Annotated in this window: 106 protein-coding genes, 2 tRNA genes and 1 riboswitch (2 of these 109 only partly in view); of the genes, 50 read left to right on the plus strand and 58 right to left on the minus strand. The window is 44.2% G+C overall.

Going from position 1 to position 115343, the window contains the following annotated elements; all coding sequences use genetic code 11:
* From ACWPOD_RS09475 to ACWPOD_RS09485, 3 genes are all read left to right on the plus strand, one after another.
* A protein-coding gene (locus tag ACWPOD_RS09475) for an LTA synthase family protein (protein ID WP_456231824.1) crosses the window boundary here: on the plus strand, nt 1-943 show its 3' portion. The gene continues 1007 nt to the left of window position 1, outside the view; only the last 943 of its 1950 coding nucleotides appear in the window; its start codon lies off the left edge, out of view; the stop codon is at nt 941-943.
* Nucleotides 944-1084: 141 nt separating this feature from the next.
* Nucleotides 1085-1450 carry a VOC family protein gene (locus tag ACWPOD_RS09480; protein ID WP_012841881.1) on the plus strand — a complete coding sequence of 122 codons (366 nt, stop codon included), beginning with the start codon at nt 1085-1087 and terminating at the stop codon, nt 1448-1450.
* Nucleotides 1451-1550: 100 nt separating this feature from the next.
* On the plus strand, nt 1551-1934 hold the full coding sequence (locus ACWPOD_RS09485; RefSeq protein WP_005393414.1) for a hypothetical protein: 384 nt from the start codon (nt 1551-1553) through the stop codon (nt 1932-1934).
* Nucleotides 1935-2025: 91 nt separating this feature from the next.
* Here ACWPOD_RS09485 and ACWPOD_RS09490 read toward each other — a convergent pair whose 3' ends face one another.
* Both ACWPOD_RS09490 and ACWPOD_RS09495 read right to left on the minus strand, forming a co-directional pair.
* On the minus strand, nt 2026-2760 hold the full coding sequence (locus ACWPOD_RS09490) for a hypothetical protein (RefSeq protein ID WP_046874891.1): 735 nt from the start codon (nt 2758-2760) through the stop codon (nt 2026-2028).
* Between the two features lie 31 nt (nt 2761-2791).
* Nucleotides 2792-2950: a hypothetical protein gene (locus tag ACWPOD_RS09495; protein WP_005377784.1), complete on the minus strand. Its 159-nt coding sequence runs from the start codon at nt 2948-2950 to the stop codon at nt 2792-2794.
* A 530-nt stretch (nt 2951-3480) separates the two neighbouring features.
* Nucleotides 3481-3580: riboswitch (glycine riboswitch) on the plus strand.
* 122 nt (nt 3581-3702) lie between these two features.
* On the opposite strand from ACWPOD_RS09495, the gene ACWPOD_RS09500 reads away from it, so the two are divergent.
* Complete coding sequence (locus tag ACWPOD_RS09500; RefSeq protein ID WP_047008706.1) at nt 3703-5079, plus strand: alanine/glycine:cation symporter family protein; 1377 nt, start codon at nt 3703-3705, stop codon at nt 5077-5079.
* Nucleotides 5080-5199: 120 nt separating this feature from the next.
* Here the strand turns inward: ACWPOD_RS09500 and ACWPOD_RS09505 are convergent, their stop codons facing one another.
* Both ACWPOD_RS09505 and ACWPOD_RS09510 read right to left on the minus strand, forming a co-directional pair.
* On the minus strand, nt 5200-5766 hold the full coding sequence (locus ACWPOD_RS09505) for a hypothetical protein (protein ID WP_005393418.1): 567 nt from the start codon (nt 5764-5766) through the stop codon (nt 5200-5202).
* Complete coding sequence (locus ACWPOD_RS09510) at nt 5766-6401, minus strand: LysE family translocator (protein ID WP_005393419.1); 636 nt, start codon at nt 6399-6401, stop codon at nt 5766-5768. Before ACWPOD_RS09510 ends, ACWPOD_RS09505 begins: the two co-directional genes overlap by 1 nt.
* Before the next feature lie 223 nt (nt 6402-6624).
* On the opposite strand from ACWPOD_RS09510, the gene ACWPOD_RS09515 reads away from it, so the two are divergent.
* Nucleotides 6625-8097, plus strand: coding sequence for a carboxypeptidase M32 (locus ACWPOD_RS09515; RefSeq protein WP_456231825.1), 1473 nt, complete (start codon nt 6625-6627; stop codon nt 8095-8097).
* A 70-nt stretch (nt 8098-8167) separates the two neighbouring features.
* On the opposite strand, the gene ACWPOD_RS09520 is transcribed toward ACWPOD_RS09515, so the two are convergent.
* Entirely contained in the window at nt 8168-9118 is a 951-nt protein-coding gene (locus tag ACWPOD_RS09520) for an LpxL/LpxP family Kdo(2)-lipid IV(A) lauroyl/palmitoleoyl acyltransferase (protein WP_182036545.1), read from the minus strand.
* Nucleotides 9119-9814: 696 nt separating this feature from the next.
* Here ACWPOD_RS09520 and ACWPOD_RS09525 point away from each other — a divergent pair.
* The gene (locus tag ACWPOD_RS09525) at nt 9815-11242 is read left to right on the plus strand and encodes an APC family permease (RefSeq protein ID WP_456231826.1); all 1428 of its coding nucleotides are present in this window, start codon (nt 9815-9817) and stop codon (nt 11240-11242) included.
* Between the two features lie 74 nt (nt 11243-11316).
* On the opposite strand, the gene ACWPOD_RS09530 is transcribed toward ACWPOD_RS09525, so the two are convergent.
* Nucleotides 11317-11652 carry a DMT family transporter gene (locus ACWPOD_RS09530; protein WP_074191316.1) on the minus strand — a complete coding sequence of 112 codons (336 nt, stop codon included), beginning with the start codon at nt 11650-11652 and terminating at the stop codon, nt 11317-11319.
* Between the two features lie 173 nt (nt 11653-11825).
* Nucleotides 11826-12212, minus strand: a complete 387-nt coding sequence (locus tag ACWPOD_RS09535) for a hypothetical protein (RefSeq protein WP_182018875.1) — start codon at nt 12210-12212, stop codon at nt 11826-11828.
* Nucleotides 12213-12552: 340 nt separating this feature from the next.
* On the opposite strand from ACWPOD_RS09535, the gene metA reads away from it, so the two are divergent.
* The 7 genes from metA (at nt 12553) to ACWPOD_RS09570 (ending at nt 22660) form a co-directional block, all read left to right on the plus strand.
* Nucleotides 12553-13494, plus strand: coding sequence for a homoserine O-acetyltransferase MetA (gene metA, locus ACWPOD_RS09540; RefSeq protein ID WP_006741610.1), 942 nt, complete (start codon nt 12553-12555; stop codon nt 13492-13494).
* Nucleotides 13495-13672: 178 nt separating this feature from the next.
* The gene (pilW, locus tag ACWPOD_RS09545) at nt 13673-14398 is read left to right on the plus strand and encodes a type IV pilus biogenesis/stability protein PilW (protein ID WP_053807335.1); all 726 of its coding nucleotides are present in this window, start codon (nt 13673-13675) and stop codon (nt 14396-14398) included.
* Nucleotides 14399-14667: 269 nt separating this feature from the next.
* Nucleotides 14668-15597, plus strand: coding sequence for a phosphate/phosphite/phosphonate ABC transporter substrate-binding protein (locus tag ACWPOD_RS09550; RefSeq protein ID WP_456231827.1), 930 nt, complete (start codon nt 14668-14670; stop codon nt 15595-15597).
* The gene (locus tag ACWPOD_RS09555) at nt 15597-17756 is read left to right on the plus strand and encodes a GGDEF domain-containing phosphodiesterase (RefSeq protein ID WP_301608055.1); all 2160 of its coding nucleotides are present in this window, start codon (nt 15597-15599) and stop codon (nt 17754-17756) included. The genes ACWPOD_RS09550 and ACWPOD_RS09555 overlap by 1 nt, the downstream gene beginning before the upstream one ends.
* Nucleotides 17757-17913: 157 nt before the next feature.
* Nucleotides 17914-21081: a response regulator gene (locus ACWPOD_RS09560; protein WP_456231828.1), complete on the plus strand. Its 3168-nt coding sequence runs from the start codon at nt 17914-17916 to the stop codon at nt 21079-21081.
* Nucleotides 21082-21090: 9 nt separating this feature from the next.
* Nucleotides 21091-21567: a hypothetical protein gene (locus tag ACWPOD_RS09565; protein WP_005393443.1), complete on the plus strand. Its 477-nt coding sequence runs from the start codon at nt 21091-21093 to the stop codon at nt 21565-21567.
* 1 nt (nt 21568) lies between these two features.
* On the plus strand, nt 21569-22660 hold the full coding sequence (locus ACWPOD_RS09570; RefSeq protein WP_456231829.1) for an outer membrane protein: 1092 nt from the start codon (nt 21569-21571) through the stop codon (nt 22658-22660).
* A gap of 44 nt (nt 22661-22704) precedes the next feature.
* On the opposite strand, the gene ACWPOD_RS09575 is transcribed toward ACWPOD_RS09570, so the two are convergent.
* From ACWPOD_RS09575 to ACWPOD_RS09595, 5 genes are all read right to left on the minus strand, one after another.
* On the minus strand, nt 22705-23319 hold the full coding sequence (locus ACWPOD_RS09575; protein WP_456231830.1) for a sugar O-acetyltransferase: 615 nt from the start codon (nt 23317-23319) through the stop codon (nt 22705-22707).
* A gap of 205 nt (nt 23320-23524) precedes the next feature.
* The gene (locus ACWPOD_RS09580) at nt 23525-23836 is read right to left on the minus strand and encodes a hypothetical protein (protein ID WP_046874879.1); all 312 of its coding nucleotides are present in this window, start codon (nt 23834-23836) and stop codon (nt 23525-23527) included.
* Nucleotides 23837-24044: 208 nt separating this feature from the next.
* The gene (locus tag ACWPOD_RS09585; protein WP_012841889.1) at nt 24045-24479 is read right to left on the minus strand and encodes an Mpo1 family 2-hydroxy fatty acid dioxygenase; all 435 of its coding nucleotides are present in this window, start codon (nt 24477-24479) and stop codon (nt 24045-24047) included.
* A 77-nt stretch (nt 24480-24556) separates the two neighbouring features.
* Nucleotides 24557-24910, minus strand: a complete 354-nt coding sequence (locus ACWPOD_RS09590; RefSeq protein ID WP_005393450.1) for an MmcQ/YjbR family DNA-binding protein — start codon at nt 24908-24910, stop codon at nt 24557-24559.
* A gap of 24 nt (nt 24911-24934) precedes the next feature.
* The gene (locus ACWPOD_RS09595) at nt 24935-25417 is read right to left on the minus strand and encodes a MarR family winged helix-turn-helix transcriptional regulator (RefSeq protein WP_005393451.1); all 483 of its coding nucleotides are present in this window, start codon (nt 25415-25417) and stop codon (nt 24935-24937) included.
* Between the two features lie 110 nt (nt 25418-25527).
* On the opposite strand from ACWPOD_RS09595, the gene ACWPOD_RS09600 reads away from it, so the two are divergent.
* Nucleotides 25528-26415, plus strand: a complete 888-nt coding sequence (locus tag ACWPOD_RS09600) for a DMT family transporter (protein ID WP_258680963.1) — start codon at nt 25528-25530, stop codon at nt 26413-26415.
* Nucleotides 26416-26588: 173 nt separating this feature from the next.
* Here ACWPOD_RS09600 and ACWPOD_RS09605 read toward each other — a convergent pair whose 3' ends face one another.
* Nucleotides 26589-28085 carry an EAL domain-containing protein gene (locus tag ACWPOD_RS09605; protein WP_456231831.1) on the minus strand — a complete coding sequence of 499 codons (1497 nt, stop codon included), beginning with the start codon at nt 28083-28085 and terminating at the stop codon, nt 26589-26591.
* A gap of 388 nt (nt 28086-28473) precedes the next feature.
* Between ACWPOD_RS09605 and ACWPOD_RS09610 the strand changes: the two genes are divergently transcribed.
* Entirely contained in the window at nt 28474-28920 is a 447-nt protein-coding gene (locus tag ACWPOD_RS09610) for a DUF3291 domain-containing protein (protein ID WP_046874876.1), read from the plus strand.
* 223 nt (nt 28921-29143) lie between these two features.
* Nucleotides 29144-29440 (plus strand): YkgJ family cysteine cluster protein, encoded by a 297-nt coding sequence (locus tag ACWPOD_RS09615; RefSeq protein ID WP_074191235.1) that lies wholly within the window; start codon nt 29144-29146, stop codon nt 29438-29440.
* A 138-nt stretch (nt 29441-29578) separates the two neighbouring features.
* Here the strand turns inward: ACWPOD_RS09615 and ACWPOD_RS09620 are convergent.
* From ACWPOD_RS09620 to hppD, 8 genes are all read right to left on the minus strand, one after another.
* Nucleotides 29579-29655: transfer RNA gene (locus tag ACWPOD_RS09620), tRNA-Val, on the minus strand.
* Between the two features lie 32 nt (nt 29656-29687).
* Nucleotides 29688-29764, minus strand: a tRNA-Val gene (locus ACWPOD_RS09625).
* A gap of 179 nt (nt 29765-29943) precedes the next feature.
* Complete coding sequence (locus ACWPOD_RS09630; RefSeq protein WP_005377830.1) at nt 29944-30282, minus strand: hypothetical protein; 339 nt, start codon at nt 30280-30282, stop codon at nt 29944-29946.
* Between the two features lie 120 nt (nt 30283-30402).
* Nucleotides 30403-31062 (minus strand): DUF2726 domain-containing protein, encoded by a 660-nt coding sequence (locus ACWPOD_RS09635; RefSeq protein ID WP_046874874.1) that lies wholly within the window; start codon nt 31060-31062, stop codon nt 30403-30405.
* A gap of 196 nt (nt 31063-31258) precedes the next feature.
* The gene (gene maiA / locus ACWPOD_RS09640) at nt 31259-31927 is read right to left on the minus strand and encodes a maleylacetoacetate isomerase (protein WP_161442322.1); all 669 of its coding nucleotides are present in this window, start codon (nt 31925-31927) and stop codon (nt 31259-31261) included.
* A gap of 21 nt (nt 31928-31948) precedes the next feature.
* Nucleotides 31949-32986 (minus strand): fumarylacetoacetate hydrolase family protein, encoded by a 1038-nt coding sequence (locus ACWPOD_RS09645; RefSeq protein ID WP_456231832.1) that lies wholly within the window; start codon nt 32984-32986, stop codon nt 31949-31951.
* Nucleotides 32987-32995: 9 nt separating this feature from the next.
* Nucleotides 32996-34126, minus strand: coding sequence for a homogentisate 1,2-dioxygenase (locus ACWPOD_RS09650; RefSeq protein WP_005388948.1), 1131 nt, complete (start codon nt 34124-34126; stop codon nt 32996-32998).
* Entirely contained in the window at nt 34119-35192 is a 1074-nt protein-coding gene (hppD, locus tag ACWPOD_RS09655; protein ID WP_005377835.1) for a 4-hydroxyphenylpyruvate dioxygenase, read from the minus strand. The genes ACWPOD_RS09650 and hppD overlap by 8 nt, the downstream gene beginning before the upstream one ends.
* A gap of 539 nt (nt 35193-35731) precedes the next feature.
* Between hppD and ACWPOD_RS09660 the strand changes: the two genes are divergently transcribed.
* The 7 genes from ACWPOD_RS09660 to ACWPOD_RS09690 all read left to right on the plus strand — a co-directional run bounded on the left by ACWPOD_RS09660 (nt 35732) and on the right by ACWPOD_RS09690 (nt 44510).
* Nucleotides 35732-36838, plus strand: a complete 1107-nt coding sequence (locus tag ACWPOD_RS09660; protein ID WP_456231833.1) for a M20/M25/M40 family metallo-hydrolase — start codon at nt 35732-35734, stop codon at nt 36836-36838.
* A gap of 262 nt (nt 36839-37100) precedes the next feature.
* On the plus strand, nt 37101-38711 hold the full coding sequence (locus tag ACWPOD_RS09665) for a peptide ABC transporter substrate-binding protein (protein WP_456231834.1): 1611 nt from the start codon (nt 37101-37103) through the stop codon (nt 38709-38711).
* 144 nt (nt 38712-38855) lie between these two features.
* Entirely contained in the window at nt 38856-39776 is a 921-nt protein-coding gene (gene oppB / locus ACWPOD_RS09670) for an oligopeptide ABC transporter permease OppB (protein ID WP_005377838.1), read from the plus strand.
* Nucleotides 39777-39785: 9 nt separating this feature from the next.
* On the plus strand, nt 39786-40718 hold the full coding sequence (locus ACWPOD_RS09675) for an ABC transporter permease subunit (RefSeq protein WP_074191232.1): 933 nt from the start codon (nt 39786-39788) through the stop codon (nt 40716-40718).
* 10 nt (nt 40719-40728) lie between these two features.
* The gene (locus ACWPOD_RS09680) at nt 40729-41712 is read left to right on the plus strand and encodes an ABC transporter ATP-binding protein (protein WP_395189282.1); all 984 of its coding nucleotides are present in this window, start codon (nt 40729-40731) and stop codon (nt 41710-41712) included.
* A gap of 9 nt (nt 41713-41721) precedes the next feature.
* Nucleotides 41722-42714, plus strand: a complete 993-nt coding sequence (locus tag ACWPOD_RS09685) for an ABC transporter ATP-binding protein (protein ID WP_104974192.1) — start codon at nt 41722-41724, stop codon at nt 42712-42714.
* The gene (locus ACWPOD_RS09690; RefSeq protein WP_456231835.1) at nt 42714-44510 is read left to right on the plus strand and encodes an aminopeptidase P family protein; all 1797 of its coding nucleotides are present in this window, start codon (nt 42714-42716) and stop codon (nt 44508-44510) included. Before ACWPOD_RS09685 ends, ACWPOD_RS09690 begins: the two co-directional genes overlap by 1 nt.
* A 159-nt stretch (nt 44511-44669) precedes the next feature.
* Here the strand turns inward: ACWPOD_RS09690 and ACWPOD_RS09695 are convergent, their stop codons facing one another.
* Together ACWPOD_RS09695 and ACWPOD_RS09700 are read right to left on the minus strand one after the other, a co-directional pair.
* Nucleotides 44670-47114: a collagenase gene (locus tag ACWPOD_RS09695; protein WP_456231836.1), complete on the minus strand. Its 2445-nt coding sequence runs from the start codon at nt 47112-47114 to the stop codon at nt 44670-44672.
* A gap of 350 nt (nt 47115-47464) precedes the next feature.
* A complete protein-coding gene (locus ACWPOD_RS09700; RefSeq protein ID WP_012841894.1) occupies nt 47465-47998 on the minus strand; it encodes a hypothetical protein in 534 nt (177 codons plus the stop codon).
* Between the two features lie 445 nt (nt 47999-48443).
* On the opposite strand from ACWPOD_RS09700, the gene ACWPOD_RS09705 reads away from it, so the two are divergent.
* Nucleotides 48444-48878, plus strand: a complete 435-nt coding sequence (locus ACWPOD_RS09705) for a hypothetical protein (protein WP_150918561.1) — start codon at nt 48444-48446, stop codon at nt 48876-48878.
* A gap of 120 nt (nt 48879-48998) precedes the next feature.
* On the opposite strand, the gene ACWPOD_RS09710 is transcribed toward ACWPOD_RS09705, so the two are convergent.
* From ACWPOD_RS09710 to ACWPOD_RS09740, 7 genes are all read right to left on the minus strand, one after another.
* Nucleotides 48999-49847, minus strand: coding sequence for an ABC transporter permease (locus ACWPOD_RS09710; RefSeq protein ID WP_005393492.1), 849 nt, complete (start codon nt 49845-49847; stop codon nt 48999-49001).
* A gap of 2 nt (nt 49848-49849) precedes the next feature.
* Entirely contained in the window at nt 49850-51130 is a 1281-nt protein-coding gene (locus tag ACWPOD_RS09715; protein ID WP_258460588.1) for an ABC transporter permease, read from the minus strand.
* Nucleotides 51127-52248, minus strand: a complete 1122-nt coding sequence (locus tag ACWPOD_RS09720; RefSeq protein ID WP_456231837.1) for an ABC transporter ATP-binding protein — start codon at nt 52246-52248, stop codon at nt 51127-51129. The genes ACWPOD_RS09715 and ACWPOD_RS09720 overlap by 4 nt, the downstream gene beginning before the upstream one ends.
* 73 nt (nt 52249-52321) lie before the next feature.
* Nucleotides 52322-53236 (minus strand): dihydrodipicolinate synthase family protein, encoded by a 915-nt coding sequence (locus ACWPOD_RS09725; RefSeq protein ID WP_456231838.1) that lies wholly within the window; start codon nt 53234-53236, stop codon nt 52322-52324.
* A 56-nt stretch (nt 53237-53292) separates the two neighbouring features.
* Nucleotides 53293-54267 (minus strand): bifunctional Delta(1)-pyrroline-2-carboxylate/Delta(1)-piperideine-2-carboxylate reductase, encoded by a 975-nt coding sequence (gene lhpI / locus ACWPOD_RS09730; RefSeq protein WP_456231904.1) that lies wholly within the window; start codon nt 54265-54267, stop codon nt 53293-53295.
* An 87-nt stretch (nt 54268-54354) separates the two neighbouring features.
* Entirely contained in the window at nt 54355-55428 is a 1074-nt protein-coding gene (locus ACWPOD_RS09735; protein ID WP_456231839.1) for a polyamine ABC transporter substrate-binding protein, read from the minus strand.
* A 123-nt stretch (nt 55429-55551) separates the two neighbouring features.
* Nucleotides 55552-56808 (minus strand): NAD(P)/FAD-dependent oxidoreductase, encoded by a 1257-nt coding sequence (locus ACWPOD_RS09740; RefSeq protein WP_456231840.1) that lies wholly within the window; start codon nt 56806-56808, stop codon nt 55552-55554.
* A 109-nt stretch (nt 56809-56917) separates the two neighbouring features.
* Between ACWPOD_RS09740 and ACWPOD_RS09745 the strand changes: the two genes are divergently transcribed.
* The 6 genes from ACWPOD_RS09745 (at nt 56918) to ACWPOD_RS09770 (ending at nt 63440) form a co-directional block, all read left to right on the plus strand.
* Entirely contained in the window at nt 56918-57919 is a 1002-nt protein-coding gene (locus ACWPOD_RS09745; RefSeq protein WP_456231841.1) for a 4-hydroxyproline epimerase, read from the plus strand.
* A gap of 21 nt (nt 57920-57940) precedes the next feature.
* Nucleotides 57941-59473, plus strand: coding sequence for an aldehyde dehydrogenase (NADP(+)) (locus ACWPOD_RS09750; protein ID WP_456231842.1), 1533 nt, complete (start codon nt 57941-57943; stop codon nt 59471-59473).
* Nucleotides 59474-59625: 152 nt separating this feature from the next.
* Nucleotides 59626-60300, plus strand: a complete 675-nt coding sequence (locus ACWPOD_RS09755; protein ID WP_085343198.1) for a GntR family transcriptional regulator — start codon at nt 59626-59628, stop codon at nt 60298-60300.
* 30 nt (nt 60301-60330) lie between these two features.
* Nucleotides 60331-61095 carry a transcriptional regulator gene (locus tag ACWPOD_RS09760; protein ID WP_258680938.1) on the plus strand — a complete coding sequence of 255 codons (765 nt, stop codon included), beginning with the start codon at nt 60331-60333 and terminating at the stop codon, nt 61093-61095.
* Nucleotides 61096-61456: 361 nt separating this feature from the next.
* Nucleotides 61457-63049, plus strand: coding sequence for a S41 family peptidase (locus tag ACWPOD_RS09765; protein WP_456231843.1), 1593 nt, complete (start codon nt 61457-61459; stop codon nt 63047-63049).
* A 70-nt stretch (nt 63050-63119) separates the two neighbouring features.
* Entirely contained in the window at nt 63120-63440 is a 321-nt protein-coding gene (locus ACWPOD_RS09770; protein WP_005397755.1) for a hypothetical protein, read from the plus strand.
* A gap of 71 nt (nt 63441-63511) precedes the next feature.
* On the opposite strand, the gene rlmF is transcribed toward ACWPOD_RS09770, so the two are convergent.
* Both rlmF and ACWPOD_RS09780 read right to left on the minus strand, forming a co-directional pair.
* Entirely contained in the window at nt 63512-64639 is a 1128-nt protein-coding gene (rlmF, locus tag ACWPOD_RS09775; protein WP_134646781.1) for a 23S rRNA (adenine(1618)-N(6))-methyltransferase RlmF, read from the minus strand.
* Nucleotides 64626-65141 (minus strand): YgjP-like metallopeptidase domain-containing protein, encoded by a 516-nt coding sequence (locus ACWPOD_RS09780; protein ID WP_104969347.1) that lies wholly within the window; start codon nt 65139-65141, stop codon nt 64626-64628. The genes rlmF and ACWPOD_RS09780 overlap by 14 nt, the downstream gene beginning before the upstream one ends.
* A 138-nt stretch (nt 65142-65279) precedes the next feature.
* On the opposite strand from ACWPOD_RS09780, the gene ACWPOD_RS09785 reads away from it, so the two are divergent.
* A complete protein-coding gene (locus tag ACWPOD_RS09785) occupies nt 65280-65510 on the plus strand; it encodes a glutaredoxin family protein (RefSeq protein ID WP_005377871.1) in 231 nt (76 codons plus the stop codon).
* Between the two features lie 27 nt (nt 65511-65537).
* Here the strand turns inward: ACWPOD_RS09785 and ACWPOD_RS09790 are convergent, their stop codons facing one another.
* Entirely contained in the window at nt 65538-66407 is an 870-nt protein-coding gene (locus tag ACWPOD_RS09790) for a LysR family transcriptional regulator (protein WP_104969346.1), read from the minus strand.
* A 106-nt stretch (nt 66408-66513) separates the two neighbouring features.
* Between ACWPOD_RS09790 and ACWPOD_RS09795 the strand changes: the two genes are divergently transcribed.
* From ACWPOD_RS09795 to ACWPOD_RS09805, 3 genes are all read left to right on the plus strand, one after another.
* On the plus strand, nt 66514-67737 hold the full coding sequence (locus ACWPOD_RS09795) for an MFS transporter (protein ID WP_005377873.1): 1224 nt from the start codon (nt 66514-66516) through the stop codon (nt 67735-67737).
* Between the two features lie 89 nt (nt 67738-67826).
* Nucleotides 67827-68399: a DUF1415 domain-containing protein gene (locus ACWPOD_RS09800; RefSeq protein WP_134646783.1), complete on the plus strand. Its 573-nt coding sequence runs from the start codon at nt 67827-67829 to the stop codon at nt 68397-68399.
* 110 nt (nt 68400-68509) lie between these two features.
* Complete coding sequence (locus ACWPOD_RS09805) at nt 68510-69085, plus strand: nucleoside triphosphate pyrophosphohydrolase family protein (RefSeq protein ID WP_005397767.1); 576 nt, start codon at nt 68510-68512, stop codon at nt 69083-69085.
* A gap of 69 nt (nt 69086-69154) precedes the next feature.
* Here ACWPOD_RS09805 and btuD read toward each other — a convergent pair whose 3' ends face one another.
* From btuD to cobT, 8 genes are all read right to left on the minus strand, one after another.
* Entirely contained in the window at nt 69155-69922 is a 768-nt protein-coding gene (gene btuD / locus ACWPOD_RS09810; RefSeq protein ID WP_456231844.1) for a vitamin B12 ABC transporter ATP-binding protein BtuD, read from the minus strand.
* Complete coding sequence (gene btuC / locus ACWPOD_RS09815) at nt 69909-70904, minus strand: vitamin B12 ABC transporter permease BtuC (protein WP_074191210.1); 996 nt, start codon at nt 70902-70904, stop codon at nt 69909-69911. Before btuC ends, btuD begins: the two co-directional genes overlap by 14 nt.
* Nucleotides 70905-70986: 82 nt before the next feature.
* Nucleotides 70987-72015 (minus strand): succinylglutamate desuccinylase, encoded by a 1029-nt coding sequence (locus ACWPOD_RS09820; RefSeq protein WP_456231845.1) that lies wholly within the window; start codon nt 72013-72015, stop codon nt 70987-70989.
* A 274-nt stretch (nt 72016-72289) separates the two neighbouring features.
* Nucleotides 72290-74086 carry a M3 family oligoendopeptidase gene (locus tag ACWPOD_RS09825; RefSeq protein WP_456231846.1) on the minus strand — a complete coding sequence of 599 codons (1797 nt, stop codon included), beginning with the start codon at nt 74084-74086 and terminating at the stop codon, nt 72290-72292.
* Between the two features lie 128 nt (nt 74087-74214).
* The gene (gene cobC / locus ACWPOD_RS09830) at nt 74215-74829 is read right to left on the minus strand and encodes an alpha-ribazole phosphatase (RefSeq protein WP_456231847.1); all 615 of its coding nucleotides are present in this window, start codon (nt 74827-74829) and stop codon (nt 74215-74217) included.
* 11 nt (nt 74830-74840) lie between these two features.
* Nucleotides 74841-75374 carry a bifunctional adenosylcobinamide kinase/adenosylcobinamide-phosphate guanylyltransferase gene (gene cobU / locus ACWPOD_RS09835; protein WP_047008664.1) on the minus strand — a complete coding sequence of 178 codons (534 nt, stop codon included), beginning with the start codon at nt 75372-75374 and terminating at the stop codon, nt 74841-74843.
* A complete protein-coding gene (locus tag ACWPOD_RS09840) occupies nt 75371-76177 on the minus strand; it encodes an adenosylcobinamide-GDP ribazoletransferase (protein ID WP_456231848.1) in 807 nt (268 codons plus the stop codon). The genes cobU and ACWPOD_RS09840 overlap by 4 nt, the downstream gene beginning before the upstream one ends.
* A complete protein-coding gene (gene cobT, locus ACWPOD_RS09845; RefSeq protein WP_456231849.1) occupies nt 76177-77220 on the minus strand; it encodes a nicotinate-nucleotide--dimethylbenzimidazole phosphoribosyltransferase in 1044 nt (347 codons plus the stop codon). The genes ACWPOD_RS09840 and cobT overlap by 1 nt, the downstream gene beginning before the upstream one ends.
* 247 nt (nt 77221-77467) lie before the next feature.
* On the opposite strand from cobT, the gene ACWPOD_RS09850 reads away from it, so the two are divergent.
* From ACWPOD_RS09850 to purT, 7 genes are all read left to right on the plus strand, one after another.
* A complete protein-coding gene (locus ACWPOD_RS09850) occupies nt 77468-78157 on the plus strand; it encodes an NAD(P)H-binding protein (protein WP_005397784.1) in 690 nt (229 codons plus the stop codon).
* 200 nt (nt 78158-78357) lie between these two features.
* A complete protein-coding gene (locus tag ACWPOD_RS09855) occupies nt 78358-79731 on the plus strand; it encodes an L-cystine transporter (protein ID WP_301581457.1) in 1374 nt (457 codons plus the stop codon).
* Between the two features lie 156 nt (nt 79732-79887).
* Nucleotides 79888-81309, plus strand: coding sequence for an exodeoxyribonuclease I (gene sbcB / locus ACWPOD_RS09860; protein ID WP_158173823.1), 1422 nt, complete (start codon nt 79888-79890; stop codon nt 81307-81309).
* A gap of 55 nt (nt 81310-81364) precedes the next feature.
* Entirely contained in the window at nt 81365-81739 is a 375-nt protein-coding gene (locus ACWPOD_RS09865; RefSeq protein ID WP_456231850.1) for a CidA/LrgA family protein, read from the plus strand.
* Nucleotide 81740: 1 nt separating this feature from the next.
* On the plus strand, nt 81741-82418 hold the full coding sequence (locus tag ACWPOD_RS09870; protein WP_005377888.1) for an LrgB family protein: 678 nt from the start codon (nt 81741-81743) through the stop codon (nt 82416-82418).
* Between the two features lie 443 nt (nt 82419-82861).
* Nucleotides 82862-83749 carry a cytidine deaminase gene (gene cdd, locus ACWPOD_RS09875; protein ID WP_005397788.1) on the plus strand — a complete coding sequence of 296 codons (888 nt, stop codon included), beginning with the start codon at nt 82862-82864 and terminating at the stop codon, nt 83747-83749.
* A gap of 145 nt (nt 83750-83894) precedes the next feature.
* On the plus strand, nt 83895-85070 hold the full coding sequence (purT, locus tag ACWPOD_RS09880; protein WP_006741653.1) for a formate-dependent phosphoribosylglycinamide formyltransferase: 1176 nt from the start codon (nt 83895-83897) through the stop codon (nt 85068-85070).
* A 73-nt stretch (nt 85071-85143) separates the two neighbouring features.
* Here purT and ACWPOD_RS09885 read toward each other — a convergent pair whose 3' ends face one another.
* The gene (locus ACWPOD_RS09885) at nt 85144-85794 is read right to left on the minus strand and encodes a thiopurine S-methyltransferase (protein ID WP_046874957.1); all 651 of its coding nucleotides are present in this window, start codon (nt 85792-85794) and stop codon (nt 85144-85146) included.
* 316 nt (nt 85795-86110) lie between these two features.
* Between ACWPOD_RS09885 and ACWPOD_RS09890 the strand changes: the two genes are divergently transcribed.
* On the plus strand, nt 86111-86890 hold the full coding sequence (locus ACWPOD_RS09890; RefSeq protein WP_006741655.1) for a RelA/SpoT domain-containing protein: 780 nt from the start codon (nt 86111-86113) through the stop codon (nt 86888-86890).
* A 123-nt stretch (nt 86891-87013) separates the two neighbouring features.
* On the opposite strand, the gene ihfA is transcribed toward ACWPOD_RS09890, so the two are convergent.
* Nucleotides 87014-87310: an integration host factor subunit alpha gene (gene ihfA, locus ACWPOD_RS09895; RefSeq protein ID WP_005377899.1), complete on the minus strand. Its 297-nt coding sequence runs from the start codon at nt 87308-87310 to the stop codon at nt 87014-87016.
* A 533-nt stretch (nt 87311-87843) separates the two neighbouring features.
* On the opposite strand from ihfA, the gene ACWPOD_RS09900 reads away from it, so the two are divergent.
* Nucleotides 87844-88725, plus strand: a complete 882-nt coding sequence (locus ACWPOD_RS09900; RefSeq protein ID WP_074191174.1) for an AEC family transporter — start codon at nt 87844-87846, stop codon at nt 88723-88725.
* Between the two features lie 217 nt (nt 88726-88942).
* On the opposite strand, the gene pheT is transcribed toward ACWPOD_RS09900, so the two are convergent.
* The 12 genes from pheT to thrS all read right to left on the minus strand — a co-directional run bounded on the left by pheT (nt 88943) and on the right by thrS (nt 103306).
* A complete protein-coding gene (gene pheT / locus ACWPOD_RS09905) occupies nt 88943-91348 on the minus strand; it encodes a phenylalanine--tRNA ligase subunit beta (RefSeq protein WP_456231851.1) in 2406 nt (801 codons plus the stop codon).
* 18 nt (nt 91349-91366) lie between these two features.
* Nucleotides 91367-92350, minus strand: a complete 984-nt coding sequence (gene pheS, locus ACWPOD_RS09910) for a phenylalanine--tRNA ligase subunit alpha (protein WP_005385470.1) — start codon at nt 92348-92350, stop codon at nt 91367-91369.
* Nucleotides 92351-92541: 191 nt separating this feature from the next.
* Complete coding sequence (locus ACWPOD_RS09915; protein WP_301574985.1) at nt 92542-93717, minus strand: hypothetical protein; 1176 nt, start codon at nt 93715-93717, stop codon at nt 92542-92544.
* A 10-nt stretch (nt 93718-93727) separates the two neighbouring features.
* A complete protein-coding gene (locus ACWPOD_RS09920) occupies nt 93728-94519 on the minus strand; it encodes an outer membrane lipoprotein-sorting protein (RefSeq protein ID WP_005395903.1) in 792 nt (263 codons plus the stop codon).
* Nucleotides 94520-94537: 18 nt separating this feature from the next.
* Entirely contained in the window at nt 94538-96916 is a 2379-nt protein-coding gene (locus ACWPOD_RS09925; RefSeq protein WP_145532219.1) for an efflux RND transporter permease subunit, read from the minus strand.
* A 247-nt stretch (nt 96917-97163) separates the two neighbouring features.
* Entirely contained in the window at nt 97164-97952 is a 789-nt protein-coding gene (locus tag ACWPOD_RS09930; protein ID WP_046874837.1) for a TetR/AcrR family transcriptional regulator, read from the minus strand.
* A 488-nt stretch (nt 97953-98440) separates the two neighbouring features.
* Nucleotides 98441-99250, minus strand: a complete 810-nt coding sequence (locus tag ACWPOD_RS09935) for a helix-turn-helix domain-containing protein (RefSeq protein ID WP_046874836.1) — start codon at nt 99248-99250, stop codon at nt 98441-98443.
* Between the two features lie 354 nt (nt 99251-99604).
* Nucleotides 99605-99922 (minus strand): heavy metal-binding domain-containing protein, encoded by a 318-nt coding sequence (locus ACWPOD_RS09940; RefSeq protein WP_005377919.1) that lies wholly within the window; start codon nt 99920-99922, stop codon nt 99605-99607.
* A gap of 190 nt (nt 99923-100112) precedes the next feature.
* Nucleotides 100113-100466 (minus strand): 50S ribosomal protein L20, encoded by a 354-nt coding sequence (rplT, locus tag ACWPOD_RS09945; protein WP_004727974.1) that lies wholly within the window; start codon nt 100464-100466, stop codon nt 100113-100115.
* 40 nt (nt 100467-100506) lie between these two features.
* Nucleotides 100507-100701: a 50S ribosomal protein L35 gene (gene rpmI, locus ACWPOD_RS09950; protein WP_005377932.1), complete on the minus strand. Its 195-nt coding sequence runs from the start codon at nt 100699-100701 to the stop codon at nt 100507-100509.
* Nucleotides 100702-100822: 121 nt separating this feature from the next.
* Nucleotides 100823-101374, minus strand: a complete 552-nt coding sequence (gene infC, locus ACWPOD_RS09955; RefSeq protein WP_074191168.1) for a translation initiation factor IF-3 — start codon at nt 101372-101374, stop codon at nt 100823-100825.
* Nucleotides 101375-101377: 3 nt separating this feature from the next.
* Nucleotides 101378-103306 (minus strand): threonine--tRNA ligase, encoded by a 1929-nt coding sequence (gene thrS / locus ACWPOD_RS09960; RefSeq protein ID WP_005395892.1) that lies wholly within the window; start codon nt 103304-103306, stop codon nt 101378-101380.
* Between the two features lie 410 nt (nt 103307-103716).
* Between thrS and ACWPOD_RS09965 the strand changes: the two genes are divergently transcribed.
* The gene (locus tag ACWPOD_RS09965) at nt 103717-104694 is read left to right on the plus strand and encodes a DUF3187 family protein (protein WP_074191167.1); all 978 of its coding nucleotides are present in this window, start codon (nt 103717-103719) and stop codon (nt 104692-104694) included.
* Nucleotides 104695-104700: 6 nt separating this feature from the next.
* On the opposite strand, the gene ACWPOD_RS09970 is transcribed toward ACWPOD_RS09965, so the two are convergent.
* Nucleotides 104701-105444: a sporulation protein gene (locus ACWPOD_RS09970; protein ID WP_005385491.1), complete on the minus strand. Its 744-nt coding sequence runs from the start codon at nt 105442-105444 to the stop codon at nt 104701-104703.
* 247 nt (nt 105445-105691) lie between these two features.
* On the opposite strand from ACWPOD_RS09970, the gene hutC reads away from it, so the two are divergent.
* From hutC to ACWPOD_RS10000, 6 genes are all read left to right on the plus strand, one after another.
* A complete protein-coding gene (gene hutC, locus ACWPOD_RS09975) occupies nt 105692-106399 on the plus strand; it encodes a histidine utilization repressor (protein ID WP_005395889.1) in 708 nt (235 codons plus the stop codon).
* Nucleotides 106400-106528: 129 nt separating this feature from the next.
* Nucleotides 106529-107779, plus strand: a complete 1251-nt coding sequence (hutI, locus tag ACWPOD_RS09980; RefSeq protein WP_237311794.1) for an imidazolonepropionase — start codon at nt 106529-106531, stop codon at nt 107777-107779.
* A 1-nt stretch (nt 107780) separates the two neighbouring features.
* A complete protein-coding gene (gene hutG / locus ACWPOD_RS09985; RefSeq protein ID WP_456231852.1) occupies nt 107781-108791 on the plus strand; it encodes a formimidoylglutamase in 1011 nt (336 codons plus the stop codon).
* Nucleotides 108792-108864: 73 nt separating this feature from the next.
* Nucleotides 108865-110562 carry a urocanate hydratase gene (hutU, locus tag ACWPOD_RS09990; protein ID WP_025766830.1) on the plus strand — a complete coding sequence of 566 codons (1698 nt, stop codon included), beginning with the start codon at nt 108865-108867 and terminating at the stop codon, nt 110560-110562.
* An 11-nt stretch (nt 110563-110573) separates the two neighbouring features.
* A complete protein-coding gene (gene hutH, locus ACWPOD_RS09995) occupies nt 110574-112109 on the plus strand; it encodes a histidine ammonia-lyase (protein WP_104974223.1) in 1536 nt (511 codons plus the stop codon).
* A gap of 337 nt (nt 112110-112446) precedes the next feature.
* A complete protein-coding gene (locus ACWPOD_RS10000) occupies nt 112447-113172 on the plus strand; it encodes a DUF3581 domain-containing protein (protein ID WP_005395883.1) in 726 nt (241 codons plus the stop codon).
* A gap of 110 nt (nt 113173-113282) precedes the next feature.
* On the opposite strand, the gene ACWPOD_RS10005 is transcribed toward ACWPOD_RS10000, so the two are convergent.
* Both ACWPOD_RS10005 and ydiJ read right to left on the minus strand, forming a co-directional pair.
* On the minus strand, nt 113283-113744 hold the full coding sequence (locus ACWPOD_RS10005; protein WP_053807257.1) for a methyltransferase family protein: 462 nt from the start codon (nt 113742-113744) through the stop codon (nt 113283-113285).
* A 73-nt stretch (nt 113745-113817) separates the two neighbouring features.
* Nucleotides 113818-115343, minus strand: partial view of a D-2-hydroxyglutarate dehydrogenase YdiJ gene (gene ydiJ / locus ACWPOD_RS10010; protein ID WP_456231853.1) — the 3' portion only. It continues 1510 nt past the right edge of the window; only the last 1526 of its 3036 coding nucleotides appear in the window; its start codon lies off the right edge, out of view; its stop codon occupies nt 113818-113820.

Here is a 115343-nt window from a genome sequence, read left to right on the forward strand (position 1 = left end):
CGAAGCTGTAACCACGGGTTTTCCACCATCCCCTTCTCGCGCTGTGGTGAAACTAAGCAAAAGCCAAACAGGCTTCTTTACCATCGCAGACTTACTCAAAGCACAAGGCTACCACACGCAATTTATTTATGGCGGTGAAGCAAACTTCGATAACATGAAAACCTTCTTCTTCGGTAATGGTTTTGATCAAATCGTCGAAGAAGATGATTACAATAACCCAAGCTTTGTTGGCTCTTGGGGGGTCAGTGATGAAGATTTATACAACAAAGCAGACGAAGAGTTTGAACGTCTTTCAAAAAGCGACAAACCTTTTTTCAGCTTAGTTTTTACGTCAAGCAATCACAGCCCTTATGAGTATCCGAAAGGTAAAATTGAGCCATACGATTCCGAACACATGACGCGTAATAACGCGGTAAAATATTCAGATTACGCTTTGGGTACGTTCTTTGACAAAGCGAAAAACTCATCCTACTGGGATGATACTATTTTCATTGTCATTGCAGACCACGATGCCCGCGTGTCTGGCGCTAACTTGGTTCCAGTTAAGCACTTCCACATTCCTGCATTGATCATTGGTAAAGACATTCAACCACGTAAAGATGACCGTATCGCAAACAACATAGATATGCCGCCTACGCTGTTGTCTCTTATTGGCGTAGACGCCAAAACGCCGATGATTGGTCGTGACTTAACGAAACCACTGGCTCGCGAAGATGAACGCGCAATGATGCAATACGACAAAAACTTTGGTTATTTAACGCGTGACAACCTAGTTGTGCTTTCTCCTGGTGAAAAAGTATCGACCCTGGCGTACGACTTTGAAAGCCAAACCATGAAACCGCTAGAAGTCGATGAATCCGTTATTGAACGCGCAAAAGCAAACGCATTGTTTGCATCTAAGGCGTATCAAAACAACTGGTACGCTTCGAAACGTACCAACTAATATCCGCTGATTCAGTTAAAAGGGAGCCAACTGGCTCCTTTCTTTATTCTTACACTCTCCTTCGAATCTTCTACTGACAAAACCTGTCTTAGCCTTCCGTTAGATTCAACCTCATACTTCTAGTAAATTGAGAAACAGACCATGCTAACTATCAATTCATTCGTTCTCTATGTTGAGGACATCCAAGTAAGCCAAGCTTTTTACTCGAAACTGTTTGATTGTGAGGTCACGTTTTTGTCTCCAACATTTGCTTCTATGCCACTCGCAAATGGCTTAAAACTGACACTCAAGCAAAGTGATGTTCTTTCCCCTTCCAGCGACATCAAAGGTGGTGGCACCGAGTTATCATTTGCAGTGCGCAACCGCCATACGTTAGAGCACGTTTACAACAGTTGGAAAAACATGGGCGTTGAGTTTGCTCAACCACCAATGACTTCGGTGTATGGCTTAAATTTTGTGGCTACCGATCCGGATAAACATCGCATTCGCGTTTTCATTAGTGAATAAAAATGCGTTAAAAATGCTTTTTACCCATTCCCAATGTGACTTCAATAAATTAGACTCAGGGAAACATCAAAAGCTGCGTTGTATATAAGAAGGAATGCCCATGAGCTCAAGTATGATCCTTAGCGAATCTCTAATCGAGAGTGGAAGAGATATCCCCCTCAAAGAACTGCTTTACGCAAAGCGCGTGCTGGATAACTACATGGCGGTAGCAAAAGAGAGCAGCCCACTTGAACTGTTGACAGAGATGAAATCGGCAGCAAAGCAAGTGGAATACTTTACCACTACGAGTAACCCGTGTGAGGCTCGTAATGTCATCAGTCAGATGATTGATAAAATCGACACCGCGGAATCTTTTGAGTCGTTCAAGGCTTTAGCAGGCAAGCCCTCACTAGCTCTCAATGAGCTGATTGAAGATCGCGCCCAACTGATTAAACATGAGCGAGAATTGCTGCTTGCTTCAGGCTATGACGCCTCGCGTATCTAAGAATAAACGTTAGCTCCCGAGTTTAAAGCTAGCAACGAAAAAGGAGCTCTTAAAGAGCTCCTTTTACTTTCCAAAATCAGGTATAAAAGATCTAGAGGCCGATATCTTCAGTTATTGCTTTGATTTGCTTGAGATCCATTTTATAAACTTCAATCATTTGATCGACCTGACTTAGTCGTGAATTGGCTTCATCGTGTTTATCACACGCGTCCGATTTCACGTCCCAAGATTTACCTTCCAAAAATACATCACACTCTTTTTTGAGTTTCTCGATCTTAGGCAATAGTTTCGCCCTTTCTTTCTCTAGAGACTCCAATTCTTGCGAAATTTTCAGCTCTTTTTGAAACACCTCGCGCGATCGTTCAAAGATAGTCGCTTGCATATCCGCTTGACGACTCAGCTTCTCATTTTCTGATTTTGTCGTATTGATCTTATCTGCCTGTTGTTTCAATTGAGACTCTAGCGACAGGTTAACTTTCTCGACCTCAGTCAATTGCTTTTGTAACTTCTTAAGCGCTTTCTCGTGCGCTTCATCTTTCGCAGCGAGCAGTTCAGTGACTTTATCTTGTATTTCTTGGTCGAGCGCTTCTTCGCGCACTTTTACTTGAGACACCAACTGCGTTTTATCTTGCGTCAACGCTTGGTATTTTTCTTCTAGCACATGATAAGTCGATTCCCACTTGTTCGCAGTGACAATCGAACCAACAAGGCCACCAAATGCCAAGCCTAATACCGCAGCAATCGCGATATAGATATGAGTACGTTTGTCACGCTCTTCAATGACAACAACGTCGTCTTGTTCTTCCATCTTGTTCTGAGAACTCACCGTATACTACTCCAAGGACTCTTTTACTTTGCTAGCGGATCAATTCCGCAAACATAATCGATGCTGTATAAATCAGAAAGGCGCCAATTAATGTTATAACGGTCGCTTTTTGGACTTTTTCATTGGTTCGATAACGAAACAGCACAAATGCTACTGCAATCAACACCGCAATGGCTAATAATCTGGTCATACCGCCTCCTTGTCCACTTATGAAAAACTGCCTAGGTCCATAGACGGTTTCACAAAGATTTATTGTAACTCATTTATACGCCCCATAAGGTCAACTTAGCGTAGATTTTAAAATAAGTGCTTCGATTTTAATCAAATTTGTGTTCTCAATTGAATAACTTATGCCGTAATAATCGAAACACATTTATCGTTCTGAAGTGTGTTCTTGGTTCTATTCCCTAGCCCAATAAGTTTTGTTTTTGCAGTTACTCACACAAAAAACTTGGGTAAACATAGCTTCGTGAAAATTAAGTGGGGTTATTTCGTTGAAAATAAATTGACATAGGGTGTTGAAATGGACCAAAAACATGATAGAGTTCACACGTTAATGATGACCAGCATCATTAACTAACCTTTACTCATTTAATTGAGTAATTGTTCCGATGAAGACTGCAGGAGAGTGGTTATTAATCAAATTTTAACATTTGATTAGCATAACTCGCCGAAGAATTAACTATTTCAGGTGCTACCTAGGTAGCGGGGACTGTAGTTGGAGGAACCTCTGGAGAGAACCGTTAAATCGGTCGCCGAAGGAGCAAGTCTTGCACTCACGCAAGGTGAAACTCTCAGGCAAAAGGACAGAGGAGTGGAAAGTTACAACCTAACTATTTTGCTTGGCCTTCCCGCCTACAACCAATAGCTTAGTTCTTTTAGAGATCGTTGATCTCGTCCTTTCCCTCTTCTCCTTATTAGTTGTTTTATTAAGGGGAAATCATGAACGACCTACAATCTTTACTACAAACCATCGATAATTTTGTCTGGGGTCCACCACTGCTTATTTTGCTAGTGGGTACCGGTGTTTACTTCACTTTTAGCCTCGGCTTGATCCAGTTTAAACATCTCCCAACAGCGCTAGCGATGGTATTCAGTAAAGATAAGTCATCTGATAAACAAGGTGACGTTTCTAGCTTTGCAGCACTTTGTACTGCGCTCTCAGCAACGATTGGTACTGGTAACATTGTTGGTGTTGCCACCGCGATCAAACTTGGTGGACCAGGTGCCCTATTCTGGATGTGGCTCGCCGCCCTTTTCGGAATGGCGACTAAATACGCCGAATGTTTGTTAGCGGTTAAGTACCGAAGAGTCGATGATAAAGGCCAAATGATTGGTGGCCCGATGTACTATCTGCAATACGGTGTTGGCTCAAAAGCCCTCGCGATCATGTTTGCAGTGTTTGCTTTGGGTGTTGCTTGTTTTGGTATTGGTACGTTTCCACAAGTAAACGCGATTCTGGATGCAAGTGAGATATCTCTCGGTGTTGACCGTGAGCTCTCTGCCTTTGTACTGACTCTTTTGGTTGCTTTCGTAACTTTGGGTGGCATCAAATCCATTGCTAACGTTGCAGGAAAAGTGGTTCCTACCATGGCTGTATTTTACGTGTTGGCGTGTTTAAGCGTGATCATCATGAATGCAGACCAATTGGTCAACGCCGTTGAATTAGTGTTGGTCTCAGCATTTACATCAACAGCAGCGACCGGCGGTTTCTTAGGTGCAAGTATCATGCTGGCAATCCAATCAGGTATCGCTCGTGGCGTATTCTCAAACGAATCTGGTTTGGGTAGCGCGCCTATGGCAGCAGCGGCAGCGAAAACAGACTCTTGTGTGAAACAAGGCCTGATTTCAATGACAGGTACCTTCTTTGATACCATCATTATTTGTACCATGACGGGCCTAGCCTTGATCCTTACTGGCGCATGGCAAAGCGACTTTTCTGGTGCAGCAATGACGACTCATGCCTTTGCGGTAGGTTTGAATGCGGATACATTTGGCCCAATGCTGGTGTCAATTGGTTTGATGTTTTTTGCATTCACAACCATTCTTGGATGGAACTACTACGGTGAGCGTTGCGTTGTGTTCCTCTTTGGTACAAAAGCGGTGCTTCCTTATAAGCTGATTTTCGTTGCTTTGGTGGCATCAGGCGCGTTCCTCCATCTAGACATGATTTGGCTACTCGCCGATATCGTAAATGGTCTGATGGCGATTCCTAACCTAATCGGTTTGATCGCACTGCGTCACGTCGTACTGGCAGAAACCAAGCTGTTCTTTAGCTCAGCATCGCAATCTGATGAAATTGAAGCAGTAAAAGCTTAGTGACATGACAAGTGTTCAGTAATGAACCGTCAATCGCTGAAAGTAAAGTAAATTGGAAATGGTAAAAAACATAAAGCCCGCTGGTATTCAGCGGGCTTTATTTTATCTTAAGCTAAGCGGTTAATCTCTCAACCATTGATGCTCAACCTTTTCTCCACGTTCTTGAAAAAACTTCGCATTTTTTTGCTTGAATTGATCCGACTTCAGTTCTGATAGAGGCCAGTCTGAAAACGCCTCTGTTACGAACGAATCTCCAACCCCAACTTCAATCGATTCAAGATGCTTCCCGATGTAGCGATAAAAGTAGCTCTGCCCCAGTGCATCACAAACCATCGGCACATGTCTCATGCGTTGATGGTTGACGGATACTGAAGCCCAAGTTGTCGTTTTAGGTTCGCAGCTTTGCTCTTTTACAACATCGACTTCAAATTTATTGTCCATTGTTGTCGAGACAAAAACGACAATACCATCATTCATATACACACGTCGAAGTAATAGCTGTTTCGTATCTTGAGTTCGCGTCTGTTGTATTCCATTGGAAAATGGCTCGAAATAGCCCCAGTGCCAAGACCAGGTCATGCCACGTTGCGCAAACTGTACCTGTGGCCATGTCTGCCAAACAATGGCACCTACCACGCCAGTAATAAACACAACGAGCAATATCAAAAGGTGGTAAATATTGCGCATTACACGGGCTTTTCAATCAATAACTTTACGCCAAGTGCGACTAAGACAGCGCCCGTCGCCCCTTCCATCCACTTCATAAAGCTTGCATTCTTTAACAGGCTCTTAGCTGAGTTAAGTGCGCCAGCCAAACCACACTGCCAAACCATCGCAATAATAAAGTGCACGGATGCCATCATCATTGATTGAAGCAAAGGAGAACCTTCTGGATTCACAAACTGTGGCAAGAACGCCAAGTAAAAAACTGCCGTTTTTGGGTTCAAGACGTTAGAAAGAAAGCCCTCTCTAAAAGAGCGTTTGCCATTAAACACTTCATGAACCTGCTCAGTCACTGACAAACCATTCTTCGACGACATCAGGGCTTTTAAACTGCTCAGACCAAGCCAAATAAGATAAGCTGCACCAATCATTTTTACGATTTGGAACAACTCTGCAGATTGCGCCAGAATGGCCGAAATACCAACCGCTGAAAAGAAAGCATGCACAAATAAGCCAAAGCAAATCCCTAAACTGGTTGTACATCCGTCTTTTAAACCCGCGCGACTGGTATTACGGATAACAAGGGCCGTATCTAAACCCGGCGTTAGCGTTAAAATAGTGATGGCAATAATAAATGCCTCAAAATTCAAGATATCCATATTATCGTGATAATTAATTGTTAATCCGTCATCAATACCGTCAATCCACGAGATTCGCAAGCTTCTTTTTTAAGAGAGCTATACAACTGAGTGAATTTATGGACAATGAGTGACGATTAATTGTTAATTATTAGTAAATTAACGCAGGTTGTTTCGTGCAACTCGACGTAAAGGACCCGTTATCGGGTGTTTAGGGAAAGAACAAAAGAATAAGAGTAGTCACATGAAAGCATTTACAAAACTCATTGAACATTCCAAAAAAGTGGCAAATTTTGAGCACCTCTCTGCCATCATAGGTTGGGACCAAGCAGCGGTCATGCCATCTGGTGGCGCTGAAGCGCGCTCCAATGCTATGGCAGAGCTTGATGTACACATCCACTCATTGATGACTCAGCCACACTTGGGCGAACTTTTCGCTCAGGCAGAAGAAGAGACGCTATCTGCAAGTGAAAAGTCCATCCTACGAGAAATGAAACGTGAATGGCAACAAGCTAACTTGCTACCAGAATCATTAGTTCAAGCTCAATCTCTTGCTGGCTCCAAATGTGAACATGCATGGCGTACGCAACGCGGAGAAAATGACTGGTCTAGCTTTGAAAAGAACTGGGCAGAAGTCGTCAAGCTATCGCAAGAAGAAGCGCAAATTAGAGCCGAAGCAAACGGCACAACGCCTTACGATGCCATGCTTGATATTTATGAACCAGGCACAACGTCTGCATCGTTAGACACGCTTTTTGCTGACGTAAAAACGTGGCTACCTTCCTTGATAGACGAAGCGCTTGAAAAACAGCAATCAGACAACATCTTATTGCCAACTGCGCACTACCCTGCGGAAAAACAAAAAGCGCTGGGACTGGAAGTCATGAAGCTACTTCAATTCGATTTTGAATACGGTCGGCTTGATGAAAGTGTCCACCCATTTTGTGGCGGTGTGCCAACAGATGTGCGTATTACAACACGTTATGATGAAAGCGAGTTTGTCCAATCATTGATGGGGATCGTCCACGAAACTGGCCATGCCAGATACGAGCAAGGGCTACCAAAAGATTTAGCAGGAACCCCAGCTGGTCAAGCCCGCTCTATGGGAATTCATGAGTCACAGTCGCTCTTCTTTGAAATGCAAATAGGACGAAACAACGCATTTATCGACCACCTTGCTCACATAGCTTCCAAGCATTTTTCTGGGGATGAATTTGAAAAAGACAATCTAGCCAAAATCTACACTCGCGTAGAGAAAGGCTTTATTCGCGTAGATGCCGACGAATTAACATACCCTGCCCACGTTATTCTTCGATATGAAATTGAACGTGATCTTATTAACGGTGCCATCAAGCATACAGACGTACCAGAGCTCTGGAACGAAAAAATGAAAGCGTATTTGGGACTCTCAACGGAAGGAAATTTCAAAAACGGCTGTATGCAGGACATTCATTGGACAGATGGAAGTTTTGGATATTTCCCGTCTTACACTCTCGGTGCGATGTACGCAGCCCAGTTCATGGCCGCAATGAAGCAAACAGTAGATGTGGACGCGGTTATTCGCTCTGGCGATCTGACGCCGATATTCGATTGGCTGTCGAAGAACATCTGGAGTAAAGGCAGCTTATTAACAACAGATGATCTCGTAAGAGACGCAACGGGTGAAACACTAAATGCTAAGCACTTCCAAGCGCACCTAAAAGGCCGCTACCTGTAAATAGAAAAAGAATATAACGTAAAAGCCCAAGGTTCGTATGTTCCTTGGGCTTTTTTAGGCTCTTTCTATACTATGCCAAGCTAGGGATAAGCCTTGGCTTGTACAAACAATCCTCGCCTTCAGGTCTGGTTTTAAACCGACGGTGAAGCCACATATATTGACTCGGACTTGCCATGATTGACGTTTCAACTATCTTATTCACGAAAACTGCCGCACCTTGAGGATCTTCTTTCGGGAAACCGTCGACTGGCGCACTAATCGTCAAGGTATAGTGTCCGTCTTTTCCTCTTACCATCGTAAAAGGCACGATGGCACAATCTGTCGAATCAACCAGCAGACTTGTACCTGTCGTCGTGCAAGCATTTTTAACGGCAAATAATGGCGCAAACGTTGAGCGTCGGTTTCCATAATCATGATCCGGTGCATACCAGACCCGCTCACCCGTTCTAAGCGCTTCAAGCATGGCTTTAACGTTCTTGCGGTCAATAAGCGTACGATTAGAGCGAGAACGCCCCTTGTATTGAAAGTAATCAAAACACGGATTGTTGTTTGGGCGATAAACACCAGTGCCAGACTTTTTAATGCCAAAAGCACGAGCACCTAACTCTAAGTTCATCGAGTGTACGGCCAACATTAATGCCCCCTTGCCTGATTTTTCTAAAGCCTCGAGGTGCTCCATTCCTTTTATCGTAACGTGTTTGTTTACCCGTTTATCAGGCCAAAACCATGCCATCGCGGTCTCAAATAGCGCAATACCTGTATTGTCGATATTGTCTTTTAAAATTGCTTCGCGTTGGCATTCTTCCATCTGAGGAAAGCAAAGCTCAAGATTGCGTCTAATCGTAATTTGACGTTTTTTCATGATTCGCATGGCTAAACGGCCAATGCCACGTCCTAATGCTAACTGAACTTTGAAAGGAAGGAGACTGAGTAAGTACATCACGCTGATGATAATTAAGGTTCCCCAGTAACGAGGCAAAAGAAATTCAGCCTTGAATTCAGGCTTTTGGTATTTATTCATGTGAGTATTGTCAGATGTGCCCATCTATAAGTGATAAAAACAATGATAATGGACTGCACTTTTATCATTGATAGCGCTAATAACATAAATTAAAGCGCGCGGATTCTATGGTTCTTCGACACACTACACAATAAGAACTTTGCAGAAATATGTAGGGGGATGAAAAAGCAGCAAAGATGAATCACCACGTTAACATCGATTGGAGTGATTAATCTACCGCACTTTCATAAAGTTTGGACAAACATAACTTTGTGTTTTCAATGCGCTAGATAATGGTGTTTTTTTAACCCCATAATGCAGCTATCATGAAAATAACAATAAACATGATAACCATTACCCTGAACAAGTAAGACAACTTTCCGGTGCCACCTTTTGGCGCTTGGTTACAGCATCCCATTGTGTTTCTCCATCGTTTCATTTCGATATGGCGTTAATGTACTCCTTGACCTTAGGGGAAAGTCAAACCTTTACCTAAAGGTTCTAATTTATCGCTATAAGTGTTTATTTATCCGACATATCACTCGTTTATATCCCATGGAAATAAAGCTCATTGTTTTCAGCTCATTTTCGGATAAATACATACCGTTTTTCGCTATATACCCACTATTTATGAGGAATCTACAATACGCGAGTCTTACTTGTAGCACGCTACTTTTACAACCTAGAAGCTGTGCGCTCATCCATTAAAGGTATCGAATGAGCAATATCGTTAAATCCGCCGTTAAATTGAGTGTTTTCTCTATCATCATGATTACCGTAACTTCGGTCGACAGCATAAGGAACATTCCTGGGGCGGCTTTGTTTGGTAGCCATGCCATTTCTTTCTTCTTACTTGCTGGACTTTGTTTTTTTGTCCCTACAGCGCTAGTGTGTGCTGAGCTAAGTACCACTTATCCAGAGCAAGGTGGTGTATATCTTTGGGGCAAAGAAACACTAGGGCCAAACTTTGGCTTTGCCACCGTGTGGTATCAATACGCTGAAAATATTGTTTACTATCCACCTTTAATTTCATTCATTGTTGCAACGGGGGCCTACCCTTTTTTCCCAGATCTGGCGCAAAACAACATGTTTATGTTGTTGATGATTAATGTGATTTTTTGGGCGTTAACTTTAGTTAATATCTTTGGCTTGCGCCTCTCTTCCCTGATTACAAATGTATTCGGCACTCTAGGTTTGATATTTCCGATTCTATTGATTATCGGATTAGGCGGGTACTGGGCGTATACCCATCCTGGTGAGTCTCATATCTCGCTTCGCCACGTATCTGACTGGTTGCCGGACCTTTCTCAAGATGGGATCGGAGCTGGTTTTACTGCGGTAGTTCTGTCACTTACAGGCCTTGAAATCACGACCTCTTATGCAAGCGAAGTCGAAAATCCGCAAAAAGCCTATCCCAAAGCTCTGCTGATCTCCACAACCTTAATCTTGGTTTCTCTGACGGCGTGCTCACTGTCTATTTCTTCGGTCGTCTCAAGTGACCATTCTAGTTTGAGTGAAGGAGTGATACTTGCCTTCAAAACTTTTTTTGATGATCTGCACCTCTCATTCCTGCTGCCTGTCATTGCCCTTGCTATTGTTTTTGGCACGCTTGCAAGCCTGAATAACTGGATAATCGCCCCAACTAAAAGTCTGCATGTTGCCGCAAAAGATAGTTTCATGCCGATGTCGCTCGCCAAAGAAAACCGCAACCAAGCCCCCGTCTCATTGTTGCTCTTGCAAGGCGCGATTGTTAGCGTGCTCTCTTTGGTTTTCATTTTTGTTCCAAACGTCAATCAAGGCATGTGGCTATTGAATATCCTGATGACTCAGCTCTATATGGTGATGTACATCTGTATTTTTGTTAGCTTTTTGGTCTCACGCTACAAACACGCAGATATTGAGCGCCCATTTCGAATTGCGGGCGGAAAAATAGGAATGTGTTTAGTGGCAGGATTAGGCTTGATGAGTTGCTTGGTGACGATTGTTGTATCTTTTGACGTACCAGCAGGAATTAGCGCAAAAACTGGTGCATATGCACTGATATTAGGATTTATCACATTTAGCCTCCCAGCGTTCGCCGCCGTGATGTATCGCAATCGAAAACATCGTCAACAAAGCAAAATGCTTGAGGTACTAGTAAGTTAACTATTGGATTGACATTAAAAAGCCGCAGCAATTTCTCGCTACGGCTTTTTATTTGGCATCACAAGTAGTGTTGGTTATCCGTGTCCTACAGTCTTGGATAACAGATTCACGATCATCACACCAGTGAGGATAAACCCAATACCAACAATCGCAGGCAAATCTAGCCGCTGTCCATAAACAAAGTAGCCAACCGTAGCAACTAAAACAATACCCGCTCCACTCCATATGGCGTAAACAACCCCAACAGGCATCGTTTTTACCGTGACGGAAAGCAAGAAGAAAGCAATGCCGTAACCAATCAGAACGACTGTGCTAGGCATCATTTTCGTAAATTGCTCTGTTTTGGGAATATAGGAAGTGGCAATCACTTCACATACAATCGCGATCGACAGCGCCAACATTGGCGGCATAGAGACAAGCATTTTGAACATAAGGCATTAACGCTCAACAGAAATGTAACCGACAACACGTCCGGATAATTAGGCCGCGCATTATACCCAACTCATCTCTCGATGGAATACCTCTTACTCAAGCGGCTTCAAAATGCTGGATTCACAGCGTGATCACTTGAATATAGAGACATTCACACGCCATCGCTTTCACTCACTTCTTGATGAGTAAGCGACAGGCCTGCTTTTTGGTGCTGCCGAGCAATTTCAAAGTAGATGTGCATATCAATTGGCTCTGGTGTATTGAGCAGCATCTTGCCCACTTCTCGTTGAAAGTGACCATAATTACCTAACTCATCCGTCAGCCCTAGCTGCTCGTAAGAAGCTTCATTGGCAAACATTCCATAGGCATACTGATAATGACTTAGATCCTTGCTCTTATCATAACCAAACTCTTGAAGGGCTTGATCAATTTCTTTCGGCGTATAAGTGTCTTTATCGCCAAACAAGCGCAATAGTACGCTAGGAACCTCTTGAGCGATGCTCTGAATTTTTGTCTTTCTTTTAAAAATACCGAACATAATGTCCTCCACTGACGATGTTTCCAAATACACACTTTAATGCATATTGGTGAGCTGATTGTTTTTAGTATGGCTCATTAATCTGAGACTTCCTTACAACGAAGTCACTTTCGCATATTAACGTGATCACATAATTACCAGCAAATAGTACGAACAGCGTTGCAAACATATCTCATCAGAAACTCCGCTCTAGTCACAATTGTGTGACAGCTTCGAGCTCGGTTTACCATAATGTAAAGAGTAGATTGAAAAGTCATATTTCGTATCGACATCTAAACTTAATTAAGTTAGCTTTAGAAGTATAGACGTCTAGATTGACTATGCTTAGGGAGAGAAAGTCGTGCCAATTAGAATTCCAGATCAATTACCAGCCACCGATGTGCTAAGGACAGAGAACATCTTCGTAATGAGTGAAACGCGTGCTGCGAGTCAGGAAATACGTCCTTTACGAGTGCTGATCCTGAATCTGATGCCCAAAAAAATAGAAACTGAAACTCAGTTTTTGCGTCTACTCTCAAACAGCCCATTACAAGTCAATGTCGAGTTATTGCGCATTGATAACCGCCCAAGCAAAAATACGCCAACCGAACATTTGGATACTTTTTATCGTCAATTTGAAATGGTGAGAGATAAAAATTTCGATGGCATGATCATTACTGGTGCCCCACTAGGTTTGGTTCAATTTGAAGATGTCATTTATTGGGACCACCTAAAAACCATCATGGAATGGGCAAAAGATCATGTGACATCGACTCTTTATGTCTGCTGGGCAGCACAAGCAGGGCTGAAGTTGCTCTACGATCTACCTAAAAAAACGCGTAAAGAGAAACTTTCAGGCGTGTACCATCACCAGATTCATCATCAATTCCATCCTATGTTACGTGGGTTTGATGACACATTTTTAGCGCCTCATTCACGCTATGCCGACTTTTCACCTCACTTTTTAGAAGAACATACCGACTTAGACATCCTAGCCACATCGGATGTTGCAGGTGTTTATTTAGCTACAACAAAAGACAAGAGAAATGTGTTTGTTACTGGGCATCCTGAATACGATTCGCATACCTTACATAACGAATATATCCGCGATTTAAGCGAAGGCATGGAACCAGCCATTCCCGTCAACTACTATCCAAACAACAATCCTGATAATCCACCAATTGCCAGTTGGAGAAGTCATGGACATCTCCTCTTTTTAAACTGGCTGAACTACTGCGTTTACCAGCAAACACCTTATGATCTTGATCACTTCAGTGAAGACGCTTTTACTAAAGACGATTAACCTCAAAACACGCAAACAAAGCGCTTATGATGCCTAAATGTAATATGTGAACCAAGCCGCCATATGGCGGCTTTTTCATACCAGTTTGCAAACCTGATCGCATAGTGTTTTTTCCTCCATAGGCTTTTGCTACGTAATTCATATCATGCTGGGAGATTCAGGGATGTAGGGACAAAGAATGAAAACAACAAAGCTCGGTGCACTACTATTAATCTCTCAGTTTGCACTTGTGGGCTGCGTGACGGTGAAAGAAGATGGTAGTCCTGTCGTTAAAGCCGATCCTGTAGCAATGGCAGAATCACGTATCGCACTTGGCCTAGGTTATTTAGAAGGCGGCAATATGATTCGCGCGCATGATAACTTGCAACAAGCCTTAACCCACGCACCTCAATACTATCGTGCTCAGTTATCGATGGCTCACTACTATGAAACGGTTGGTGAAGATGCTAAAGCCGAGCAAATGTATAAACGTTCTCTACGCCAACACACCAAAAACGGTAACGTGCTCAATAACTACGGCACCTTTCTTTGCAAGCGGGGTGACTTCGAGAAAGCCGATCAAATGTTTAATCGAGCCATTGAGCAACCTTATTACTATCTCATTCCGGCCAGTTATGAAAACGCCGCATTTTGCGCGTTGAAGTCACAAGATAAAGACAAAGCGAAATACTACTTCGCCCGAGCTATTGATCATGACCCTCATAGGCCAAAATCTATTTTGCAGCTAGCCAAGCTAGAAATTGATAGCGGCAATTACACTGAAGCCAGAATTCGATTAATGAGATTTAATCAAATGTATGGCGTTAAGAAACCCTCTTTACAGCTCATGATTCAACTTGAACGTGCAGCAGGTAATGAAGCACTCGAGAAAAAATATCAAAAGCAATTGGAGAGGTTTTCTTAACACGACATCATGATAAAGAAGGTGTACTCGCTCACAGACACTACTGAACTTGACTAAGAATCCAGTGAATTAAAACCCACGGTGAAACATTCATCCTGTACATAAACTTCAAATTCGGTACTATTTGAACGGAATAAGTGACCAAGTCACGTTATAAAAGTGCGCTAGTAAAACGAAATTTGTACATCATACTGTTTCTACTATTGATTTGGGGCGCATTGATAAATGCTAAATATTACTGACATGCACCAGAAGGAAGTTGAAGCCGGATGAAACCTGCCTGCACTCTGTTATCACTCACTTTGCTGAGTTCGACTTTTGTCGTCAGTGCACAAGAAAATATTGAAAAAACATTCACGTTTGGCATTGTTTCCAATAAAGCTCAAAGCAAAATCAAAAAGTCGACGCCTTTCACGCAGTACGTGACCAATGGTTTGGCTGAATACGGATACACCAAGGGTGCTGTAAAAGTATTTAAAAATTATCGCCAGCTCGCGGTGGCACTTGAAAATGGCACCGTTCAAATTGCAACAGCCACCCCCTTCAATGCAATGACCCTTGAGGCAGAGTCTGGTAGCCAAGCCATTGCCATACGCTGGAAAAAAGGTTTACAAAAATATCATACGGTATTCTTTACCCACAAAGAGAGTGGTATCGAGTCGATTTCTGACCTGCGCGGAAAAACACTTGTTTTTGAAAAGCGTACATCCACCAGCAGCTATTACTTACCCGCTATTACACTGCTTAATCAAGGGGAGAAATTAGAATACCTCCCCTCCTCCGATGACAAACCAGCCAAAGACAGTATTGGATATTTATTCCTTGACGAGCACTTGGCTCAATCGAATGAAATCAACCTTTCAGTATGGGTGTATAAGCAGAGAGTCGCAGCAGGAGCGTTCAGCAATTTCAATTGGAGCAACCCTAAAGATCTTCCAGAAAGCATGAAAGACAAACTAACGATTTTCGCTCGCTCGGTAGAAATACCTAGAGACTTAATTCTCGCCTCTCCGACCTTAAGCCAAGATCAGCAACATAAAATCACGTCAATATTGCTCGGTATGGAGACATCTCAGCAAGGTGCTCTAGCACTTAAACAGTTCCAAAACACGAAAAAGATCACCGCTCTAACGCCAGAAATGTCCGCGTCCTTAAATACCGTTCGAACATCTATTCACTTGTTACCGAAGGTGGATTGATGTTCCACAAACTCTCACTCGAAACTAAATACATTTGCTCGACCATTTTTGTTGTCCTGTTTGTCGTAGTGATAAACCTCGCACTATATATGCATGGTTACGATACGTACTCAAATAACTTAACCCGCCAAATCACCGAGAACTCACAAGAAAAAACAGAGTCTTACGTCAAGCAAAAAGGATTGGTTTACGCAGAGTTATTATCAAAACAACTTTTTGACCCACTCTATACGGATAATATCAGCCAAGCGTACGAGCAAATTAAAGCGACATTAAGCCAACCAGATGTCTCGAAGATACACGTTGTTGATAATGAAGGACTAATCTTTCACGACGGTACGACTCAGCTAAGTATGTTTGCCCAGCGTCATTACCGTTCTCGCTTTATTTTGAAAGCAATAGAAGAGTCTAGAATTCTCATTTCTTTTTCTAAACATCAATTAGAAATTGCGGCACCGATTCAGCAATCGAATATCACACTGGGCGCGGTGTATCTTGAACTCAACCTAGCACATCTATTAGAAGAGAAAGAACAAAACATTGCTCAAGTACAAGCGCTTACCTCAAACGATAAGCAAAAGATGTTTAACTTGCTGCTCACGATCAGTGCGATATCCGTTCTGCTCGGAAGTGCCATCGCGTATGCTTTGGGTCGCTCATTAATAAAACCACTCAAACAACTTAAAGAACAATTTACAGAGTCAAATACTCAAGCACTGCCAATCACTGATATAAAAAGTAAAGATGAAGTGGGTGATCTTATTTCGGCGTATAACAAAATGTCGAACAAAGTGAACAGATACACAAGCCGGGTGGAGTTCATGGCGTATCACGACATTCTTACCTCCCTGCCTAACCGAGAAAAGTTGCTCATTGATATCCAAAAGCAAATAACGAACCGCAAATCACCCTCACTCGCGGTTGTTTTTATTGATCTGGATGACTTTAAACATATTAACGATAACTACGGGCATAGCATCGGGGATAAATTGCTAGGTCATCTCGCCTCAGAACTTCAAGGTCGTTTGCCGAGTTACTTCCAGCCTCTTTACCGTCTTTCAACCATCGTAAGCCGAGTCGGCGCTGACGAATTTGTGCTGGTCTTTCCATGCAAAGACAGTCTCGACGCTAGAGAAAAAGCGGACGATATTCATCGCCAACTGCTTTCTCCTTTTAACTTGGAAGAGAACGATATTCAAATTACGGCAAGCCTTGGAGTAGCGGTGTATCCGGAATTTGGCTCAAACGCAGAGTCTCTTTTACAACTCTCCTCACTGGCGGCGCAAGAATCTAAACGACGCGGCAAAGATATCATGACGATATACGATTCCGCGTTTGATGAGACAGTGAAGCAGCGCTTATACATAGAAAAAGAACTGCGCCGCTCAATACGTGATTTGTCTCAGTTCGAGCTTTGGTATCAACCCCAGTTCGACCTCAACACCTACCAGTTGATTGGTGTTGAAGCATTGGTTAGGTGGAATCATCCGGAGAAGGGTTATATTAGCCCAGAATTATTTATCCCGATTGCAGAACAAAGTGACTTAATTTTAGAGCTTGGTGAATACCTCATCGAGACAGCAATTAGCCAGCGAGCACAATGGGCGGATCATTTCGCTGCTGATTTTCATATCGCATTAAATTTGTCTCCTAGGCAGATCTACCGCCAAGATTTAAGTCAGCTCTTTTCGAAATATTTACAACAATATCAAGTCCCTCCTCAAACCATTCATGTTGAAGTGACAGAGTCTCTGTTTATTGATGATATTGAGAAAGCGCAGTACGTGCTCAAAAAACTAAAAGATAACGGCGTAGAAGTGTGGCTAGATGATTTTGGAACTGGGTACTCTGCCCTCGCCTACCTACAACAAATGTCGTTTGATGGGCTTAAAATTGACCGTTCATTTATCGCTCAAATCCAAAAAAATGAACAAGATGATTCATTAATCCGTGCGATTATATCCATGGCTCATAACCTAAGAATGAGAGTGGTAGCTGAAGGCATAGAAACCCAGACCCAACTAACAAGAATGGAATCACTTCACTGCGACGTTGTTCAAGGCTTTTTCTTGGGTAGACCGGTGCCGGCAGAAGAAATCATAGAGTTTGAGCAACAACGTCAAGCAATAGATGATTCAACCGCCAGCAACTACGCTTAACTGAATAATTTATCGCGTTCATTGAATTAAAGGGGATTCGTTCTGCAATATTGGTCACACTTCGCCATCTCACAAGTATGAATTTCCTCTTAAAATCTAACATTTGAGATAGGTAAACTACACTTTTCATATCAACTCTTTGGATATGGAAACGCGTGTGGTCGGGATATTTGCTTGGAACAACCTGTCTGTAAAGCAGAAACTTTTTGGATTGGTCCTACTACCAATCTTATTGTTATTGCTTCTTGCAGGTAAACATGTACAAAACCTCTCTATCCAAGCTCAAGAACTTCAAAAAGCACAACTCTTCTCCCAATATATAGATCGTGTTTCCTCACTGTATTATTTGACGAGCGATCCAAGGGTCGCGAATAACGCTCAAGAAACCCGCCAACTCGTTCAAACTTTACAAGATACAGCTTCACCTGTTTTTGGTGACAATGCCGATATATTAAATCAGCTCGCGAATTTCGAAGAAGCAACACTGTCAATGCTCTCGTCCAATAATACAGAAGATAAGTTAGATGCTGCTGAGTGGCGTGCCGACACATTCAAAGAGATTCTTTTGAGTTTGGATAGAGTCTACTTCAGCCATGTAAGTTATGAAACCAACACTCACCTCTCCTCATTGATGCAGCTTGAGTGGTTAATGTTTTGGTCAACAGAAGAACATAGACTCAGCAAATACTTAGTGGAATCCACAGAACAGGGGCAGATGTACGATCCAGCTATCCAAGCCAGTATCCAATCATTAATCCAGAACCAACAACTGCTGTTCGAACGTTTTGTCACACTTAATGCGAATAAGCAGCAAGTCAACCTCCTCATCGAAACCTTTACCGATAATGTGTTTGTTAAAAGCCAAGCATTTCGAACCAATTTGTTGCAGCCAACAAACCTTAGCGTGTTGACCCCCGCTCAAATAGATGACGGGTTGTCTGCGCTTTATAAACGCTTAAGTTTATTACGTAACGTTGATGACCAGATGGAACGACAACTTGTTGAGGATATAACCAAGACGATCAGTGAAACAACACAGCACCGCATTGGCTTCATTGCGCTAATGAGCCTCGTGACATTGCTGGTCGTGAGTTTAACCCTGAGGTTAGTGCGCAAGGTCACTGGCAACTTGAATTTAGTCCTCGAATTCCTAAGTCGAGACACTTACGAAGAGGACAACAATGAAAACTCACCACTGACAGAGTTGACCAAAGGGAAAGATGAACTCAGTAAGTTTGCTAAAGAGGTAAAAAAACTGAGTTACGAACGTGAGCAGTCAAGACAAAAGTTAACTCAAGCCAAAGAAGATGCTGAAAAGGCGAAAGATGATGCCATCGAGGCAAGCAAAGCCAAAAGTAGCTTTCTGGCGAATATGTCTCATGAGATTCGAACCCCGTTAAACGGCGTTATTGGCATTTCAGAAGTTTTGTCAGACACGCCGCTAACGGCGACACAACGTGATTATGTCGACACGATAGAAACCTCCTCGCAATTACTGTTGAGCTTAATAAATGACGTTCTGGACTTCTCTAAAATTGAATCTGGTATGTTGCTTATCAGCCCTCATTCAACCTGCGTTCGTGAATCCATCTACGATATTGCTTCTATTATTTCCCCGAAAGCGAAAGAAAAAGGCATTGATGTTCAAGTCAGCATCAGCCGCAATACGCCCTATCACGTTATGTTGGATGATCACCGTATACGCCAAATTATCATGAACTTCATGTCCAATGCCGTAAAGTTCACTGAACAAGGCTGCGTTGAACTCTCTGTCATCACTAGAGAAATCAAAAATGGTGAAGCGAGTATCGAGTTTTCAGTCAAAGACTCAGGGATCGGTATTGATGAGCAGCAACAAAAGAAGATATTTGCTCCTTTCGCCCAAGAAGATAACTCCACCACCCGACAGTTTGGAGGGACAGGGCTCGGGCTTGCAATTAGCACGCAGCTGGTAGAGTTGATGGGCGGTGAGATTCAGCTTGAATCCGAGAAAGGCAAAGGTAGCCGATTTTTCTTCGAACTTACGGCTCCAATTGTGACTCAAGAGTTCAATGGCTATCACTCCCTTAATCACAACGATATATGGATAGTTTGCAACAACCCTACTTTGGAGCAAAAGCTGCGTGACGAGTTGAGCTTTTTCCACATCAATGTTCAGCAATCAGTAAATACACTGGATGCTCTGCCAACGTGGATTGATAACGAGCGCATCATTGTTATCAACGTAGAAACTTCTCCAAATACCGCAGCCAAACATCTAGGTGAAATGAAAAGACTTTGCATGCAAAATGTTCGAGTTTGTCTTATTAAACACCTTCATAGTGCCCAACGTGATTTTGGTAACAGCATTAGTGCATTGGTCACTCACCCCCTCTTAGGACAGCGCTTAGTAAAAGCACTTGAAACTTGTGCTGCAAACTTCCCTCAAGCAAACCAGGAGAACACGACAACACCCAATGCTAAGACTCTCCCAAAAATCTTGGTGGTCGACGACAACACCGTTAATCAAAAAATCGCTGGATTACACGTCACAAAAGCGGGCTTCGACTTTGATATCGCCGTAAACGGAGAAGAAGCCGTAGATATGTTTCAACAGAATCAATACTGCTTAATCCTAATGGATTGCATGATGCCGGTGATGGATGGGTTTGAAGCAACCAAAATGATCCGTCAAATTGAAGCAAAAGAAAAACGGACGGTCAGAATCCCAATTATCGCGCTAACAGCAAGTGTAGTCGATGATGACATTCAAAAGTGTTTTGATGTTGGAATGGATGATTATGTGCCCAAACCTTTTAAAGCGGGTTTGTTGAAAGAGAAATTAGATAAAGCCATTGGACTACGCATTTCCAATATTGTTTCTGATGAAAAGCGACTGGTAACAAACACCACTCACACTCCTGAAAAAACCTCGCATGCTGAACAATCAGAAGCGACCGTGACGCCTATTCGCTCAGAACGGATTTTGCTCGTCGAAGATAACAGAGTAAATCAAAAAGTCGCTTCGCTGCTTTTATCCAAAGCTGGTTATCAATTTGAAGTGGCCGAAAACGGACAGGTTGCGGTCGAAATGTTCCAAAAAGATGGTGGGTTCGACATCATTTTGATGGACTGCATGATGCCGATCATGGATGGGTTCGAAGCCTCGCGACAAATACGCGCCTACGAAGCAAGTAAAGGTCTTCCGAAGACTCCCATCATCGCGCTAACGGCAAGTGTTGTGGATGATGACATTCAACGCTGCTTCGATTCAGGCATGGACGCTTATGTACCCAAGCCTGTTCGTAGAGAAAAGCTGTTATACCAGATTGAAAATGCGATATAGGTAGCGATGATGAGCGGCGACATATCTCTCCTCTGTTTTCTTTTGCGCTGCATAAAACGCTACCTATTCATTGTTGTTTTCCTTCTACCCATAGATAGTCAAGTACTTGCTGCAGAGAGCTACGCCGTTTTCTCGTTTAATAGTGAGTTCTCGCCCCTAACCATCAATAAAGCGCGAAAGTTGTACAGAGGAAAAACGCAACTCTTACAAGGGCAGAGAATTGAGCTATCTGACTGGCCAGCGACATCAGCGGAGAGAGCGGAGTTCTATCGCTACCTTCTCAATAAAAACTTGGCGCAAATGAACGCGCACTGGGCGAGCTTGTCTTTTTCAGGCAAAGCGAGACCACCCAAAGTGATTGCAAACTCTAGCATTGATGCGCTGATCACGTGGATGCAAGAAAAGCCGAATCGGATTGGTTATGCCCCTGCTTCGAGCGTGCCTGGAAATGCTCGTATTTTGTGTGTGGTGAGCTCGGAGGATTAATATGAAAAAATATTTGACCATGTTATCACTGAGTGTTATCGCCTTTCCGAGCTTAGCCACCATTGAGTTATCAGATCACCTGTCTTTGAGTGGTTTTGGTTCGACATCTTGGTCTAAGTCAGATAACTCCACAACGGTTCTCGTCAACCGCTTTATTCATGATGAAGCCTGCTACGATTGTGACACAACCTTCGGCCTGCAGCTTGATTACTTTTACAAGGCATTTCGAGCATCCGCACAGATAGTCAAGCGTCCGCAAGATCATTGGAGCTCGCCCCAATTAGAGTGGGCATATTTAGCTTATACCTATAAAAATGTAGAGATACGTGGGGGACGATTGAGGCTGCCGCTGTTTTTGATGTCTGAGTATAATTATGTCGGTCACGCTTTTACCCAAGCTCGACCACCAAATGAAGTGTATGACAGCATATTAGGCATCACCGCTTACAATGGTTTATCCATTCGCTGGAATCACGACCTCAATGAGCAAATCATGCTTACTGCAATGCCGTTTATAGGGTTTAAAGACAGCAGTGATGTCACCCTCAACGAAGATACTGAACTGAAGATCGAATCAGACAACACAGCCGGAATAAACTTAACACTCAGCGGAAATGCCTACCGTTTGAACTTTTCTTATCTACATGGCGATTATGACCAAACTACGGTTCTCTCCAATACCAAGCAATCCACACCTGAAGGGGGAGCCATGTTAATTGACCGCTTGGTTCTAAAAGAAAAAGGCAACACGATTGACCAGTTTTCTCTAGGAGTAAGGTATGAGCTTGATAACCTTGTGATAATGGCTGAAGGACAAACCAGCAACATTTCCTCCTCTTGGTACGCAACAACGGGTTACAACGTGAATAAATTGACGCCCTACGTAGTTTACGGCCAACAGTTTAATAACAATGATACAAAAAATGGGGACAGCTATCTGCTTGGGATGAGATACGACCTAGATTATAACGTGTCACTGAATGCTGAATGGCAAAAGTTTAACGCCCACAATAACGATACTGGCGCGTTTTCATCGATACCAGAAGATAACAGCGCCAATCTTTACACCCTGATGTTAAATTTCGTTTTTTAACTTTTCTATACTGACACCGTATAAACCGTGGGCATTTACCTTTGTTATCGTTGATACATGTTGTGCGTGATTTGACGCTCTTTGTAATAGAATTCTTTGTCATGTTCGCCTATCTCTCGCAATACACGACACGGGTTCCCTACCGCAACAACATTACTTGGTATATCTTTCGTTACCACGCTACCAGCACCAATTACGCTGTTTTCTCCAATCTTGACGCCAGGCAATACCACTGAGTTAGCGCCGATCCATACATTATCACCAATATGAATAGGGATATTGAATTGCGCAACTTCTCTTCTGAGCTCCGGTTCAACCGGATGGCCTGCCGTTGCTAGTGTCACATTGGGCCCAATCATGACACTATTGCCAATGTAGATATACGTATCATCGACTAGGGTTAAGTTAAAGTTTGTATACACGTTATCACCAACGTATGTATGCCTCCCCCAATTCGCCCGAAGCGGCGGCTCAAAATAGCAGTTGTCACCAACAGCGCCGAGCAAACGTCGTAATATTTCTGTACGCTTTTCAGATTCAGAAGGCCGAGTTTGGTTGTAATCGTAAAGAACTTCTAAACACTGTGTTTGCTGCTCGACTAACGCTTCATCATTACAAAAATATATTTGCTGACTATGAAGCATTGATTCACTATCCATAATATCCTCCGTTCTATCTCAGTAGCTTCAGGCTGCTGGAACACCTCGCAATACGAGTTCCTGTCAAGATTGGCTAACAGAGTGCATGATGTCGTTTTTTGCAATAAGTTTAATGACATGCTTGCGAGGCCTAACGCAAAATACCGAATAACTTGAAAGAAATATGTGAATCAGACGAGTAAATAACACAAAGCTCGATGCAGAGTTAGCTTTGTTTATCTCGTTTCATTTTCAAGCGCTTTTCTTTACGTCGTAACGCTCGGAAAAACTTCGACTCCTCGTGATACCAGCCGATAACACTAACCGGGAAGCCCACTAGCATCATGATAAAAAGATCCGCGGGCAGTTGCTCCAAAATATCACTCAGGGAGTGCAGCTCACCAAAAATGAATAAACCAATGACTTTACCAAGCAATAGTGCGCAACAAATCATAAAAAAAGACTTCATGATGTAATGCCATTTACCTTTTTTACGCTCTTCTCGCCAATAGGCATATTTATGTTGTCGGTCGTACATTCATCCCCCAAGTGACAATGTCACTAGCCACAAACATTCAGGCAAAGTAACAGGCTTTAGCTGCACTCTAATGATAGTGTGAATTAGAAGCGAATGCTTGTCATGGCAATGAGAAAGCGGCACATCATGCTGCGCATTTTACGACTTTATGGACGCTAGCATGATCGCGCAATACAGGGAGATATCAGCTTGTTAATTACGGAGTGAGTTAATGTTTTCGGAACACCCAAATTGGACCAATAAGAAGAAACTGCAAATCTTCGAAAAAAGACGGCTTCTTCCCTTCTATTTTGTGACCAATGAACTGCAAGATCCACAGTACACCGAATAGGAGCATCGAAATATGCAGTACGGGCAGCGCCAATACCTCCAAAGACCATATCAGGCCGATGCACGCTAATGTATACCCTAACATCATCATAAAGACGCTGAGAGACAAACGAAAATAGAAAACCCATACAGGTATGACAGCAATCCAGACCCAGTTAAACTCGAAACCCAAGATGGAGATTTGAGGAATTGACCAAATTAGACCGACCACAGATAGGTAAATACCCGGAACTGCGATTGTATGAATCTTTTGGTTGATGGGATTTTGATGGCTCTCCCCATATTCTTTTAGCCATTCAGATAATGCTCGCATATCATTCCTACTTTTCTGCCTACTTATTCTTATATAGCTTGAGGATGGAAAAGGTGCGAATTTTTCTGTAATAACTATTACTGACCAAGCAATGCTCGTTGCACTTTTGGTAGTTTGGCAACGACGAGAGTATAAGAGCGTTCACATAAATCCTGAATCAATCCATCTTCCACATCACCATTAAAATAAACCGTTATCCAGTGACGCTTATTTAAGTGATAACCAGGAGTGATGTCCGTAAACTGCGATGTTAAGACTTCTCCATCTTCTGGTTTTACTTTTACGCTGACATACTCCCGACCGTTTCTCTCTGCAATAATCGCAAACATTTTACCTTTGATTTTGTATACAAGCGCTTCTGGCCCAAATGGGAAATCACTCTCTGCACACATAAAGGTACTTAAATAACCTTCTAACTCTTTGCTTCTCATTCCGTCCCACCCTTCCTGTATCTTTTACTCAAACAAAGGCAATAGTAGTCTTAACGCCTGGTTAACCTGCGCTTTCTCATTACCTTCTAAACCATGTAGCAGCGATTGCTGAACGTCCACATGCTCTAAGATCAACTTGTCAATTAAGGTTAAGCCCTTTTCAGTTAACTCAACGGTGACACTGCGTCTATCTTCTTTACTGTGTGTTCTGGTAATAAAGCCTTTCTTCTCGAGTTTATCTAATCGGTTCGTCATCGCGCCCGAAGTGAGCATCATCGAATCAATTAGCGCCGAGGGAGTAAGGCAATATGGTGAACCTGCTCGTCGAAGTGTCGCCAACACATCAAATTCACCCATCTTAAGATCGTACTTCTTATGTAGGTCAGCGACCCGACACTCCATGTGCTTAGCAATTCGCATTAGCCGACCCATAATTGCCATCGGTTCAGTGTCGAGCTCTGGCTTCTCCTTAGCCCACTGCTCTACCACTCTATCAATTGCGTCCATAGTTTCTCTCCAAACGTCATTTAATTTTTATTTTAACATAAAGATACTTTACAAAAAGTAACCTTACCGATATCTTTACAATTAACTATCTCAACGTAAAGATATTTAACATGAACATTTTGCTTGCAATGATCCCGGCTTTTTTTTGGGGGACAACTTATGCTGTTACTCAGTTTACGCTTCCGGACTGGCCTCCCGTTTTACTTGGTGCGCTAAGAGCATTGCCCGCGGGTCTTTTGTTGCTCGCAATAAAGCCATCTTTCCCGAAAAAGAGTGAATGGAAAGTGCTGCTTGTTTTAGGAACTATCAACATCGCTTGCTTCTTTGGTCTCATTTTTGTCATGGCGTTGACGCTTCCTTCTGCGATCTCAGGTGTCGGTATGGTATCAGTGCCCGTTTTTGCGATGCTGTTTGGCTGGGCAGTCTATAAGCGCCAGCCAAGCGCAATACAGGCAATAAGTGGAGCGACTTTGATTGCTTTGGCTTGGTTCTTATTTGATCCTAGCTCTATTTCGCTCAACCCTATGGGTTTGCTGGCGATGATCTCCGCCATCATGTGTATTGTGATAGGCAGTAGCGTAACGAAGTCACTAGGAACGAAAATGCATTGGTGGACAGTATTAACATGGCAGCTCATTTTGGGTGGTGTGATTATGTCTGTCGCAACAAGCATGCTGGCAATAAACAATCCAGAGCCATACGTTACAGCCATTCAAAACTTATCAATGACGAACACCCTTGGGCTGCTGTGGGTGATCATTCTGAACACTGCATTAGGCTACGGCATGTATGTTTGGCTATTGCAGCGTATGTCGGTCGTTGACTTTACTTTTGGTGGCATTGCCAACCCCGTTGCGGGCATTGTGTCAGGTTTGCTGCTATTAGGTGAGACTTTCACCCCTCTCCAATACAGCTTGATGCTAGGGATGATTGTTATGTCATTGCTCCCTCAATTGATCGCTTCATTAAAAACTAAAAAAGCCGCCCTTTCTTCCTAAGTAAAATCCTAACGCCCGATGCTAAAATCGGGCGTTCATATTCTCTGTAAACTCTGTTTGAATTCTAAGACTTCAACAGGTTTTTTATGGAACAGTGAACCCAAAAAGGTTCAGCAATAAAAAAGGTGCCAAAAGACACCTTTAATAATGAATACGCCCCATTATGCCTTGTTTTAAGTCATCACAAGGTTGTTAATAGGCTCTGGTTTAGCGTAGACATACCCTTGAATAAGGTAAATAGAATGCTGAGCCAAATACGCGACTTGAGCCTCGCTCTCTACACCTTCTGCAATCATCTCACATTCCGCTTTCTTTGCTGCCGAGACAATAGAATCTAACACTTTCAATTTTTGGTCATCAGAGCCTATTGGATCGATGAACATCTTATCCACTTTTAAGCATCGGATACCCAGATCTTGCAAATAAGAAAAGCCGCCATACCCAGTCCCAAAATCGTCAATTTTGAACTTGTAGCCTTTATTCGCCAGATACAAAATCTCTTTTTTCGCTGCCTCTGTATCTTTTACAGGAATTCGCTCGGTCAACTCAAAATGCACTCTCTTCGGACATGGCCAATTCAGTTCTGACAGTAACTTAGTGAGTTCACCTGATTCTAAATGGGAAGAAACAATATTGATGCTGACCCACACATGCTCAGGTAATACACTAAGATCTTGTATGGTTTTACGAATAAGCTGATTCGTCATTGGGACAATCAGACCACTTTCTTCTGCAGCGCCAATGAACATGTTTGGCGACACCATACCCTCACGACGAGACCACCGAATCAGTGCTTCATACCCCACTGTCGCACCATCACGGCTATCGACAATCGCTTGGTAATAAGGGACAAATTCCGCATTATTAATCCCATTCTGGATCAAGCCTTTGATAGACTTTCTCAAGCTCTTACTGGACACATATACAAACGCAAAAGCCAGCCCCATAAGCACACTGACTAGGCCTCCCCATAGAAAGACTCTTTCCTGAGCATAGCTCTTCAGTTTCTCGCCACTGTGTATTTTGATGAGCATATTGGCTTGAGAATCAGCCGAGAAGAATAACTCCTTTGAAACTGCCGCTTCTTCTGCTGCAATGGCTGGTTTTCCTCGACTTATTGTTAAATCTCCAAATACAGGCTCATCATATATAAACTCGACGAACAAACAGTCTTCACAAGGCGTTTTGATCACTTCTTTAACCCAACTATTATCGAGAACCCAGATAACTTCGACATGTTCATTTTCATAAATGACCATCCACTCAACTTGATCTTGGTGTTCCGGTAAAATAAGTGATACAAAAAAGTTTTCGCCAAGCTGAAATCGTTGCGCATTGGATAAATGAGATACTTCGCGACCAATCGTGGAGCATGTTTTACCGTCATTCGTTTCCATCGCAATAAAACGGATGTAACGATTATAAAAACGTGGGTCGCGTAATGTTCTAACATCACTATTACTGCACGTGAAATCTAACTGCGAAACCTGCTTTACAATCGCCTCATCCAAATACATGGATCGTTGGTGTAAATAATCGACATAGGTGTCTATTTTAGTCTCTTTGATATAGCTGATGTAAAAATTGGCTATTGAATTAAAAGCCACAACAAAAACTGCAATGGGAACTAGGCCAAGCAAAATGGCATTTCTTGTTATCTTTGTAATCAAAGTTCCTCCTAACGTTCAGCCAAACAACTTAAATTAAAGAGTGACATGAACACTATCTCACGTTCACACACCAAAAAGTGAGGATCGAATCTCAATAAGAAGTATAGAAGCGCAAGGCTTGCCACAGAAAATGAGAGTACTGCTGCATATCCAAGATAGCAACTCTCTTGAGTGAGACTTACCGACGATAATCGCGAGAAAAGAGGGGCTTATGCTCAACATAACCAATGTATAAAACGACTTTTTTGCCATCCAATGACTCGCCACAGTCACTAACTTTCTAATTGACCTTTGAAGGCACTAGCAACACACTGCATGATAAAATAGGAAAAGCTACTTAGAGCTTTTTACCAGCATTACAGGCTTATCGACCAGGGAGGGTCATGAAATGAAATTAGCTCAATTAAATATTGCGCTTGCTAAATACCCTTTGGATGCACCAGAAATTAAAGAGTTCGTAGACAATTTGGACTTAATTAATGGTATAGCTGAAGAAAGTGAAGGCTTTATCTGGCGTCTAAAAGACGACTCCGGCGATGCAACAAGCATTAAATTATTTGATGACCCGAACATGATTGTAAACATGTCTATTTGGGAAAGTACTGACTCACTTAAAAACTTTATGTTTCGTACCGGTCATAGAGATTTCATGCGCCGAAAAAGCGAATGGTTTCATCGTTTAGCGGAGGATAGCTATGTTCTGTGGTGGGTAGAAGACGGTTATATACCAACACCACAAGAAGCCTTGTTACGCCTTCAGCATTTGCGCGAAAACGGAGATACGCCATTTGCTTTCACATTTAAAACAAACTTTACAGAAGCAGATCTTGTGTAAAGTACACGTATGCCAAAGAACCGGCGTTCAAATTTACACTGACTATAAGGTTAATTGGTGTGAATCACTGTCAGTTCTACCGACTTACTCGGAAAGAAATGCAAGTGAACGCATAAAATGCGTTCACTAGGTTTATCGTTCATAGGGTGTTCTATTTCAGAAATAAAGTTCATTCGTGCTAAATTTACGGTACCATGCACAATTGACCAAATTGTAGTTATTCATGATTATACCAACTAAGACTCCCTCTCCCCTGCCCTCTGATGTATCTTGCTCTAACTGTAAGGCTTGTTGTTGCCGTCTCGAGGTTATGATTATTTCAGATACTGGCGTACCTGAAGAGTTTATTGCGCGTGACCAATATGGAGGCGAAACAATGATGCGGCTAAATGATGGTTGGTGTGCAGCTTTAGACAGAGACACATTAATGTGTACGATTTACGAAAATAGGCCTTGGATTTGCCGCGAATTCGAAATGGGCTCCAATGAATGTTTAGATGAACGAGTTAAATTCTTGTAAAACCACTCAAATTTACACTGATGGCAATGCGGAGTATTTGTAGAAAGTGTGCAAAGGAAAAGTAAGGTGTTTAAATCTGAGTATCAACAAATTATGGATACAAAAAAGCCCACCGTTTGGTGGGCTTTTTCTAAAATTTGGTGGGTCCGGGCGAACTCGAATCGCCGACCCCTACCATGTCAAGGTAGTACTCTAACCAACTGAGCTACGGACCCAAATTTTGTGTTCCTAACCATTCAATTCAGAATGGTGCGTCCGAGTGGACTCGAACCACCGACCCCCGCCATGTCAAGGCGATACTCTAACCAGCTGAGCTACGGACGCATTTCTCTGGAACGACGAGGATATTAGCTATAAGCGAACGACGGTGCAAGCACAAATTTACCAACTTTGAACCGTTTGGCGAAAATGTAAACTCAACACGCGTTTTCAGATGATTTTATCGACAAGGACTGAGCCTGCAGGGTTTAAAAGTGTGATCTATATAACTTTTATTATCTCACTTAATTGTCGTAAGGCACTTCACTGAGCATCCAAATCTGTAAGGTTTGCGATACCTTAGGGCAAGTACCAAATAAAATCTGATATTTAGGTTTAAATGGTTCGCCGATATAGGTTGTACGGATCAACTCTCCTGTTTTGACATCCACTTGAGTGCTCACCCTGCCTTTGAAGTTTTGAAATATGACAAACTGCTCACTGTGGTAAACCATTTGCTCTCGGTAAAACAAGAAATGATCTTGGGGTGTCTCTGTTAACTCACACTCCAGTGGTTTCAAATTAGGTATCGCACTAACATTAGATGCGATGAACAACGCTGACAAAATCCATCCGTATCGCATATGGCTTCCCTATTCTGCACTCTTTTTCAAAGTATAGGTCTTGCCTTGGGGACTGATACAAAAAAGGCTTTGATCATATCGAATCAAAGCCTCATCCGTTTTGCTGTTCAACTGTCGTCTTTAGTCGTCCGACTCAAACACCACATTGTAATTCTCGGTGTAAGTACAATTTGGTTGGCGGCTGCAAGTAAAGAAGCGTCGACCTTTGAATTCACCTTGGCTTGCTGTTTTAATGATCATCGGACTGCCGCATTTTTTGCAAAAGCGCACTTCTTTATCAGGCTCAATCAAATCTATATGTGCCGCAAGCAAACGACGTAATCGCCCAACTTGATAACTGTGCTTTATCGAAGCGCCGATTAAAGGTAGGTTTGCCGTCTTACAAACATGGATCAGTAACTTTTGTCTTTCTACCTTGCCCTTGCTTAACTCTTGCCCGTTATCCAATTCAACGATCACACGCGGCTCTAGCGTCCTAGGATCACAAATAACGTAATCAAAATAACTTCGAGATATGCGATTGTTCGCGACAAAAAACTGCTTCTTATTTTTGATTTCTTTTGGCGTAACCAAACTGGACATGTTTACTTTCGCGAATACTACGGCATGCTCCCCTACCGCCGCTCTTAACGCATTATAGAACGCACCCTCTTGACCTCTGAGCAGAGGACCTTTCGAGCGATAAGGATAATCACGCGTGTCGTCGTGCTTAATCACGTACTTTTGAATAACAAAGAAGAATAAAACCAGAAGAACAACAATGATAAAAATGTTGGTCATAAATAAAGTGCATCCAAAACAACTCGTTGCTCAAAGCGTAAATGGAAATGCTATGCAGAGCAACAAAACCTCGCAATTTTGAGGAGCCACTACGATAGCGTGATACAGAAAATTTGACTCCCCAATAAAAACGAGCCAATCACACACTTGGATTGGCTCGTTTAAATTTTTTGTTAATACATTATGATGCTAAGAATCAACTATTAGCGTCTGGCTGATTCTCTGGCATCGCATCAATAAAAGCAGGCAGTTGATTGCATGACTGCACAACCGCGTTAATGGTTGGATAAAGAGAAGTATCTACACCAAAACGTTGTGCGTTATAAAATTGTGGTACCAGACAAATATCGACAATAGATGGCGAGCTTGTCAGGCTAAACTTACAATCACCATTTAGTTTACGATGTTTCTGAAGTTTCTCTTCTAATGCTGTAAAACCTTTGTGAATCCAGTGATGAATCCAAGCGACTTTGCGCTCTGGCTCGCAAGCTAACTCCCCCTCTAAATACTGCAGAACTCTTAAGTTATTCAGGGGATGAATCTCCATTGCAATATCCTGAGCCAAAGCCAGTGCTTGATATCGAAGCGGCGTTTGCTCGGGGATCACAGTGACATCCGGATAGTGTTCTTCTAAGTATTGAATGATGGCCAGTGACTGGGTTAACTGAACCTCCCCATCCACCAGCACAGGAACCAGTTCAGAAGCGTTTAACTCATGGTACTCGTCACTGTGTTGTTCGCCACCATTGCGCACCAAGTGTACCGATTTTGAATCATACGATAACTCTTTAAGGTTCAAACAAATACGCACACGATACGCCGCTGAAGACCGCCAATATCCGTACAAAACCATGCTATCACTCATATCGTCTCCCAACTGGCGCTCTTAATGCTTGAGATATTGGCTAACTTGTTGGTCAATCGAGCCAAAGATGTTGTTGCCATCCGCATCGAACATTTCCAATCTGATTGAATCTCCAAACGACATGAAGTTAGTCGACGGTTTACCATTACGAATGGTTTCAATCATGCGAACTTCCGCGATACATGAATAGCCAACGCCACCCTCCTCAATCGAAGTGCCATGTTCGGTGCCTTGCTTATTAGATACCGTGCCAGAACCAATAATCGCCCCAGCAGATAGCGGGCGCGTTTTAGTCGCATGAACAATTAAGTCTGCAAAATCAAACGTCATATCGATACCCGCATTTGGGCGACCAAACGGCTTGTGGTTGTATGTCGAGACCAATGGTAAATGCACTTTGTTCTCGTACCACGCATCGCCTAGTTCGTCAGGTGTTACTGCCACAGGAGAAAACGCAGAGGAAGGTTTAGATTGGAAAAAACCAAACCCTTTAGCTAATTCTGCGGGAATTAGTCCACGCAGCGACACATCATTCACCAGCATGATCAAACGAATCGACTCCTGAGCCTCTGCAACACTCGCGCCCATTGGTACGTCACCAGTTACCACAGCAACTTCACCTTCGAAATCAATACCCCATTCATCACTCGCAAACTCGATGTTGTCACAAGGTCCAATAAAGGCATCAGAGCCTCCTTGGTACATCAACGGATCCGTCCAAAAACTTTCAGGCATTTCAGCGCCGCGAGCTTTTCGAACCAACTCAACGTGGTTTACGTAAGCACTGCCATCAGCCCACTGATAAGCGCGAGGAAGCGGCGACTCACAGTAGTGCGCTTCAAACTCTTCATACCCTGCGACCGTACCGTTGTTCAGTGCGACGTACAGCTCTTCCAGCTGCGGTGCTAGCGCATCCCAGTTATCAAGCGCCACCTGCATCGTCGGTGCCAAATTCATTGGGTGGAAAATTTCTGTCGCAGGTACGCAGCGCGTTAAGTCTTTGCTCACGACCATCAACAAACCGTCACGAGTGCCATTTTTCTTGGTTGCTAATTTCATCCTTGCCTCTTACTTCTCTTGCCAGCTATAGACGTATTCTTTGTTTTCTACTTTTTCCAGCTCATCCGAAAACTGAAGTGCGTGACGCGTATCAATCATGACCGCGACTTCGTCGGTAAAAGTTTTCTTATGCTCTCGCCCTGCTTTGAAAGCTTTCGGGTGAGGGCCATGTGTAAATCCTGCTGGATGGAATGTCACCATACCCGCTTCAATGTTGTCACGACTAAAGAAGTCACCTGCATGGTAGAACAAGACTTCGTCATAGTCGTCATTGTTGTGGTAGAACGGTACTTTGAGCGCTCCAGGATCACTTTCAATTGGACGAGGAACAAAGGTACACACCACAAATCCTGCTCCTACAAATGTAGTATGTGCAGAAGGTGGTAAGTGGTAACGATGTGACATGAGTGGACGAATATCACGCCAATTCACTTTTACCACCGCCAAATCACCATGCCAACCAATCGCATCCAACGGGTTGAATGGGTAAGTGATAACACTGACTTTATCGTGGCGTTTCACCTGAACCTGTGTTTGATTCTCAGAATATTGAGCACGGAACTGATCGTTGATCGACGGCGTTTCCAAAACCGCTGGATCAAACACCGCGTGGTTTCCAACCATGCCTTTTTCGGGCAATGTATAGGCCGCATCGGTGTTTTCGATCATCAAAATGAACATCGGCTCGCTAGGCTCTAAACGCCAGCTCGTTGAGCGTGGGATCATGACATAATCCCCTTCGCTCACTTTCAAATGACCATAATCACAATACAGATCTGCCGTACCTTGGTGGATGAATAGCAGTTCGTCGCCATCAGCGTTTCTCACCAAGAAGTCCATTTTTTCATCCATACGCCAGACACGAACTTTACAATTCGCGTTGTGTAATAGATGCGGGACTGCCCAAGGGGTAATATGGCTGGCTTTCTCGACTAAATTAAAATCGAACGCTCGTGGACGTAGCTCGCCCTCCCACTCAGACCATCCCGTTGGGGCATGTTGATGATGAAAATGTGTTGCGGGGCCAAAAAAACCACTTCGACCTGCCTCACGTTCATAAATTGCCTCTTCCGGGAAGTCAGCATGCGCTTGTTTAGAGCACACTCCCTCCCGGTGAGGGAATGTGATCCATTTATGCATCGCTCAATACTCCTCGGCGAATTTGGTCTTCTTCTATCGATTCAAACAACGCTTTGAAGTTACCCTCGCCAAAGCCTTCATTGCCTTTACGTTGGATGATTTCGAAGAACACAGGGCCGATAACGGTTTGAGTAAAGATTTGTAGCAAGATGCCATCTTTCGTTGGCGCACCATCAATAAGAATCTGCAAATCACGAAGCTTGCTTACATCTTCACCGTGGCCTTCAACACGCTGATCGACTTTCTCGTAATAAGTATCTGGCGTTGGCATAAAGTCCATGCCTCGCTCACGCAAAGTTTTGACCGTTTCGTAGATGTCGTCTGTGGTCAATGCGATGTGTTGAATACCTTCGCCATTGTATTCACGGATAAACTCTTCAATCTGTGATTTATCATCTGACGACTCATTGATAGGAATTCGGATTTTGCCGCAAGGTGCGGTCATCGCGCGGCTGACAAGACCAGTCAGCTTACCTTCGATATCGAAATAACGAATTTCGCGGAAGTTACCAATGCGCTCATAGAAACCAGACCAGACATCCATGTTGCCTTGTTTAACGTTGTGCGTTAAGTGGTCGATTTCGTAAAGACCAACATTCGCTTTTGATAAACGCTCATCAGCATCATCATAAAAACGAAAATCGACATCATAGATGCTCTGCTTTCCATAACGATCGACAAAATAAAGCAAGCTTTCACCGATGCCATAAATAGCAGGAATGCTTAGCTCCATCGGCCCAATTTCCGTTTTATATTCTTTACCGCCATTCTCTAACGCATGCGCCAGAGCAACGGTGGCGTCTTTCACACGAAATGCCATGCCACAAACCGACGGTCCGTGAACTTTGGCGAATCCCTCAGCTTGGCTATGCGGCTGCGCATTCACAATAAAGCTAATGTCACCTTGTCGATATAACCACGCTTCTTTTGAGCGATGCTTTGCGATTTCCGCAAAACCTAACGATATAAACAGATCTTTAAGCTGTTGAATGCCTTTGTTGTCTGCAGCGGTATATTCAACAAACTCAAATCCGTCTGTTCCTAGTGGGTTATATGCATCAACCATGACTTTCTCCTTGTCTCAGTAGCTTTTGTTTGGACTTATTTTTCTAACTTGGCGCAGGTCTTGAGAAATTGGAATACGCTGGGAGAAATCTTTACCTTGGCGATTTTTACGTATAATTGTAAAAAATATGTTACACACAGAAGGCGCGTCGAATCCACTTTCGTAAACATCAAATAAACCGCTTATTTTCAATACATTAGATTGATATTTTCGGCTTTACGCCAACATGTAAAATGTAAATAAGTTGTTACTTTGGCATTTTATCTTGGCAACGTAGCTCAAAAAGTAAAAGGGGATGGAAAATCTATTGCACCCTATCTCTATCCGATTTATTCATTTGCTCCTGCAAAACATCAAAAGTAATGTTTCGTGACGCTTCATACAGTTCGAAAGGCTCATCGGTCAGAATCGTGTCATGGATACTCCTTTATTGATTCACCTCAGTTTTATTCAAAAGTAACTGTGCCATAAGTGGTGCTCTGTTCCCTATCGAGCCATAGCCACAGTGCTTCACGCTCGATCAGAAAAAGAGACATCTAATGACACTCATCAATCAAGAACGCCTAGTTGAACACTTTTGCCAACTAGTACGTATCGACAGCGAATCAAAAAACGAAAAACAAATTGCAGAAACACTGGCAGAACAGCTAGGCGAGCTAGGCTTTACCGTGCACAAGCTTCCAGTGCCTGAGCATATTTCTAACGGTTTTAACGTGTACGCCCGTTTAGACGGCAAAAAAGACGGCTCTATCCTAATGAGCTGTCATATGGATACGGTCACTCCAGGTATTGGCATTGAGCCAATCATCGAAGACGGCGTTATCCGTTCAGAAGGCAATACGATTCTTGGTGGCGATGATAAATCTGGTATTGCTGCCATCATGGAAGCCGTTCGTTGTATTCAAGCGGACAACCTTGAGCACAAAACGTTAGAGCTTGCTTTTACCGTGTATGAAGAAGGCGGTTTATTCGGTTCACAATACTTCGATATGTCACACGTCACTTCAACGGAAGCAATCGTGTTAGATACGGGTGGTCCTATTGGCACTATTGTGACCGCAGCCCCAGGCCAGCAAAAAATCGTGGCAACAATCAAAGGTCGACCAGCACATGCAGGGCTTGCGCCAGAAGAAGGCATCAGTGCGATCATGGTGGCGGCAGATGCTATCAACCAAATGAAGCTGCTTCGCATCGACGAAGAAACGACAGCCAACATCGGTATAGTGAATGGCGGTCAGGCCACAAACATTGTCATGCCTGAATTAAAAATCGTGGCAGAAGCACGCTCACTGAATGGCGATAAACTAGATGCTCAGGTCAATCATATGATCTCAACATTAGAGTCTGTCTGTGAAAAACACAGTGCAGAAGTCGACATTGAATCTAGCCGAGCCTACGATGCATTTGTTATTGAAGAAAACCACCCACACGTTAGCGCTATAAAAGCGGCGTTTGCAGAGTTGGGAATTGAGGCTTTCACAAAAGGCACTGGCGGCGGTAGCGATGCTAACAACTTTAACAAGAAAGGTCTCACAACGGTCAATCTTTCAACTGGCATGGCAAAAGTACACACGACAGAAGAGTTTATCGCGGTAAGTGATATGGTCAAAATCACTGAGTTCGTAAAACATTTCCTAGTCAGTTAACGTCGTACCTTTTGAAGAGCAGACGAACTACCCTCCCCTTTTAGCGCGCGCTTGAAGGGGATTTTTTATTTGCGCGAAACAAAGCCTACCCCGTAATGCAGACTTAGCACCAGCTCCATATCAATCCCCCCCAGCTCACTTTTTGATACCAAATAGCCCAACATTTGGCACCCTGTTACAACATTGTTAAAACTCGATTGTGTGGACAATTTATACAATATACATTTCTAGCATCTTTCAGGATGAAAAGAGTGAGACAAGGATGAAATTACCTAAGTTGCTTTTATTAGCGTCGATGATGAGTCCAATACTGGCAACATCAAGCTATGCCGCGCCGTATCCCGCAGGTGTGACCCTCGATGAGACACAAGAAATTACGCTAAACAATGGGGCTGAAGTTACTTCTATTGACCCAGCCAAGCAAGCCGCAGAGCCCGCTTTTAATCTCGGTCGAGACCTATTTGAAGGTCTGGTCATTCAAGATAAGCAAGGTAAAACCATTCCTGGTGTTGCTGAGTCTTGGTCAGTCAATGACAACAATACGGTTTATACCTTCCACTTACGTGATGCAAAATGGTCAAATGGCGAAACGGTCACTGCGCAAGATTTTGTCTACAGCTGGCAACGCTTACTGAATCCGAGCACTGCTTCACCGTACGCTTGGTTTGCGGCCATTCCAAATATCGCAAACTCACAAGCCATTATGAAGGGCGAAGCAGAACCCGAGTCTTTGGGCGTGAAGGCGCTGGATGAAACAACGTTCCAGGTAACACTCGAAGAGCCGATTCCCTTCTTTACGAAACTATTAAGTCATCCAGTGCTTGCACCCGTTCATAAAGCGACCGTTGAAAAACATGGCAACCGTTGGACCCAGCCTGAGCATATCGTTACAAATGGGGCGTTTACTGTCTCTGAATGGAAAGTTAACGAAAAACTAGTGATGGTTAAAAACCCACATTATTGGGACGCAAGCAATGTAGTGCTGGAAAAAGTCACCTGGCTACCAATTGGTGATGCAAATGTAGTGCTAAACCGCTACCTAGCCGGTGAGATAGACCAAGCGGTTTCCATTCCTGCCGCTCAGAAGAAAAAGCTAATTCAACAGCGCCCACAAGAAGTGGCAAACACCAGTGCGTCTCTTGGTTCCACATTCTATTACCTCAACACTCAACAAGGACCAACAAAAGACGTGCGGGTCCGTAAAGCCCTTTCATATGCCATTGACCGTCAACTGTTAACGAGTGCTATCTTGAGAAACGGTGGGGTTCCAATGTATACCCTTGTGCCGCCTCAAACAGATGGTTTTAAATCTCACACTCCTGAGTTCGCAACTTGGAACCGTCATAAACGTATCGAAAAAGCGCAGCAATTACTGTCAGAAGCTGGATACGATAAAAGCAATCCGCTTAAGTTAACGTTTACCGTACCAACTTTCTCGATGGACGTAAAAATGGCAACAACCATGGCAGGCATGTGGAAAAGCCGACTGGGTGCGCAAGTCACGATAAAACAGCTAGAACCGAAAGTGTTCTACGCACTTAAAGAGCCGACCGACATTACTCGCGGCGGCTGGACGGCCGACTACAATGAAGCCTCTACGTGGTTAGATATCTTTGTTTCTAATGGCGAGTACAACGATTCTCGTTATAACAACCCGCAATACGACGAGTTAATGGCTCGCTCAAAGACCATGAGCAACCCATCAGAACTGTATTTACAAGCAGAAAGCATGCTGATTGAAGACATGGCCATTATTCCTATTTATCGTCCGGGTAACGATCAATACCTCATCAAGCCTTACGTGGGCGGCTACGAACTGACAAACCCTGAGTCGTCGTACTACCGCAAGAATGTCTATGTAAAAGCCCACTAAAAGCATGTTTTCGGTCTGAGTCGGCAAGTTCAATGTTTACTTGCCGTTCCTCATATCTCTCGGTGGAGAAGGCAACCTGAGCTCAGACCATTTTTTATTCATAACCGTTCGAAGTGATTTCGGATGACCAAAGGATGATGGATCATGATTTGGTACATTGTTAAGCGATTAGCTATCGCTATCCCCACGCTTCTATTCATCGCACTCGTATCATTTTGGCTGATGCACATTGCACCAGGGGGGCCATTTGATATGGAACGGCCTATGCCAGAGGTGGTACGTGCGAATATCGAAGCAAAATTCCATTTGGACCAGCCCTTCCTTACTCAGTTTTGGATTTACATTGGTAATTTCATACAAGGAGATCTCGGTCCGAGCTTCGTTTATCAAGACTTCAGTGTTACACAGCTCGTCGCACAATCATGGCCAGTTTCAGCAGTATTAGGCGTACTCTCTTTTTGTATCTCCGTTCCACTTGGCATGTTACTTGGCACCATTGCGGCATTGAACCGAAATAGCCGCCTAGATTACGGCCTGATGACACTTTCGATGACTGGAGTTGTGGTTCCAGCTTTCGTGCTTGCTCCGGTTTTAGTCATGATTTTCGCTATTCAGCTCGGCTGGTTCCCTGCTGGTGGTTGGGAAGGAGGAAAGCTGGCTTTTCTTGTTCTTCCCGTGCTCAGCCTGGCGATTGGCTCCATTGCGAGTATTGCACGCGTCATGCGTGGCGCAATGATTGAAACGCTCAACCAACCATACATTCGAACGGCAAAAGCCAAAGGTTTGTCCACAACCTACATTTTATTCCATCACGCTTTGCGACCATCCTTGATTCCCGTCGTTGCGATGCTCGGCCCTGCGTTTGTGTCTGTCGTGACAGGCTCGGTGATTATCGACATTTTCTTTGGTACAGGTGGCATGGGACAACACTTTGTGTCTGGGGCTCTCAACCGCGACTACGGCCTAGTAATGGGCATTACTCTGATTGTCGCTTCACTCACTATCTTCTTTAACCTTGTGGTCGACTTGCTATATACGATTATCGACCCTCGTATACGCGTTTAGGAGTCCGGCATGTTAACGATCAAAAAACTGGATACACAAGCTCTTCAAGATCAAGTCGTCGACAATATTGAAGCCGTCGAAGGTCGCAGTCTTTGGCAGGATGCATGGACTCGATTTCGTAAAAACAGAGCCGCGATGACATCAGTGTATGTTTTGGCGTTCATTACCTTATGCATCACCTTCGGCCCCTCTCTTGCCGCTTTTGGCCATGATGAAATTGACTGGGAAGTGCTCATCGATCCATACGAGCTAGGGAGACCTTCACTGAGCAGTGGCCATTACTTTGGTACTGATGACCTCGGGCAAGATGTCTTTGCTCGCACGATGCAAGGCGGCAGGCTCTCTATTTTGGTGGGTTTTGTTGGGGCCTTAGTCGCCGTTGTTATTGGTACGATTTGGGGAAGTATTTCCGGCTATCTTGGTGGCGTTGTCGACAGCGTAATGATGCGCATTATTGAGGTGCTCGATTCGGTACCATTTATGTTTATGGTTATCCTGTTCGTTACCCTTTTTGGCAATAACATCTATCTGATTTTTATCGTGATCGGAATGGTATCTTGGTTGGGCATTGCTCGTGTTGTACGTGGTGTCACCTTCGGTCTCAAAAAGCGAGAGTTCATCGAAGCCGCGCACTCTATTGGGGTTTCTAAATTGACAATTGTCCGACGCCATGTTCTGCCTAATGTGCTTGGGATCGTGATGGTTTATTCCTCCTTAATGGTACCAGGATTCATTATGTTCGAATCGTTTTTAAGCTTCTTAGGGCTTGGTGTTCAACCACCCGACACGAGCTGGGGAATCCTAATTTCCGAAGGCGCAAAAACGATTGACGTTGCATTGTGGATGCTGCTTTTTCCATCTCTGTTTTTAGTTGCCACCCTCTTTTGTTTTAACTTCATCGGCGATGGCTTACGTGATGCTCTTGACCCGAAAGACCGATAAGGACAAACCCATGCTATCTATTGAAAACATGAACGTGCGCTTCGATACGCCAGATGGGCAAGTGCAAGCGGTCAGTAATCTCTCCTACTCGATTAAAGCGGGCGAAACTCTTGGGATTGTTGGGGAATCAGGTTCGGGAAAAAGCCAGTCTGTTTTCGCATTAATGGGGTTAACCGCGGACAACGGCGCCGTGTCTGGCAGCGCGATGTTCCACGGTGATGATTTACTCGCGATGTCTAAAAAGCAGCTCAACCGCATCCGTGCAGAGAAAATCGGAATGATCTTTCAAGATCCGATGACGTCACTCAATCCATTCATGAAAATTGGCAAACAGCTTTGTGAAGTTCTCATGATTCATAAAGGAATGAGCCGAAAACAAGCAAAAGTTGAATCGATTCACATGTTGGATGCGGTGCGTATTCCCTCTCCCGAAACTCGGATGAATCAATACCCTCACGAGCTATCTGGCGGAATGCGTCAGCGAATCATGATAGCGATGGCGTTGTTGTGTAAGCCCGAGCTGTTAATTGCAGACGAACCAACCACCGCGTTAGATGTAACCGTTCAGGCTCAAATTTTGACGCTATTACGAGACTTACAACAAGAGTTCAACACGGCTATTTTACTGATCACTCACGATATGGGCGTCGTCGCCGAGATGTGTGATCGCGTATTGGTCATGTATGGTGGTCAAAAAATGGAGCAATCAGATACCGAGACATTGTTCGCTCAACCTGCGCACCCCTATACTCAAGGCCTGCTAAAGGCTATTCCTTCTATCACTGAAGATATGCCACGTTTACCAACCATCCCAGGTAACCCACCAAGTGCGTTGATTAACCATCAAGGGTGTCCGTTTAGAGAGCGGTGCGAGCATCGAGAGACGCGTTGCCAATACGAAACCCCACGGTTATCTCCATTAAACACGAGCCAGTCCATTGCCTGTCACGTTAACGCACCCAGTGTTATCACTCCTATTCAAATAAAAGCTTAAGGAGGCATTATGAATAAAAAAGAAGTCCTCATGTCTGCTCGTGATTTAAACGTCCACTTTCCTGTGTCGCGTCACCTTATTCCAAGTCGACGTAAAATCGTGAAAGCGGTCAATGGTATCGACTTAGATGTTTATCGAGGCGAAACACTTGGCATTGTGGGGGAATCAGGCTGCGGAAAATCAACGCTTGCACGCGCCTTACTTCGCTTAATTGAACCTACACATGGCGAGTTGACTTGGAAAGGTCAAGACATGCGCGGGTTTAGTAAAAAAGAGCTTTCCTCTCGACGCAGAGAATTTCAGATGGTGTTTCAAGACCCATCCGCTTGTTTGAATCCGAGATTAACCATCTCAGAATGCATCGCCGAACCACTGCTCACCCACGAGCCACAACTTAAACGGGCAGAGGTAGAAAAGCGTGTCATCGCTATGATGGATAAAGTGGGTCTCTTGGCGAGCCAGCGAAACCGCTATCCACATGAATTTTCCGGAGGTCAATGCCAGCGTGTGGGCATTGCCAGAGCGTTAATTCTCAATCCAGATTTGGTCGTGTGTGATGAACCTGTTAGTGCGCTAGATGTCTCCATACAAGCTCAGGTCATCAATCTTCTAGACGATCTTAAACAAGAAATGGGGTTAACACTGGTGATGATTGCGCACGACTTAAGCGTGGTGCGCCACATCAGCGACCGCGTTATGGTGATGTATCTTGGTAAACCTATGGAAGTAGGACGTTACGATCAAGTATTTGATGATGCTCAACACCCCTACACCAAAGCACTGTTATCCGCCGTCCCGATAGCTAATCCGCAATTAGCACGTGACCGTGAAATACAACTACTGCCCGGCGACCTCCCTTCTCCACTTAACCCACCGAGCGGTTGCGTTTTTCGTACTCGATGTCCAGAAGCCACAGAAGTATGCGGGCAACAGAACCCAATAAAAACAGGCTCGGAGCAGCATCATATCTATTGCTCAAATATGACTTTAGGAACCATTTAATGAACGATACTAACTCAGTAAACCAACGCCTTACGTTATTGCGTGAGGCAATGTCCTTTCACAACGTGTCTGCATATATCGTGACCAACAATGACCCGCATAACAGCGAATACTCAGCGGATCATTGGTTAGCGCGAAGCTGGATTTCAGGTTTTACCGGCTCAGCAGGCGATGTCGTCATTACCCAACAAGGTGGTGGCCTGTGGACTGATGGTCGTTACTATATTCAAGCTGAAGAACAGTTACACGGCACAGGGCTGGAACTGTTTAAAGCCAAACAACCAGAAACGCCGACAATTACCAAATGGCTGGCTACCACGCTCCCAGAAAACAGTATTGTCGCGGTTGACGGGCGCGCCATCAGTTTCGCTTTTTATCAAGGCCTCAAACAAGCCTTTGAAGCGAAAAACATTAAGATCATTCTCGACCTAGATTTGCTCACACCGATTTGGCTTGAAAGACCACCTCGCCCAAGTGCCCCCGTATTCGAGCACCCCACCGCTTTTGCTGGCGTTGACACAGAAAATAAGTTAGCGAGAATCCGTTCTTGGTTAACCGAGAACCAAGTAGATAGCTTATTAGTGTCAACGCTAGATGATGTCATGTGGACAATGAATATTCGAGGTGGTGATACGAATTACTGCCCAGTTTCTGAAGCCTATCTAATCGTAGAGCAATCACTTGCGACACTGTTTATTGATAAGGCCAAACTGCCTCAAGACGTTGAAAGAGCGCTGACCGAGCAGAGTGTACACATTCGCCATTACAACTACGTAAGTCAGTATTTGAATCAGCAATGTGAGGGATTATCGCTCGCTTTTAACCCGACCCACACAGACAGCTTATTGGTGAGTTCGATTGAACGGAATGTGAATCTAAAGCCAATGGCTTGCCCTGTAACGGCAATGAAGGCCATAAAAAATGCGACCGAGCTAACTAGCCTAGAACAGGCATTAACAGATGATGGTGTGGCAATCGTAAGGTTTATGAACTGGCTAGAAGAGCAAGTTCCAAGCGGATTCGTTACAGAATTGTCTGCTGAGGCACAACTGAATCACTATCGCCGTCAAACCCGACATTATGTGAGCGACAGTTTCCGCACTATCGCAGGCTTCGCAGCTCACGGGGCAAAAATGCATTATGCCGCCGATGAAGAAAGCAATGCAGTAGTCAATGAAAGCAACTTCTTTCTCGTCGATTCTGGTGGCCAATACCTTGGCGGGACAACAGACATCACCCGTACTTTCCACTTCGGGTCACCGACCATTAAGCAGCGCAAAGATTATACCTTGGTGCTCAAAGCGGTCATCCGACTGACTCAGACTCGATTCATGAAAGGCTCTACGGGTGCCAATCTTGATATCATGGCGCGTGGCGTCTTATGGCAACATGGTATTGATTACAAGTGCGGCACTGGACACGGCGTGGGCATTTGCTTGAATGTTCACGAAGGCCCACAAAATTTCTCGCAAAGCCACCACGAGGTTGAACTAAAACCGGGTATGGTCATTACTAATGAACCAGGCGTTTATCGCGAAGGTGAGTACGGGGTAAGAATAGAGAACATTCTTAAAATTGTAGAAGTAGAACAAAATGAGTTCGGCACGTTTTACGGTTTTGAGACCATCACTCTTGCTCCCATTGCGACCAACGCCCTTGACTTATCAATGCTAGATCAAGCAGAGCTAGACTGGCTCAATCATTACCATTCACGTGTCTATCAGGCGCTTAGCCCTTTTCTTGATACGCAAAATAAAAACTGGCTTCAAAGCACAACCCAACTTATTGAGAAATAGGATATCAGCAAGTTTTATAACGTTTTCATTTTCATCTCAAACTCCTTGTTTGCCAGCCTTCGGGCTGGTTTTTTTATAGAGATAACGGCGTAAAAACAAAAACGCCCCGCGATGTTAGCGAGGCGATCAATTAAATTAAAATGATGCAGTTAAACTGCCCTACTGACGACACTTCTGAACATCAAAATCAACGACGATGGCGGCATTCTCAAAGTCACCAGAGACTTTAACGTAGCCCCAGTAGTTACTCTGACTTGACAACGTAATACACTCTCCATTACCAATATTATCTGACCATCCGTGAAGATTAGTATCATCCGGCCAACCGGAGTTACTGTATTCAAGCTTTAGGTTGCCCGTACCATTCCCCGTCGTTATCGCCAGATTTGAGCTCTCATTCACCGCTGGTACGCTCAGCCAAATGGTTTGTTGATTTGCCAAGCAAACTGGTTCTCCTGCTGTTAAGCGCCCACCGCTTACTTTACTTTGCACCGCGCAGTCTTGTGGCAATGTGTCATTACCGCCCAACGCTGAGATAACAACAGTATGAGTGGCGGTTGCCGTCAAGCCTTCACTGTCTGTCACACTTAAGCTGACCGAATACTCCCCTTCACTCCCATATTGGTGCGTCGGCTTGGTTTGTGCACTTGTCGAGCCATCACCGAAGTCCCATAAGACGCTGACGATCTTCCCGTTTGGGTCTGTACTGTTTTCACTGCTAAATGTAATGCTTTCACCGACTTTCCCCTTGTTGTTTGCGGTTATGACTGCATTAGGTGCACCATTTGAGACAAGAGCTTGCTGCCACTGCTCAAACTCACTTTGATATAAATTCGCCCATTGGGTGATCGTTGCCTTGTAATTGCTCCAATTCCCTTGGCGTGTTTCCACCAGCATTTGGTTTACGTCATCTTTATGATTTTCAAACATAAAACGTACAGCTAAGTACCCCCAACGATAAATTCGATCGACATCAAACCCATCATAAGTAGTCTCGAAAATCTCACTTAAGGTATACGTCGAGCCGTCTAAAATCGTCTCAAGTGCTGCTTGGTTGTCATTTTCTTGAGCGACATATTCTGCAATGCCTTCACTCCACCACACTATTTTTTCAGTTGGATGACTAAACCCTCCATAGAGATCAAATCGACCATCTAAGTAATGCACGTATTCGTGCTCTAGGTTCCAGACAAAGTGATCCGCGTTCGCATAAGAGGCTTCATAAGCAATAAAGTTGGGAATATTCCCCGGCTGGGAAGGGTCGCCCTCCAAGTACATACCGCCATTGTCAGTACTAATATCGAAAATTGGCCCTGCGTACTTACCATAATCAGGGCTTGAATCGAAGATATTGACTTGGAGCTGAGTGTTGTGGTCATCTTTTACTGGCTGTTCACCAGTTTCTAATGACTGATGAAAGTAACCCTCTTCGTAGCCCATTTTAGAACATGCGGCCGCGTGTTGCTCTTGCGTCATATTCTGAGACAAAATTCGGATTGTCGGACTACAAGTATAAGTTTGCGATAGCACCAAGCCTTTTAGCTCGGTTTCGAAATTACAAATTCCGAACTCACTACAATCTGCGTAATATGAGGCGGTGTCTGCCGCCGCAAGCCAAACCGCGTCACCCCGACCATACATTTCATACTGTTCAAAGATTCGACTTAGCTGACTCTTCACCACAGAACTCGCGTTCCCCGTATACTTGGTCAGACGCCCGAGCTCTCGCCCCGCATTCGCGGCCATAAACTCATCTTCAGCACCGATTGATGACGCCCTTAGAGCAAAATCGCCTAAAGCTTTGGCAAGGTCCGTTTGGTTGCCAATTATTTGCACAAATTGCTCGTTCCACTGCCCACCAAACAAAATAGTGAAAACACCATTAACCGCATTGCGCATATACCAGTGCTGGGCGTATTGATCATTCCAACGAGTAAGCCACTGGGTCACTTGTGGTAAGTACACGTGCTGCAAGCCCGCACTATCCATAGTGATGATGACCTCACTAAGCACTTTGCCGTGACGGTCGCTGTTCTCGTAGAAGTTTGCGTTGTTAACAAACGCATCCACTGATTCTTTCACCGCTGGGGTGACCCATTCAATAAATGAGATGTTGTCATTGTAAAACTCGGCGTAATAACCCGCGCGTAAGTATAAGAACAACGTTTCTAGTTCATCGCTCCCGCCACCTGTATACCCCTTCGCCAATGTCGTAGTGTGCTTAGCGATGTTGTACATATGATCGGAGCTAAATACCGACTCTTGAATCCGACTTTCAGCAGAGAATAACTGGTTCACACACGTCGCGCCCTGACTTAAAATTTCGCTGATCAATTGGTTACTACTTTCGGTAATCAATGCCTCCAAATCACAAGCAGTGCTCGACTCATCAAGGCTTTCAAGTGACTGTACTCGAGTTGCCTTAGAGGGCTGAATTGGGAGAGTTGCGGTTGGTTGGTATTCAACTCGATTGGATTCAACACCGTGTGTATGAGCCGAATGTGCATGTTGCTCTGTAACTTGAGAAACTGGCTCGCTTAACGCAAATACGCCAGTGCTGGTTAATGTTGTCGCAATCGCGACACTCAAAATCTTCAGTTCCATCTAATTTCTTCTATATTGAGTTTTCCTTTGATGCATTACGTCTTTTGCATCGCCACTGCCCTTATTACTGCAAGAGCATCTCCATATAATCTACTCGCAAGACAAGAAGAAACATTTTGTTAACAACTGGGGGTGGCGGTATCAGTTTTTGGTACCAGAAGGAACACGGAGTGAGCTTTAAAAATTCGTATTTGTTAAAAAATAGAGATGAGCTAGAGAAGAAACGTGTAGTTAAACGGGTATACCCAGCACGTTAAATGGCTAGGTATACTCCAAAGCGGGTCGGTAAAAATTCGCGAATCAAAGCCCCTAAAGAAGGAATCGGACAATGGGCTAATACTCTGTAGGTTCTAGGCTGCTTTGTGGTCGAAGAGTGCGGTAATTTGTTCTTTTAACGCGTGCAAAAATTCGGTATTTGGTGTGTTTTCAAGGTACATTTCATACTCTTTAGAATTATAAAAGTACTCATGCGCTGATGCGTTAAGGATCTTACTAAAAGACAGTGTTTCCAATTCATCTTCAAGAGCACGGCAACTCAATTCACCATAACCTGAGTCGCTATCTTTAGCGAATTGGGTTTCAATGTTGCTGATATATAAAACACAATCCTTGATAAAGAGCTCAACGTTACTTATGCGCTGTTCGATATCTTTAAGCTGACCGCTGTTCCACTTAGACTTTTCTTGCTCGAGCTTATCAATAAGTCCACTTTCACGTAGTCTGGTATTGTTATCTTTAATTCTTAGTAACTCATCGAGCACTTTATTAAACTCAGACTCAGCCCTAAGTCTTAAGATTTCCAACTCCTTGGAGAACAGCTTTGCTTTTAACTCACTTGCTTGATACAAGCCAGATATAGCAGCATTTCTTTTAACTCCAAACATAAAAATCCACCCAAAAGATACTTACTAAAAAGTAGCACACAAAAAGCAAGATAGAAGACGCGAGGTTTTCGTCAGCACGCTACACATTACTACCTAATCTCGATTGTAACGTAATAAACAGAATTTTCATCACTTAGAACCACCAACTATTTGAATGAAAATCACACAGTTACTTTGATAAAAGTATTTATTTTAGAAAAGGCAATCCCAAGTATGTAACGGTATAAAATTGACACTATAAAAACAAAAACGCTCACACTATACTACCAAAGTCAAATATCAATGTCAGAGATTGGACAAAACACTCACTATTTACAGTAATGAAAAGCCACTATTTCATTGAGAACCAAAATTTCAACATACTACATCGGACTATGCTGATCATAGACGGGGTTACTGATGAAACGTTAGAATGCCACTACTCTGGTAACCTAGCATAATATTTATGACCGACGCTGATATCGAGCTACAACACCTTTGGTTAGAAGTCCAAGCCGAACGCTGGCAAAACCTGCCACGCTTTTTATTCAGTTACTACTGCTACAAGCACAACCTTGTCAGTAAAACCAACAAAGTTTGCTGGGAGACGGCACGTGCAAGACTGCCCGCTTCAACATCAATAAAAGAGCGAAAAAACGCGGTGGTTGAACCGTTAGTCCCTGAGGAAGCCGTCGTTGGATTATTGAAAACCATCAGCAAAGATGGGGAAATGACGTTTGACGTGATGGGAACCACACTTGATGCGTTTTTACACTATGTTGTGATTAGCAAGGAAGAAAAAGCCCGACTTAAACCAAACATGCCAGCTAGTTGGTATCAGCAATCGAACAAGTCGCCTTTGGCACGTTTCGAGCAGGCTGGCATTAAGCTACAAGAGTGACATGTCAGTCATCGCTGACGATAAACACAAAAGACAAGCGCCTACAATGAGGCGCATTTGGTCAAAAATTGAGGAGCCCCTAAACAAAAGTGCATAGCGAGCAACAAAGAAAAAGTTTGGTTATTCTTGAATGCCTCGAATGCGTACATTACGCCTACGTAGAACTTCTAAAGTCACGAGCAAACACACCGACATAAAAATCAGCAACGTAGCGACCGCCAATATGGTCGGACTAATTTGCTCTCGAATTCCTGACCACATCTGCCTCGGAACGGTTTTTTGTTCTGCCCCAGTCAGGAATAACGCCACCACAACCTCGTCGAACGATGTGCCAAAGGCAAACAAGCCGCCAGAAATCATCCCCGGACGAATCAGCGGAAAGGTAATGTGTCTGAAAGTATAAACAGGGTTTGCTCCTAAGCTAGCCGCCGCTTTTACCAGGCTATGATCAAAGCCGCTTAAGGTCGCAGTAACGGTAATGACAACAAAAGGCGTACCTAACGCGGCGTGTGCCAAAATGACGCCTAGATAAGTTTGTGATAAGCCAAGGCGTGTGTAGAAAAAGTACATCGCAGCAGCAGAGATAATGACTGGTACGATCATAGGTGAGATCAACAGCGCCATAATCGTATTGCGAAAAGGCAAATTACTACTGGCTAAACCCAACGCCGCCAGAGTTCCTAGCCCTGTTGCAACGAGTGTCGCCATAAAAGCAATGAACGTGCTGTTTTTCAGCGCCAACAGCCACTGATCACTAGTAAACATTTCTTGATACCAGCGAGTAGAATACGCTGCCGAATCAAGGTTTAGCATCCCCTCGGTAAAAGTAAAGTAAGGCGTTGCATTAAACGATAACGGGATGATGGTCAGAATTGGAGCGATTAAAAAGAACAGCACCAACCCACAAAAAACTAAGTAACCTGCGTAAGCGACTCGCTCTACTTTTGATGCATAGTTTGGTAATGCCATGGTTATCCCCCTACCTTAAGGTTGTTAATGCCAACCACACGGTTGAACATATAAAACAGAACCAGTACAACGAACAAAAGCAGTCCACCCAATGCGCCAGCCATCCCCCAGTTCAGTGATGTCTGCATATGATAGGCAATCATATTGGATATCATCTGTCCGCTTCTTCCACCAACCAAAGCGGGCGTAATGTAGAAACCAATAGAAAGAATGAAAGTGAGCAAGGCCCCCGCACCTATCCCTGGTAACGTAAGCGGCATATAAACTTTGATGAACGCAATGAAAGGCGTCGCGCCTAGAGAACGAGCTGCACGGAAATAAGTTGGGCTAATTCCTTTCATTACGCTATACAGAGGCAGGATCATAAACGGCAACAGAATGTGAACCATAGACACCACCGTTCCGAAGGTATTGTGAATCATCTGAATTCGCTCGGAAGTAAAACCCGACCAAATAAGGAGATCATTAATGACCCCTTGGTTTTGCAGCAGAACAATCCAAGACGTGGTTCTGACTAACAATGATGTCCAAAATGGCAGCAGCACAATAATTAAAAGTAAGTTCGCGCGCTTATCAGGTAAATTGGCAAGCAGGTAAGCAACGGGGTACGCCATCACCAAACAAATTAAGGTGATTGAAATAGACATCCAAAAAGTTTTAAAGAAAAGGTCGACGTATATTTGGCGTTTTTCTGGTTGGGGCTCAATGTCTCCAAACTCATTCACTTGCAAGTCTAGAGCAGCAAGATAATGACTGAATGTTAATGCGCCACTAAGATTCTTAAACGCCGCCCAATATTTAGGATTAGCCCATCGCTTATCCAGCTTAGCCAGCTGTGTCACCGAGCTCGGCAGCGACGCCAAACGAGACAACTTTCTACCTGTTTTCATCAATAAGCTGCGCATACCAGACACTTCAATATTCATTCGGCTGGCTATTTTCGGTAGCTCTTTGCTTTGATAAAGCGCAAGTACTTCAACAGAGAATGCCTCAATGACTTCTTGATGAGGCTGACCTTGATAATCCCAACTTTCTAAGGCTTGAATAGTTTGTGGGAGTGACTGGGATATTTCTCGGTTATCCACGCTTCGATAAAGCATGTCGAGGATAGGAAAAGCAAACGTAAGCAGAATAAAACACACCAATGGCGTTGTGAGCATAATGGAGCGAAGCTTTTTTCGGCGCTCTGCCTTTTGCAACTGCGCTTTCAGATTGGTTTCTTGTTGATGAACTTGACGTTCGATTTCCAATACAGAATCTAATGCGGTTAGCTCTCGACTCATGCTGCTACCTCGCTACTTTGAGTTTGTGTCCCATCAAGAGCATGGCAATCGTCACTTTGCCAACCAATACGACAAATGGAGCCAGGCGTTAACTGCAAGTGTTTACGATTATCGTTAGGTACTTTAACGATGAAGTGACCAACGCTCTCTACTTCGACGACCAGACGATAATGATCACCGTGATAAATCAATTCTCGTAGGACGCCTGAGACTTGGTTCTCACAAGACGCTTTCTCTGGTTGAATAACAATCTTTTCTGGTCGAATGGAAAGTGTTGTCCTCTGCCCTTGCTCAGATACTCTGACAGGTTCCGCAGTAAATAACGCTTTCCCAACGAGCACTTGGCAATACTTTCCGTTCCACTCTTTGACTAAACCTGAGAGTTGGTTGTTTTCTCCGATAAACTGCGCCACAAACGTATTACTCGGAGATTCATAAAGCTCGGTTGGTGTCGCGAGTTGTTGCACTTCGCCGTGATTAAAAACCGCAATACGGTCGGACATAGTGAGAGCTTCGTCTTGATCGTGCGTCACATACAAAATGGTGATACCAAGCTTTTCATGCAAATGTTTAATCTCCATCTGCATTTGCTCACGCAGCTGCTTATCTAATGCGCCTAGCGGCTCATCCATCAACACGAGTTTAGGTTCAAACACTAATGCTCGCGCTAGCGCAACACGCTGTTGTTGACCACCTGATAACTGCTTTGGGTATCGAGTCGCAACATGCTCAAGCTCGACCATTTCTAATACACTCTGAACTTTGCTTTGAATCGTGTCACTGTCGAGTTTTCGCACCTTTAAAGGAAACGCAAGATTCTCAGCAATGGTCATATGTGGAAACAACGCATAGTTTTGAAACACCATACCAATATCGCGCTTGTGCGGCGCGAGATGATTAACAGGAACGCCATCAATATAAATGTCTCCACCGGTCGCGGTTTCAAAGCCAGCTAGCATCATCAAGCAAGTGGTCTTGCCCGATCCTGACGGCCCCAACATAGTAACAAACTCTCCAGGAGCAATATCTAAGTTGAAGTCTTTCACCACCAAATTCGTGCCATCGTAGGTTTTCTTAACGTGTTGAAAGCTGACATAGTCCTTGTTTTCCGTGCTCATGACTTCCCTCTTCTCATTTTTTGAATATTACGAATGAGTAGAGCGTCAGTTAACGCTCTACTAAACAGCACAATTACAGATTGTATTTGGATAGGTCTAAGCGGGTTTCTAACGCATGTTCAACCATTTGAATGACTTGTTGACGCTCTTCACCTTGTAAAAGTTGGCGTGGCGCACGAACTTGTTCAGATCCACGTCCGCAGACTTGCTCGGCCAGTTTAATGCATTGAACCAGCGTAGGAATGGTGTCTAAACGCAGTAGCGGTAAGAACCAACGGTAGATTTCTAACGCTTCAGCATAACGACCTTGGCTTGCCAGTTTATAAATCGCGACGGATTCTTCTGGGAATGCGTTGGTTAAACCAGAAATCCAGCCGGTCGCGCCTAGCATCAATGATTCAAGAGCAATGTCATCAACACCACTGAACACGGTAAAGCGGTCATCAAATTTATTGTAAAGCTCAGTGATACGACGAGTATCAGTGGTCGACTCTTTAATAGCTACAATGCTTTCAAACTCAGCCAGTTTCGCCATGATATCGAGGTTTACATCGACACCATAAGCAACCGGGTTGTTGTAAATCATGATTGGCATTTCTGGCGTTGCTTTTGCTAGCGTGCGGTAATATTCGAACGTTTCGCTCTCAGACGTGCGGTAAACCATGGCAGGCATCACCATACAACCATCGATACCAATTTTGTACGCATCCTGCATGTAATCAACAACTGCTGTGGTAATAGACTCTGCTGTACCAGCAATCAAAGGCACACGGCCATTTACGACTTCTTTTGCCGCTTGCAAGACCTGGCGTTTCTCCTCCGGGTACAACGCGCAGTTCTCACCGACGGTACCCAAGCAGATAATGCCATTCACACCATCTTTAATTTGGTTATCTATAACGGTTTGCGTTGCGTCTAAGTCGATTGACTGATCTTGACGAAATTGCGTACTGACCGCCGGATAAACACCTTTCCAATCAATTTTCATGAACTACTTTCCTTATATGTATATTGTATGCAATTTAAATAAACGAGCAAAAATGCTCAGGCATGGCTATCTATGCCATTTTCTAACAACACCGCCTTTACAGCGGCCAAATCAGCCAAAGCACTGCCAACTGATTTGTATAAAGTAATGACCTCATCGTTTTGACGTCCTGAGATTTGTTGGGCGCAAAGCTGCGGTAATTCCCCTTTGATATCGTCTGACGTGAACACGCCCTCTTGCATTGGGATGAGAAGATCGCCCGCTTCGGCTAATACGTTAATGCGGCTATCGACATACACCTGCGCTCGTTGCACTGCTTTAGAGTCGCATTCACGCTTGTCCAAGTCATGATTACCGACCAAATCAATATGGGTGCCCGGCTGCACGTCTGCGCCATTAAACAAAGGCTCTGCTGATGCAGTAATACAGCTGATGATGTCAACGTGTTTGATAACGTGGTCCACTTTTTCTACGACTGAAACGCGAAACCGACGCTCATCAGGAAGCGACTGATACTCTGAAGATGACACAATGGCATCTACCGTCGCCTCGACTTTATCTGAGTTACGCCCCCAAATATAAACCTGCTTAAGTGGGCGAACCGCAGCGTATGCCCACGCAAAATAAGGCGCAAGATTGCCCGTTCCGCAGATCAACAGACGATCGGCATCAGGACGCGCTAAATAGTCCGCTGCCAACGCAGAAGCTGCGGCGGTGCGCCAAAACGTTAAAACTTTACCGTCCACGAGTGCGAGCGGCTCACCATCGTTTCGTCTAAAAACAAGCAGCTTAGATGCAAGCGTATCTTTGCCTTGCTCAGGGTTATGCGGGAAATACGTAAAGGCTTTCACCGCAATCAACTCCTGGTTCCAAGCTGGAAGTAGCGCAAACGCCTCGTATTCTCCCTCTTCTAAGGGCATAACTCGGCGTTGAGGTATTGTCGCTGGCCGCGAGTACATTTCACGCATCGTTTCAATAAGAGACTTCATTGTTAAACATTGCGCGACTTGCTGTGCTTCGATGACTTTCATCATTTCTCCGAAAACATAAATACAGTTGAGGAAAAGTACGGAACCTCGCTTATGGATGAAAACTCGGCCCCACACACAAATTAACGCCTAGTTAAGCAGCCAAGTATTAAACTCTTCATTTAGTTCATCCGCGTAGTCTGACCACCATTCATCGTTAATCAGGAAGGCGGTTTGGAAGTTTTGAGGTGCGGTAGGAAGGTTCGCTAAAATGTCTGGGTTCACTTCCGCCGAAGACGACTTACGCGCAGGCCCATAGGCAACGTACTTAGCTTGATCAGCTAATGGTTTTGTTCCTGAAGAAAAAGCGATGAAATCCAATGCAAGCTTTGTGTTCTCACTACCTTTAGGTATCGCCCATCCATTCATGTAACCCATTTGACGGTCCCATATAATCCGAAATGGTTGACCCTCATCTTTACGGGCATTGTGAATTCGGCCGTTAAAAGCCGAGGCGATCACCACTTCTTTGTCAGCAAGCATTTGAGGTGGCTGGGCACCTGTTGTCCACCACAGCACTTCTGATTTGATCGTATCCAACTTAGCAAACGCACGCTCACGCCCCGCTTCGGTTTCGAGCAGGCTGTAGACCTCTTCTGGTTTTACACCATCAGCCAATAGTGCCCACTCAAGATTACCCTGAGGTTGTTTTTGCAATGCACGTCGACCTGGAAAAGTTTTTAGGTCAAAAAGATCGGTCAACTTGCTAGGCAAAACCTTACCTTTAAACGCGTCTTCGTTCACCGCTAATACTGTGGACACAACGATGGTATTGATTGCGCACTCGTGAATCGCACCATCAATGAAATCCTCTTGTGCTGGTGTTCCATCTGCGCCCGGAGGCAAAATACTTGGGTTCACTGGTTCTAATAACCCTTCGGCACAACCACGAACAATGTCCGGCTTGTCGAGAGACACCAAATCCCAGCGCACGTTGTTCGCTTCCACCTGCGCTTTAATTTCGGCTAATCCGCCGCTGAAATCCTCGGATACGATCTCAACACCTGTTTTTTTAATGAAAGGCTTGTGATATGCCTCCACTTGGCTCTTTGTGAATGCACCACCCCAAGATACGACCGTCAATTTGTCTTCAGCATAAGCAGAGGTCCCCAACAGCATTCCTGAAATCAACAGCGCCAATGGTGCTTTGGTCATTCGTGACATGTTTTACTCCTTTTGGTTGTTCTTCTGGAGGCATCCGAGTACGGCTGTTGGATACCAGCTTTGTTAAAATTAAGTTAACATTAGCATTTAATATATTTTATACAATATTTAATATTAAATTTTTCAGGTAAATCGTTGTAGTGAAAAAGGTGAAAGATCAATCGATGTCGGCTTTCCTTCGATAAGCTCTAAAAGGAGATCTGCTGTAATCGCCGCTTGAGTTAATCCAAGATGTTGGTGGCCAAATGCCAGTAATACATTTCCATCCCAAATGCTATCAATAACCGGTAACGAGTCGACTGTTGAAGGCCGATTCCCCATCCACTTTTCTCCTTGCTTGAGTGGATCTAACCCAGATTCAAACATCTCATCACCTAACTGAAAAAGCATTTCTGAACGTTTCATATTGGGTGGTGACTCTACATCGGCATACTCAACAGTGCCTGCCAAGCGTAGCCCACCAGACATCGGAGTCATGATGAATTTTCTATCGGCAGAGCTAATAGGAAAAGGCAATACATTACGCCTGTCGTCCACCATTAGGTGATAACCGCGCTCGGCTTGAATCGGCACTTTGACTCCGGTTAGCTGCCGTATCAAAGGCTTAGAATGTACACCAGCGGCAACAATGATTCGGTCAAATGAATGTGTTTGAGACTCAACCAGCACATCGCCATTTTTCGCCAACGCAGATACACCTTTTTGTAAAACCTTACCGCCAAGCTCTTCAAAGGCTTCACTTAGCTCAGCACAGAGCTGATAAGGGTCTAGCGTATGACCGGTTTCGGGAAAAAAGACTCCGATACGAACCTTATGGCTGAGATCAGGTATCCGCTCTCGAATCTCCTCTTGTGTCCAAACTTGATGCGTCACACCGTTTTTAGCCATTGAGTTAAGCGTGCTTTGATAATTCTGAAACAGTTTCTCGTTTTCAAAAGTGAGCAATGAACCATTCATTTTTATTAGATGTGCTTTTCCGATTGAATCAAGCACGCCACGCCAACTTGCCACTGACCGCTCGTTAAGACTCTTAATCGCGTTTTTTGCCCGCTCCGCGGCTGATGGCTTTGTTTGTAATAGAAAACGAATCATCCACCCGATTGTGTTTGGAATATCTTGCCAACGGATCGAAACCGGACTTTTGGGATCTAGCAGCATTTTAGGTAATTGTAGAAGCAGCGCTGGCGTTGCAAGAGGGAAGATTTGCTCAGTCGCGATATGGCCTGCATTTCCCTTAGAGCATCCATTCCCCACGCCATTGGGATCAAAAATCGTGACTTGATAACCTTGCTGCTGCAATTTCAATCCAATTGATAAGCCAATAATCCCCGCACCTATCACGGCGATCCTTTCCTTTTTGGTTTCATCCTTGACCAACATAAATATGCTCCGAGTCACACTTGAAAACGTAGATTGTATACAATATATTTTACATTACGTTAACATCACTATTGTTTAATTCAACCATTTTTTCAGCAAGGAGCGAAAAATGAGACAAGGAACTTTTTTCTGTATTGATGCCCACACCTGCGGCAACCCAGTTAGGCTGGTCGCAGGCGGTGTGCCTCCACTCGAAGGCAATACCATGAGCGAAAAGCGCCAATACTTTCTTGAGCATTATGATTGGATTCGTCAGGCACTCATGTTTGAGCCTCGCGGACACTCAATGATGTCGGGGTCAGTTGTCTTGCCTCCTTGCAGCGATAACGCAGACGCTTCAATTCTGTTTATTGAAACCAGTGGCTGCTTACCAATGTGTGGCCACGGCACCATTGGAACCGTCACCACCGCTATCGAGAATCGCCTTATCACTCCCAAAAAAGAAGGTCGTTTGATACTTGATGTCCCAGCAGGACAAATCGAAGTGCACTACCAAACAAAATGTGACAAGGTCACGTCGGTAAAGATATTTAACGTACCAGCTTACCTTGCCCACCAAGACGTAACCGTGGACATAGAGGGCTTAGGTGAGCTCACTGTCGATGTTGCTTATGGCGGAAACTATTACGTAATCGTCGATCCTCAAGAAAACTACGCCGGACTTGAACACTACTCTCCAGATGAAATTTTGATGCTTTCACCAAAAGTTCGCGAAGCGGTATCTCGAGCGGTTGAATGCGTACATCCAGAAGATCCAACAGTGTGCGGTGTTTCGCACGTGCTATGGACCGGAGAGCCTACTCAAGAAAACGCCACCGCTCGAAATGCTGTGTTTTACGGCGACAAAGCGTTGGATCGCTCGCCATGTGGTACGGGAACAAGTGCACGCATGGCGCAATGGCATGCAAGAGGCAAACTCAATCAAGAAGAAGACTTTGTTCACGAAAGTATCATCGGCAGCCTATTTCAAGGACGTATAGAAGGCATCACCGAAGTAAATGGCAAAGCCGCTATTTTGCCAAGTATTGAAGGATGGGCACAAGTATATGGTCACAACACGATATGGGTAGACGATGAAGACCCATATGCGTACGGATTTGAAGTAAAGTAATAAGGATAGTAAGGAAGAATGATGAACCCACAAGAACCAACCACTTTTTACGCAGTCAACGCCTTTACTGGTGAGCCTCTACCCACAGAGTTTCCGGTGCATGGGGAGCAAGAAGTTAATCAAGCAGCCTCAACCGCCCAAAGCGTTGCGCGTGAGTTTCGCCAACTAAGCAATGCAAAGCGAGCGAGCTTACTTTGCTCTATCGCCTCTGAATTGGAAGTGAAGAGTGAAGAAATCGTTGCTCGTGGTCATTTAGAAACTGCCCTTCCCGAAGCACGTTTAAGCGGTGAAATAGGACGTACCGCCAACCAATTACGACTATTTGCCGAGGTTGTGAGCTCGGGTAATCACCATCAAGCAATTTTCGATACGCCAAACCCAGACCGTCAACCACTGCCGAAACCAGATATTCGTCGTCAGCAAATCGCAATTGGCCCTGTCGCCGTGTTTGGTGCGTCTAATTTTCCGCTCGCATTTTCTACGGCAGGTGGTGATACGGCTTCGGCACTGGCAGCTGGCTGTCCTGTGATTGTAAAAGGCCATACCGCCCACCCTGGCACCAGTCAACTTGTTGCTGAGTGTATTGAGGCTGCACTTGAGAAAGAGTGCTTACCGCAAGCCATCTTCACGCTATTGCAAGGCAACAAACGCGCACTTGGCCAAGCACTCGTTACCCATCCAAAAATTAAAGGGGTTGGTTTTACAGGCTCAGTCGGTGGTGGCCGTGCGCTGTTTAACCTAGCTCAGCAAAGACCAGAGCCAATCCCCTTCTATGGCGAACTAGGGGCGATTAACCCAACATTTATTCTCCCTTCAGCCATACGAGCAAACGCATCATTGGCTGAAGAGTTTGTGGCTTCTATGACTTTGGGCTGTGGACAATTTTGTACAAAACCCGGCGTTGTATTTGTCTTGAATAGCCCAGAAACGCAAGCCTTTATCGAAACTGCTCAAGGGTTAATTCGACAACAATCAACGGCCACTTTGCTAACGCAAGGAATCCGAGAAACGTATGAATCAGAAGTTAACAAGCGAGCTTCCGAAACAGGCATTAACGTCGCTCGTTCTGAACAAGCAGAATCGACCAATGTCTCACCAGCACTGTTCGTGACGGACAGTAAAAACTGGCGTGAAAACCCGCAATGGGAGGAAGAAATATTCGGCCCTCAATCGTTAATCGTAACCTGTGAAGATTTCGAAGACATGTTGAAACTGAGTGATTCACTGACTGGCTCGCTCACCGCAACCCTTCACACTACCGCTGAAGACGAAGAACAAGCGAAGCAACTGCTTCCAAGTTTGGAAGAAATCGCGGGACGCATTGTATTCAACGGTTGGCCAACTGGCGTCGAGGTTGGTTACGCTATGGTTCATGGTGGACCATATCCTGCTTCAACCAATTCTGCCTCAACATCTGTCGGAGCGGAGGCTATTCATCGTTGGTTGCGTCCCGTCGCTTATCAAGCTTTACCAGAATCTTTATTGCCGGATTCATTAAAAGCGTCAAACCCACTGGGTATTCAACGCGCCATAGACGGCAGAGTGTCCCAATAAGCTCACCAAATGGCTCAAAAAGGCATCAACTGATGCCTTTTATTTCACTCTACTTCTCAAAACCTTCTTTCCTAGTTGGTTTGTGCCAGAAAAACAATAAACTACTAAAGTAAAATGGATTGGATACAATATTAATTTAACGGGAGACTTCAATGTCACAGAAACCTGTTTTTAAAACGCGCACTCAGCTCGTTGAGGAAGCAATTCGAACTCAGATCTTGAAGGGCGAGTTAAAAACTGGTCAACCTTTACGTCAAGATGCGTTAGCAAAAGAGTTTAATGTTAGCCGAATTCCTGTGCGTGAAGCGTTAGTTCAATTGGAAGCACAAGGACTCGTTAGCTTTGAACCTCACAAAGGTGCGACGGTCACTGAGCTATCTCCAGAGAAAATCAATGAGCTATTTGAACTGCGCGCTGTCGTGGAATGCCACATTTTAGAGCGTGCGATTCAAAATATGACAGACGCTGACCTTGAACGCGCGCGAGAAGTTCGCGAACGTTTCGAGTCAGTAGTGAACAGTGGCGACGAAGTAGAAGAATGGAGCAACTACAACTACGAGTTCCACAAAGCCCTATATGCGCCAGCCAACATGCCTGAAACTATGGACGTCATTTACAACTTGAACACAAAGTGTGACCGATACATACGTATGCAGCTATTGTTCACAACAGGCATTAAAAAGGCAGAAGAAGAGCACTTAAGCTTGTTTGACATGTGCAAAAATCGCGATATAGAAGGCGCCAAGTATCTGCTGAAAAAACACATTCTAGAAGCAGGCACAGCGATTCGAAACCTGCTGCTTGAAAGGCAAAATATCAGCCAGTAAACGGAATAACGAATAAGGTGATATTCAAGGATGAATGTTGGACCAAAGTTTTTACTCGCAGCGCTACGACAAAAGATTAAAGAAGAAGGGCTTTGCTACAATTCCTTGTCAGAGAAAAGTGGCATCCCTCTATCTAGTATTAAACGCCACCTACATAATCCGGCTTTAGGTTTGGATAAAGTACTTATTTATCTGAACTACCTGAATACCGATCTCATCGAACTCGCAACCTTAGCCAACGAGCTTCAGCACCAAAACGAGCAAATGCTAACAGATGAAGAGAGCGCCCTTTTCGTTGAGCATCCTTATTTACTTGATTTTATTTATATGCTGACTTCTCGTGATATTAAACCGCAAGAGATAGCCCATACTTACGGACTTTCTGATACAAGCTTGCGATTCTATTTGCGTATCGCGGAAATTCTAGGGTATGTGGAGAACTTCGGAGACGGCTTATTTTACCGTTCTGGTCGTCGATTTATTATGGAAGAAGGTACCGCATTGGACACCTTATTCAAAGAGCGATTTCAACAAGAGTCGCTTTCTCATAACATCAACCCAGGTGTATGTATAGGTCGCATTAGGCTCACCGAAGAGCAAAAAGTGCAAATAGAGGACGAGCTTTGTAATAAATTAGCGAAACTTAACGCAGTTAACACTTCCAACAACGAAGGTGAACTAACAAATATATTAATGCGCTGCACTCCTGGCGCTCAGATATTTTTCGCAGATGACTTACCGGATATTGATGGAAGCCTGTTAAAGCACGTCGCCCAACTCACTAAATTAAGTTAAAGCATCAGATAAATAAATCAAACAAATCCCAGATAACATCATATATCCCTACCAAACTATTGATTCAAAGCGTTTCCTGAATCTAATTCTGATTTTTTATTTAGCGAGCATCGCTTCGTCAACTAAGAGCTTGTCTTAATTTCACACTTACTAATGGTCTTGTTAGCTATTTTGAAATAGACAGAAAACTTAAGTAATGACTAATTTAGCTTAAGTATAAAAGACAACTTTTTTACGTTATTTACCTCACACTATTTAACTATAAATTTGCAGACGAACAAATTAAATTAATACATTCATCTAGCTAATAAAAAAGCAAAACAGATAATTATAATTCTATTATTTATAAGGACATAGAAAAGTGAAATTTAAGTATTCTTTAACAACGGCAGTCACTCTCGCATTATTACAAGGTTGTGGCGGTGGCGGCGGTGATGGTTCATCTACTCCGTCAACTAGCAGCGCAACCGGACCAACATGGAAAGCCGGTGATTTTAGCCAACCATCAAGCTCGTTTGTCAACCAATGTGAAACCCCACGAGTGGGTCGAGACCCATATAACAATTATGCCGCCTATCCAGATAAATTAGGTTCTGCTTTACACGAAAAACTCTTTTTAAGAGCTTTTACTAACGAAACTTACCTTTGGTATGACGAAGTTCCTGATAATAATCCAGCAAACTACAAAACCGTGACGGATTACTTCAACACACTGGTCACCTCTGCTACTACCACGACTGGTAAACCGAAAGATCGCTTCCACTTTACCGTCCCTTATGAAGATGAGATGAAATCATCGCAATCTGGTTTAGTCGCTGGGTTTGGTTTTAACTGGGCATTCCTACGTGGCGTACAACCTAGAGACGTTCGTATCTCCTATACTGAAGAAGCCTCTCCAGCTGATAGAAGCGGCATTGCTCGTGGTGATAAGCTTCTGAAAATCAATAATATTGATGTGGTTAACACCGGTAGTCAGTCCGACATTGATTTTATTAATAGAACGCTGTTTAACCCTGACATCAATCAAGATTACACCTTCACATTTGAGAGTGTTGACGGCCTAGAGAAAACCGTGACGCTTACCGCCTCTGATGTCATGACTTCTCCAGTTAAAAATGCCAAAGTGATCGCACACAATGGTATGCAAATTGGCTATCTACAATACAACTCATTTGAACCAAGCGCTCAAGCCCCGCTTATTGAGGCGTTCAGTACGCTCTCGGCAGAGAATGTTGACGAGATCGTCGTTGATTTACGTTACAACGGCGGTGGCTTAGTACTTCAGTCCTCGCAAGTAGGCTACATGCTAAGCGGTGCTGGTCAGAACCGAGTCTTCAGTGAGTTGATTCACAACGACAAAGTGATGCGTACCATTAAAGATGGGGATAACATCTATCGCTTTACGAATCTAGCAATAGACTGGGCAGCACAAAAGTATTCGGACCAAATGCTGCCGACACTGAACAAAAAGCGGGTATATGTGCTGACTTCAGGAGGCACGGCTTCCTCAAGTGAACTGTTGATCAACGCTTTGCGCGGCATTGATGTTGAGGTTATCCAAATAGGCTCAACAACCACAGGTAAACCGTATGGGTTCTCAGCAGAACAAAACTGCGGCACTATGTACTACACTATTCAGTTCAAGTCAGCGAACGAGAAAAAATTTGGCGACTTCTCTGATGGTTTTATTCCTACTCCAAAGAGCCAAATCAATACCGAGCTAGGCTTAAACAATAGAGTGGAAGGTTGCTGGGTCAATGACGACCTAACAAAACCATTAGGCGATCCGTCTGAAGGTATGCTTTCTGCGGCACTAAACTACATGGAAACGGGAACCTGTCCGCCAGTCTCCCCTTCAAGTTTCAACGCCATGCCGCGTAACATTTCATCTCCGGAGTTAAGCGATCTTCGCTCTCCGCTACGAACAGAGGCAATTCATGTTGAGATCAACTAACTTTTTACGAATGCTGATTCGGGTTGCGCTTTTCTTAGGTACTTCAATTTCTTTGATAGGATGCCAAGCTATGTCACAAGAACCCGTTGAAGCATTGAGTAAAAAGAACTCTCCGGAAACAGTCATAGAGATTCAAAACGCGATCGCAGAAATCCAAGGGACACCAGCACCTAGAATCGCAAATAACGTATTTGAATCCTCACCGCATTTGTTGATTGAAAAAGGACGAGTAAAAGGGAACAACAATCAACTGTTGGATGGCAGCTATACGGATCTTCCAGACCAATATACGTTGCAGATAAGAGGTGAAACCTGTGGCTTATACTATGCCAAAACAGATACTTTTGTCTCTCTCAGTTCACTAGATTGTGAGCCCATCATTAAGTTTTAGATCTCCCAAAATAGAAGCCCGCTGATATCAGCGGGCTTTCTACTTTATTGCTCAGCGTGAAACGGTCAATGTTACTTTAATTCAATCCATGCTTTACGCTGTTGTTTATCCATGTATGACCAAGCTACAAAGCGGCTCACTTTCTGTCCTTGACTCATTTCAACCACACGAATGGCTTTCACACCCAATTTTTCAAGCTGCTTGCGCATCGGGCGAACGTTGTCTTTTTTGGATATAAGTGTTGTAAACCACAAGACCTGCGCAGCAAAAGCTTGGCTTTCATTCGCCATTTTTCGGATAAACGCCGCTTCTCCGCCTTCACACCACAATTCAGCGTTTTGACCGCCAAAATTCAACGCAGGCTTACTTGTCTTTACTTGTGCGGTTTGAGGTTTTAGCCCTTTCTTACGCTGGTTTGCTTTTAGATTATCGATTTTACGCTGGCTGCCCATAGCGGCATCTTCCGCCGAACGGTGGAATGGCGGATTACATGTCGTCACATCATAACGATCATTCGGTTGAATGATACCTCGATAAATATTGGCATCATTGTGTTGCTGTATTAGTGCAATTTTTCCCGTCAAAACACGATTGTGCTCTACGATCGTTTGAGCCGATTGGATGGATTTTGGATCGACATCGCTGCCCGTATAGTGCCAACCGTATTTTGTTACACCAACAATCGGATAAATACAGTTTGCTCCCACGCCAATGTCCAACGCTTTCACTTTTTGGTGCGTGTACTGACCTTTTACTTCACCATCAAGTAGCTCTGCCACTCGGTGAATGTAATCAGCGCGGCCCGGAATCGGTGGGCAAAGGTAGGTGTCGGGAATGTCCCAGAACTCGATACCATAATACGCAGCAAGCAATGCTTTATTGAGCATTTTAACAGCGTTAGGATCAGAGAAGTTTATGGAGTCTTCCCCTTTCGGATTTTTGATAACGAATGGCTTTAACTGTGGTTCACTTTCCACAAGTTTTTTAAAATCGTAACGACCTTGATGAACATTACGCTCATGCAAGCCATTCTTCGCTATTTTAATAAACTCGACTTCGCTCTTTCCTGCAGGCTGCGGAGATTTGCGCGCAACTTTGTCTTTAACACGCTTCGGCTTGGCTTTATTCGCGTCTGTATTCTGAGCCGCCTTTGAAGCCTTTGGCTTTGCTTGCTTCGCGTTGTGATTATTGTTCTTCATTCAAATTCGCTTTTAAATCGAGGTAAATCATAAACAAACGAGCATCAAATTCGAGTTGGTGATACTCAGGCTCCATATAGCAACATAGCTGATAGAACGCCTTGTCGTGGCTTTTCTCACGAGTATGCGCCAACTCATGTACCACCAGCATTCTTAATAGTGGCTCGGGCGCATCCTTAAATACATTGGCAATGCGAATCTCGTTTTTCGACTTCAGCTTACCGCCATGGTTTCTACTGATTACACTGTGCAAACCAAGCGCGTTGTTTACCGCGTGAATTTTCTTATCGTAGACAACTTTACTGATTGGCGCGGCTTTCTTCATGTAGCAGTTTTTGATTGCCATGGCGTACTCATAGAGCGCCCTTTCGCTTTTGATTTGGTGCCTATCGGGATAACGCTTTTCGAACCAAGGAACAAACTTGCCACTCGCTATCAATGAGCTCACCTGCTCTACGATGTTTTGTGGGTAGCCTTGAATGTATCGAAGTGACGGATGCATAGAATTAACGTCTGTTATGACAAAATAAAGGCGCTCAATATACCTGAGATAAAGGACAGTTTCACCTTAGCTTTCGCCTTTCATTTATGGTGAAAGGCCGTTAAACTTCGCCTCCCAATGATAATGGAGAGAAACTCAATGAAACGTGTCGTCCTTTACGTCAAAGACAAATGCCCTCACTGCAAAGATGCTCAACGTTATCTGGATTCGAAAAATATTAACTATCGTTTGTGCAATGCTAAGATGCAACGCGGTCGCAAAGAACTTGATGCGCTTGGTGCTCGTTCAGTGCCAGTTTTAAAAATTGGTGATCGGGTAATGATTGGCTGGAACCCAAAGAACTTCGAGAAGATGTACAAAGGCGACTAGTGCTCGAACGATGAATCTGCGCTGCGTTTAAACGTAGCGCTTGATAAAGTCGATAAACGTTCGATCTGCTATTGATAAATACCCCTGCTTGCGCCAAGCAAGTGCCAGATCCAGCGTAACGGGTGGTTCAAACGGTAGGCCAACAACGCCCGACTCATGTTGGGTCACCAATTCCAGTAACGCGGTAATCGCAAACTCTTGTTTCACAATACTCAAAATCAAAGGCAGTAAGTTGGTTTCGAATGATGACTTCATGGTAAACCCATGCTCCTCACTCACCTGATCCAAAAATTCACGGTGAAAATAGCCATGCTGAAACATAACCAAATCGTGTTCAAAGAACTCATCAAAAGTAAGAGATTCTCGCTGGGCTAACTCATGCTCAGGTGAAACAACTGCGACCATTTGGCTAGTAAACAAATGGTCAGTTTCTAGGTCATCAGGCACGTTATCACAACTGATCACACCGATATCGAGTTGACCATTGAGCAGCATACGACGAATCGATTGAGTCCCAGCTTCGACCAAGGTCAATTTTAACTCCGGAAACTGGCTTTTAAACGCCATCACAATTCGTGGAAAGAAATAACTGCCCATCATTGATGGCGTCCCGAGTCGTACTTCGCCTTTCGCTAAACCTTTCAACTCATCAATCGCGAGCTGCGCGTCGTGCAACTGTTGAATCACCCGCTTAGCATGTACAAGTAGCGTTTCGCCCTCTTTCGTTAAGCTGATTTTTTTATCATCACGGCGAAATAGGGTAACGCCCAAAGACTGCTCAAACTTTTTGATAGAAATGCTTAATGCGGGCTGGGCAATATGCAGGGCTTTCGCCGCATGGGTAATGTTTCCATGTTCAGCGACCGCCAGAAAATGTTTAAGTTGTTTCGATTCCATTAGATCAAAAATATATGGTGTCTATATTTTTAATATATTTTTTTAATTTACAACGAACTGATAGATTGATCACAGTCTCTCCATTTGCTCACATTAGGCAGGATTCATGGTCAGTTTTGGCACACCGGAATACAAACGCATTACGCTCTCGCTAGCGCTTGGTTCCTTCTTGGTTTTTTCAAATTTATACCTACTACAGCCAATGCTGCCCACTTTTGCCCAAATTTTCACGATCTCAGAAACGCAAGTGAACTGGTTATTTGCGGCCTCAACACTCGCTCTCTCTTTTAGCCTCGTTCCAATGGCTGTGTTGTCAGAATCAGTGGGACGAAAGCCAGTCATGATGGCCGGCCTGTTTTCGATTCCTACCCTTTCTGCTTTGATGCTGTTTGGTGACTCATTCCTGTTTTTGGTGGTATGTCGAGCACTGATCGGCGTCGCGCTCGCGGCTTTTGCTGCGGTCGCCGTGGCTTACATGGCAGAAGAGCTCGACAAGCACGCCTTCTCGATGGCAATTGGAACGTACATTGCGGCTAACTCATTAGGCGGTATCGCAGGACGTATTAGCGGCGGCTTATTGGCGGACAATTTCAATGTTGATGTCGCCATTGAAGTTATGATGGTGTTCACTCTTCTTGGTGTCATTGGTGTTCACTATTTATTGCCAACACAGCGCAACTTCACCCCGTCATCAAGCAGTTTGCGCCATCAAAATCGTGCGCTTATTGGTCATTTTAAAAACCAACGCGTGTGGTTCGCGATGCTGATAGGAGGACTCAACTTTGCTTTGTTCGTAAACCTTTACTCCGTCATGGGTTTCCGTCTGGTGAGTGAACCTCACAATGTGCCCGTCGGGTTGGCCTCACTGATCTTTATTTGTTACTTGGGAGGGACTTTCTCCTCTCGTTGTGCAGGCCACTGGAGTAAACGTTATTCCTCAATCCTCGGTATGTTCTTGGGCGCGATAGTGAGCATGACGGGGATGTGGATTGCGGCGGTTGAAAGCTTGACTGCAATGCTATTTGGGTTGTTGCTGATAAGTTTTGGTGCCTTCTTTACTCATACCCTCGCCTACGGTTGGGTCGGTCAGAACGCCACTCGCGCCAAAGCCACCGCGACAGCGCTCTACTTAGTACACTACTACGTAGGCGGTAGCTTAGGAGGATTCTTACTTCTTTATTGTTGGCAGCATGGTGGTTGGTCGAGTGTTCTTATGGGGGGAAGCGCCGTCTACCTAGCGATGTTTGCTGCGATTGCGTATTTGAAACACATTGCCGAAAGAAAGCATACTGACCAAACACCTGACGCAGCGAGTTTAAAGAGTAGCTAAGGTACGCTCATTTGCGTAATACCTCTCTGATTACTTGGATAACCAACTCTGCTATGCTTGCGCTACTTTAATAAAAACCAGAAAGTCGTATGTCAACGCATTCAACACAAAACACAGATATCGAAGCGATCACTCAACAGGTCGATCAATGGCTCAACGATGTGGTAATCGGACTCAACCTTTGTCCGTTTGCTGCCAAACCGCAACGTAATAAACAAATCAAAATCTTTGTTAGTGAAGCGACTCAAGAAGAAGCGCTTCTTGAAGATATTTTATTGCAGCTGATTGAGCTGAGTAACACAGAACCCGAACAACTTGAGACCACGTTGGTTGTGGTTCCCAACATGCTACAAGATTTCTGGGACTACAACTTTTGTATCGATTGGGTTGAAGGATTAATTAAGCAGCAAAACTGGGAAGGTGTTTTCCAAGTAGCGACTTTCCATCCTGATTACTGTTTTGGCGGCGCAAGGCCTGAAGACGACGAAAACCTGACCAATCGTTCTCCTTACCCAATCTTCCATTTGATTCGCGAAGAGAGTATGGAAAAGGTACTAAAACACTATCCTGATCCTGAATCCATTCCCGATACGAACATCGCTCGTGTTTCCGCCCTTTCAGAGGACGAACGTAAAAAGCTGTTTCCTTACCTATTTCATTAAGCTCCACCATTACCCAAAGGCAGATTTATCACCAGTTGGATTCAATGCCCTTGGGGTTCAAAGTGCGGTTTGGTATCATTGCCGCTTCAATCGATTCAATGGAAATTAGAATGCAACTGTCAAAGCTAACCCAAGAGATTTTTGATCACTTATACCGTGATATCACCGAGTTCCGTAGTACGTTCGACTTACCAGTCGCAGACGCTGCAAGCCTTGATGCGCAAGCAGACACACTACACACCTCTTTGGCGATCGAAGAGCTAACAGAGCTAGCAGAAGCAGATTGTAAAACTGAGCAAGCAGATGCCATCGTAGACAGCGTGTATGTATTAATGGGCCGTCTCGTTCATCTTGGCCACAGCAAAGTAGAAGACAACCTAGCGATCAGCTACTTAATTGATCTTCTATTAAACGTTGCAGTAAACCGTGGTATTGAATTTATTCCTTGCTGGGATGAAGTGCACTCAAGCAACATGAGCAAAGTATGCCGTAACGAGCAAGAGTACTCAGAAACAGAGGCATTCTACGCGGAACAAGGCATCAAGTTGATGGCGGTGCAGAAAGGTGAATATATTATCGCGAAATGCGCCGAAGATTTCGTATCGGAAGGTAAAACCATTCGTAAAGGCAAAGTACTCAAATCTGTTTACTACCGCCCAGCAGATCTAAAACCGTTAACTCAATAAGCGTTGAGTTTGGCTATCTCGATTAAAAAAAACGACCTCAAGTAGGTCGTTTTTTGTTGTCCCTAAATACTAATCAAAGATTAAATAAGGTTGCTCATCTACGATGACCTTTTTGACTTGAGTATTGAACACTTCCCCGAGAGCTTCTTCCGTTAGCACAGTATCGGCATTTCCTGATGAGTGCAGCACACCGTTGTTAAGCAGCAATACTTTATCTGCGTGCTTTAATGTGCGATTGAGATCGTGATTAGCAACTAATACTCCAATTCCCTGCGCCGCCATAGCGTTAATCAATTGATAGAGCAGACCCTCTTGCGCAATATCTAACGGTGCTGCTGGCTCATCCAAAATTAAAAACTGCGAAAAAGGATTAATGGTACGCCACACCTGCAAACATACACCTGCTAATCGGACACGCTGCCACTCACCACCGGATAATGTTTGAATACTGCGATGAAGCTTATCTTGCAGTTGTACCAGCTCCACCACCATATTGACGGCATCACGCACTTTAATATCCGCAATCTCAGCACCACTAGGCAGAGATAAAGCGAGATACTGAAACACATCAACATTAAACGCTGGGCGCGATTGCTGACACAAATAACCTCGCACATGAGCTTGCTCTGACAACGGTAAAGTAAGCAAGTTTTTCTCGCCAACGTACACTTCACCACTCATACCCTCTCGGCGGCTTAACGTACCAGAAATCGCAGCCAATAAAGTGCTCTTACCGGAACCATTAGGCCCAACGACATGTACGATTTCGCCTGCTTTGCATTCAAAAGAAAGAGGCAATAATCGACTACCAACCGACATATGTTTAACGTGCATCATGACTCTTCACCAGCATCCAGATGAAAATAGGTGCGCCAATCGATGTTGTCATGACACCTAAAGGTAGCTCTGCGGCGTCCAATAACAGCCTTGCGCCGATGTCAGCAAATACAAGCAACGCAGCACCAGATATTGCAGAAAGTGGCAATAAATAACGGTTTTCCGTACCAAAAGCCAAACGCAACAAGTGCGGGACCACCAAACCAACAAAACTGATGATGCCACCCAAAGCGACTGAACTACCCACCAAAACAGAAATGGCGAGGATCAGTTTCCAACGCATTTGATGCACATCGACACCCAATTGGGTCGCATGAATCTCACCCAGCATCAATTTATCAAGCGACTTGCCTTTACAACATAACCAGATAAGCACCGGTAACATCACTAAAGTAACGGTATGTTGATACCAACTTGCACCGCCAATACTGCCCATTAACCAATACATCAGTTGGCGTAGGCTAAGATCATCACTAAAGTAAAATGCCCACGTCACAATCGCGCTCGATAAAATACCCAATGCGACCCCAACCAAAAGCAATCGAGCCGTCGTCAGGTGCATTGCCCTTGCTATCGCCACCAAAACAAACGTGAATAACATCGAGCCTGCAATCGCTGCCAACATAAAAACAATCGGGGTAGGAAGAACAGGTGACGCGAACATGATTAAGACCATTGCTAAGCTTGCACCACCAGATATACCAAGCACGCCGGGTTCAGCCAAAACGTTCCCAAGCAACACTTGTAACGTCGCGCCGGATACCGCTAACGCAGCACCAATAATTGCCGCAGACACCAACCTCGGTAAACGCAAGTCCACCAGTAGCTTATGTTCAAATGCAGATAAAGATTGAAAAGGAGAAAGGAAAATTTCTCCGACCATCAAGTGGATGGCAGAGAGTACAGCGAGCACGATCGACATAACCATCAGGTTACGTTGCCAGCGTCGTTCCTTGTTCAGGATAAGTTGTTGAAAATCCATAGCGGCCGATAAAAACAAACGAGGCTTAACCTTACAGTTAAGCCTCGGTAAATTGCAATTAACTTCTCAAAGCAATGTTGGATTAATCGTAAACCAACTCGCCCTCTTCAAAACGGGTTTTCACTTCACAAACCATCAGAGCTGCACGTTGACCTATTGCGACATGGCGGTTCGGGAAGACAATCGCTTCGTTTTCGTTCTTCGCCATTAATGGTTTGTCGCCATCATGACCAAACACTTCGCCGTGAACAAATGAAGTGAAGTTTTCAACATTGTCGTCGAACATAAAGTCAAAGTCTTCGTTCAGGCGAACGATTGTGCGACTTACGCGATATTTAATGCATGGTTTTGGTAGGTGTTCTGGCTTCGTTTCCGCAATCAAATTACGTAAAGACAAATCAAACGCAGTCAATTTATCGAGGTCATTTTCACCAATACGAGCCACACGACCAAGCTCCATTGTGAGAGCTTGCACACCAAAGTTCTCGGCACTGTACCAGCTAAACGTACTCGATGGTGAGTTTGATAAGAGCACAGCTTCAATGTGTGCACTGTCCAAGAAATCGATTAATGCCTTGCTTCGCACAGGATGACGAGTCTTAGGACTTACTGCAAACGTATAGTGCTTCGAACCTCTAATCGCGCAGTGTAAATCAAGGTGCCAGCGTGTTGTCGGGTCGGTATCCTGATAAAAATCTCGAACAAGCAGCTTAAGCGTATCAGCGATGACAAGCTCTTTTGTCTGTTTGTGTTCTTTTTCGTCAAACAGACGGTTGAGGTTTTCTTCAAGGAATCGCGTGTGCGCCAGAGTGGATTCTGGATGAGCGATAATGAACAGACAACGGGTATCGACCGTCTGGAACCCAGATTCTATGTCTTGAATAATGGAATCCACCAGCTCCATCGGTGCCGTTTCATCTCCGTGAACCCCACAAGAGATGATGATGTTCTTCGTATCCTGAGTATAATTCGCAGGGATTACTTCTAATACACCACGCTGATAGAGTTTAAGTTTTACACCGTTAGAAAGCACCTGCTCCGCTGGTGCAACATCGATATGAACATCTAACGTGTCAGTTAAAAACGATTGGCGAAAGAGAGACTTCGTCATGCGTTACTCCTTAATAGCACGGCGGGTATGTTAATAAATTGTACAAAGGATTTTTGTTGCTGCGATCTCACTTATGAGTAGAAATCACTATTTCCCTCGAAAATCCGATACCTTTTCGCGCCAGGCACTCAAATCAAGCATTGAGGCGTTTAATTTTTAAACAATTACAAAGTGTTAGGGCTGTGAACTTTACCACAGCCCTGATTAAGATCATTATGATTTGATCAAATTTTTGTAGCTATAAAGCAGATTATGCATCAACACTGCGAAAAACTTAGCCGCGCTGTGCGAGCAAACGCTCAAACTCATCGACTTTTTCACGCACTAGCTCAACGCTCTGCTGCCAAAACGTTGGTTGAGTTAAATCCATCGATAGATGCTTTTCGACAACATCTTCCGCCATCATGCAGCCGGTGTCGCGCAGCAAATTGATGTAATCGGTGTAAAACGCTTCGCCTTTGGTTTCTCGCTGTGCATAAATACCCTTGCTGAATAAGAAACCAAACAGGTATGGGTAGTTATAAAAACTCACACTATCGATAGAAAAGTGCAGCTTGCTTGCCCAGAAGTACGGATCCGGCTCGCTCATTACGTCGCCATACCATTCTTTCCAAGTTTCAGACATCAACTCACAGAATTCATCTGCGGTAAACTCTCCATCCTGGCGGCGTTCATAGAACGATTTCTCAAACTCATAGCGGACCGGAATGTTGATCATTAAAGCTAGCGCAGATGACAACTCTTCCCACAACATCTCTAGCTTTTCATCGACGCTCTCCGCTTTCGAAATCAAATGATCACGAACGATGTTTTCTGCAAAAATAGAGGCGGTTTCTGCTAACGTCATTGGGTAGTAAGTTTGGCAAAGTGGCAAATCACGAATAACCCAGTTATGGAACGCATGGCCAAGTTCATGCGCGAGAGTCATCAGGTCTGAACGACTGCCACTCCAAGTCATAAACACAAGTGGTGTTCGCGTTGCTGGCAGTTTGGTGCAGTATGCACCAAGGCGCTTGCTGGCATTTGGCGCGGCATCAATCCATCCGTTTTGTACCATCAAACGGACAAACTCCGACATCTCAGGGTTTACTGTTTCAAATGCTTCACAAATAACATCAATCGCTTCATCAAAGTCGTAGACCTTCGCTTCACCGCTCAAAGCAGGCATAGCCGCCAGATGATTCCAAGGTTTCATCTCATCCAGACCATGTACTTTCGCCATCAATAAACCCGCTTTCTGACCAATAGCTCGACTGTCTTTAGCTACTGTCATCATCGCATTTAAAGTTTCAGCTTGGATTCGACTACCATGCAAACTCGGCTCTAGGAAGTGAACTTCACGCTTCGTCGAACGCTTTTTGTTTTCAGTTAAACGCCATCCTGCTAACGCATTTAAAATCGCAGCGAATGATTCTTGGTGCGTTTGCATTGCATCTTGTACGCCTCGCCACGCGGCTTCTTGACGATCAAATTCAGAACCATAAAGAATGCTTGCCGCTTGAGAAAACCCAAGCTCTTCACTCTTACCATCTGCGTACTCAAGCTTCACTTTCAATGAGCCAGTCAGGTTATCGTATAGGTTACCCCAAGCCGATTTACCATCCACACTCATCGCAGCCAGTAACTGTTCTTCTGCGTTGCTAAGACGAGTATCCGCCAACTTTCTAGAATTCAAGATAGAAAAAGCTTGCCCACTGATATCTGGATTCTCATGGTCTAACACACGCAAGATAAACTCTTCGTCGGCATGCGTTAATGTCAAATCAAAGGGACTGAACGCTTGGGAAAGCTCCGAAAAGATGCGGGTCATTTTACCAAGTAACGATTTCGCTTCGGCGTTTGTTGCATCAACAGAAGCATAACAACTCGCAAAATTTGCAACTGTGCCCGCTAAACGACTCGCGGCTTCATTGGTCAAAATCGCATTTTGCATGATCTCTACGTTGCCGCAATCTGCTGATTGTTTATTCAAAAGATCAATACATTGTTCCACAAGAGCAATATCGTCTTGAATTCGTGGGTCAGAAAGGTCGTTATAAACGATGGACAAATCCCAACTCGGCGTTGTCATTTCTATATTTCCTTTTTATGTAACTGAGTCAATTTTCGCTTCCTGCACCTAGCAGATGGGCTTCCACTGACATCTTCCGTGACTATGCCCATAAGCAGTATCGCTTTGGGCATTTTAATATTTATAAATTAACGAGTTAAAAGAGGTACGCCAATCGAACGCACCGAGGCGTAAATTTGCTCATCTATGGTAATTGTTATATGCGTGACAGAAGCGTTTCCTATCGACAACGTCGAATACCACTTGGGGTTACGCCAATCTAACTCCAATACATGAGCAAGAATCATACGAATGACGCCACCATGCGTGACGATAAGTAGATTGTCATTGATATCGTTGATGATTTGAGACCAAACGCGACATATGCGCTCAGAAAATGTGCTTAAGCTCTCAGCGTTCGGCAACGTATGTTGTGCTGGCGATTGCCAAAAAGCATCTAGCTTTTTCCACTGCTCGGTGAGCATATCAAAAGGCATACCATCAAAATCACCAAATGCCATCTCTTGTAAAGATTCATCCGTCATTACTGGTAATAATTGCTGTTCAGCAATTATATTTGCCAGTTCTTGACAACGTGAAAGCGGAGAACAAACCACTCCACCCACACCTCGTCCACTCTCGATCCAAGCCCGAGCAATGCTTTCTTGGTCAGCAGGCGTAACTTTTACATCTGTTTGGCCATGGAGTCCTGGTGGAGCATCTACTTTTCCATGACGCACAAGATAGATATTGAGTGTTTTCATTTTGTTCCATCCTACTCTTTAAGAACCAACGGCAAACCAGCAGCAACAAAGGTAACACGATGGCAAACACTGGCTAGTTTTTGATTCATCCGTCCTGCATTATCCACAAAGTAACGACTAACCGCCCCCAAAGGCACAATACCCATTCCAACCTCGTTAGAGACGAATATTAACGTCGCATCTGAGCCACGTACCACCTGTATAAGCTTTTCAATTTCTGCTTCTAGCTTCTCATTGGAACATTCATCACCTAACTCAAATATCCAATTATTGAGCCACAAGGTTAAACAATCGACCAGTACAACATCGGTGTTAGCGAAATTTGTCAGTAACTCAGATAAATGAAGGGGGCATTCATGCTCTTGCCACTCGCCCCCTCGTTGCTTTTGATGATGCGCTATTCGCTCTCGCATTTCTTGGTCAAATGGCTGCGCGGTTGCAACATAATGTAATGAGTGTTGAGAAGTGGTCGATAATTGCTTGGCTGTTTTTTCCGCCAAATGCGACTTCCCAGAGCGCGCGCCACCGAGTATCAATTGCTTCATGAGATGTGATAAAACCCAATCATAGTGAGATAAACAAGCAGTTCCGATAGCTGCTGCGCTGCGCCAAGACAATCCCCCGTAAAGCCGCCAATTCGCTTGGTTAACCAACGTTTGAACATCAAACGAAATACCACGAGAACAAGCGATATAAAGATCGCCTGCGTGATACCAAGCACAAGCAATGTTATGCCACCAGTAAACAACAAAATGGAGACTTCTAAAGAAGACTGGCTATTTGCCAGCGGTTTACTTTTCGACGTATCACTGTCACTGACATAAGGCATGTCATAAATAAGCGTCGCGGCTAGTGCTCGGCTTGCGGTATAAGCGACGACAATGACCAACCAAAACTGCGGCAAGTTAGCCAGTTCACTCCAAAAAACATACTTAGCCAATAACGCCATAATGAGAGTGGCTGCACCATAAGTGCCAATGCGGCTGTCCTTCATAATAGAGAGGCGTCGCTCGACAGTCATGCCACCGCCAATGCCATCCGCCATATCAGTCAAGCCGTCTTCGTGAAATGCCCCTGTTAACAATAAGCTAAACACCATCGTTAATACTATGGCAACCGATTCTGGGAAAAGAATTGAGGTGAGCGAAAATACCAGAGCACAAAGCGCTCCAAGCACGAGACCAACTAACGCGAAGTAACGACCGGCCTGATTCATGCGTTCTTCACTGTATGGCAAGGCTTGGGGGACGGGTAAGCGACTAAAAAAACTGATAGCTAATAGAAACAACTCCCACTGGTATCTTAACGGTGACGGCGTGACGTTCTCAGAATTATCAGGGACTGACACTATACTGTAACTCCTGCACTCTCAAAACTCGCCATCTTGTTGTAAAACTGGGCAGCAGCTTTTAACAAGGGTAAGGCAAGAGCGGCTCCGGTTCCCTCCCCTAATCGTAAACCAAGATCGAGTAGAGGTTCTGCTTTTAGGTACTCTAATACAAACTTATGTCCATTTTCTTCGGAGCGGTGGGCAAACAACATGTATTCGCGTGCTTCTTCGTCTAGCAACGTTGCTATATACGCAGCAACCGATACGATAAATCCATCCACTAAAACTGGGGTTTTAAGCCGCTTGGCTTCTAAAAAAGCGCCCACCATTTGTACGATTTCAAACCCTCCAACCTGTGCGAGAATCGCTTTGGTATCCAGAGTTCGACATCGGTTCACGCCCTGTGCCACTAGTTTATATTTACGGCTCAACTGCTGTTGATTGATTCCGGTGCCAACGCCAACACAATACTCAATATCTAATGAACTCAGCGCCGATAACAGTGCGGAAGCCGAACTGGTGTTACCAATGCCCATCTCACCGAACATCAATAGATTTGAGCCAGACAAAATGGTTTGCTCAGCAATCTTCGCACCATACTCTAAACCTAGCGCCACTTGTTCTGGGGACATCGCTGATTGTTTAGAAAAATTAGCCGTACCGTTACCCAATCGTTGTTCAACCAAGTTTGGATGAGACTTAAATTCTGGAACCAGCACATCAATAGGTGCCAACATGCCGCAATCTATTACTTTGAGTTGGATGCCATTGATGTCGCAAAAACAGTTGATGGCTGCGCCGCCGGCGAGAAAGTTAGCCACCATTTGCTGAGTGACTTCGCTTGGCGCAATGCTTACGCCTTCCTCTGCAACGCCGTGATCTCCAGCAAATACCAGCATGCTCGGTTTACAGATAGCGATGGAATCAACTGGCTGAGGTTTATCCTGACTTTGAATAAGAGCTAGCTGTAGTGCCACCTTTTCCAATAAGCCTAAAGAACCGACGGGTTTGGTTTTGTTATCTATGCGCGCTTGTATCTCCGCTGCAAAAGAGTCATCCATTTTTTACGTTCCTTTGATGTTGTCTGGGTGAGAGGTGTTCCATTGATTAAGAAATCTTGCTCAGCCCCAGTTTTGAGCGTCCACTATTGTATACCCTTGCATCCGCTTGGGGCAGCGCTAATCAGATTTCTGTTAGGAAAGTCTACTGAGTTCGCAGAGCGTCTCACCTTTCGAGCATTCGATTATAAGTAACTCCTTGAAATCCGCTACAATAGCTTAGGCTATATTCCCATATAGGAGAAAGGACATGGATAACAACACCTGCGCCATCATCGCTGGGGCGACTGGCTTAGTCGGTTCAAAAGTCATTACAAACCTCATAAATCAATCAGGTGTTGGTACCTTATATTATCTTTCTCGCCGCCCACTCGATGGCGTCCTAGATGCGGACAATAAGCTTGTTCCTCTCATTGATGCCGACCTCTCTATCCACCAATGGGATGATAACCAACCAACACCGACCATCGGCTTTATCTGTTTAGGCACAACTCTTAAGCAAGCAGGCAGTAAGGATAATTTACGTAGAGTAGATGTTGATCTGGTGTGTAAAGTCGCCCAACAGATGAAAACGATCGGAGTCAAACGCCTTGCGGTTGTTTCTAGCCTTGGTGCAAATAGTAAATCACCATCCCATTACTTAGCCTGTAAAGGACAAATGGAACAAAGAATCGAAGCTATGGGTTTTGAGGAAATCGTGTTTGTTCGCCCAGGCCCGCTTGTTGGTCAACGTCAAAGCCCAAGAACGGACGAGAAGTTAGTGCAAACTCTGTTTAAGGTAATTCGCCCATTCATGCTTGGCAAACTGTCCAACTTTTTACCTATTCGAGCGGAAGATGTCGCCAAAGCGATGATTTATCAACTTTTCAGTTATCAAGAAGACTCGGTGGTTTACTTACAAAGGCAAGAAATGCGTGACTTACTGCATCACTACGAATAACCATTTTGTACATTTAACGTGCTAATTCACACTCTCACGCGACTTAGATCTCGTTTTTATATTCATTTTAGATCTAGCTAATACCCGTTTGTCATTTTTAAAGTTATATCGCGAGCGTTATCTTACGCCCCATAAACAAATCCGTATAAAACCCCGTATAAAAAACAACCGCCATTTCGGCAGGTTGATAAGGTCAGATTATGAATTTTGCAGTGATAGCCTCTCTAGCCGTCTTTGTTGGCATATTGTTCTTTCTATTTAACCAACAACAAAAGAAACACACACTCTCTCGTCTCGTTTTAATCGGTCTTGTTACTGGTTCTCTTTTTGGTCTTGCTTTGCAACTCATTCACGGTGAAGGCAACAGCGCAATTGCTCAAACACTTGAATGGGTAGGCATTGTAGGCAGTGGCTACGTTGGTCTACTGAAAATGGTCATCATGCCACTAGTATTGGTATCGATGATCTCTGCAGTTGTTAAATTGGAAAAAGGTGGATCATTAGGTAAAATTTCTGGCCTGACCATCTCTGTTCTTCTTGTAACGACTGCAATTGCTGCACTCATCGGTATCTTGGTGACAACGACATTTGGCCTTTCAGCAGAGGGTTTAACTGAAGGCGCGCGTGAAACCGCTCGTATCGCCGTTTTAGAAAGCCGTGCCGGTACAGTAAGTGATCTAACTATTCCTCAAATGCTAGTTAGCTTCATTCCAACCAACCCATTTGCTGATCTAACAGGTGCTCGCTCGACATCAATTATCGCTGTTGTGATTTTCGGCGTGTTAACTGGTATCGCCGCTCGTAAAGTGATGATGGAAAAAGCAGAGTTGGAATCACCGATTCGTACTTTCGTAGAAGCTGCTCAATCTATCGTTATGCGATTAGTGAAGATGATCATGGCCCTAACGCCATACGGCATCGCAGCACTGATGGCAAAAGTGGTTGCGACATCAAGCGCAGGCGACATCTTAAACCTACTTGGCTTTATTGTGGCGTCTTATGTTGCTATCGCTCTGATGTTTGTTGTTCACGGCGTATTAGTCTCTTTTGTCGGCGTTAGCCCTTCGGAATACTTTAAGAAAATCTGGCCTGTACTGACCTTCGCGTTTACATCTCGTAGCTCAGCAGCAACGATCCCACTAAACGTAGAAGCGCAAATCACGAAGCTTAACGTTCCACCAGCTATTGCAAACCTATCAGCATCGTTTGGTGCCACTATCGGCCAAAACGGATGTGCAGGTATCTATCCTGCAATGCTGGCAGTGATGGTAGCTCCGACAATGGGCATCAACCCACTGGATCTGCACTTTATCCTGTCATTGATTGCGATTATCACCATCAGCTCATTTGGTATTGCTGGTGTAGGCGGCGGTGCAACGTTTGCAGCATTGATTGTTCTTCCTGCAATGGGCTTGCCTGTCACCATCGCGGCGCTACTTATCTCTATTGAACCATTGATTGACATGGCACGTACCGCACTGAACGTTTCAGGATCAATGACTGCGGGTACGATTGCTAGCCGAGTGCTGAAGTCACCAGAAAGCGAAACAGCATTGGAAGAAACACGAGCGTAAAGCTCAAACTACTTCCCAAGCAATAAAACGTAAAATATCAAGCCGATGGTTCGCCATCGGCTTTTTCATTTTCAAAAATTCAACTTGCATCTTTCGTTGCTAGTCAAGGCGTTGAATGGTCTAATACTGTCATCGGTTTTGTAAACGGTAAGCAGAATGCACCAAGATAATCAGCCCACTTTTTTCTTCTTTGATTATGAGACATGGGGAACAAACCCCGCGAAAGATCGCCCAAGCCAGTTCGCTGGTGTCCGCACAGATGAAAACTTCAATATCATCGGCGAACCTTTAGTCATGTACTGCCAGCCACCTGCTGATTATCTTCCGTCTCCTGAAGCTGCACTTATTACTGGTATTACTCCGCAAAAAACGGTTCAAGAAGGCCTTTCTGAGCCTGAGTTTATCGCTAAGATTCACACTGAACTCGCGAGACCAAATACCACCAGTTTAGGCTACAACAGCATTCGCTTTGATGACGAAGTGACCCGTTATACTTGTTATCGCAACTTTATCGATCCATACGCATGGAGTTGGCAAAACGGTAACTCACGTTGGGATTTACTCGATGTACTACGCGCGTGCCATGCCCTTCGCCCAGAAGGCGTAGAATGGCCAGAAAACGAAGATGGCTTCACTAGCTTTAAATTAGAACACTTGTCTGTGGCTAACGGCATAGAACATAGTAACGCGCACGATGCCATGGCAGATGTGATTGCGACTATCGAAATGGCAAAGAAAGTAAAAGCAGCGCAACCAAAATTGTTTGATTACTTTTTTTCTATGCGCCAAAAGCGCAAGCTCAATGATTTAGTCGACATCGTCAACATGACACCGTTGATGCACGTTTCAGGCATGCTAGGGCGCGAATGTCAGTACACTAGCTGGATTGTGCCTGTTGCTTGGCATCCAACCAATAATAACGCCGTTATCACCATCGATTTAGCGAAAGACCCTCAACCTATTCTTGAGCTATCCGCAGAAGAGCTGCACGAAAGACTCTACACTAAGCGCGAAGATCTTGGTGAATTGCTACCAGTGCCAGTTAAACTAGTTCATTTGAACAAATGCCCTATTCTCGCCCCTGCAAAAACGTTAACGGCTGAAAATGCGGAGTCTATTGGCATTGATCGCCAGCAATGTCTCGCTAATCTCGCTTTGTTGCGCCAACATCCTGAAATTAGAGAAAAGCTGATTAGCCTCTTTTCAGTCGAGCGTAAATTCGATAAAAGTGATGACGTCGATACGCAACTTTACGACGGATTCTTCTCTCCGGCCGATCGCGCAGCCATGGATATCATTCGAGAAACCGACCCGAACAATCTTGCCGCATTGGACATTGAATTTGATGACAAGCGCATTAAACCTCTATTGTTCCGCTATCGTGCGCGTAACTTCCCAGGCACATTAGACGAGCAAGAACAGAGACGCTGGGCATTACACTGTCGAGAAGTGTTTGAAAGCCAAATTGAAGAGTACATGCTGAATTTAGAAAACTTAGTTCACGAACATGAAAGTGACGAAAAGAAGATTGCGATATTAAAATCCGTGTACCGTTATGTAGAGAGCTTAGCTTCTTAACTCCTCCTAATACAAGCGCACCTTATGGTGTGCTTGTTGTTTATATACTGTCAAAATGATTAAAGAACGATTCTTACAACTGATCCAACTGCTCATTTCAATCTTCCTCATCATGGGGGCACTTGGCATCGGAATTACCATTCAAAAGTTCACTGGCGTTTCCGTCCCAGGAAGTGTCATCGGTATGCTCGTACTGTTTTTCTCTATGACTCTTGGGCTTGTAAAGGTCGATTGGGTCAAACCGGGCGCCACGCTATTAATCCGCTACATGATTTTGTTGTTCGTTCCTATTAGCGTGGGATTAATGCAACATTTCGATATGCTACTCGCTAATGCCCTCCCTATCATTGCTAGCGCAGTTGGAGGCTCACTCATTGTACTAGTCAGCCTCGCTTGGCTGCTGGACTACTTGCTAAAGGAGAAGCACTGATATGTGGTTAGTTGTTACCATTGCGGTTTTTCTTGTCGCGCGCCAAATCGCAATCAAAGTGAATAATCCTCTAGCAAATCCTTTGCTGATCAGTATTGCAGTGCTCATTCCTTTGCTTACTTACTTAAATGTACCGTTTGAAACGTATTATGCGGATAACGAAGGGATCAGTTTTTTACTTCAACCAGCCGTAGTTGCTCTGGCTTACCCGTTATATGAACAACTACCACAAATTAAAGCAAACTGGCGAATCATCACTTTTGCTTGCACAGTAGGCAGTGTGATGTCGATGATGACAACCACCTTGATCGCAGTCGCTTTCAAAGCGGATATCAGTTTAATCGCAAGTCTAGTGGGTAAATCCGTCACTACGCCAATAGCAATGGAAATTTCGAGTCACCTCGGTGGTGAAGCTGCCGTTGCGGCGATCTTGGTTCTGATTGTTGGTTTATTGGGCGCGATTTTGGCATACCCAATTTACAACTTAATTGGAATTAAACACCCGATTGCACGTGGCCTAACAATGGGTACCGTGTCTCATGCCTTAGGCACCGCGACATGTGCAGAGAAACAGCCCATTGATGCCGCGTTCTCATCACTCGCATTGGTTTTATGCGGCATCATCACTTCTATTTTGGCTCCAAGCTTTTTTGCTTTGGCTGTCTGGCTATATCAATAGTTAAGCGCTCTCGGTCTGCCCTCCTTCCGGCAGGCCGTGGCCTTCCCGTTTCTTCCTTATCCCTTCCAAAACTCTGTATTACCTCATCTAACAACCCGTTCTAGTAATATCGTTAAGGCACTCTGACGAGATACACACTAATAACTTCAACATTCAGTGCAATATTACTGACTCAACGTTGCTTAGATATCTAGGAATAACGTTGTGTGGACATGTAGGCATCGTAATTAACATATCCCAGCGTCTTGGTTATATGAATATATACTGATATGGTTAATTGTGAGACGGAGATAACGCTTCACGTCAGTGCAATCGAATACATGTGTGAGCTCACTCTAATTATGTAACAGAATTATCAATTGCATTATTTATCGTGATCTAACGCACGGAACATTTCTATCCTTCACATAGAATAACTGTCCATGCAATAACAAGGATTCAACATGAAAAGTCGCATTGAACAGGCGCTAGCAGGCGCTCCAGAAGCACTTTCCAAACAACTTGCTCCTATCATCCAAGCTGATGATTTTGATGCTACGCTTTCAGTTCAACAGTTTGAGCAGTTGCTTTCAGCTACCGGTCTATCAGATAAAGAGCTTCGTGTTGCTCTACTTCCTTTTGCCGCAGCATATTCCTATGCTCCTCTTTCTGAATTTTATGTCGGTGCTATCGTTCGTGGTCTCTCAGGTCGCCTTTACTTCGGTGCCAACATGGAATTCTTTGGTGTTCAGTTAGGTCAAACAGTTCACGCTGAGCAGTCTGCAATTAGCCACGCTTGGATGAAAGGTGAACGTGGTATTAAAGATATCACTATTAACTTCAGCCCATGTGGTCACTGCCGTCAGTTCATGAACGAGTTATCTACCGCAAACGAGCTTAAAATTCAGCTCCCAGAACGCGAAGAAAAGTCGCTGCATGAATACCTACCTGAAGCCTTTGGACCAAACGATCTCGGTATCGAATCCGGCTTAATGGCAGAAGTAAAGCATCAGTTCTCATGCGATGATGAAGACACTCTAATTCAAAGCGCTGTTGAAGCGATGAACATGAGCCACTCACCATATACTAACAACCTGAGTGGCTTAGCATTAGAAATGGCTAGCGGCCGTGTATTCCAAGGGGCTTATGCGGAAAATGCGGCGTTTAACCCTAGCTTGCCGCCGTTACAAGTTGCGCTGATCCAAGTACTACTTGCGGGTGAAACTTTCGACAATATCAAAGCCGCTGCTCTGGTAGAAAACTCAGAAGGCAAGATCAGTCATTTGGCTGATACGCAATCAACGTTAGAAGCGTTGAATCCAGATATTCCACTTAGTTTTGTCAACGTATAAGCGACAACTTCAGTATAAAAAGCTCTACGGCATGTAGAGCTTTTTTATTGCCTAAAAACCAAAAGCAAACGTTTGCTTTGTCATAAAACTTCAGTATGATCTCCTGCAATTTCTGTCTCACCACTCTATTTTGTAAGGGAACACTATGTTTGGCACTGCAACCAGCGCAAATGCTACCCGTGTATTACTTTTAGGCTCTGGCGAACTCGGTAAAGAAGTCGCAATTGAATGTCAGAGACTTGGTTTAGAAGTGATTGCTTGTGATCGCTATGCTAATGCTCCAGCGATGCAAGTTGCTCACCGTAGTTACGTCATCGATATGTTAGATGGAAGCGCCTTAGAAGAAGTTATTACAAAGGAACAACCTACTTACGTCGTACCTGAAATCGAAGCTATCGCAACCGACAAACTGGTAGAGCTTGAAGAAAAAGGGCTGAATGTTGTTCCAACCGCTAAGGCAACCAAGCTAACAATGAATCGTGAAGGTATCCGACGTTTGGCTGCAGAAGAACTAGAACTGACGACATCACCTTATCGTTTTGCAGATACTTTTGAAGACTTCAAAGCCGCGGTTGAGCATGTAGGCATCCCGTGCGTAGTAAAGCCAGTTATGAGTTCTTCAGGTAAAGGGCAAAGTGTCATCAAGACCGAAGACGACGTAGCAAAAGCATGGGATTACGCACAGGAAGGCGGACGTACGGGGGCAGGTCGCGTGATCGTGGAAGGTTTTATCGACTTCGATTACGAAATCACTTTATTGACCGTCAGAGCCGTTGACGGTGTTCACTTCTGTGCTCCAATTGGCCATCGTCAGGAAGATGGCGACTACCGCGAATCATGGCAACCGCAAGCCATGTCAGAAAACGCAGTAAAAGCAGCAGAATACACGGCAGAGAAAGTAGTCAACGCACTCGGTGGCTACGGCATCTTTGGTGTAGAGTTATTTGTTAAAGGCGATAAGGTCATTTTCAATGAGGTCTCTCCTCGCCCACACGATACAGGCATGGTCACTATGATTTCTCAGGAAATGTCAGAGTTTGCTCTCCACGTACGTGCATTTACCGGAATGCCGATTAATAATATCGTACAATATGGCCCATCTGCGTCGGCCGTTATTCTTGGTCAAGGGACTTCCACAAACATTCGCTTTGACAACCTAACCAAAGCCTTAGCTCAACCTCAAACGCAAGTTCGTCTATTCGGCAAGCCAGAAATCGATGGTCGCCGTCGTTTAGGTGTTGTCCTTACGCGACGAAAAACCACCGAAGAAGCCGTTCAAGATGCTGTTGAAAGTGCATCAAAAGTGAATATCACATATTAAACGAGCTCCGCTCCTACAAAAAATAGCGCAGCTCAAATTGCTGCGCTATTTCGTTTTCCAAACCGAGGAAAACCTATTCACTCTCGATTAAGTACACTTCTTCAGAGAAGCGACTTAAGCCTTTTTTCGCAATTTTAGGATGGTTTTCATCAGCTTCATCTACGTTCAAACAGGTAACTTTGTAACCTGAAAATAACTGCTCAATCTCTTCAACTGGCACGCTAAATGGAGGCCCCGCCATCTCTTCTTGAGGATAGTTGAGTGTAACAAGCAAAATACGACCGCCTGGATTCAAAAGTTGCTTGAGACGCTCTACATACTCCTCTCGCATATCTTGCGGTAAAGCAACCAACGCGGCGCGATCATAAATGATATCGGCTTGAGATACTGGTGCAGTGAAAAAGTCCCCAGTATAAATAGAGAGCTCATCAAATTGATAAAGCTCGTGCATACCATTAACAGGCGTCACGGTTGGCGTATAAAAATGTTCAGCAAAAAAGGCACGAACAGCGATATGGCTCAGCTCAACACCTTCAACTGAATCATGCTTCATCGCTAACCAAATCAAGTCTTCTGACTTTCCACACAAAGGCACTAACACTTTGTCTTCACGCTTTGGGTTTGTGTGTTGCCAATATGCAGGTAATAGCGGGTTTACATCTTCCAAGTGAAATCCGATTTGATTACTGGCCCATTTATTATGCCAAAACTCTTGGTCTCTCATTTTACTTTCTACTTGTCGGCTGATTTTCATTTTGAGAAGTAAGACTAACGATTTTTTTCAATTTGTCTATGCCGTTCATCTTTGGTTAATACAGCGGTGATAGGATGTAAACGTTCTTATAGGAACCACGCCTTTATCTGATAAACAGAATAAAGAAAAGAGAAATGGTGATCTAACGCACGATTCCACTTCAAGACAAAACTGAAACCTTGGAATCTTTCGTAATGACCCCATTAATAAGTTAGTACCTGATTTGCCGAACTTAGCGACCTTTATGTTCCCTATTTTCTAAGTACAAGCAAGTTAAGGAGAGTGAATGAGCTTATTTCTTCGTACTACAGCATTGATGCTTTTGGTACTTAGCCGTGCACCGGCATTTGCCGCACTTCCAATTACCCCAGCGCCGAGTGGCGATCAAAATCGTTCAACAAGTCAAAACGAAGTTTGTTCGAAACTCTTTAAACATAGCCTTAGCGGCTTGTATGGTATTCAGTCAATCGACGCAACTCCAACTCAGCCATACACTGACTTCGACATTCTTTACAGCAAAGCTCACCAAGCACAATTTGAGCTTGAAACTATCTGTAAAAGTACCGCACTTCTTAATGATGCTCAGCCATACTTCGCAGGCGTAAAGTCCAAACAACGAGCAGAAGAAAAAATAGCTTTGGAGTTAGATGGAAAAGTCGAACGCATTACTGACCTAGCCCGTGCCACGATTGTTGCTGAAGACGTCGCGAGCTTAGTCTCCATTTATGAAACCTTAGAGCGTGAAACAACAATTGTTAAAGTAAAAAATCGCTTCAAAAAACCTGGTCCTTCAGGCTATAGAGACTTGAACTTACTCGTTCGTTTACCAAAGACAAATCTAGTTGCCGAAGTTCAACTGCACTTAAAAGCCATCGCAGATGTGAAAAGCGGTCCTGAACACGACCTATACGAAAAAATCCAGAAACTAGAACGCCAAGCGATGATGGAGAAACGCGAACTAAGCGAACTAGAACTCGCTTCTATTCGCAACATGCGTGCACAGTCTAAAAACTTGTACCAACAAGCATGGCAACCATACTTAACAACGCACCTAGAAGCAGCGTAACCCATATCATTAAGATATACTCAAAAACAGAAAAACCACCGCATTGCGGTGGTTTTCGTTTATATGCGACACAAGTTTTACGCAAAAAAAAGACCACGCCTTAGCGTGATCCATTTATTCGGCTTACTGTACTTTCTTCAGGTTTTCTACACGAGCTTTTAACTTCTGACCCGGGCGAAAAGTCACTACACGTCGAGCAGTAATTGGAATATCTTCACCGGTTTTCGGGTTACGACCAGGTCGTTCATTCTTGTCACGAAGATCAAAGTTACCAAAACCTGACAGTTTTACCTGTTCGCCACTTTCCAGTGCCTTACGAATCTCTTCAAAGAACACTTCCACCGTTTCCTTGGCGTCCCGCTTACTAAATCCTAATTTATCAAACAGGTTTTCTGCCAGTTCGGCTTTTGTGAGCGCCATAAAACTTTCCTCAAAGCTATGTTAAACAATGCTACGTTAGTGTAGCGCCAGAGCAGTTTTACCCTACCAATTCAACAACATATCGGGGTTACATCAGGAAGTGTATGACAAGCTTATGATTTTCGCCAACTTTTTTCTTGGCGAACAAAAGGAATAGCACTATGTAAATTATTGTTAAACGCCAACATTTTGATATTTTTGTTTTTGTTTTCTCTTTAATAGGAAAAACATCCAGCTGATAAAACTAAAAGTAGTTTAAATATCAACATTAATCACTATTTAATAAAAATATCAGAGATTGGTTATTTAACAGACACTTGACATAGAACTTGTCGTAAATTCAGTGATTTGTATGTAACTCGATACGTAACAATTGAACTAAATGGTATGACCACCTGGCTTTGCAACTGTGCTTAGAAAGCTTGATTAAACCCACGCTTCTCACTGTTCAGCGATGACGCAATATATAAAGGTTGATAATGTGGTTCTTCGTGTATCTCCACATTAGCTCCTTACACTTCATCTAGGCGACCATGATTAATCAAATCATAAATATTCTTTTCCCTGTTTTTGCTCTTGTCGGCGTCGGCTATTTGGTAGGTCGTTACATCAAGCCTGACTTTCGTCCAATCAACCGCATTAACATTGAGGTTTTCACACCTGCGCTGGTGTTTTCTTCGCTCGTTAACATGCCGTTAGACTCGAATCAGGGACCACTCCTTTTTGCAGCAATTGTCGCGGTTTTGGTTCCCGCACTACTCATGATCCCAGTATGTCGATTGACGTCACTGTCGTTTAAAACCTGGGCACCACCACATATGTTTCGCAATAGCGGAAACCTTGCTATTCCTTTGTTTACCTATACGTTTGGAGAAATTGCGCTATCCTCAGCAGTACTGCTATTTGTCGTGTCAGCATGCTTGCACATTAGTTTAGGTGTAATGCTACTTAGTAATGGCAACCCTTTTAAGCAAATAGTCAAGATGCCAATCTTTTTAGCTGCGTCGTTGGCTCTGTTTCTCAACGTGTCAAATGTGGGTGTATGGGCACCTTTATACGAAGCGACTGCTCTACTTGGCCAAGCGGCAGTACCCGTGATGCTTTTATCCCTGGGGGCGCAAATGTGTCATTTAAGAGTGGACGGTTTAAAGGTTGGTGTATTGTGTACCGTGCAGTCGCTTGCAACTGGGGCGGTTGCATTTGCACTTATTTATTGGTTAATTCCCCTTCCAACGATGCAATTGCAAATGATGGTACTCTTCACAATGCTGCCACCAGCCGTCATGAATTACCTATTTGCGGAAAGGCTGAATATAGAGCCCATGAAAGTGGCGTCAATGGTACTATTTGGCAACTTTTTCAGTATTCTTACGCTGCCACTTCTGCTTAGCTATACCCTCTCACTCGCTGCCTAGCTGCCAATAAGCTAACGTTAGCGTCTGTTGGCTGAAAAACGATATATGCCAAATCTCGATTAAGCGTTACCTCAAGTTTGGTCCAGATTTTTGAGGTTGTAGCAGGTGACGTAAACGGCCTAGTACGTGAATCACAATAAGATAATGCTCAACATAAAAAAACCCTGCCGATTTGACAGGGTTTTTAGTTTCTTAAGAGAGATAGTTCGTCTAACGCTTAGTCACGTAGAGCAGCACCAAACTTCTCAGAAACGTGAGCAACGATAGCGTCTACCGCACCTGCGATGTCTGCATCTTCAAGCGTGCGCTCAACTGATTGTAGAGTCAAAGCGATTGCTAGGCTCTTCTTACCGTCTTCAACGCCTTTACCTACGTACACGTCGAACAGCTTCGCATCTTTAAGGAACTCGCCACCTTGCTCTAAACAAGCATTAACGATGTCACCAGATGCTACCGCTTCGTCCACAACTACTGCGATGTCACGACGGTTTGATGGGAATTTAGAAAGCTGAACAGCTTCTGGGATCACTTTACTGTTGATTGCAGACCATTCGATTTCGAATACGATAGTACGACCGTTTAGACCGAACTTACGCTCAAGCTCAGGGTGAACGGTACCGATCACCCCCACTTCTTTACCATCTACGATGATTGCCGCAGATTGACCTGGGTGAAGTGCTGGGTTAGCTTTTTTGCTTTCAGGTGACAGTGCAGCGAAAGAGTACGCTTTTTCGTTAGCAGACAGTTCTAGAACTGCTTCTAGATCGCCCTTAAGGTCGAAGAAATCAACGGTGTTAGTTTCGATATCCCAGTGCTCTTCACCACGAGTACCAGCAATAACACCTGCAAGCATAGGCTCTTGGCGCATGCCGTTTTCTGCAGATTCACATGGGATGAAACGTAGGCCGTATTCGAATAGACGAACGCGTGGCTGTTGACGTTTCTGGTTGTGAACAACCGTGTTCAGCAGCCCTTGGATAAGACCAAGACGCATTGCTGACATGTCTGCTGAAATTGGGTTTGGAAGCACTAGAGGCTCAACACCAGGTACAACTAGCTTTTGTTGCTCAGGCTCAACGAAGCTGTATGTAATTGCTTCGTGGTAACCACGGTCAACAAGAAGATCACGAACGCGTTTCAGTGGAAGATCCGCTTCAACGTGGTTGTGCATCTTAAGTGCTGCGGCTGGGTGTTGGTTAGGAATGTTGTCGTAACCGTAAATACGGCCAACTTCTTCAATCAGATCTTGCTCTATAGCGATATCGAAACGCCATGTTGGCGCTACTGCCAACCAACCTTCTTCAGAAGCTTCAACAGTCAAACCTAGACGCTCTAGGATTTCTACTACGTCAGCATCAGCGATGTGGTGACCTAGTAGGTTGTCTAGTTTAGTGCGACGTAGAGCAACTTTGTTTGGCTTAGGTAGGTCTGCTTCAGACTCTACTGCAACAACAGGTGCTACTTCACCGCCACAGATTTCAACAAGAAGCTGAGTTGCACGCTCCATTGCGCTCACTTGTAGTGCGTAATCCACACCACGCTCGAAACGCATTGAAGAATCAGTGTGAAGACCATAGCTACGAGCGCGACCGCGGATATGGTCAGGTGCAAAGAATGCACACTCTAGTAGAACGTCTTTAGTCTCAGTTGTTACACCAGACTCTTCACCACCAAAGATACCTGCGATTGCAAGTGCTTTGTTGTGGTCTGCTACTACTAGTGTATCTGCGTTTAGTTCTGCTTCGCTGCCGTCAAGAAGTGTTAGCTTCTCACCTTGCTCAGCCATACGAACTACGATGCCGCCGTCGATCTTCGCTAGATCGAATGCGTGCATTGGTTGGCCTTGCTCTAGAAGCACGTAGTTAGTGATGTCTACTACAGGGTCGATCGAGCGAATACCACAACGACGCAGTTTCTCTTGCATCCATAGTGGTGTTTCAGCTTGAACGTTTACGTTCTTAACTACACGACCTAGGTAACGAGGACACGCAGCAGGAGCTTTCACTTCAATAGACACTTTATCGTCGATTGAAGGGGCAACTGCTTCTACTGATGGCTCAGTCACGTCAGCACGGTTTAGTACGCCAACTTCACGAGCTAGACCACGAATGCTGAAACAGTCAGCGCGGTTTGCTGTTAGATCTACGTCTACCGTTACGTCATCTAGACCTAGGAATTCACGGAAATCAGTACCGATTACTGCGTCTTCTGCTAGTTCCATGATGCCGTCTGACTCAACATCAATGCCTAGTTCAGTGAACGAACAAAGCATGCCGTGAGATGGCTGGCCACGTAGTTTCGCTTTTTTGATTTTGAAATCGCCTGGAAGAACAGCACCAACTGTTGCTACCGCTACTTTCAGACCTTGGCGACAGTTAGGTGCACCACAAACGATGTCTAGAAGCTCTTCTTCGCCTACATCTACTTTAGTAACGCGAAGTTTGTCTGCGTCTGGGTGTTGACCACATTCAACAACGTGACCCACTTTAACGCCAGTGAAAGAACCCGCTACAGGAAGAACGTCGTCTACCTCTAGGCCGGCCATTGTAATTTGATGAGTGAGTTCGTCAGTAGTAACCGCTGGGTTTACCCACTCACGAAGCCATGATTCGCTGAATTTCATGTTGATGAACCCTCTGGATTACTTGAACTGTTTTAGGAAACGAAGATCGTTTTCGAAGAACGCACGTAGATCGTTCACGCCGTAACGAAGCATCGTTAGACGCTCAACACCCATACCGAATGCGAAACCAGAGTATTTTTCAGGATCGATGCCTACACTACGTAGTACGTTCGGGTGAACCATACCGCAGCCTAGTACTTCTAACCATTTACCGTTTTTGCCTTTCACGTCTACTTCAGCTGAAGGTTCAGTGAATGGGAAGTAAGATGGACGGAAACGTACTTCTACTTCTTCTTCGAAGAAGTTACATAGGAAATCGTGCAGGATGCCTTTCAACTGTGCAAAATTTACGTTCTCATCAACCAGCATGCCTTCCACCTGGTGGAACATTGGCGTGTGTGTTTGGTCGTAGTCGTTACGGTATACACGGCCTGGTGCGATGAAACGGAATGGTGGTTTGCCATTTTCCATCGTACGGATCTGTACGCCTGACGTGTGAGTACGAAGCATTAAATCTGGGTTGAAGAAGAAAGTATCGTGATCAGTACGAGCAGGGTGGTCAGCGGCAATATTTAGCGCATCAAAGTTGTGGAATGCATCTTCGATCTCTGGGCCAGCTTCGGTGTTAAAACCAAGTTCGCCAAAGAACTTCTCAATACGCTCTACAGTACGAGTTACTGGGTGTAAACCACCGTTCTCAATACGACGACCTGGTAATGTCACGTCAATTGTTTCAGCGGCTAGTTTCGCTTCAAGCTCTGCACGTTGTAGTGCGTCTTTACGAGCTGCGATAGCTTGCTGAACGACGCCTTTCGCTTTGTTGATCTCTTGACCAGCTTCACGGCGTTCTTCTGGTGGTAGTTTGCCTAGGCTTTGAAGTTGAGCAGTTAGCTCACCTTTTTTACCCAGATACTGAACACGCACTTCATCAAGTGCGACTAGCGATTCGGCAGCTTCAATTGCAGTGCTCGCGCTAGCAATGATCTCTTCTAGATGTTGCATCGTTTCCTCATCTACCTGTTGGTAGTGTCCATAAGGGAGTGATTGGTTTTTTGATAGCTGTACATAGTAGCCAAACCGGGCACCAATGCCAAATTGAATTACGAAAAGAAGAGGTTATTGAATAAAAAGAGCACAAAAACGTCAAAAATGTCATCTTTCATTAATCTGACGTTAAGTTGTGCCCTTTTGTTTTAGAAATAGTATTGAATAGATAGCTCGATAAAATCGTCATCTCGGGCGAAATAGAGCAAATCGTTTGGCGTTTCATTTTTGAACAACCAAGCATCAATTTGCCACTTAAAGTTATTCGATATTCGGCTCGAGGCTTCTAACTTGGCATTGTAAACATCGGCGTTATCTAAATCCTTTGTGATTCCAGTCAACACTTCCGTTCCGTCCTCGTCGTTGAGCGCCCAACGAATGCCAGCAAACACATCATTTTGACCGATAGTTTGTGCGTTATTCCCACGACTGTCGTAGAGGTACTCACCAATCACACCCACATCCCAAACCGTGTCAAATGCGCCAACGAAGGTGTACTCAAATCCCATCACAAGACCAACATGATTATCAGCACTATCTCGATAAACACTTTCCAGTTTCCATAACCAATCGCCAACGATTCCTTGTACATCGAGACCGACATGACTCATCAGAGCGTAGTAAGGCTTTAATTCCCCGTACTCAAAACGAAAGTAAGGATCCCGGTTTGTTCCATATAAATAGCTCAGGCCTACGTCCCAATCGCCAAGCATTTTCGAATATCGAAAAGCCACATCTACCTGCTTTTCTTCTCTGCTTGATTCATAGATAGCATCATCTGAGACAACAGGTTCGGTTCGTAAACGACCGTCAGTACCCGCAAACGTTCGTTCCCTAAAGTAAGGTAATAACATTGCGTGGACGGTGCCCCAATCTTTGAATGAGGTAAAATGCAACATCGGCTGACCGAGCTTATCTTCACCATCGACGGCTTCAATGGCGTCTGTCTGGTTTACTACATCAACCAAATGGGCGGATTCCGTCACTCCCCAAAAGACCTTACTAATCCCAACTCGAAGCTCATAATCATCCCAATAAGTCAGATAAAGCGCCTCTCTTATGTCTCCATGACTTCGCTCATCGTCTAGACTATCCAAACGATAGAAAGGTGTGAGGGTAAAGCTCGCATCACCATTTTGCATCTCCCAGTAAAATTCTGGCTGCAAAACCAATGACGTTTGCGCTTTTCTCTGACCCTGAGAGCCCGTTTCAAAAAACTGACGATGCTCAATATTGACTTGTCCTGCAAGCTCAACGGCGGCAAGAGGCATCGAGTAAAGAGAGGTTGCTGCGCTAAGCAACAACCCAACATTTGATCGCTTCATTTCTCCTCCACTACCTCACTCGCTTTAACACATTCTTATGAAAATCATTGTCTTCGAGCCCAGTGTTAAAGCGCATTTCACTTGTTGTTAGCTCAGTGCTTTTTCCTGTTTGATGATTTGTCATCGCCATGGTGTGCGCTCGCCAATATTGGTTGAGGTACTGCTTGTAATCTGAGAAAGAAAGCGTTTTTAACAACGACCCTTTGCGATCGTAAAACTCAACTTTCAGGGGGCGATAATGCGCTTTATCTAACCACACCGTTTGCTTGGTATAACCTGAATTTTTGTCGGTCGGGATTTGCTCTATGACGAAAACATCTTGCCCATTTATGGTGTCATCTTTTAAGTAATTGAAACGATATTTTTCGATCTCAAAAGAACTGAGATCCTCATACGCAAATTCACTGCCCATAAAAGGGCCTGATTTGTTACGCGAGGAAATACGTTTCACACGCTTCAGTGCTGGAAGGTAAAGCCACTGGTCATCGGCACCCACTGTATGAGAGTGGTTGAGAAACGCGGTGCCTTTCACATCTCTTGGTTCATCAAATATTGTGAGTCCTTTGTCACCATCGTCCTCAACTTCGAGTGATTGGAGGCGCATTAAACGTGTGCTACTTTCTCCTTGTGCGTTCCGCAGAATCATTTTCATGGTAGCAACAGAATCCCCCCACCCTTCATCACGGGCTTTGCGCTCTTGAGCAATTTCTAATCCTTTCGCTTCATCCGCTAACACCGCATGACTCATAAAAAGCGAGACAGAAAGTGCAGATACTTTTAAGGCATTTTTTAGTAAATTCATGTTCAATCCTTTGATTCGTTATGACTGAGTAACAGCCGTGGTTTGAGAGTCAGTTGATTTAAGCTTGTTTCGGCGGTCCACCTCGTCGTAGACGCCTTTGTCAAACAACATCAGTAGAGTCGGTAGAAAGATGAAATCCACAACAAGAGCAATGAAGATAACAATGGCACTCAACTGTCCCATATCGGCATTTAAGCGGAAGCTCGACATCGCCAGAACGGAGAAACCAGCAACAAGCACGACAGTCGTAATCCAAAGCGCGCGCCCCACGGTGCGAAAAGCGTAACGAACCGCTTGTTCCGCGCTATGGCCATCTTTACGAGCGTGTTGGTATTTAGAGAGAAAATGAACGGCATCATCAACCACAACGCCAAGCGTCAACGTCACAACAACAGACAACCCCAAATTAATTTCACCAGAAACCAGCGCCCAAATACCAAAACCAATAAGCGCAGGGGCGATATTCGGGACCAGGCTGATTAAACCGAGCTTGAACGAGCGTAAGGCAAAGATCAGTAATGCCGAAATTAAGACCAGAGTGATAGGCAAGGTTGACAGCATGCTAGCCATATTCGTTTCGCCAATATGCGCAAACATCAGTGATGGACTAGAAGCAACAACATCATACTGAGGCGCGTTTTCGTTAAACCATTGGTAAATACGATTTTCCAAATCAACAAGCTCGACGCTGCCCAAGTTCTCCACGGTGAGAACCATCTTGATTGACGACTTATCAACATTGATTTGGTTGTTCAAATCTAAGCCATACGGTAGTGACATTTCATAAAGCAGCAGATATTGAGCAGCTAATTCTCTGTCTTGAGGGAGCGAGTAATAAGCCTGATCATCTCCATGCATGTTCTTGTTTAAGCGCTTATAAACATCGCTCAAGGTCGCAACATGGTCCGTTTCTGGCTGCAACCTTAGCCAGTCAGTAAATTTACCCACGGTATTGAGAAAATTAGGATCCGCAATACCCTGCGATTCGTTAGTTTTTATCGCGATACTGATGTTCGCCATGCCACTGATTCGCTCTTCCATAAAATCAGCCGCTCGACGAAATTCATTGCTATGACCAAAGTACTCGACGGATTCATCGTTGACTTTGTTCAGCGGAATCAAACTCGCACTCGCGACAATAACAAGCACAGACAACGGCAATAACGCATGTCGCTTTGACACCACGAAATCCCCTAAGTGATCCATAAAGTGCTTTCTTTCATCAGCAGTGTCTGACTTCACCCTAACAGGAAGGATATGAAGTAACGCCGGAAGTAATGTGATGGAAAGGAAACAAGCAATCATGACGCCAAGGGCTGATAGGTTGCCGAAATCTCTCAGGATTGGAGAATCCGACATATTCATCATTAAAAAGCCGATCGCGGTGGTAATGGAGGTAATCAGGATGGGCATGAAATTGAGCGCAATACTTCGCTCAATAGAATGGGCTTTACTAAAGCCGTTTTGCATAGACTGACGCATCGTCGCTATAATATGTACACAGTCGGCGACGGCAAGCGTCATCACCAAGGTAGGCACATTAACTGTCGCCGTGCTTAAGAACATACCAGCCCATCCTGATAATCCCATTGTCACCATAACTGAGCCGATAATAACGATGAGTGTCGCGATGACGCTAAGCAATGAGCGCAACATGAGAGTCAGGAAAACCAATATCACTAGTAGCATGGTCGGCACTAGCGTCGCGCTGTCATCTTGAGCTGCGGTCATAAACGCGTAGTTCATTGCAATAATACCGGCTTTGTGGAACTCAGTGTCCGGGTACACTTGCTGATAACGCTCAATCATTCCGTTTATGTAGGCAACCACTTCTTGTACTTCAGCGGTTTTATCGACCTCAGGGAGTTGGACCGTAATATTCACGACCGTGACATCCCCTTTTTCGGAAATCAGTGAACTTTTCAAAACCGGCTCACTCAAAGCAATACTTTTGACTTTCTCGATTCGCTGAGGCGTCAATTCATATTCGCTATACAGTAAATCTTCGACAAGAAGATCATCTTCAAACGCTTCGGTATGCTGGTAGTTGGCAAGGGAATCAACACGGGTGGAGTATGGGACTTGCCACGCCTCGTCAGTGATCTGCTGAATAAGAGATAAGGTGTTAGGAGTAAAAACAGTGCCACTTTTTGGCGCTATGACCAAAGCAAGACTGTCAGATTTTGCAAAGGTAGTCTGAATTTCATCAAACGCAAGTAACTGCTCATTTGTTCCATCAAAAAATATGTCGTAATCCCCTCTAAAGTAAAGATTTTTTCCTCCAATAGTTGCTATAACAATCAATAAAACGGTAGCAAGCACAACCAACACACTGTAATTCGTTGGTAGCTTGACCCAGCTCATTCGGGCTTGTTGTTGAACGTTGTGATGTGGCATCACACTCTCCTTTTGTGACGTTTCGTCAAATTTAAAAACTAAAAAAAACAGCGAATGCTGTGATAACCAGATAACTTCAACATATAAAAATCAGATCGAATTTATTTGGTTATATAAGTTAGTTTTTGAGTAACTTCCTATACTTCTCGAGATCGGTAACTTGAGTACCAATTTCTAATTTTTTGACGATTCGTCACAATGGTGTAATAAAAAAGCCAACTAAAATATTAGATGGCCTCTATAACGATTAGCGATTCACAGACTCTAAATAAGCAAGCTCTTCGCTGAACAATTCCTGTTCCACTCGACGCCACGTTTTACGGTAATCCCACTCTGTCGATAAAGGTGACCACCCTAAACCATCAAGTAACATATTCGCGTTATGCAGTACTGAGAATGGATCTTGAATTCGCTGAATACATCGACTGTTCGATGCATTTTGCGCTAGAGCGTTTGAACCGAAGGCAATAGACCAGTTAGCAAATACGATGGCATCAGAACCAATTGCGGGAGAGAACTTAAGGTCTCCACATTCCACCGCATTATTCACCAACGCATCAGCACCATCTATTACTTGTTCTTCTAAGTTGTTCAATTCATTCACACGCTTAGGCGAAGCTTTCTCTAGGACCCAAGGCGTCTTTGCAACAATCGCACAGGTTGATAGTACAGGCTCCATACGAGCGTAAATACGATAACCTACATGCATAGCAATGATTTTTTCTCTGGTATTGCCATTGAACTTAGCGGTACGTTCGAAAAATATTGCCTCGCTTCTCAGCGAGTGAATACAAAGCGCAAGAATCACATCTTCTTTGCTGCAAAAATGATTGTAGATCGTTCCCTTCGAGTAAGGGCTTGCTGCTGTGAGCTTGTCCATCGTTAAGTTGGCAAAGCCTTGCTCTTGAACCAGAGACTTAGCCAATTGAATAAGCTCTATTTCACGATCAGCAATCGCCTGTTGTTTTTTAGTTAGCCCTGAAGACGTACTACATCCGTCTTGCTTGCTATCTTTTTTACAGCGAAAGTTAAACATAATCCTTTGATCCGTATACCAACACACTCCCAATAATTGTAACACGATTCTTGAATACAGGAACGCCACTAAATTTGACGAACCGTCATAAATGACACTTCGTCATAATAGATCAAAAAACAAACATTGCAAGTGTGAATTTATAGCTAACCGAAAAATAAGCTTTAATTATATATAACCAAGTAACATCAAGATGCTTGGTTCGGCGAGAATGATTTGATTGTAAGGAAAGGCTAGAGTGGAGTGCGGGGACATAACCCCAAAAATCAGAACCTTAAAAATTGGACAACGAGTGATATTGAAATGATGTTATTCAAAAAAGCCCAAAACACTTAAAGTTTGGATTCAAAACAGCAACTGATAGATGCTCTATTTACAAAGTGTGCTCTGTCTTGGGCTTTTCTTTTACTGCTTCCTTTCAATATTAGAGCTGCAAAACTCAATAACATAGTGAGAAAGCGATCCTCTTTAAGTAAAAGACTGAATTTCTAAATCGAGAGGCTTGGTTTATCACCTGCAGATGCAATGGCATAACGAATATCGTCAATAAATCGCCCTTCTGTCTCGATAATTCCATCAGAGAATGTGACTGGTTGATGTGGCCCTGCAAGTAGAACAATATTAGTAAAATCAGAGACGTTGAAGTTCTCTGCCACAACATTTTGGGAATGAAAATCGATAACCGTTTTTGCGACTTGATCTTCCAATTGCAAAAGCTGCTCTTCGGTAATTTTCATGCGTGCCAACGCCACACGAACGCATTTATCGTGGGTTGTTGTCTGTTCTTTTATGATTTCCGTATATTTATCATTGAGCTTGGAGTTTTCTGCATAGCTGTAATATAACGGCCCGTGCAACGTTATATTTTTATCTTCATCAACGTAAACAAGATCCAATAACTCCAAAGCTTTTAGGTAATCAGACATGCTCTGCTCAGACAAATCATACTTTTTCTTTAAAATGGAATATCCATCTTTGCCTCGCAGCATTCTCAATTCACGATAAAAATCGTAAAGATGGGGAAATTGAAAAAAGACTTCATCTTGCGTACGGCTAAAGTAATCCTCGTCTTCACCTTGTAATTGATTCGCAAGCTTTTGTAGCTCATCTAACGTGCAATCAACAGCTCTACAATATTCAAGCAGTTTATCCAAAGCGAGATTTGTGCTTGTTAAGTGTCTCTTAAAAGTGGACAGCGGCATGCCCATTTTCTCAGATAGCTCTCGATATGTTAGCCCTTTTGTTTTGATCGCTTGGCGTAATGCGGCTAGCAAGTATTCGGGAGTCAGATCTCTCATCTACAATTCCTTTTGGCAATGTTACAGCTGTATAGTATTTGTAACAATTTAGAACCGCTTGGCAAGGTATAAGTTCATATTTTTATAAGAAAAATATGAATTAATATATCGAAATCAAAATTCACAAGATAAATGGAAAATTCAATATGAATTCAATTTCATTATGAATATAAAATGATACACAAAACAAAAGTGAAGCAATTACTCTAAATTATTGGGATTAATTTTAATGGTAACGTAAAGTTAAGAATATAAGCCTATTCGGTCTGCGAAAATCTAGAATAATTAACCTAAAAAGAAAAAACGAAAAATGAATAAAAATTCACCATTCCTAGCAACGCTTTTCCTCGTATATTAGTCCGCCAGTTTCACTGCAGTACCAAATGCCAAAATTTCCGAAGAACCATCTACGATTGAGCTCGTGGTAAATCGAATCCCTACAATCGCATCTGCACCTTTGGATTCAGCATCTGCTACCATGCGCTGTATAGCAATATCACGCGCGTCGGTCATCATTTCCGTGTAACCACGAATTTCGCCGCCAACAATGCTCTTGATACCCGCCATGAGGTCACGGCCGATGTGTTTTGATTGAACAACATTACCAGTTACAACCCCTCTTATTTCAGAGATCTGCTTGCCCGGAATACTTTCTGTCGTTGTGTAGATCATTTTTAGTCCCTTATAAACGTAAAATATATACCCAAGCCATTTTATTACCAACAGAGCAGCGATCACTAATCAAATCGGGAAGACTGATAGACAAGATTCTGAATGGCAAAACTGAAAAATATTTGGGTATATATTTTAGCAATAAAAAAGGAGAGCTAATGCTCTCCTTCTCTTAATCCTAAACTGCTAATTAAAGAGCAGCTTTCGCTTTTTCAACTAGAACTGCAAATGCAGCTTTGTCGAATACTGCGATGTCCGCAAGGATCTTACGGTCGATCTCGATAGATGCTTTCTTAAGACCGTTGATGAAACGGCTGTAAGATAGACCATTTTGACGAGATGCCGCATTGATACGTGCAATCCATAGTTGACGGAATTGACGTTTCTTAGCGCGACGGTCACGGTAAGCGTATTGACCAGCTTTAGTAACTGCTTGGAAAGCTACGCGGTAAACGCGTGAACGCGCACCGTAGTAACCTTTAGCTTGTTTTAGAACTTTCTTATGACGTGCACGAGCTTGTACACCACGTTTTACGCGAGGCATTATGCTTCTCCTAAACTAAACGATTGATAACTAAAAAGAATTAAGCGTATGGCAACATACGGATTACTGCAGCCACTTCACATTTTGGAAGGATTGCATTCGGACGTAGTTGACGCTTGTTCTTAGTAGTACGCTTAGTCAGGATGTGACGTTTTGTAGCGTGCTTGTACTTAATACCACCAGCAGTTTTCTTAAAACGCTTAGCAGCACCTTTGTTGGTTTTCATCTTAGGCATGATGAATAACTCCGCATTGAGTAGGTTTAATAAACAACGTAATTAGGGCGAACAAAACCCAGCCGTTATGCCTTTATCGAAAGGAAAGCGGCTAGGTTTTAATTACTTGATGAGCCGTTAATTACTTCTTTTTAGGGGCTAGCACCATGATCATCTGGCGACCTTCAATCTTCTTAGGGAAAGATTCAACTACAGCAAGTTCTGCAGTATCTTCCTTAAGACGATTTAGAACGTCAACACCGATGTCTTGGTGTGCCATTTCTCGGCCACGGAAGCGAATTGTTACCTTCACTTTGTTGCCTTCTTCAAGGAAACGCGTCAGGTTGCGTAGTTTTACCTGATAGTCTCCAATATCAGTTCCAGGACGGAATTTTACTTCCTTGATCTGGACCTGCTTTTGCTTCTTCTTCTGCTCTTTAGCAGTTTTGCTCTTCTCGAAGAGGAACTTACCATAGTCCATCACACGACAAACAGGTGGCTCGGCGTTAGGACTGATCTCAACGAGATCCATACCAGCTTCTTCAGCAGCTGCAATGGCTTCTTGAATCGATACAACACCAACTGATTCACCGTCAGCGCCTGTTAGTCGAACTTCACGAATACCACGAATTTCACCGTTGATACGGTGCGGGTTTTGTTTTACCGGCTGTTGGCCACGTCTTCCGCCTTTAATAGCTTATTCCTCCAGATTGAGCTTACGGCTAGAGATCTCGTCTTGGATGTATGCAATAAAATCATCCACTTTAAATTTACCAAGATCTTTACCTTTACGAGTACGTACTGCAATTTCGCCAGCTTCCATTTCTTGGTCACCAACAACAAGCATATACGGTACACGCTTCAAAGTATGTTCGCGGATTTTAAAGCCAATCTTCTCATTTCTCAAGTCCGCTTTAGCTCTAATTCCACTTTTTTGTAGTTTTTGTACTATTTCTTGAACATAACCTGACTGTTTATCAGTAATGTTCATAAGAACTGCTTGTTCTGGCGCCAACCAAGTTGGGAAGAAACCAGCATATTCTTCGATAAGGATACCAATGAAGCGCTCTAGTGAACCTAGAATCGCACGGTGAATCATTACCGGTACAAGACGTTCGTTATTTTCACCTACATAAGTAGCGCCTAGGCGACCTGGTAGGTTGAAGTCTAGCTGGACAGTACCACACTGCCAAGCGCGGTCTAGACAATCGTATAGTGTGAATTCAATCTTAGGACCGTAGAACGCACCCTCACCTTCTTGAATTTCGTATGGGATATCCATCGATTCAAGAGACTGCTTCAATGCTTCTTCAGATTGATCCCAGATTTCATCTGAACCTACACGTTTCTCTGGACGAGTAGACAGTTTCACTACGATGTTGTCGAAACCAAATGTTTGGTACGTATCGTACACCATCTTGATGCAGTTTGTTACTTCTTCTTGGATTTGGCTCTCAGTACAGAAAATGTGAGCATCATCCTGAGTAAAGCCACGTACACGCATAATGCCGTGCAGTGCACCAGATGGTTCGTTACGGTGACATGAGCCGAACTCTGCCATACGTAGCGGTAGGTCGCGGTACGATTTTAGACCTTGGTTGAAGATCTGTACGTGACCTGGACAGTTCATTGGCTTAATTGCGTATTCACGGTTCTCAGAAGAAGTTGTGAACATTGCATCAGCGTATTTATCCCAGTGACCTGAGCGTTCCCAAAGAACACGGTCCATCATTAGCGGACCTTTTACTTCTTGGTAACCGTACTCATCTAGCTTAGCGCGGATGAATACTTCCAGATCACGGAAAATAGACCAACCATTGTGATGCCAGAACACCATACCCGGTGCTTCTTGCTGCATGTGGAATAGGTCTAGTTGCTTACCAATCTTACGGTGGTCACGCTTCGCTGCTTCTTCTAGGCGAGTTAGATGCGCTTTCAGTGCTTTCTTATCGTGGAAAGCCGTACCGTAGATACGTTGAAGCATTTTATTGTCGCTGTTACCACGCCAGTAAGCACCTGCCACATTCAATAGAGTGAAGTGTTGACAGAAGCTCATGTTAGGAACGTGAGGACCACGACACATGTCGATGTATTCTTCATGGTGGTAAAGACCTGGACGATCATCACGAGATACGTTTTCGTCTAGGATTTCCACTTTGTATGGTTCGCCACGTGATTCAAACGTATCACGCGCTTCCTGCCAGCTTACTTTTTTCTTAACAACTTCGTACTTGGTTTTCGCTAGCTCTTTCATACGCTTTTCAATCTTTTCAAGATCTTCTTGCGTTAGAGACTCATCTAGATCGATATCGTAGTAGAAGCCGTTGTCGATGGTTGGACCAATCGCCATTTTAGCTTGTGGGTAAAGCTGCTTAAGAGCGTGACCAAGAAGGTGAGCACAAGAGTGACGAACGATTTCTAAACCGTCTACTTCATCTTTTACTGTGATGATTTCAAGGCTTGCGTCTTCTTCAATTAGGTCACACGCATCAACGCGGTTACCGTTTACACGACCAGCGATCGTTGCTTTTGCAAGACCAGGACCGATCGATTGCGCAACTTCCATAGTAGAAACTGGGTTGTCAAATTGACGCTGACTGCCGTCAGGAAGAGTAATAATAGGCATGCTATGTCCTTTACAGTGGTGTTGCACACCAAGCAACACATGTTATTCAAATTAGAAGCTATTTGTTGAAAATAGTTGAGAGTCAATAAAGGCCTCTCGGTAACACGAATACCGGACCGTTATCGAAAATGGGATTGTACCTAGCTCACATTTAGATTGCAAAGCGCGATTTTGTTTTATCATAAGAACTTAACCTCAGGCCTCGCCGCGACAATCTGATGATTCTTCTTAAGGGCTCACATCACTTGTAAACGGAGTTACCCCCTCCCAATAGAACTTGAATACACAACTGGTATAATAGTTCCTGATACATATTAACCAACACAGGACCCTGCACACCTAGTTCCACCTCAAAGTGCAATTTAGGTATATAGTTGTTTTATTGAGTAGTTTGCATGTAGGTGTTCATCATGATCTATTTCAAATCGCGCTTTATGGGGCTTCTAAGCATTTCGATATGCTGTGTACCAGCCATGGCATCAGATGACCTGTATGGGCCGCTACGTTCTTACGCACAATCTCCGATGCAAGTGGTTAGCCATACCAATATACTGCGCTCAGGACATAGCCTTCCCTCTGACTTTGTCGAAACCTATGGCTCAGGAACCGTGGCTAGTGTTTGGGCTCATACTGATGAATACGCACTGGATTATTACCACAACCAAATCGAAATTGGCAGCAAGTGGCAAATCAATAGCAGTTGGCAATGGGAACTCAATTATCGGTGGGTTTTTGCCGCTGATAACCATTTAGATGGACTGACGAAAAGCTTCCATAACCTTTTCGGTATCGGACAGAATGGCCGAGACAAAGTAGACAGAGATCGTTTTCACATTTCAATGCCGCAATATGATGTGCTAGAAGACGACTTCGAAGGACAAACGCTTGCCAACAACTTATCTACTTATTTGCAATATCAAGTGTTTCAGAATGAACATCACGGCCTATCTATTGGTGGCAGCTTATATTTTAATGATGTTGCTCACGGGACTTTTCAAGGCAGTAATTTCGAGCAAGGCTTCCAAATAAATTACAGTTATTTGAGTGACGCCCATGCATTTTACTCGATGGTTGGCATGACTTTTCGCTCAGATGATCGCGCCTTGCTGGATCTACCCTATCGGCATAATACGATTGCCGTTGCAGCTGGGTACCGTTATGCATTGGAAGATAACCACCACCTGATGTTTGAATACCATTGGTATCAAGGCTCAACAGAAGGACCCGCAGAGTTTGCTGATGCCTCTAATGAACTGGTATTAGGCTATCGATATCTCATGGAAAACTCCGCGCTTGAGTTTTTAGCCGTTGAGAACGCACGAAACATGGATAACAGTACCGATATCGCTTTCACAATAGGATATCGGTACATATTCTCATCAAGTTGATGAGAACTATAGATTTAGCGTTGGTGCAACCGCGGCAGCGACTTGAGCATCAGTTGCATTGATCGGTAACGTAAACGAGCGATATTGGTCACCAGCCAAGCTGAGCGAACGGTCAATCTCTGCCAAACAATGCATGACCTGCCCTTCCAGAATAAAAGAAAGCTCAATTTCTTTTGATGAGATAAAGCCGTTATTTCGGAACTCTAGCTCTTGATAAATTCCAGAGCGAGAAGCAAACGAGCCACCGCGCAAAAAGCCTTTTTCAACATCGGCTTTAACCATAGTGAAACCAGCTTGCTCGATCGCTTGAATAACCCGAGATGCTACTGGTAGTGGTTTCACTTCAATATAGTCACGGTCACGCGGGTCAATCGCAAAATCAATATCTAACGTCGTTTCAACCCAAACATGGCATTGATTCTTAAGTGCGCTAACCGCAGTAATTGGCGTTTCATCATGCAGTTTTAGCTCAAACGGAACCTGCTTCTCTTCATTAGGTTGAATCACAAAGGGGTCTACCGCCTTCAGCTGATCAATAGTGAACGTTTGGTAACTTACGCTATCATCCACTTCGACTTTCATCTCTGTGTTCAATTTAATCGTAATAGCATCAATTTGTTGTTCGACGTCTCCGCCTTTGATATGAACATGCCCTTTCAGCGTCGCTCCTTGAAACACGCTCATTTCGTCTAAAATCGTATCTACTTTTGCAGAACCAATCCCCAGTGATGCTTTCAATTTTTTAAACATGTTTTTCCTTTTTAGCGACTTTTCTTCTAATAATCGTTTGTTTACACAATTGTTTTATACTCTGCAAGCAATAGACCACAAGAAAATGTTCGAATTCCATCATCAATCCAAATAATGCTCAGCAGCAAGAATCATTCAGCCCCACAATAGGATTGTTCTGTCACTAAGTGGTGCATTCGTCGAGAAATGTTTGCAATTTGTACCTAAATTAAGCAGTATTTGTATAGTCAAATAAAAGGGAATCATTATGTCTGCACCACTCTACATTCAAATCAAACAATTTATCCTCGATAAAATTGATTCTGGAGAGTGGATAGTCGGTCATCGTATCGCCACAGAGATTGAGCTTACCGAGCAATTTGGTGTCAGTAGAATGACAGTGAACAAAGCAATTCGGGACTTAGTTAATGAGGGCCGATTACAACGTCGCCCACGCTTAGGTACGTTTGTGTGTGATCCTGGTGAAAAGTCAGAATCTCCTCTGTTAGACATTCGAAACATTGCCGAAGAAGTCAGCGACCGAGGGCGACAATATAGCAGTAAAGTGCTCAAACAAGTTGCCATAAAAGCAGATGACAGCATTGCGACAAAACTCGGCGTCATGCTTGGCACAACGGTGTTTTACAGTGAAATCATTCACTATGAAGACCAAACGCCTATTCAATTGGAACTCCGCTGGGTGAACAGCCAATATGCCCCGAGTTATTTAAATCAAGACTTCACACAAATCACTCCGAATCAATACCTGTCAGATAATTGCCCACTCAGCGCTATTGAACATACCGTAGAGGCAATTGTGCCTGACGGCCGTATTAAGCAAGACTTAAAAATGCAAGCCAATGAGCCTTGCCTTCTCTTGAATCGCAGAACGTGGAGCCAAGATAAGTTAGTCAGTACCGCCCTACTTTATCACCCTGGTAACAAATATAAGCTGAGCTCAAAAGTGCTCATTTAATGACAAGATTGGTCCTATAGATCTACGTTTTGATCACATTTTAGCAACATCAATCTTGTCAGTGTTCTTATTTTGCTCTATTTATTTGTATATACATTTAATGATACAAATAAACACAGGGACACAAACATGGATTTGCTGATTGAAAACGCACGTCTGGTCACCATGCAACCGGGAGAGCGCGGTTATCTGCCAACGTCTCCTGCTCGTATTGGCATTCAATCTGGAAAAATCGTTGCGATCAGCACCTGTGCAATTGGTGAAGACGAACCGCAAACTGAGTCTCTGCTGTCTGCCCAACATTACGCTCAGAGTATCGACCTTCAAGGCAAGTTAGTTCTGCCAGGTTTGATCGACTGCCACACTCATCTTATTTACGCGGGCAATCGTGCCAACGAATTTGAAATGCGCTTAAACGGCGTGCCATATCAAGAAATTTCCAAACAAGGCGGTGGGATACTTTCAACGGTGCATGCGACGCGTTCAGCAACCGAAGCGCAATTAGTTGAGTTAGCGTTGCCACGTTTAGACGGGCTACTCGCGAGCGGCGTCACTTCTGTCGAAGTGAAATCAGGCTACGGATTGACACTGAATGATGAAGTAAAAATGCTCCGTGCAGCCAAAATGCTTGAACAAGAGCGTAAAGTTAAAATCACCACTACACTTCTCGCCGCTCACGCCATTCCGCCAGAGTTCCAAGGCCGTGCAGATGATTATATTGAGCACATTTGTCAGGACATAATCCCTGTCGTCGCAAAGGAAGAGTTAGCCACGAGTGTCGATGTTTTTTGTGAATCGATTGGCTTCAATCTTGAACAAACAGAAAAAGTGTTTATAGCTGCAAAACGCCACGGCTTAAAGGTTAAAGGGCATACAGAGCAACTTTCGAATCTCGGTGGTACAGCCCTCACTGCTCAATACAACGGTTTGTCAGCGGATCACATCGAGTTTTTAGATGAGCAAGGTGTTAAAGCACTTGCTCGCTCAAACACTGTCGCCACTCTACTGCCTGGCGCTTTTTATTTTCTAAGAGAAACTCAGTTACCACCGATTGAGTTGTTGAGAGAGCATAACGTGCCGATGGCAATTGCTACGGACGTCAACCCAGGTACATCACCGTTTTCTGATCTCACACTCATGCTGAATATGGCGTGCACACTATTTCGCCTTACGCCGCAAGAAGCACTGCGTGGTGTAACGCAACATGCAGCCAAAGCTCTGGGTTATCAAAACTCACGTGGCACCATCAAAGTAGGGTTTGATGCGGACTTCTCTATCTGGGATATCGAAAGTCCTGCAGATTTAAGCTATCAAGTCGGAGCAAAACGTCTAGTAGGTCGTATAGTAAATGGTGAATACATTTCACACGGAGGCCAATAATATGTCTCAATTCGACCTACATTCTCCCCTATTTCATTGGCAAGGCCGTCATGATGCCGAGGACGGCAAACTTGGTCAGCGAATTCATCACGTGGTTCAACGCCAGAAAGCAGATGAGTTAGGGGCAGTTGCGCATGGCGTCTCATTACTGGGTTTTGCTACGGATGCTGGCGTAGCGAGAAACAAAGGACGCATTGGCGCGAAAAAAGCGCCAGACTTAATCCGACGAGCACTCGCTAATTTAGCATGGCACCAAGACGTCCCACTATATGACTTAGGTACCGTGGTGTGCGAAGACGACTTACTGGAAGAGAGCCAATCTCTATGTGCGGCAACCATTTCAAGCGCACTTCCTCATACGCCTGTCATCGTGTTAGGTGGCGGGCATGAGATTGCGTGGGCCTCGTTTTCCGGCTTAGCGGAGTATTTTAAAGCGCACCATCCAGAAAAGAAGCCTAAAATCGGTATCATCAATTTCGATGCGCATTTCGACTTACGCGCATTCGAGAGCAGCATCGCCGACATCAGACCAAGCTCTGGCACCCCCTTCAACCAAATTCATCATTTTTGCCAACGTAACGATTGGGACTTTCATTACGCTTGCATCGGTGTAAGCCGCAGTAGCAACACTAAAGCGCTATTTGAAAAAGCAGATGCGTTAAATGTTTGGTATGTAGAAGACAATCAGCTTTGCTACCTAAACCACAGTTATCACTTAACCCAGCTTCAACATTTTATTGACGACTGTGACTACCTCTATTTAACCATTGATCTGGATGTATTTCCCGCCGCAACCGCTCCAGGGGTCAGCGCCCCTGCGGCTCGAGGAGTAAGTTACGACACAATTGCGCCATTTTTAGATCGAATTCTTCATTACCAAAATAAGCTCATGCTGGCTGATATCGCCGAATACAACCCTAATTATGACGTCGATAGTCAAACTGCACGCTTAGCTGCCCGTTTGTGTTGGGATATCGCCAACGCGATGGCGGAAAAGCAACACAAACCATAACGCATCCTAGATGCCACTTATTATTACGACCAAGCAAGTACTTGGTCATCACGAGAAACTAAAGGAGTCTGAAATGACACAGCGCCAGGGACAAGATCCACGACTTGATACAAGCAGAACAATTCGTGCACCTCACGGAGATAAACTGCGCGCAAAATCTTGGCTAACCGAAGCCCCTCTTCGTATGCTGATGAACAACCTCGATCCTGATGTTGCAGAACATCCACATTCGCTGGTTGTATATGGCGGCATTGGCCGTGCGGCACGAAACTGGGAATGTTACGACAAGATTGTTGAAGTACTTGAAAGACTCGAAGATGACCAAACGCTTTTAGTTCAATCAGGCAAGCCTGTTGGTGTTTTCCCTACCCATAAAAACGCCCCACGCGTGCTTATCGCAAACTCAAACCTCGTTCCTCATTGGGCAAACTGGGAACACTTCAACGAGCTCGATAAACAAGGCTTGATGATGTACGGCCAAATGACCGCTGGCAGCTGGATATACATTGGCTCACAAGGCATCGTCCAAGGCACATACGAAACATTCGTATCTGTTGCGAAAAAGCACTTTGACGGCGAAGCAAAAGGCCGATGGATTCTAACTGGCGGTCTTGGTGGTATGGGTGGTGCTCAGCCTCTAGCTGGTACGATGGCGGGCTTCTCCATGATTGCGGTAGAGTGTGATGAATCGCGTATCGATTACCGCCTACGTACAGGCTATGTCGATAAGAAAGCGACATCTTTAGATGAAGCGCTTGCTATCATCAAAGAATCAGACACACCAGTATCGGTTGGTCTACTAGGTAATGCAGCTGACGTTTTCTCTGAGTTGGTAGAACGTAATATCACGCCTGATGTAGTAACAGACCAAACGTCTGCACACGATCCGCTCAATGGCTACTTACCACAAGGCTGGAGCATGTCTCACGCTGCGGAAATGCGTTTGCAAGATGAAGCAATGGTCGTTAAAGCAGCCAAAAAATCCATGGCAGTGCAAGTTCAAGCCATGTTAGAGCTACAAAATCGCGGCGCCGCAACACTCGACTACGGTAACAACATCCGCCAAATGGCTCTGGAAGAAGGCGTAGAAAACGCATTTGATTTCCCTGGCTTCGTTCCAGCCTACATTCGCCCTCTATTCTGCGAAGGTATTGGTCCTTTCCGCTGGGCCGCTCTCTCTGGCGATCCTGAGGATATCTATAAAACCGACCAAAAAGTAAAAGAGCTAATTCCAGATAATCCGCACTTACATAACTGGCTAGATATGGCGCGCGAGCGCATTCAGTTCCAAGGTTTACCTGCACGTATTTGCTGGGTTGGTCTTAAAGATCGTGAGCGTCTTGGTCAAGCATTCAATGAAATGGTGAAAAATGGCGAACTTAAGGCGCCCGTTGTCATTGGTCGTGACCACTTAGACTCTGGCTCCGTAGCAAGCCCGAACCGAGAAACAGAAGGCATGATGGACGGTTCTGACGCCGTATCAGACTGGCCACTATTAAACGCGCTACTCAACACGGCGGGCGGCGCAACTTGGGTTTCACTGCACCACGGTGGAGGCGTAGGTATGGGCTTTTCGCAACACTCAGGTATGGTTATCTGCTGTGACGGCAGTGAAGATGCCTCAGAACGTATTGCCCGTGTGCTGCATAACGACCCAGCAACAGGCGTGATGCGTCATGCTGATGCGGGATACGATATTGCTAAACAATGTGCAGCAGAGCAAGGGCTAGATTTGCCAATGCTCAACGAAGAACTGAAGAAGCTCAAGTAAGGATGAAAGAGATGTTAAATTTAACGCTAAAGCCAGGTCATATTAGCTTAAACGAACTACGCCAAGTGAGCCGTTCACCAGTCAACCTTACTTTGGATCCTGAAGCCATTCCGGCCATTGAAGAAAGCACGCAAGTCGTGGAGCGTGTCATCGCGGAAGATAGAACGGTATACGGAATTAACACTGGTTTTGGTCTATTGGCTAACACACGAATAGCCCCGGAAGATTTAGAAACTCTGCAACGCAGTATCGTTCTTTCTCATGCGGCAGGTATCGGTGAGTTTATGTCAGATGAAACGGTTCGTCTGATGATGGTATTAAAAATCAATAGTCTGTCTCGTGGTTTTTCTGGTATTCGCCTAAAAGTCATTAATATGCTGACCGACCTAGTTAACGCACAAGTTTACCCTTGCGTACCTAAAAAGGGCTCTGTTGGCGCATCAGGTGACTTAGCTCCTCTGGCCCATATGAGCACAGTATTACTAGGTGAAGGACAAGCTCGTCACAACGGTAATATCATTTCTGGGCAAGAAGCATTAAAAATCGCAGGTCTAGAACCCATAACTCTGGCACCGAAAGAAGGCTTAGCGCTGCTAAATGGTACCCAAGCATCAACAGCGTTCGCATTAGAAGGTCTGTTTATCGCGGAAGATCTTTTCGCTTCGGCTACAGTATGTGGCGCAATGTCTGTCGAAGCCGCTCTCGGCAGCCGACGTCCATTCGATCCGCGCATTCATCGTGTACGTGGTCATCGCAGCCAAATGGACGCTGCACTGGCCTATCGTCATCTATTGGATACATCAAGTGACATTGGTGATTCGCATACTAACTGTGAAAAAGTGCAAGACCCGTATTCGTTGCGCTGTCAGCCTCAAGTAATGGGGGCGTGTTTGCAGCAAATCCGCAACGCCGCCGAAGTATTGCAAGTAGAAGCGAACTCTGTATCAGATAACCCGTTGGTGTTTGCTGAAGATGACGACATCATCTCTGGTGGTAACTTCCACGCTGAGCCTGTTGCAATGGCCGCCGACAACCTAGCACTGGCGATTGCTGAGATCGGCAGCCTGTCTGAACGTCGTATGGCATTGCTTATCGATAGCGCATTATCAAAATTACCACCGTTCTTAGTTGATAATGGCGGTGTAAACTCTGGTTTCATGATTGCCCAAGTCACCTCTGCTGCGCTAGCAAGCGAAAACAAAACGCTCGCTCACCCAGCGTCAGTAGACAGCTTGCCAACATCAGCAAACCAAGAAGATCACGTTTCAATGGCAACCTTCGCGGCTCGCAGATTGAAAGAAATGGGAGAAAACACTCGCGGCATTCTGGCGGTCGAATACCTCTCAGCAGCACAAGGCCTAGACTTTAGAGCACCAAACAAGTCTTCTGAGCGTATCGAGATTGCCAAACAAATGTTGCGTGAAAAAGTATCGTTCTACGATAAAGATCGCTACTTTGCGCCGGACATTGAACAGGCCAATACTCTGCTTAAGCTGGCTATCCACAACACGCTTATGCCAGAGAGTCTGTTACCAAGTGTTCAGTAATCCAGCATTACCAGCACTTAATCTAAAAACCGGATGATAATTTGAAGGCTCCACGTTTCGCGTGGAGCTTTTTTATCTCCTCATTAAACGTGTTCCCAGCGATCTTTATGAACACTTGCATATTGTTATTGCTATACTTTTAAAAATAGCCGACATAATAAAGTCGCTGTTTATTGCTTTCACAAATAAAAGCGTTGCTAAAGTATGCGTTTTTAACGATTTATCCGCCGAAATAGTGTCTTATTGTTAGGATACGGTGAAGTTTTCACTGGATGGACCATTGCTACGCAGATATTCGCATATAATCCCACACAGTTTTGGTTACTACGTAAAAATTATGTTTCTAACACCTTATTTTTCAAACACTAATCACCAGTTTCAGTTCACTCGCGAACAAGCAAGCCACTTTGCAAAACGTGTCGCAGGTGACTACAACCCAATCCACGATGAAGACAACAAACGCTTTTGTGTCCCTGGGGACTTACTTTTCGCAGTGCTTCTTAGTAAAGAAGGCGTCAGCCAAAAAATGCGTTTTAACTTCTCTGGCATGGTAAACGATGGTGTAGCACTTCATATTGAAAATAAGTGTGAAAAAGAAAGCGCCGTTGTTGACGAGGCAGGTAAAGAATACTTACACATGTCCCGTGAAGGTGAGACTAACCACGATCCCGCATTTATTGAGCATGTCGTAACAAATTACGTGCAATTCTCTGGCATGAACTTCCCTCACATCATGGTTCCTCTTATGGAAGAGAAGCAAATGATGATCAACTGCCAACGTCCATTAGTTATTTATGAAAGCATGGAAGTTGAATTTTCACGCTTAGACCTTACACATCCAGAAGTGGATTTCACTGGCGCAACATTCGACGTGGAAGGTAAACGTGGGGTAGTCACCTTAAACTTTGCGTTCAAAGAAGACGGTGAAGTCGTTGGCAAAGGCATCAAGCGCATGGTTGCAAGCGGCTTGAAGCCATATGACCAAGAAGCGGTTGACGATCTTGTACGCCGTTTCAATGAACGTAAGGATGCATTCCTAGCAAAGTTCGTTAAGGCAGCCTAATCGACTGCCCTATCAGAAGCGCTCAAAAAACGTGTTTACTAAAAGAAAGCCCAACGTCGATCGTTGGGCTTTCTTTTTATGTCTCATCCAAATAAAACTAAACGCAATGCTTAGATCCAGCGGCGGACGTGGTTTTTGTAATCCACATACTCTTCACCAAACAATCGCTCTAGAACACGTTCCTCTGGCTTGATTTGAAATCGATTCATATAACTGACAAATACAACGCTACAAAGCACCACACTCAAGTGCTGCCACCACAAACCAATTGCAATGATTAGAAGCAGTAGCGCCATATACATCGGGTTGCGCGAAAAAGAAAATACGCCAGTTCTCACCACGGAAGAGGCCGTGTCAGGCTTTACAGGGTTAACCGTCGTTTTTACTTTATGGAATTCATACACACCAGCAATGCCCATATAACCAGAGAGCAAAGTTAACCCGCCAACCACAACCTCGACAAAGGGCACACTAATATTCAGGCTCGGCACCAGAACTGTCAGTCCATACATGAGTAGTATGACCAACAAAAACACCGCAACAGGTGGGACTTTGAGTTCAAGTTTTCTCAAGATTCATATCCTTTGAAATTGTTGTATGTGACTTCTAAAAAAGCCCAGTAAAACTGGGCTTAATATGATGTGATTATATCAAAGTTAACAGCGCCTGAACGGGATGTTTGGGCTTTGTTCCTTCAAAGCGTTTCACTTGGCTGCGGCAAGAGTAGCCAGTAATCAAACATCTCTCGTTATCTAACTTATCTAAGCTTGGCTTCCAGCTTAAATTGTAAATGTCTTTCGACATCGACAACTTATCGACCTCGTGACCAAACGTACCCGCCATACCACAACAACCAACCGGTACCGTATTTAAAACCGCACCAAAGTGAGCAAAAATAGCGCCCCACTCTTTTTCCGCATTCGGCATTTTGGTTTTTTCAGTACAGTGCGCAAACAGATACCAAGGTTCCTGCGCGTTATGCTCTCCGCTTTCAAACGCTTCTAGTCTTGGGTAAAGCCATTCGTGGGCCGTTAGTACATCGAAATCACCTCGCTTACTGCCAAGTACTTCAGCGTATTCATCTCGATAACACAGCACCAATGCAGGGTCGACACCAACTAATGGAATATCCAGATCCGCTACCATCGCCAAAAACTTCGCTGTATCGGCTGCTGTATCCTTAAACTGACGTAGAAAGCCTTTAATGTGTTGTGCTTTACCATTCGGCTTAAATGGCAGAAGCACCGGATGCATACCCAGCTTTTTCAATAATTTAACGAAGTCTTCTACAACATCGGCGTCGTAGTAGCTAGTGAATGGGTCTTGAACAATTAAAACATGCTTGCTCTTTTCAGACGAAGACAAACCGCTGAGCGCTTGCAGATCATAAGGCGTTGTCAGCGACTCTACTCGTTGTTTCAATGTAGGTACTGATAACAACGGCGCATCGACATACCCAACTGTTGAAGCCGTTAAGCTCTTGACCCACGACTGCTTCAAAACACCGTTTACGACACCTGGCGCTTTCGCCATCATCGGCAGCATAGTCTCTATGTTCGCAACCAGATAATCTTTTGCTGGACGTTGGTAACGAGAGTGATAAATGTTTAAAAAGCGTGAGCGGAAACTCGGAACGTCGACTTTAATCGGACACTGGCTCGCACACGCTTTACACGCTAAACAACCATTCATCGCTTCATACACTTCGTGGGAGAAATCGTATTCGTGACGACGATTGATAGAATGACGTACGCGGTCAATCATGGTTTTGATTGATGTTTTGTTTTCTAGCGTTTGCTTTTCTAAGTCAAGAATATCAATACCTTGCCCAGTAAGCTGACGCAACCACTCGCGAACCAAACCCGCACGACCTTTCGGTGAATGACGACGATCGGCTGTTACTTTCATCGATGGACACATTGGCGAGCTGGTATCGTAGTTAAAACACAAACCGTTACCGTTACACTCCATCGCTTGCTTAAAGCTGTCACGTACTTGAACGTCAATCTGACGATCGAAGTAACCACGTTTGGTATCGGTAACTTTTACTAACTCTGCATCACTATCAAGCGGCGTACAGATTTTGCCCGGGTTCATTTTGTTGTGTGGATCGAATGCCGCCTTCACACGTCTCAGCTCAGTAAACAACTCGTCGCCGAAAAACTCAGGGC

The sequence above is a fragment of the Vibrio sp. JZG120 genome (assembly GCF_053890955.1).

Bases quoted from the DNA above. Each gene is read 5' to 3' on its own strand.
- ACWPOD_RS09480 (WP_012841881.1), top strand. From the start codon at position 1,085: ATGCTAACTATCAATTCATTCGTTCTCTATGTTGAGGACATCCAAGTA.
- ACWPOD_RS09485 (WP_005393414.1), top strand. From the start codon at position 1,551: ATGAGCTCAAGTATGATCCTTAGCGAATCTCTAATCGAGAGTGGAAGA.
- ACWPOD_RS09495 (WP_005377784.1), bottom strand. From the start codon at position 2,950: ATGACCAGATTATTAGCCATTGCGGTGTTGATTGCAGTAGCATTTGTG.
- ACWPOD_RS09500 (WP_047008706.1), top strand. From the start codon at position 3,703: ATGAACGACCTACAATCTTTACTACAAACCATCGATAATTTTGTCTGG.
- ACWPOD_RS09505 (WP_005393418.1), bottom strand. From the start codon at position 5,766: ATGCGCAATATTTACCACCTTTTGATATTGCTCGTTGTGTTTATTACT.
- ACWPOD_RS09510 (WP_005393419.1), bottom strand. From the start codon at position 6,401: ATGGATATCTTGAATTTTGAGGCATTTATTATTGCCATCACTATTTTA.
- ACWPOD_RS09515 (WP_456231825.1), top strand. From the start codon at position 6,625: ATGAAAGCATTTACAAAACTCATTGAACATTCCAAAAAAGTGGCAAAT.
- ACWPOD_RS09520 (WP_182036545.1), bottom strand. From the start codon at position 9,118: ATGAATAAATACCAAAAGCCTGAATTCAAGGCTGAATTTCTTTTGCCT.
- ACWPOD_RS09525 (WP_456231826.1), top strand. From the start codon at position 9,815: ATGAGCAATATCGTTAAATCCGCCGTTAAATTGAGTGTTTTCTCTATC.
- ACWPOD_RS09530 (WP_074191316.1), bottom strand. From the start codon at position 11,652: ATGCCGCCAATGTTGGCGCTGTCGATCGCGATTGTATGTGAAGTGATT.
- ACWPOD_RS09535 (WP_182018875.1), bottom strand. From the start codon at position 12,212: ATGTTCGGTATTTTTAAAAGAAAGACAAAAATTCAGAGCATCGCTCAA.
- pilW (WP_053807335.1), top strand. From the start codon at position 13,673: ATGAAAACAACAAAGCTCGGTGCACTACTATTAATCTCTCAGTTTGCA.
- ACWPOD_RS09550 (WP_456231827.1), top strand. From the start codon at position 14,668: ATGAAACCTGCCTGCACTCTGTTATCACTCACTTTGCTGAGTTCGACT.
- ACWPOD_RS09555 (WP_301608055.1), top strand. From the start codon at position 15,597: ATGTTCCACAAACTCTCACTCGAAACTAAATACATTTGCTCGACCATT.
- ACWPOD_RS09565 (WP_005393443.1), top strand. From the start codon at position 21,091: ATGAGCGGCGACATATCTCTCCTCTGTTTTCTTTTGCGCTGCATAAAA.
- ACWPOD_RS09570 (WP_456231829.1), top strand. From the start codon at position 21,569: ATGAAAAAATATTTGACCATGTTATCACTGAGTGTTATCGCCTTTCCG.
- ACWPOD_RS09575 (WP_456231830.1), bottom strand. From the start codon at position 23,319: ATGGATAGTGAATCAATGCTTCATAGTCAGCAAATATATTTTTGTAAT.
- ACWPOD_RS09580 (WP_046874879.1), bottom strand. From the start codon at position 23,836: ATGTACGACCGACAACATAAATATGCCTATTGGCGAGAAGAGCGTAAA.
- ACWPOD_RS09585 (WP_012841889.1), bottom strand. From the start codon at position 24,479: ATGCGAGCATTATCTGAATGGCTAAAAGAATATGGGGAGAGCCATCAA.
- ACWPOD_RS09590 (WP_005393450.1), bottom strand. From the start codon at position 24,910: ATGAGAAGCAAAGAGTTAGAAGGTTATTTAAGTACCTTTATGTGTGCA.
- ACWPOD_RS09595 (WP_005393451.1), bottom strand. From the start codon at position 25,417: ATGGACGCAATTGATAGAGTGGTAGAGCAGTGGGCTAAGGAGAAGCCA.
- ACWPOD_RS09600 (WP_258680963.1), top strand. From the start codon at position 25,528: ATGAACATTTTGCTTGCAATGATCCCGGCTTTTTTTTGGGGGACAACT.
- ACWPOD_RS09610 (WP_046874876.1), top strand. From the start codon at position 28,474: ATGAAATTAGCTCAATTAAATATTGCGCTTGCTAAATACCCTTTGGAT.
- ACWPOD_RS09615 (WP_074191235.1), top strand. From the start codon at position 29,144: ATGATTATACCAACTAAGACTCCCTCTCCCCTGCCCTCTGATGTATCT.
- ACWPOD_RS09630 (WP_005377830.1), bottom strand. From the start codon at position 30,282: ATGCGATACGGATGGATTTTGTCAGCGTTGTTCATCGCATCTAATGTT.
- ACWPOD_RS09635 (WP_046874874.1), bottom strand. From the start codon at position 31,062: ATGACCAACATTTTTATCATTGTTGTTCTTCTGGTTTTATTCTTCTTT.
- maiA (WP_161442322.1), bottom strand. From the start codon at position 31,927: ATGAGTGATAGCATGGTTTTGTACGGATATTGGCGGTCTTCAGCGGCG.
- ACWPOD_RS09645 (WP_456231832.1), bottom strand. From the start codon at position 32,986: ATGAAATTAGCAACCAAGAAAAATGGCACTCGTGACGGTTTGTTGATG.
- ACWPOD_RS09650 (WP_005388948.1), bottom strand. From the start codon at position 34,126: ATGCATAAATGGATCACATTCCCTCACCGGGAGGGAGTGTGCTCTAAA.
- hppD (WP_005377835.1), bottom strand. From the start codon at position 35,192: ATGGTTGATGCATATAACCCACTAGGAACAGACGGATTTGAGTTTGTT.
- ACWPOD_RS09660 (WP_456231833.1), top strand. From the start codon at position 35,732: ATGACACTCATCAATCAAGAACGCCTAGTTGAACACTTTTGCCAACTA.
- ACWPOD_RS09665 (WP_456231834.1), top strand. From the start codon at position 37,101: ATGAAATTACCTAAGTTGCTTTTATTAGCGTCGATGATGAGTCCAATA.
- oppB (WP_005377838.1), top strand. From the start codon at position 38,856: ATGATTTGGTACATTGTTAAGCGATTAGCTATCGCTATCCCCACGCTT.
- ACWPOD_RS09675 (WP_074191232.1), top strand. From the start codon at position 39,786: ATGTTAACGATCAAAAAACTGGATACACAAGCTCTTCAAGATCAAGTC.
- ACWPOD_RS09680 (WP_395189282.1), top strand. From the start codon at position 40,729: ATGCTATCTATTGAAAACATGAACGTGCGCTTCGATACGCCAGATGGG.
- ACWPOD_RS09685 (WP_104974192.1), top strand. From the start codon at position 41,722: ATGAATAAAAAAGAAGTCCTCATGTCTGCTCGTGATTTAAACGTCCAC.
- ACWPOD_RS09690 (WP_456231835.1), top strand. From the start codon at position 42,714: ATGAACGATACTAACTCAGTAAACCAACGCCTTACGTTATTGCGTGAG.
- ACWPOD_RS09695 (WP_456231836.1), bottom strand. From the start codon at position 47,114: ATGGAACTGAAGATTTTGAGTGTCGCGATTGCGACAACATTAACCAGC.
- ACWPOD_RS09700 (WP_012841894.1), bottom strand. From the start codon at position 47,998: ATGTTTGGAGTTAAAAGAAATGCTGCTATATCTGGCTTGTATCAAGCA.
- ACWPOD_RS09705 (WP_150918561.1), top strand. From the start codon at position 48,444: ATGACCGACGCTGATATCGAGCTACAACACCTTTGGTTAGAAGTCCAA.
- ACWPOD_RS09710 (WP_005393492.1), bottom strand. From the start codon at position 49,847: ATGGCATTACCAAACTATGCATCAAAAGTAGAGCGAGTCGCTTACGCA.
- ACWPOD_RS09715 (WP_258460588.1), bottom strand. From the start codon at position 51,130: ATGAGTCGAGAGCTAACCGCATTAGATTCTGTATTGGAAATCGAACGT.
- ACWPOD_RS09720 (WP_456231837.1), bottom strand. From the start codon at position 52,248: ATGAGCACGGAAAACAAGGACTATGTCAGCTTTCAACACGTTAAGAAA.
- ACWPOD_RS09725 (WP_456231838.1), bottom strand. From the start codon at position 53,236: ATGAAAATTGATTGGAAAGGTGTTTATCCGGCGGTCAGTACGCAATTT.
- lhpI (WP_456231904.1), bottom strand. From the start codon at position 54,267: ATGAAAGTCATCGAAGCACAGCAAGTCGCGCAATGTTTAACAATGAAG.
- ACWPOD_RS09735 (WP_456231839.1), bottom strand. From the start codon at position 55,428: ATGTCACGAATGACCAAAGCACCATTGGCGCTGTTGATTTCAGGAATG.
- ACWPOD_RS09740 (WP_456231840.1), bottom strand. From the start codon at position 56,808: ATGTTGGTCAAGGATGAAACCAAAAAGGAAAGGATCGCCGTGATAGGT.
- ACWPOD_RS09745 (WP_456231841.1), top strand. From the start codon at position 56,918: ATGAGACAAGGAACTTTTTTCTGTATTGATGCCCACACCTGCGGCAAC.
- ACWPOD_RS09750 (WP_456231842.1), top strand. From the start codon at position 57,941: ATGAACCCACAAGAACCAACCACTTTTTACGCAGTCAACGCCTTTACT.
- ACWPOD_RS09755 (WP_085343198.1), top strand. From the start codon at position 59,626: ATGTCACAGAAACCTGTTTTTAAAACGCGCACTCAGCTCGTTGAGGAA.
- ACWPOD_RS09760 (WP_258680938.1), top strand. From the start codon at position 60,331: ATGAATGTTGGACCAAAGTTTTTACTCGCAGCGCTACGACAAAAGATT.
- ACWPOD_RS09770 (WP_005397755.1), top strand. From the start codon at position 63,120: ATGTCACAAGAACCCGTTGAAGCATTGAGTAAAAAGAACTCTCCGGAA.
- rlmF (WP_134646781.1), bottom strand. From the start codon at position 64,639: ATGAAGAACAATAATCACAACGCGAAGCAAGCAAAGCCAAAGGCTTCA.
- ACWPOD_RS09780 (WP_104969347.1), bottom strand. From the start codon at position 65,141: ATGCATCCGTCACTTCGATACATTCAAGGCTACCCACAAAACATCGTA.
- ACWPOD_RS09785 (WP_005377871.1), top strand. From the start codon at position 65,280: ATGAAACGTGTCGTCCTTTACGTCAAAGACAAATGCCCTCACTGCAAA.
- ACWPOD_RS09790 (WP_104969346.1), bottom strand. From the start codon at position 66,407: ATGGAATCGAAACAACTTAAACATTTTCTGGCGGTCGCTGAACATGGA.
- ACWPOD_RS09795 (WP_005377873.1), top strand. From the start codon at position 66,514: ATGGTCAGTTTTGGCACACCGGAATACAAACGCATTACGCTCTCGCTA.
- ACWPOD_RS09800 (WP_134646783.1), top strand. From the start codon at position 67,827: ATGTCAACGCATTCAACACAAAACACAGATATCGAAGCGATCACTCAA.
- ACWPOD_RS09805 (WP_005397767.1), top strand. From the start codon at position 68,510: ATGCAACTGTCAAAGCTAACCCAAGAGATTTTTGATCACTTATACCGT.
- btuD (WP_456231844.1), bottom strand. From the start codon at position 69,922: ATGATGCACGTTAAACATATGTCGGTTGGTAGTCGATTATTGCCTCTT.
- btuC (WP_074191210.1), bottom strand. From the start codon at position 70,904: ATGGATTTTCAACAACTTATCCTGAACAAGGAACGACGCTGGCAACGT.
- ACWPOD_RS09820 (WP_456231845.1), bottom strand. From the start codon at position 72,015: ATGACGAAGTCTCTCTTTCGCCAATCGTTTTTAACTGACACGTTAGAT.
- ACWPOD_RS09825 (WP_456231846.1), bottom strand. From the start codon at position 74,086: ATGACAACGCCGAGTTGGGATTTGTCCATCGTTTATAACGACCTTTCT.
- cobC (WP_456231847.1), bottom strand. From the start codon at position 74,829: ATGAAAACACTCAATATCTATCTTGTGCGTCATGGAAAAGTAGATGCT.
- cobU (WP_047008664.1), bottom strand. From the start codon at position 75,374: ATGAAGCAATTGATACTCGGTGGCGCGCGCTCTGGGAAGTCGCATTTG.
- cobT (WP_456231849.1), bottom strand. From the start codon at position 77,220: ATGGATGACTCTTTTGCAGCGGAGATACAAGCGCGCATAGATAACAAA.
- ACWPOD_RS09850 (WP_005397784.1), top strand. From the start codon at position 77,468: ATGGATAACAACACCTGCGCCATCATCGCTGGGGCGACTGGCTTAGTC.
- ACWPOD_RS09855 (WP_301581457.1), top strand. From the start codon at position 78,358: ATGAATTTTGCAGTGATAGCCTCTCTAGCCGTCTTTGTTGGCATATTG.
- sbcB (WP_158173823.1), top strand. From the start codon at position 79,888: ATGCACCAAGATAATCAGCCCACTTTTTTCTTCTTTGATTATGAGACA.
- ACWPOD_RS09865 (WP_456231850.1), top strand. From the start codon at position 81,365: ATGATTAAAGAACGATTCTTACAACTGATCCAACTGCTCATTTCAATC.
- ACWPOD_RS09870 (WP_005377888.1), top strand. From the start codon at position 81,741: ATGTGGTTAGTTGTTACCATTGCGGTTTTTCTTGTCGCGCGCCAAATC.
- cdd (WP_005397788.1), top strand. From the start codon at position 82,862: ATGAAAAGTCGCATTGAACAGGCGCTAGCAGGCGCTCCAGAAGCACTT.
- purT (WP_006741653.1), top strand. From the start codon at position 83,895: ATGTTTGGCACTGCAACCAGCGCAAATGCTACCCGTGTATTACTTTTA.
- ACWPOD_RS09885 (WP_046874957.1), bottom strand. From the start codon at position 85,794: ATGAGAGACCAAGAGTTTTGGCATAATAAATGGGCCAGTAATCAAATC.
- ACWPOD_RS09890 (WP_006741655.1), top strand. From the start codon at position 86,111: ATGAGCTTATTTCTTCGTACTACAGCATTGATGCTTTTGGTACTTAGC.
- ihfA (WP_005377899.1), bottom strand. From the start codon at position 87,310: ATGGCGCTCACAAAAGCCGAACTGGCAGAAAACCTGTTTGATAAATTA.
- ACWPOD_RS09900 (WP_074191174.1), top strand. From the start codon at position 87,844: ATGATTAATCAAATCATAAATATTCTTTTCCCTGTTTTTGCTCTTGTC.
- pheT (WP_456231851.1), bottom strand. From the start codon at position 91,348: ATGAAATTCAGCGAATCATGGCTTCGTGAGTGGGTAAACCCAGCGGTT.
- pheS (WP_005385470.1), bottom strand. From the start codon at position 92,350: ATGCAACATCTAGAAGAGATCATTGCTAGCGCGAGCACTGCAATTGAA.
- ACWPOD_RS09915 (WP_301574985.1), bottom strand. From the start codon at position 93,717: ATGAAGCGATCAAATGTTGGGTTGTTGCTTAGCGCAGCAACCTCTCTT.
- ACWPOD_RS09920 (WP_005395903.1), bottom strand. From the start codon at position 94,519: ATGAATTTACTAAAAAATGCCTTAAAAGTATCTGCACTTTCTGTCTCG.
- ACWPOD_RS09925 (WP_145532219.1), bottom strand. From the start codon at position 96,916: ATGCCACATCACAACGTTCAACAACAAGCCCGAATGAGCTGGGTCAAG.
- ACWPOD_RS09930 (WP_046874837.1), bottom strand. From the start codon at position 97,952: ATGTTTAACTTTCGCTGTAAAAAAGATAGCAAGCAAGACGGATGTAGT.
- ACWPOD_RS09935 (WP_046874836.1), bottom strand. From the start codon at position 99,250: ATGAGAGATCTGACTCCCGAATACTTGCTAGCCGCATTACGCCAAGCG.
- ACWPOD_RS09940 (WP_005377919.1), bottom strand. From the start codon at position 99,922: ATGATCTACACAACGACAGAAAGTATTCCGGGCAAGCAGATCTCTGAA.
- rplT (WP_004727974.1), bottom strand. From the start codon at position 100,466: ATGCCTCGCGTAAAACGTGGTGTACAAGCTCGTGCACGTCATAAGAAA.
- rpmI (WP_005377932.1), bottom strand. From the start codon at position 100,701: ATGCCTAAGATGAAAACCAACAAAGGTGCTGCTAAGCGTTTTAAGAAA.
- thrS (WP_005395892.1), bottom strand. From the start codon at position 103,306: ATGCCTATTATTACTCTTCCTGACGGCAGTCAGCGTCAATTTGACAAC.
- ACWPOD_RS09965 (WP_074191167.1), top strand. From the start codon at position 103,717: ATGATCTATTTCAAATCGCGCTTTATGGGGCTTCTAAGCATTTCGATA.
- ACWPOD_RS09970 (WP_005385491.1), bottom strand. From the start codon at position 105,444: ATGTTTAAAAAATTGAAAGCATCACTGGGGATTGGTTCTGCAAAAGTA.
- hutC (WP_005395889.1), top strand. From the start codon at position 105,692: ATGTCTGCACCACTCTACATTCAAATCAAACAATTTATCCTCGATAAA.
- hutI (WP_237311794.1), top strand. From the start codon at position 106,529: ATGGATTTGCTGATTGAAAACGCACGTCTGGTCACCATGCAACCGGGA.
- hutG (WP_456231852.1), top strand. From the start codon at position 107,781: ATGTCTCAATTCGACCTACATTCTCCCCTATTTCATTGGCAAGGCCGT.
- hutU (WP_025766830.1), top strand. From the start codon at position 108,865: ATGACACAGCGCCAGGGACAAGATCCACGACTTGATACAAGCAGAACA.
- hutH (WP_104974223.1), top strand. From the start codon at position 110,574: ATGTTAAATTTAACGCTAAAGCCAGGTCATATTAGCTTAAACGAACTA.
- ACWPOD_RS10000 (WP_005395883.1), top strand. From the start codon at position 112,447: ATGTTTCTAACACCTTATTTTTCAAACACTAATCACCAGTTTCAGTTC.